Raw genomic sequence first — 115,343 nt, 5'->3', positions numbered from 1 at the left:
ACATGACTCAACTCCGATAAACCCTCCCAGAGATACTTGCTCAAACGGCAGATTTCTGCATACCTTTCTGCCACTGTACCCCATTCATGTTGCAGGGCGATCGCACTTCGCAAACCCCCATACAAAGGATAAGCCGAAGTCGCAATTTCGTAACGTTGAGCTCCCGGTTTTAAGCCAATAGGCTTAGCATTAGCATCCGTGACAATTCCCCGCCAACCGATAAACACCGGATGCAAATCGACCAAAGCATCTGCACTCACATAAAGTCCGCCCAAACCCTCCGGGCCGCACCACCATTTGTGACCAGTAAAAGCATAAAAATCAACCCCAGAATCAATCAAATTCAAAGGCAAAACCCCTACTGATTGAGCCGCATCAACTAACACTCTAACTTGGTGATGCTGCACAGACAAACCCTCTTGTCCCCCCCCTTGACAAGGGGGGGCTAGGGGGGGTTCTATATCTGTTCTTCCCCCCGATTGAATCAAGGAAAACTCCTCTTGTCCCCCCCCTTGACAAGGGGGGGCTAGGGGGGGTTCATAACCTTGATGACACACCTTAACAATCTCAGCCAGAGGCAAAACTTGGCCAGTATTCCACAAAATATGACTGATTACCAACAACCGAGTATTTGGCTGTAAATAACTAGCAATTACCTGCACCGCATCCCCCCCATTCAAAGTAGCCGCCAACGGACAAACCGAAACCTCAATGTTGAAACGGCGCTGAAGTTCCATTACACTAGCTACAATGCCGGGATGTTCGCAGTCAGAAAGCAATAAATGGTCGCCCGGATGCCAATCAATGCCCCACAGAGCAATATTGCAGCCGACGGTGACATCTTCAGTCAGGGCGATGGTTTCAGGAGGGACGGCTAACTCCGAGGCGATCGCACGTCGCGTCAGCATCGCCTCCTGAGCCACCCAAGCACCGATTTCCGCCGAAAACGGCCCCCCAACCTGCACCCGTTTGTAGGCCCCATAAATCGCCTCTAAAGCAGGCTCAGGCAACGGTCCTTGTCCGCCGTAGTTAAAATAAGCTTTATTGGTCAAAGCTGGAAACTGTTGTCGGTGTTTGTCTTTTGTCATTTTTGCTGCGGAATTAATTGATAGCGTTAATATTACATAAATGTCGATCGTCAAAAATCTCTCTCAAAAAAGCTTCTTCCTTCTTCCCTCTTCCTTCTGCTAACACTAAATGTTAATAACTGACAAACTGCTACTTTCCTATCAGCGATGCAATCTCCGAGCATTTTTAGACAGTTGCGGAGACTGGAAACAACAAGATCCACCAAGCGATTTTCTGCTAAAATTGATGCGTGACAGCGCCACATACCAGCAGGAAACTTTAGAATCAGATAGTTACCAACAACCATCTTATCCTAGAGGGGATTGGGCGGCTGGGGCGGCGGCTACTTTAAGTTTAATGCAGCAAGGAGTCGATCGCATTTATCGAGGGGTGCTTTACCAAGGTGAATTAGGCAAAACCAATGGTGAAACAGATTCTCTTTTAGGAATTGAGCGTCAATATTTGCCAGACATCGGCGAAATTCCCGAAACTCCTGTTCACCTTTCCTCCTCTATTCTACACTCTTTGGCAATCACCTTCGTCAGCCGCCCGCATTTATTAATCAAACAGCCTGGTACTTCTAAATTTGGCGACTGGAGTTATGCGACGGCAGATATTTGGCTCAGCAAGCGACCAAAACTAGACTATCAAATTATTGCAGCTTTTCACGCACAATTGTTAGCTTCTGTCCAGGGAACTATGCCTGATAATGGGTGGTTAATGCTGCGCACAAAAGGACTTTGGGCGGTGAATCTCCATCAGCGAATGCCTCAGATGTTTGAGATGTTGGATGAGTGCATTAAAATGTTAAAAAGTAAGGCGAAACCAGAAGTTTTTATCTCCCGTCAAAAGTGTACTCTTTGCACTTGGTATAGCACTTGTCATGAGGAAGCCACATCTATTAAACACCTGTCGCTATTGCCGGGAGTTACGGCTAAGCGATATGCTACCTTAAAAGTTCTCGGATTGACAGATTTAGAATCTTTGGCTAATGCTAATTCCGATTTATTAGCGAGTTATCCTGAGTTTGTCGCGGGAGTAGCTGTCGATGTGGTGCAGCAAGCGCGATCGACTTTTTTGAATCAGCCATTTGTGCGGGAAGAAGGAAGAAGGAAGAAGGAAGAAGGAAGTGAGAATTATGCCGCAGATAGCCAATCTGAAATAGTACCAAATATTGCAGACAATATTTTGAATAACATCGCTATTGAGAAATCAGAAAATAATGGGAGTATAGAAACTGGTTTTTCTTACCAAAATACTTCGTTGCAGCCCGCAAATTCGGTAAAAAACCCGGTTTATTTGCTCGAAGTCGATAAATCATCTACGAAAAATAAACAGGCTAAACTTTCTGTACCTCCGCCGATTCTCCGCCAGAAACCAATTCCTTATTCCCAATCGGTGTTTTTGCCGATCGCACCCATCGAGATCTATTTCGATATAGAAGCAGAACCAGAATTAAATCTCGATTATCTCCACGGAGTTTTAGTCATTGATAGGTATAATAACACTGAAAAATACTACTCGTTTTTGGCGGAAAGTGCCGCAGAAGAAGGAGTAGCATGGTCACAATTTTTAGAATTGATGTGGACTTATCCCATTGCTCCGATTTTCCACTTCTGCGACTACGAAATTAAGACTTTCAAGCGATTAGCTAAACTTTACAACACGCCAGTTTATTTATGGAAACCTGTGCTGAAGCGGTTTGTGGATATCCATAAATATGTAACCCAAAAGGCGATTATGCCGGTAGAAAGTTATGCGCTTAAACCCATCGCCCGTTGGCTGGGTTTTGAGTGGCGAGATGCTAAGGCTAATGGTGCTCAGTGTGTCTGTTGGTACGAGGAGTGGTTGCAAACTGGCGATCGCTCTCTCTTGGAGGCGATCGTCCGCTACAATGAGGATGATTGTCGTGCTACTTATGTGGTTAAGGATTGGTTAACCAATTTTTTGCTAAATCATAAACCTTGAATTTATGATTTAACGAACCGCGAAGACGCTAAGGGCGCGAAGGAAGAAAGGGAAGAAGATAGGTAATAATGTATTTATTCGGAAAATGCGCAAGCTAGCAAAAGTAACTATATTTATTGTCTGTTTTTTGGTGGCAGCGGCTGCTGTTATTTTGATGAATCTTTCTGCTCAATCTTTTGCTGTAACTCAAATAGATTTTATCGGTAGGGCGATTTTTCCGACGGGTTCTCTGTTTGGGGGGACGGAAATTGGTGGACTTTCGGGAATTACTTATGATGCTGACAAACAAGTTTATTATGCTATATCAGATGACCGCAGCATCAAGGCTCCGGCACGTTTCTATTCTCTCAAAATTAACTTGCAATCTGGTAAGCTGGAAAAAGAGCAAGTTGTTTTTAGTGAGGTAACAACTTTATTAGATGAAAACGGCAAGAGTTTTCCTGAATTAAGTTTAGATCCTGAAGGGATTGCTTTTACTGGTAACAGTCTATTTGTTTCTTCTGAGGGTGATGTCGATCGCCAAATCAATCCCTTCATCAAAGAATTCTCCCTAGATGGTAAGCTGCTCAAAACTCTGTCAATTCCTGACCTGTTTTTGCCCGATGACAAAGGGACTAAAGGTATCCGCAACAATCTAGCATTTGAAAGTTTGACTTTGACGCCAGACAAAAAATATCTATTTACAGCCACAGAAAATGCCTTGGTTCAAGATGGCGCAGTACCTTCGCTGCAAAGTGGTACTCCGTGCCGGATTTTGCGATATGATGCTGTTAGTGGCAATTTAGGGCGAGAATTCCTTTACATCACTGAACCGCTACCAGCGGGCGCTAATCCTGCGGGAAAATTAACGGCTAATGGTTTAGTGGATTTACTCGCGATCGACGAAAATCGCTTGGTGAGTTTAGAGCGTGGTTTCTCTCTGGAAACGGGAACTAGCATCAAACTGTTTGAGATTTCTCTGGAAAAGAGCGATCGCACCTTCGGAGTCGAAAGCCTCAAAAGCCCTCCTGGCGAGGTGTCTCCCGCTCAAAAACGGCTGCTGCTAAACTTGGAAACCCTGAAAGTCCCCCTGGATAATATTGAGGGGTTGACATTGGGCCCGGTGTTAGGCGATGGTAGCATTGGTCTGATTTTGGTGAGTGACAACAACTTCAGTCCGTTGCAGGAGACTCAGATTTTGGGCTTCAAAATAAAAGTTCAAAAAACCTCTTGACAAACGGTACGGTTATAAGCATAATAGAAATTGTGCCTGAAAGAAAGGCAAAAACGAGGGACAGTAGTTCAATTGGTTAGAGCACCGCCCTGTCACGGCGGAAGTTGCGGGTTCGAGCCCCGTCTGTCCCGTTCTCTCGTAAATCGAATATAAATCGAAGGTAAAAATTTTAAACTTTTGATTAGTTATTCTCAGGATTAAGGAGCCGCAACATATGATTGTTACGCCCATTAACCCCTCAACGGAAAAAACTACACAACGGGTAATATTATCTCATATCAGTTGGCAGACTTACAAAAGTTTACTAACAGAAATGGGAGACAAAAGATCTTCGCTACTTTCTTATTCTCAAGGAGTCCTAGAAATTATCATGCCATCAGACTTGCATGAAATTATTAACTGTTTGCTGAAACGGATTGTTACAGCTTTAACAGAGGAGTTAGACTTGAAGATTAAGGGGTTTGGTTCGACGACTCTCAACCGTGAAGATTTAGAACAAGGTGCAGAGCCGGATTCTTGTTTTTATATTCAAAATGTCGATCGCATTCTAGGGAAAAGACTTGACATCTCAACAGATCCCCCCCCAGACTTGGTGATTGAAGTTGATATTACCAGTCCCTCTTCTAATCGATTTGTAGTTTATACACAGCTAGGAATTCCTGAAGTTTGGCGGTATCGATTGCAAACTGTACAAATTTATCAATTGCAAAACCGAGAATATATTAGCTGCGATCGCAGTCCGACATTTCCGATTCTTTCTGTAGCAATGCTCAATCAACTTTTGCAGATGGCAGAAACTCAAGATGATAATGCCATAATTCGCTCTTTGCGTCAATGGGTGAGCGAGCAGTTGCGATCGCCCGAAAATCAACAACCTTAGTTAATTTAAGTATCGTCATTCACCCGACAACGACTCGGATTATTGCACTCCAGGCGTTTAGTTCGATCGCCCATAACCGTAGCTAAAGGGGGCCTTCCTGTCAATGGTAGCCGCCAATGAGCCCAAATTCCGTACAGCCAATTGGCGATCGCCCCAACAATTGGCAATTTAGTCACAGCATACACCCAGCCCATCCCCAAAATCTCGTAGATGCGCCGGAAAACCTCTACATTTTTAACTGTGCTACCGTCGGGTAACACCGCATGAATCCGCCCCATCGCCGTTTCGTAGTCGATGCCGCCGTGGGATTCGGGGTTGTAGTCATCCTCCGCAATATCCACAAAGGCTACCAAACCTCGACCGCCATCCCGTTTCTGCAAAAAATTGACTTCTCGCACGCACAGAGGGCATTCACCGTCGTAGAGAAGCTTAATTTTCCAGGATGGTAGAGGCTTAATTTCGACAGATTCGGGGTGTTCAGTTTGGGCAGTAGACATGGGTAAAAGGCGATCGCTGGGAGCAGAAACAGACGCGCATTAGTATTTTACCGAAAAAATGGTTTTTGAGGATTGAACCACAGAGGACGCTCGTAAAAAGGTAAAAAACCGGGTTTCTGTCTCTAGGACTATTTAGGATCGATCGCCCCCAATGCTACTATCAACAAGATGCCACATATACTAAAATTTGTATTCTGAGCAACAGCAAAGTCAAGCGCCAGTAACTCGCACCCAATCTAAAAGCAAAAATCTACATGAACGTCAGAGTCCGTCTAGCCCCCAGTCCCACCGGAAACCTCCACATCGGTACCGCCCGAACCGCCGTATTTAACTGGCTGTTTGCCCGTAACCAAGGCGGCAAATTTATCCTGCGGGTAGAAGACACAGACTTAGAACGTTCCAAAAGTGAATACACCGACAATATCCTCGAAGGACTCACTTGGCTGGGAATGAACTGGGATGAAGGCCCTTCTTTCCAGTCTCAGCGTTTGGACATCTACCGACAAACTGTCCAAACTCTCCTGGATAAAGGACTCGCCTACCGCTGCTACACCACCTCGGCGGAACTAGACGAAATGCGGGAAGCACAAAAAGCCAACAAGCAGGCTCCTCGCTATGATAATCGCCACCGCCATCTCACCGCCGAACAGCGACAAGCTTTTGAAGCCGAAGGGCGGCAAGCTGTGATTCGTTTCATGATTGACGACGATCGCACTATATCTTGGCAAGATATGGTCCGCGGCACTGTGAGTTGGAAAGGTAGCGACCTCGGCGGGGATATGGTAATTGCTAGGGCTTCCACCACCGGCGACATTGGTCAACCTCTCTACAACCTCGCTGTAGTCGTTGATGATATCGATATGGCGATTAGTCACGTCATTCGTGGTGAAGATCATATTGGTAATACTCCCAAACAAATTTTGCTCTACGAAGCTTTGGGCGCGACAATCCCAGAATTTGCCCACACGCCGCTGATTTTAAATTCTCAAGGGCAAAAACTTTCTAAACGGGATGGGGTGACGTCGATTTCTGACTTTAAAGATATGGGTTATCTCCCGGAAGCTTTGGTCAATTACATGACTTTGCTTGGTTGGACTCCGCCGGATTCTACGCAAGAAATATTTACATTGTCCGAAGCAGCCACAGTATTTAATTGCGATCGAGTTAATAAAGCTGGGGCAAAATTTGATTGGGATAAACTAAATTGGCTCAATAGTCAATACCTGCACAAAATGCCGGTGCCACAATTGACTGATTTACTGATACCTTATTGGCAGAAAGCTGGTTATGAGTTTGATGATGTGGCCGATCGCCCTTGGCTCGAACAAATAGCTGCTTTAGTTAGTCAGAGTCTCGTGCGGCTCACCGATGCTGTTGATATGTGCAAGGTATTCTTCTCCACAGGGGTGGAATATGAAGAAGAGGCGATCGCACAATTGCAGCAACCAAAGGTATCAGAAGCTTTGCAAGCTGTTCTAGAAGTTGTGGAAAGTCATGCAACGCTGACATCAGCCGAAGCTCAGAAAATCACTAAAAAGCTCAGTAAAGAGAAAAATCTTAACAAAGGGCTAATTATGCGATCGCTCCGAGCGGCTTTGACCGGCGCAATGCACGGCCCCGACCTGATAGAATCTTGGGTAATCCTTCACCAGCGAGGAACGGATCGAGACCGCTTACAAACAGCTCTTAATAACTTGAATTTACCCGTTGTTGGTGCAGTTACCCAAACTCCTACCCCAGAAACCTCAAAAGCCGAAACTCCTCCTGAAACTCCCGCCCTGGAACACCAAGCAGTAGAGATTTCAACAGTCGCAACACCGACTATTGAAACTATCGAAACCTCGGTTACAGAACCAGCAGTGGAAGTTACAGCAGTCGAAACTCCGGTGGGTGAACCATCATCAGCACCAGAGGTTTCAGGAGTCGCAACTGCGGTGGACGAAACCGTCGAAACCCCGGTAGTTGAACCACCAGTCGAAGTTACAGCAGTCGAACCCCCGACTGTTGAACCAGCAGTAGAAGTTACAGTAGTCGAAGCACCAACGGTGGAAACAGTCGAATCGTCTGTTGCAGCAGTCGAAATATCGCCTGTTACAACAGTGGTAGCAGCAGTTGAAATACTACCTGCGGCCAATCAACCAAAAACTATTGCGAGTGGAGAAATGACTTCATCAAACGAACCAGAAACAACTACGATCGTCACCGAAATTACAACGAGTAATGAGAGTGAAAGTTCGATCGGTACCACCAAAGTTACTGTCACCGAAGAGCCTCCCAGTCAAGCTCAGCAGATCAAAGAACAAGTGATCTCAATTTTGTCTGAGCTTCCTGCTTACATCGGCGCTTTTTACGAGCAGTACAAAAGTCCGCTGACAGTCGTGGGTTTAATTTTTGCCTCGATTATCTCTTTGAAAGTGCTTTTGGGCGTAGTAGACGAACTCAATGACATTCCTCTGTTAGCACCTACTTTTGAGCTAATAGGTATTGGATATACCATATGGTTTGTCTATCGGTATTTGTTGCGTTCTTCCAACCGTCAACAATTAGGTCAAGAAATTCAAGCCATAAAAGAACAAGTTTTTGGCAAAAAGTCCTAAACTTTTGCTGGTAAATTGTTGAATTTGTACCCGATACTGATAATTTTAAGTAATTTGTCGGTGTCGGGTTTTTAATTTATTTGTTATCGGAATCCTGCCTGGGGCAAGTAAATTTGATATTAGTAATAGGAACCAACTAATAATCAATACCGAATAATATCGTTTATGGTTGTATCGGAATGATTTAACCACAGAGAACACAGAGAACACAGAGAGAGAAAATAGAGATATTAATAATTCAGATGCTACCGGATTTGATATAACAAATAACCAATAACCAATAACCAATAACCAATAACCAATAACCAATAACTAAACCCCAGCAGCCGTAAATGCTGCCCAGTAATAAGGATTAGCAAAAGGATGAGGCTTGCGGTTACGAATTTGTTGCAAAGAAGCTTCAGCACTAAGCCGAGAACTTTGAGGAAGTCTGTCGAACATTTGGGAAATTTGAGGTTGAAAGTCAGCCAGCAGCAGATCCAAATCCTCGCCATTCAAATCTCGCAGCCACCTTTGAGCATGATTGAGGGCGTTAGCCACATCTCCCGTTTGCAACCTTGGAAAATTGGCCAGATTTTCATAAAATTTGCTCATCAGCAACAGCGTCGAAACATCATTTACCTTCCACAGACTGCTGACAACAGTAGATGTGCCAGCATAGAGCAATGCCGCCGCAAATCCCACACAGTCACCATCATGGCTGACTACACTTTTGTCATTTTCGCAAGCCGATAAAGTGACTAAAAAGTATTGCCGAAAATCCCAATTAAAGATTTCTTCTAAAGTCAAACAATCATCTTGAAAAGACAAACATGATTTCAGAGGTGAAGCCAAATTCTGCAAGGCTACACAAGCAAAATGAGCGACTTTTTTCGAGGATAACTGTCCTGTTGTTACTGCTACATCCCCATGCAGATTAGCAGCAACAGCACTCTTAACAGCTTGTTTATTTATCTGCTTAGGACGCAAAACTTCCGCACTGGAAAAATATTGGCAAATATGGGCGACTTCAATATTGCTGTAGAGACCATCTTTATTAAAATTGGGAACTGCTACCAGTTGCTGCAATCGGGGTCGATATCTACCAATAGCAGCGCTGCGGGTAATTTGTGTCAACCGCCATAGCTGACAGGTAGGAGCATAACGAATTCCTCCGACAAATCGATCGATCAAATAAGTACCAGGTGGTTGTAGGTTGCTAAAAGCCGAACCTTGAGAAAAGTCTGAACCGATGAGGGTATCCAAATCCGAACCGGTACGATCGACTCCGGGAAACCTAGAATTTGTCGCGCCCTCAAAAAATAACTCTCCCATCCCCAGGGGCAAACCGTGGAGGGGCAAACCGTGTAAAAATCGGTGTGGTACAAAAATTAGCCGATCGCAATTTTCCGGCACCAGGGAAACTACTTGGTCTATTTCCAGCAAAGTGGCCAAGCGGTTGAGTCTACCCTGGAGCTGATTGATCCAGCGACCTTTTTGGTCAGAATAAGCGCTATGGTACTCTAATATCCAATTTTCGAGATCCAAAGCATTTTTAGTCGAACATACGTGTACAGCGGGATATTGGGCATCACTCAGAATCACAAAAGCGACCAATACCTCCCCCAAACTAGCCCACACTACCGCAGCACAATTGTCATCCGGTAACAATTCCCGAATTTGTTCAAACCCGATCGGTTGAACTTTACGAACTAAACTCAAGAAAGGGTCTTTTGGCTCCACTTCCCCAGCAATCAACCCGTCCAACTGCTGCCAGAGTTGATTGAGGTGCGTACAATCCGAGTTCCCCAAGAGGGAACCACCGTTCAAACCTTGGCTATCATCCCCAGGGGAAATCAGGACACTAACACCATCAGTAACTCCCTGTTCTTGGTGCTGCTGTTGGGCCATAATTTCCCGTCGCAAGCACTCCAACTCCTCTCGAATGATTGGGGGGATGTCGCCTTTAGGAGTTAGTTGGCATTTCACCAGCAGTTCTACCAAATTCAGAGCTTTGTGGCGTTCTGTGTATTCCAGCGCTTTGGCATAATAGCCCGGTTTAGTTGCGCCCAGTTCCAGGCAAACTTGTACCAGGGCTTTGTAGAGTCGAGTCCAGGTGCGAGTCAATTTTAGGTTCTGGGGAATCGATCGATCGCCGGCATCACACAAATCAACCGTAGCTTCGCAGCGCAAGAATTCTACAGTATCGACAGCAGCAGCAAAAACACTGTAAGCTCGGAGCAATTGACCGTTAAGTCGGTGAGCCTGACCCAAATAAAACAAAGTTTGAGCCCAGCGGTGGGGATAAGTTTCGCGAGTGTAGACTTGGCCTGCATTGTGATAACAGGCGATCGCCGTTTGAAGGTGAGATGAGCTTTCAGTATCCGTCAATTCACAAAAAGCTTGACCCAAATGGTTTTGCAGCATCGCCCAACGCTCTGGAGAGTTTTTGCGAGTGTATACTTTCAAAGCATTTTGATAGCAGGCGATCGCACTTTTGAGATTGCGGTTTCTTTCCCCTTTGAGATGTTCGCTCAAAGCGCGGCCAAGGTAAGCGCACAACATCGCCCAACGTTCAGGAAACTTTTGGCGATTGCAAAAGAGCAAAGCATTTTGATAGCAACTAATTACTAATTCGATATTGTCAGCTTTTTCACCTTTGACTCGTAGGCTGTAGGCTTTGCCCAGGTAAGTTTGTAGTGTCGCCCATCGTTCGGGAAATTTTTGCCTAGTATGAACTTGTAAAGCATCAAGATAGCAGGCGATCGCCATTTCCAAATTTTCGATTCTGTCACCTTTGATGCGATCGATAAATACCCTACCCAAATTACTTTGAGTCGTCGCCCATTGAACGGGAAAACCTTCCCTAGTCCGTATTTCCAGAGCTCTTTGATAACAGTTGATAGCGTATTCCAGGTTTTCGGCTCGATTTCCCCGTAGACGAGCGCAATAAGCATTAGCCAAATTATTTTGAGTTGTGGCCCAGCGGCGGGGAGACAACTTGCGGTTGTAGACTTGCAAGGCATTGTAGTAGCAAGCGATCGCCAGTTCCAAATTTTGGGCCCTGTCTCCTCGGAGTCGGCGACTGTAAGCGCGGCCGAGATTATTTTGAGTGCTGGCCCACTCTCCGCCGAAAATCTCGCGGGTGCGGACTTGCAAGGCATTTTGATAGCAATCGATCGCCTTCTCCTGATTATCTGCGGGATCTCCCCGGAGACGATCGGTGTAAGCATTACCCAGATTGTTTTGCAGCATCGCCCACTGTTCGGGGTACTTTTCGGGAGTCCGAACTTGTAGAGCATTTTTAAAACAAGCGATGGCCTGTTCCAGATTTTGGGCCCGATCGCCCTTAAGGCGATCGCTGTAAGCATTACCCAGGTTATTTTGCAGCACCGCCCAATCTTGGGGAAAATAAGAGCGAGTAAACACCTTAGCTACTGTTTCATAACCTGCTATTTCAATTTCCAAATTATTTGCCTTATTACCCAGGGGAAACCGCCCGATGGCCTTGCTCAAATTGCCAATCAGGGCGCCTAGGCGTCTTGTCTCAACGGAGGTAGCCCCCGGTAGTACCGAACTAGCCCACTGGCGCAGTAGTTGGGCGAAGTTCTGGTCAAGTTTGTCTAAATTATTTCTCAGCAGGGGGTAGACTTGGTGCAAGTCAGGGCTGCGGCTGACTGTCTGCAATACTTCTGCTAAAAAAGTGAGATAGGCTTGGGGGGTGGCTGGTAATTGAGCATTTTCCCGCGCTTGCTCTAAGGGTGCAATCACCCTCTGAAAAAATTTTGCCGCTTTGACTAAACCTTCTGGTGTCAGTGGCGGCACTTCTAAGTACAGCGTTTCCACAGACTCAGAGTCGATCGACTTTGAGTTAATCTTCAAAATCAAATCTGTTCCTGAGTCCCCAGGATTTTCCAGCAGCGCTCGGAGCATATTAAGATCAGTTTTGCGACGCTGTTCGTCCATCGTGAATTCCGCCGAACTATTAACGATAGGATTACTCCCCCGTGCAGCCAATTAAATCAGGAAATCGGGAAATATAAACAAAGGCTTCCCCCAGCTTAGCAAGACTGGGAAGAAGCCCCTCAAAACTATCAAATTCCGAATCAACTCAATGGTGTTGCTATTACAAACAACAGTCGATTTACTAAACCGATTGGGAAGCAAGGGCTTTTTCGACGGCTGCCAAAGCTTGGGCTACTTCAGCCTCTGTCACAATCAGTGGCGGCACAAACCTCAGCACTTTCGGTCCTGCGGGAACTAACAGCACACCAGCGGCGATCGCCGATTTCACGATATCAGCGGATGTGAGGGGGATATCAGCTTGTAATTCCAGACCATTAATCAACCCCCAGCCCCGCACATCAGCGATTAAATTGGGATATTGGGCGGCCATCTTGTTGAGTCCATCTCTCAACTGTTCCCCGCGTTGCTGCACATTTTCGAGAATATTTTCCCGTTCTAAAGTTTGGCAAACGCACAAAGCCACAGCACAAGCAAAGGGATTGCCGCCGAAGGTGCTAGCGTGACTTCCTGGTTCAAATACATCGCAGCTCGATTTGCACATCATAGCGCCGATCGGGATACCGCCACCCAAGCCCTTAGCAGAAGTAAAGATATCCGGCTCAATACCGAGATTTTCGTAGCCCCAATATTTACCACTGCGTCCCATTCCGACTTGCACTTCATCGAGAATCAGCAAGATACCTTTTTCGTCGCAAATTTCCCGAATTCGTTGGAAGTAAGCGACATCACCGGGGCGAACTCCACCTTCTCCTTGCAGCGCTTCCATCATAATGGCAGCTACTTGGCGTTCATCTTTGTCCAGTTCTGCGATCGCCTGTTCCAGGGCAGCAATGTCATTGTAGGGCACGTAATGAAACCCCGGCATCAGAGGACTAAAACCCTTTTGGTATTTCGGCTGTCCCGTTGCAGTAATTGTCGCCAGGGTGCGCCCGTGGAAACTAGCATGGGCGGTGATGATGGTGGGATTAGAGATATTTAATTTTTCGTGAGCATACTTGCGGGCGAGTTTAATCGCTGCTTCATTAGCTTCTGCGCCGGAGTTGCAAAAGAAAACGCGATCGGCACAAGAATGGTCTACCAGCCAATGTGCCAGCTCACCCTGTACTGGAATATAATAAAGGTTAGAAACGTGGTGTAGCGTTTGAATTTGCTTCGTTACAGCCTCAATTAGAGCCGGATGAGCGTGTCCCAGAGTACAAGTCGCAATGCCAGCGACAAAATCCAGATATTCGCGGCCTTGGGTATCCCAAACACGGCAACCTTCGCCCCGTTCTAAGGCGATTTGAAAGCGCCCGTAGGTTGTCATTACATATTTATCAAAGCTCTCGGAACTAAACGGACTAGCTTCGGATTGGACTAAGGGTTCTTTTAGTAAGGTTTGTGGACTCACGAATTGCTCCTTAAAAAATTATGTGCAGGTCTCGATTGTACGGTAAAAATCCAGTTTAACGATGTAGGCTGTTAGTTTTGTCATAAAATCATAACAGCAAAAGCAATTAATCTTCCACAAATCTACTGATGAGTTATTACATTTCTCCTAGTTTTCTCGACAAAGTTGCGGTGCACGTCACTAAGAATTTTTTAAATTTACCAGGTGTGAGAGTTCCCCTAATATTGGGAATTCACGGCCGCAAAGGAGAAGGCAAAACATTTCAATGCGAACTGGTTTTTCGGCGCATGGGTTTTGAACCCGTGATGATATCTGGAGGCGAATTAGAAAGTCCCGATGCCGGAGATCCTTCGCGTTTAATTCGCTTGCGCTATCGGGAAGCGGCGGAACAAATTCGGGTGCGCGGGGAAATGTGCGCTGTGTTTATTAATGATTTGGATGCTGGTGCTGGCAGATTCGATTCCACTACTCAGTATACCGTTAATACTCAGATGGTCAATGCCACTCTGATGAATATTGCTGACAATCCACATAACGTGCAGTTACCGGGAAGTTATGACGATACTCCCTTGCATAGAGTGCCGATTATTGTGACTGGAAACGACTTTGCCACGCTGTACGCCCCACTGATTCGCGACGGGCGGATGGAGAAGTTTTATTGGGAACCGAGCCGCGATGATAAAATTGGGGTTGTGGGCGGCATTTTTGAGTCTGACAATTTATCGAAAGCCGACATTGTGGCGTTGGTGGATAAATTTTCCGAACAGGCGATCGACTTTTTCAGTGCATTGCGATCGCGCATTTATGACGAACAGATTCGCGAGTTCATTCACAAAATAGGAATCGAGAAAGTTTCCAAGCGTTTAGTAAACAGTGTGGAAGAACCACCCGGCTTTCAAAACCCAAATTTCAGCCTCGCTCATTTAATAGAAATGGGCAGTTTGATGGTAGGCCAACAAAAGCGGATTCAGGAAATGCGCTTAGTCGATGAATACAACCAATCGCGGTTGTTCAATCTAAAAACACCGGAAAAACCACCCGCCGAAGTTCCGACTCAAAGTCAATTAAACGATCCATCATCTAAATATTATAAAGCCTATGCTGCACCAGTTGCCGAAGTTAGTAACAGTAAGGTTTCGCGGCTCAGTTCCGAAGTCTTGGCACAAGTGCAACAATTATTAACAAGAGGCTGCAAAATCGGGATAGAATATGCAGACAATCGCCGATTTAAAACAGGTTCATGGCAAAGTTGCGCCACCATTCAAAGCGCACAGGAACAGCAAGTGATTGCATCTTTGGAAACTTGTTTAGCGGAGCACGGTGGCGAATACGTGCGACTAATAGGCATCGATCCAAAAGCCAAGCGCAGGGTAGTTGAAACCATCATTCAGCGGCCGAATAGTTAAAAGGCTGTAGGGGCGGGTTTTACCAACCATTAATGATAAAAATTGACCAACCTCAAAAACCCGCCCCCCCAACGACAAATCGCTGTAGGGGCGGGTTTTACCAACCATTAATGATAAAAATTGACCAACCTCAAAAACCCGCCCCCCCAACGACAAATCGCTGTAGGGGCGGGTTTTACCAACCATTAATGATAAAAATTGACCAACCTCAAAAACCCGCCCCCCCAACGACAAATCGCTGTAGGGGCGGGTTTTACCAACCATTAATGACAAAAATCGACAATCTCAAAAACCCGCCCCACCCCAACGACAAATCAATGACAAAAATCGACAAACCTCAAAAACCCGCCCCCCCCCCAACGACAAATCGCCATTCCAAATTAAGGTTGATGTGGGTTATTGGTGTGGTGGGGGCGGGTTTATCTAGATGCTTTGTCCGACTCAAATATTATCTGTAAAACCCGCCCCTACAGGTAATATCTATGCGATCGTGCGACATCGATGTGGTGGGGGCGGGTTTATCTAGATGCTTTGTCCGACTCAAATATTATCTGTAAAACCCGCCCCTACAGGTAATATCTATGCGATCGTGCGACATCGATGTGGTGGGGGCGGGTTTATCTAGATGCTTTGTCCGACTCAAATATTATCTGTAAAACCCGCCCCTACAGGCAATATATATTCGATCGTGCGACATCGCTCTCTGCGTTCTCTGCGCCCTCTGTGGTAAAAAAATCCGGTTATATAGACATAGAGATAACATACTGTTTCAACACAGAATTCAAACTAAACAAAGTTATCTTTTCCTCTTCTACAGCATCCAATAAAAACCGACTTCCCAGAGATCGCACTGCATTAACTATTTCAGACGGCGAAAACGGTATTTGGTTAAAAAAATGAGACACAGCAACAGGTTCAGCTTGATTAGCCAGGTGAACCATCACCGCCAACTCTGCCGCAGTCAAACGCCCAAAAGGTTGAGATAATTGAAATTGCAACCCTTCATCTAAAATCGGCATTTCGCACTGCAAAAACTCCGCAACTCTCCCCCCAAATAACTCTCGAATCAGGGTTGCAGTCAACTCCAACCATAGGGGATTGCCTTGATAAATGTCAATCAAAGTTGACCATGTTTCCTCATCGGCTAACTTTTGCGATCTCAAAATCTCTTTAGCAGCTTCTCCCAAACTTCTTGTAAGTTGCTCTCAGTTGTGCCGCTGTCTCAGCAATATCTGGAGTTAATTCAACAACAGTCTAATTCTAAAATACTGCGCTTGGGTGATAGAATCATGCGTTGACGAATATGTGCAAATAATTCAGAGATGAGTCGCATTTGCTCATCTGGTGCAAGTTTTAAAACCTGAGTCAGTACCGTGCTGTAAGTAGACATAGACTCTGCATTAAGATTTTTGGGCTGATTGTCATTATAGCAATTTAGGAGCTAGGGAAATGCGATCGCCCTTATCTTCCCAAAGCGCGATCGCCCCTTCTTTTACCTAATCAAATGGATTCAATATAGTTAACCCATTAACACGCTTAAAATCCTTAGCATTGCGAGTCACCAAAACACATCCCTCAACTAAAGCACAAGCTGCAATTACACCATCACCTAATTTCAAGCGATAATCTCTACGAATTTGGGCTGCACTATCTAAAACTGCTTCTGTCAATGATACGCACTTAAGAAGCCTCAAAAATTCTCGCATCTCATTCGCTTGTTCTTCTGTCAATGCCGGGTAACAAAGTAACTCCACCCAACTAATCGGACAGTAAAGTGCCTCTGCATCTCCAGCTTCAATTTCATCAAATATAGGCTGAACTTCTGGCCCATCATTGAAGTAGTAAATCAGGATGTTGGTATCGAGAAGATATTTATTAATCATCCCATTCTGCTCTAAGTTGCAACTGGAATTCCAAAGCATCCACACGCTTAGGTAAAAAACCTCGCCATCTCTTTAGATTTTTCCTGGGCAATCTTTCACTGCTACCCTGAGTTTGGGTTGTTTCCCGATCGCGCATCAAAGCTGACAATACTTCTAAAAGTTGCTGTTGCTCTTGGTGAGTGAGACTTTGAGCCTGACTCAGTACCTCGCTATAAGTAGACATAGGCTTTATGTTGAGATTTTTGGCTGACTGTCATTATAGCAATTTAGGAGCGAAGGAAGTACGATCGCCCTTATCTTCCCTGCATTGCGATCGCCTTCATGCCGATTTTTTGATAAACTTCCCCAGATTCCATGCTACTTTCTCCTGCTTGTTTCCGCTTCATTGACTCTAACAATTTCAGCTTGACTTCTTCCTTAACTTCTAAACCTGCATCAGCATCGCCCAAATATTCTTCCAAGCACTGTTCAACGGTGTGCCGAATCAAGTCCCTCAGTTGCTCAACTGTCATATCTTTGACTTGCATCTTAATCTCCTAGTTTGTGGGATTATCAATAAATAATAGCAACTTTTTAAAATTATGGGAAATGCCATCGCCCTTATCTTCCCAAAGTACCTGAAGCACAGCGGGTGCATCTGTGTTTTGCAAATATACTCGTAGGGGCGAAGCATGACCGCTGTAAATCTCTGTCTCTCGCTAATAAATTGTCTGCGGTCATGCTTCGCCTATGCAAAATCGGGATGCTCCCAGCACAGCTATCCCAAAGTGCGATCGACCTAAATCTAACTCCCCGAAAATAAAAACTCAGTAGCAACATTCCACTGACTACCATCATGAATCAATAAAATCAACTCCGCAGCAGTAAACTCAAAAAAGATCGATCGCTCTTTGAATTCCAACCAAGCAGCATCAAAATTTGGCTTAGTTAAATCGCTAAACGCCACAGTCATATGCGGTACAAAAGAGCGAGTCTGAGAAACGCGATCGACAATTCCCAAATTTTCCCCAACATAACTCATCAAATCTGTTTGAAGTTCCAGCAATGCCGGCGATTTGACAACATCAACATAAATGACGCGGGGCGCAAAAGCAGCAAAACCGGAGAGAGTAATCGGAATTGGTAAGCGCCCAGCACCAAACCCCTTCAAACATTGCTCCAATTTGGGAACATCCGCCACAGCCCATTCAAAAGGAGGTTGCAACGTGATGTGCGGTGGCGACTGCAAAGCGCGGCGGCTGTTGTAGTTTTCCGCAAAATACTCTTTAATCTGAGTAATCTGCTGTTGAATCTCCAGAGGTGGCACCAAAGCAATGAAAAATCTCTGTTTTAATGGATTCATAGGATAGTATCGCACTCAAGAAAGGATGCTGGAACATAGAGCAGTGACGTGATGGCCCACTTGCCCGCTGACTCATTCCCAATCTAAGATCGAAAATAAAAAATCCCAAATAAAAAAATGCCTTGGTTTGTCAAAATTGAGCAAGGAATTGTCGAAAAGCCCGTCTTTGACCAGTACGTGCCCGCTCACAGAGCTTATGTCCGAGACTTGATTTCAAAAGGACACCGAGCCAAAACTGGCTACTGGGCAAGGAGAGGCGGTGGTATGTTGATGTTTGAGGCCGGTTCGATGGATGAGGCAAAGGCGATCGTCGCTCAAGACCCCCTGGTGAAGAACGGTTGCGTTAGTTATGAAATTTATCACTGGTGTGTGGTTGAAGAATAAATAACTGTGTTATACTCATAAATGAACTGGACCCACGCGATTACAACGCCCAAATCTTGTCAGGACCGGAAGGTAGCAGCAACACGGGATGCTTGTGATAGGCGTGGTATCCGGTTCACCCAGTTTTTTGAGGTGTAGCTTCTATGCCTGGTTTTGGAGATATTTTACAAAAAGCAGTTTACCTAGGCGTTGGGCTAGCTTCCTACGCTGGCGAAAAAGCAGGTAGCAAGCTAAATGAGTTGCGCGCTGAAGCTGAAAAGCTCTCGGAAGAATTGGTGAAGCGGGGCGAGATGTCCACGGAAGAAGCTCGTCGCTTTGTTGATGATATGGTGCAACAGGCTCAGCAGCAGCCCCAGTCAGTGGAACCGGCGGGGAATAAAAACACGGCGGAACCGCGACGGATTGAAATTGTTTCTGAAGAAGACGCTTCGGCAAAAGATGCTAAAGAAGTTGACGGCGTGGACAAGCTGCGGGAACAGGTACAGAATTTACAAGACGAATTGCGACGGCTGAAGCGAGATTAAACCGCAAACAGTGCGATATCAAATCATAAAGGGAACTTAGAGTCAAGCTCTTGAGTTCCCTTTTTGAATATCTACCCCATAATCTCAAATCAAATGTGGACGGATCTGAGGCAAGAGGTAATAGAATTGTGAATAGGGTATCACCACTTTGCAGTTTTTGCGTCAGTGCTGTGTAACTCACCATCTAATTCTTTCCAAGGACTAAAGTCCTCACTACAAACTGAAGTAACCTTACAAATTCATGGAAGATTGGTCAAAAGGTTTTTTTGAAGTAATCGAAAATGCTGCGTCTGAAGTAGAGCATTTTTTCACGGATATGAACGAAGATTTTGCTGAAATGCTGGAGGTATTGACCAAGATTTCGGAAGAGTTTACAGAACAAGTACAGAATAGTCTGATTAATGAGATAGATGGTTATTTCAATGAGTTAGACGGCTATTTCAATGAATTAATAGAACCGATTATTGAGGTTTACCGCGAATTCGAGCAGGATTTTGATGAGATAGATTCTTCTTTTGTGACTTATGTAGACCCTTCCCCTATACAACAGCAGGCTTGTCGCGGTTGTCGAAACTATCACGGTCAAGTTTATGGGGGAAATTTGTTGGTTTGTGCGATGCACCCTACTGGTGTGGAATCAGAAAGTTGTCCAGATTGGGAATCTGACGGCGATCGCAATTTTTAAGAGTTTTTGAGGGGTTTTCGATATGTTAAAGTTTTAATGAGAAATTAGTTACGGTTGAATCAGGATAATATTGCATCTAACTGTATTTAAAAGTGAATCTATCGATCGCCAATAATCCCCAATTCGGGTTTCCGAAAATGCCGCCATCGCTACAATTGCGGCCATATCAGCGAGTTGCGGTGGCTAATTGGTTTGCTAATCAGGGGCGTGGTACGCTGAAAATGGCGACGGGTAGCGGTAAGACGATTACTGCACTGGCGATCGCCACTGAATTATACCAAAAAATTAACCTGGAAGTCCTCCTGGTAATTTGCCCCTATTGCCACCTAGTGAGTCAGTGGGGGCGCGAATCGGAAAAATTTGGTTTAAAACCTATTTTGGCTTTTGAAGAAGGCCGCAGTTGGCAAAATCAATTAAGTAAGGCTTTGTATGAAGTGCGATCGGGCGATCGGCTATTTTTGACAATAATCACTACTAACGCCACATTAATGTCCGATAGCTTGCAATCTCAACTGCGCTATTTCCCAGAAAAAACCCTAATTATTGGAGACGAAGTTCACAACTTGGGTGCGCCCCGTTTAGGACAAAGTTTACCCCGGAATATTGGGCTACGCCTCGCCCTTTCCGCCACCCCAGAAAGATATTTTGACGAACAGGGAACCGAAGCTATTTTAGATTATTTCGGTCCTGTTTTGCAGCCGGAGCTCACCTTGCGAGATGCCATCCGCCAAAAAGCATTAGTACATTATCTATACTATCCCATTTTAGTAGAACTAACCGCCACCGAAAGTCGCAAATATTCCTACTTAACTAAAAAAATTGGCTGGGTACTTTCTGGAGATGAAAAAGTAGAAGTAAACGATGCTTTAACAACTTTATTAATGCAGAGAGCAAGGTTAATTGGAGCGGCTGGTAATAAGTTAATAGCTTTGCGAGAATTAATGATTCACCGTCTCGATACTGCACACACTTTATTCTACTGTGGCGACGGTGCGATGGAAGGGGCAACGCGCAAACATAACAACCGCCAACTAACAGAAACCACGAAGTTACTCGGTGCAGAATTAGGCTACCGAGTTAACACTTATACTGCCGCCACACCTTTAGCAGAAAGAGAACGATTGCGGCGACAATTTGAAACCGGAGAATTGCAAGGTTTGGTAGCAATTCGGTGTTTAGATGAAGGGGTTGACATTCCAGCAATTCGTAATGCCGTAATTTTAGCCAGCAGCAGCAACCCGCGCCAGTTTATTCAGCGTCGCGGGCGAATTTTGCGGCCGCATCCGGGAAAGGAAAGAGCAACTTTATTTGACATGATAGTTTTGCCTCCCGATTTAGGTAGAGAAACTTTAGAAGTCGAACGCAATTTGCTCAGAAAGGAGTTAAAGCGGTTCTTAGAATTTGCCGATTTGGCTGACAATGCTGGGGAAGCTAGGGTGAAATTGCTACAACTTCAGAAGCGGTATGGTTTGTTAGATATTTGACATTTATTAGGGTTTGGTTTATGTTAATAATTACAAGATAGAGGCGAACAATGCTTGTACAGTATACTGTTTAGCCCTTCGGTTCTTACCTTGATTTAAGTGATTTTACTGATAAAATAATTATTTTAAGCACCCCTGGAGTGATTTTTTTAAGAATCGGGAAAAATTTGAGGTTTAATTTGATGGAAAATTTGAGAGAAAGTTGGATAGAAAATCAGAGCAGTACATATAAATATGGAAACAGCCAGACTCCGACAATATCAACAGAAATATTAGCCGAAAAGCGCTCTCCTTATCAAATAGAAAACGATCTCAGCGACGTACAAAAACCGATTATTAGCGCGCCGCCGGAAGTGCGGCAAATTATTGAGCGGGTATTGGAAATTGAGAAAGATAAGCTATACATGAAATCTCCTCGCTATATCAGCGATGACATTTTGAAAATAATTAAGGAAGCGGTTATATGAAGTTAATTTCCCTTGTTTTGTGCAATTTTCGCCAGTTTTATGGCAAAAGTCCCGAAATTAAGCTGGCTGGTGGTAAGCAAAATACTACCGTGATTCACGGCAATAATGGATCGGGAAAAACTGCTTTGATGAATGCGTTTACCTGGGTACTTTACGAAAAATTTAGCGCGGCCTTTGCTGCGAAAGAGCAATTAGTAAACAAGCGCGCTCTAGCTGAGGCAGAAATAGGGAAAAAAGTATCTTGCTGGGCAGAAATTGTGTTTGAACATGACAGCACCCGCTACAAAGCCCGTCGTATTTGTCGCGCTTACAAAAGTGAGAACTCGGTTGAACTTAGCGACAGCGAATTGTCGCTGACTGTAGCCAAAGATGACGGGCGCTGGATGCCGACGGCGCAGCACGCTGAGGATATTATCGGACGGATTTTGCCGGAAAGTTTGCATCAATATTTCTTTTTTGATGGAGAAAGAATCGAACAAATTGTCCGACAAGACAACAAGGCAGAAATTGCTGAAGCTACTAAGGAGTTGCTGGGTGTAGAAGTGTTGAATCGTTCGATTCGGCATTTAGGAGATGCCAAAAAGTCTTTAGAAACAGATTTAAAAATAGTTGGCAATGCCGAAAGCAAAAAAATATTAAATGATAAAGATAAATGCGAATTAGAAATTGAAAAACTTACCAATCGTCAAGTCGAAATTGAGGGGGAGTTGGCAAGTCAAGGCGAGTTAAAAAGAGCCATTAGCGGGAATTTGCTGGAACTCAGCGGTGCTGGAGAAATGCAAAGGCTGCGAGATGAATTGGAAATGCAGAAAGCTTTGCTGAAACAACAGATTAGCAGGTGTTTAGATGCTATTAAACGCTCGATTTCTGTGCGGGGTTATGTGGCGTTTTTATCGGAAGCGGCGGGGGATTTTCAAGCAATTGTTGGAGGTTTGCGCAAAAAAGGTGAGTTGCTGTCGGGGATTCAGCAGCCGTTTCTGTCAGAGTTATTAGCGAGGGAAAGGTGCATCTGTGGTGCGCCATTAATCGAGGGTTCGGAAGCTCATGCAGAGGTGAGCGGTTGGATGGATAAAGCGGGGGTTGGTGATGTGGAAGAAACTACGATTCGGATTAGCGATCGCGTCAATGAAATAGACAAACAAATTGCTGATTTTTGGGAAGAAATTGATGACCATCAAGCTAATATTAAGGCTAGCAGAAGCGAACTTTCTAGGGTAGAAAATCAGTTAGATGATATTCACAACAAGCTGCGAAATTATCCTGACACCGATGTCAGTGGCTTGCAAAAGCGTTTGGATGAAATTGAAATTGCCATTGGCGATTTGCACCGAGAAACTGGCTTTAACCAGCAGCAAATTGAGAGTGCGAGGGCGCAGATGGCGATTTTAAATAAGCAAATTGATAAGCAGCAAATGAATGAGGAAAGGCAAATTTTGGCTCAGCGGCGGATTGCTGCTACTCAGGATGCGATCGATCGCCTAACTGAAGTGCGATCGCGCTTGGAAAAGCAGTTTTGTTCTCAGCTAGAAAACCGAATTCAAGATATTTTTAGTCAAATTTCTTTTACTCCTTATATTCCAAAGTTAAGCGATAAATACGAATTGACATTAGTAGAAAACACTTCGGGAAAATCAGCTTTGGTTGCTGCTTCTACTGGGGAAAATCAAATTCTCAGTTTGTCGTTTATTGGGGGAATTATTGAAGGGGTGCGGGAGTGGAGTCAAAAAAATACTTTGATGGGCCCCGATAGCAGTACATTTCCCATTGTTATGGATTCTCCCTTTGGTAGTTTGGACGAAATTTATCGGAAACAAATTGCGAATAAGTTGCCGAAATTAGCAAATCAATTAATAGTTTTAGTAACTAAAACTCAGTGGCGGGGGGAAGTAGCCCAAGAGATGGAAGGCTGCATCGGTAGAGAATATGTACTTGTATACAATTCTCCGAAAGCTGATTGTGAAGAAGATGCGATCGAATTGGGCGGGATGCGCTATCCTTTAGTTAGGCACTGTCCCAATGAGTTTGAATATACGGAAATTTTAGAGGTGGATTATGGCTTTTAATTCGGGAATTACACAGGTTTTGGAAACCGATATTTGGGTGAAAGCGACATGGGGAGAGTTTCTAGCATTCGCTGAGGATTCAGCTTGGGAAAAAGGCAATTTTTATTACGATCGAGAACAAATGAGGATAGAAATGTCACCAGTAGGGCCATTGCACGCGCGTCATAATTCAATTATCCCGTATGTAGTTATTCTGTTTGCTGCATTGAGAAATATCCGAGTAGTTCAATTTGCTAATGCCAGTTTCCGCAAAGTAGGTATTCGTGAGTTTCAACCCGATCTAGCTTACTACATCGGTTCGGATTTGAGGGTTCCTCCTAATGACAGTAATTCACCTGTTAATTTGAATGAATACGATCCGCCTAATTTGGTAATAGAAATTGGCGCATCTTCTTTTAGTGATGATTTGGGTAACAAGCGATTGCTTTATGAAGACGCAGGAATTAGCGAATATTGGGTTGAATGTGCAAACACGCGGGAGGTGTTTGCCTTTGCAATTAATGGCGGAGGTAGTGGCAGGATTCAACAGTCGCGGGTTTTACCTGGGCTAGAAATCGCGTTAGTTGAGGAAGCTTTGAATCGGAGTCAAACTCAAGATGATGGAGAAATTAATCGCTGGTTGATTCAAACTTTTAGTCAAGGTTAAAGGAGTGTTAGAGGTGGGGAAAGAGTATCATAAGTTGGTGCGCGATCGCATTCCTGAAATTATTCGAGAAAATGGTATTGAATGCGAAGTTACTGTTTTGTCCGATGCCGAATACTGTCAAGCTTTGCGGCAAAAATTGATGGAAGAAGCTGGGGAAGTGGCGGAGGCTGAGGGGGAAGATTTGGTGGCGGAATTGGCTGATTTGTATGAGGTGATCGATGCGCTGATGGCGAGTAGTGGCATTTCGGGCGATCGCATTTTGAAAGCACAAGTCAAGCGCCGGGAAGAAAGAGGCGGTTTTGCACAAAAAATCATGTTGTTGCGGACATTGTGAGTAATTTGAACACTAAATTTATCATTAAAATTTCAGTAGTGCTTTTGCCAACATATATAATACTTATAAACTAGATATTATGGCAATGGCTGCTAACAAAATTAGAATTGCTAAAGATAAAGCGGAGTTAGTCAAATCTTTGACTTTATCTGATAACAACACTGGTCCTTTCCAGACTTACGCCGATGTCATTGCCTTTGCTGCATCCTTGGGAAATAAGCGGAAAAAACGTTTACGTTTGGGGGAAATTTCTAAACGAGAACCGGGGGCGATCGATGTTGATATTTTTGTGTCTAGGGGTTACGATATGGTGATTAAGTTAATTGCGATCGCCGAAACTAAAAATCCTCAAATTCTCTCCCATCTAGATGGAGAATTGGAAGCACAACGCTTGCAAATTTTTGAAGAATATGCTAACGGCGGGCTGGAAATATTGCGAGAAGAGTTTCGGGGTGTGGCGGATTATACAGACAGACTGTTGTTATTTTTAATCACGGAAAAAGATAATCAACATCGGTCAAATGAAGAATTCGATTTAAGCAAGTTCTTATTCTAATAGCTTTTCAATGAATCACCTACCAGAAAATATCATCAACAGATGCTTCAAGCAATCTGCCAAGATTTTCGCCTACAGCTACCTAGCATTAATTATTGGCTATTTAATTCTCAAACTAATATTTTGGGATCGGCTGTGGGTTATAGCCTTGATTAGCACTTTTATACCCTTGATTTTTTTCCCAACTTTCCTGCTTCCCATCATCGGATTCTCAATTATCAAAAAAAGATGGTTTACGATAATTTCGGCGATCGCCTGTATTATCCTCATAAGTTGGCTGCACGTCAAATACTTTTCTCCCACACGAGTCAACATCACAAATTCGCAGCCCGGTCTCAAAATTTTATCCCATAACCTCGGTTGGTATACCACACAATCGCCAACTTTAATTAAATTAATTGAAAGCGAAAAACCTGACATTATATTTCTACAAGAAATCGTCGAGAAGCATATCGAAAGAGCTTTCACCTGGTTAAAAGCAGACTACCCCTATCAAATTGGCATTCCCCCAGTAGGAATTCTCAGTAAATATCCAATTGTATCTAGCGAAATATTGAACTTAGCTGGTCATCCAGAAACACAGCAGCGAGCAATTATTAACTTCAACCAACAAGAAATAATCATTTATAATATGCAGACCACAGGGCCCTGGTTTCGGAAATCGAAAGTATTGCCTTTAGTCAGAATTCCTGTTTACAAATATGCCAAACGCGCTCCCGAAATTCAAGATTTAGTAGAACGAGTCCAGACAGAAACTTTGCCCGTAATTGTCGCGGGTGATTTTAATATGACAGACGAAACTCAAGACTATCACAATGTGCAAAAAGTCATGCAAGATGCTTTCAGAAAATCGGGATTCGGGTTTGGTTTTACCTGGCCTCACGGTTGGCAACTTAAGTTCTTGATTAAAAGCTTGAATTGGAAATTAAATTATCCTGTTTGTCGGATTGATTATATTTGGTATTCAAAGCATTGGGGTGCGAAATCTAGTTCGGTTGTACAAGCAACAGAGTCCGATCATTTGCCTGTAGCAGCGGAATTAGTTTTGTTACCATGAATTTGAGTCATAGGTTAATATAAGTATTAGGTGGAATGCTTAACCCTAATGCCTACTAATGCGCAGCTAGAGAGTTTATATCGCATCTGTTATCAATTGACCTATACAATGCTTCAGCCCATCCATCTTATTTGTGTGGACGATCGCACTCATAACGTATACATATTGGCTGGCTACGATGAAGAGCTTGAGTTCCAAATTTTACCAAATGGGGAGTTTGCTGATGAGCCAAGTTAACTATAATGCAATGTCTAACTCTGAATTGAAACAGTATTTTCTGAAACATCGTGGAGATAGAGCAGCTTTTCAGGCGTACTTAGACAGAATAAATCAGCATCCGCTGAGGATTATTGCCAGTCCCGGCGATCCAGATTTTGATGCGAAAGTTCAAGCTGCAATCCGTCGAAAATTAGAAGCAGCAAGAAATAGCATCAGTTAGCCATTTTACTCAAGGCTATGAGTGACCGATTATTGGGTCGTGGGAAGGTTAAAATGCAGGTGATTAGTGCCAGTCATGCGGAAATTGGTGCATTTGGCTTTTGGGATTTTCAAGTCCCAAAAGCCCTTCGATACTAATTATTTGACTGCTACGCCTTGACAGCTCAACACAGTATCTACAGGATGTGAATTCCCGATACCCGATTACCCATTACCAAATTTTATTTTGGTCCGTAACCGATCGCACCAGCATAAATTGCCCGATCGCCCAATTCGGCCTCAATCCGCAATAAACGGTTATATTTAGCCACCCGTTCGCTGCGACACAGAGAACCAGTCTTAATTTGACCAGCGCGAGTCGCTACTGCTAAATCAGCAATGGTGGTATCCTCAGTTTCACCGGAACGGTGGCTGATAATCGAGCGATAACTGTTACGTTTACCCAAGTCGATCGTATCCAAAGTTTCCGTCAAAGAACCAATTTGATTCAGCTTAATCAAAATCGAATTACTCGCTTTCAAATCAATCCCTTTTTGGAGGCGTGTACGATTAGTCACAAACAAATCATCACCCACCAATTGAACTTTGCTACCCAATTTTTCAGTCAGCGCTACCCAACTATCCCAATCGTCTTCATGCAAACCATCTTCAATGGAAACGATCGGATATTGACCAACCAAACCAGCTAAATAATCGATTAATTCTGTTGGGGAATGAGCCACACCATCATAGGTGTATTGCCCATTCTTATAAAATTCGCTAGCAGCAACATCCAAAGCCAAAGCAACTTGTTCCCCAGGCTTGTAGCCAGCTTTTTCAATGGCCATCATCAACAAATCCAAAGCTTCCTGATTCGAGCCTAAATTAGGAGCAAAACCGCCTTCATCACCAACACCAGTCAGCAAATTTTTGTCTTTCAACACTTTAGCTAAACTAGCAAATACTTCTGCTCCCCAACGCAAAGCTTCCTTAAAAGATGGTGCTCCCACCGGCACAATCATAAACTCTTGAATGTCCACATTGTTGTCGGCGTGGGAACCGCCGTTGATTACGTTCATCAAAGGCACGGGCAGAACGTTCGCCAAAGTGCCGCCCAAGTAGCGGTAAAGGGGGAGTCCTACACTCTCGGCCGCTGCCTTTGCTGTGGCTAAGGAGACTCCGAGAATGGCATTTGCGCCGAGGTTGGACTTGTTGGGGGAACCATCCAGGTCGATCATGGTTCGATCGATTAATTCTTGGTCGATCGCATCTAAATCAATCAAAGCAGGCGCAATTTTGTGTTCAACATTGTCAACAGCCTTGAGAACCCCTTTACCACCGTAACGTTTTTTGTCATCGTCGCGGAGTTCGTGGGCTTCAAAGGAGCCTGTAGACGCCCCACTGGGGACTTGGGCGAGTCCCACAACACCATTGGCTAGGTAAACTTCCGCTTCAATGGTGGGGCGCCCGCGGGAGTCAAGGATTTCTCTGGCCTGAATAGATTCGATCGCAGTGTCTAGCATATTAACGATTCCTGACTTAACTCAAGGTTTCATGACAATTAGCATTCAGTTAGTTTTCGCTCACTGACTGCTGACGGTTAATAGAGTACGCGATCCCGCGAATTATTGTACCTATATTCAAAATATTTGCGGATTTGGGCCATGGAGGCGATGGGGAAGAGAGAGGCCCAGAAACTCGGATACTTCGAGACTCCGATAAAATGGGAAAGGATTTGACCAATCACCAATCAGCAATCACCAATCACAAATTAGAACCTTTGTATAAATCAAAGTGTCAACAAAGTCAATCAAAATAGGAGAAAATTAGGATGTCAGAAACAACCCTAGGAGAAATTAGAGCATTAGCTGAAAACTCCAGCCCAATTATTGCCGATCCCCCCAGCATCAAACTATTAACTGGTCCATTGCCAAATCAAGGCGAACCCAACTTTTTTGACCTGACGCCCAATGACGATATAGTTCAATTAGCCAATGGAATTCTCCGCAACACTCCGGGGGGAGTCCGGGCCTTGGGAGGCAACGATTTTGTCCGAGGTTCCGGTGCTGCGGAACTAATTAATGGTAACAGTGGCAGAGATACTTTAATCGGAGGTTGTGGTAGCGACACTATTCGTGGCGGTCAAGATTCAGACCTTCTTTATGGAGAATGTGCTAATGATATCCTCAGTGGCGATCGAGACGATGATTATGCTTACGGAGGCACAGGAAATGATTTTGTCCGAGGTGGTAAAGGCAATGATGCTTTACTAGGAGAAAGTGGCAACGATACTCTGATTGGTGATGCCGGAGTCGATCGACTTTGGGGAGGAGAAGGCGCAGATTTGTTTGTAATTAAAAGAGAAGCAGGAGCAACCTCCACAGAATTTGGTTCCGATCAACCCCCTCCCGTGGGGACTTTTCCTTCCAATGTAGAAGCAGTACCCGCCGATTTTATTCTGGATTACAATCCATCTCAAGGAGATGTAATTGCATTAGGGTCTGGGCTGACGAGAAACGATCTGATTTTAACCGAAAAGTTTATCACAATTGGTGATGCCAGAGATTACGACAGCAGCGGGCCTATTCCTCCAGGAAGCATTATCACTACTGAGTTTAGAATATTAAACACTAAGGCGACAGTAATTCGGGAAGCTAGAACTGGCAATATCTTAGGTTTAGTGAAAGATGTCTCACCGAGTCAACTTCAGTTTAACTCTGTATCTGACAGCGCGATCGCCCTGGGATAGGATTTATCAGTGAAAAAACCCGGTTTCTTAGATGACTCGCTGGTGGCCAGAAACCGGGTTTTTACCAGAATATTTGGTGACAGCGTAGAAACTCCAAAAAACCCGGTTTCTTAGATTGCGGTGCATGGGAAACTCCCACCAAGCAAAAAATCCTGTCACAATCAAATGAAGACTACAGATCGACAAAGCATATGACGAAAGAGGAATTGTTGCAGTTAATCGACTCATCGGCTGCGGAGGGCCAGACAGAATTGGATTTGGCGGGGTTGGAGTTGGAGGAATTGCCGCCGGAGATTGGCAAGTGCACCCAGCTTGAGACTTTGGTGTTGGGAAAGTGGGATGAGCAGAGATTAACATGGATTGGAAATAAGTTAACTGAGTTTCCTGATGTTGTTCTTCAATTAACTAACTTAAAAATACTTTACCTCAGTAACAATCAGATTACCGTCATCCCAGAGGCGATCGCCCAACTCTCGAATCTGACACTGCTTTACCTCAGTAACAATCAGATTACCGTCATCCCAGAGGCGATCGCCCAACTCTCGAATCTGACACTGCTTTACCTCTGGAACAATCAGATTACCGTCATCCCAGAAGCGATCGCCCAACTCTCGAATCTGACACAGCTTGACCTCAGTAACAATCAGATTACCGTCATCCCAGAAGCGATCGCCCAACTCTCGAATCTGACACAGCTTAACCTCTGGAACAATCAGATTACCGTCATCCCAGAAGCGATTCGCTGCATGGAAAAGCTGGAAAAACTAGACTTGCGGGGAAATCCGCTCCCGATTCCCCCCGAAATCCTCCAAGGCGAAAAATCCTACGAAGCAGGGGATTTGCGTACCATCCTCGACTTCTACTTCCAAACCCGCAACCCCGATGACTGCGAAGAACTCTACGAAGCCAAACTCCTCATCGTCGGCGAAGGCGTAGCCGGAAAAACCACCCTCGCGAAAAAACTCCTCAACCCCGACTACCAACTCCCAGAACAAGAACAAGAACCCTCCACCGAAGGCATCGACGTGCTGCGCTGGAAATTCCCACACAACGGCAAAACCTTCCGCGTCCACATCTGGGACTTCGGCGGACAGGAAATCTACCACGCCACGCACCAATTCTTCCTCACCGAACGTTCCTTCTACATTCTGCTAACTGAAGATTCTTCCGAAACCAATAACTTTCAAAATGCTTTTCAAGGTGCTAACTTCTCCGGCAATATCGGCGGTTCGTCGAACACCGCTCAAGTTAGCGGCAATCAATCCGTGCATAACAATAATGCCAATACGGCAGAACTTCTAAAGCTAATCTCATCGATGCGTCAAACCGCCGCCCAATTTCCAGAAGACGAACGGGAAGAAGTGTTGATGGAAATTGGCAATGTGGAAGCACAACTGAACAAACCCGCAGACAAGCGCAGTCTGAAACTGATTGCTAAAAAATTGGCTGTTATTTTGGCGATCGCCGCGGGTATTGCTAGTCCGATCGCAAATATAACCGATTTTACCAATAATGTGACGGATTTAGCCCAAAAAGCGGGTGTCGAAATCCCGATGCGATCGGCGCGGTAAATTATTTACGATTTTAGTGATATTCATCTTAGGTAGTATTATCTCGGTGATGACGCGGGTGGCCAGAAACCGGGTTTTTACGAGCATTGTTGGTGACAGCGCAGAAACTCAAAAAAAACCCGGTTTCTTAGATGACGCGGGTGGCCAGAAACCGGGTTTTTACGAGCATTCTTCGTTACAGGCGTAGAAACTCAAAAAAACCCGGTTTCTCTGAGTTGTTGCGTATTGTCTACTCTACAAATTTTAATATTACCAAAAATCCGCCACATCGTATCCCAATTCCCGGAGCATTTGTCGCAGCAAAGGCAAACTCAAACCAATCACATTGGTATGACAGCCTTCGATTTTTTCTATAAAAAACCCCCCTTTACCTTCGAGGGCAAAACAGCCGGCACACGCGAGAGGTTCTCCCGTAGCAACGTAAGCAGCAATTTGGCGCGAAGTAACTTCGGCAAAATGAACTTTTGTAACTTGACAGCGAACGATCGCTCGATCCATTGCCTCATTGAAATCATCAAATCTATTATCAATTAAAGCATGGCCAGTATACAGTTCACCTACTTTACCGCGCATTTGCTGCCAACGGGAAATTGCCTCTTCTGCATCTTGGGGTTTGCCGTGAATTTCCCCATCAATCACCAAAATTGAATCACATCCTAACACCAAACAGGAATTAGGATGAGGAATTTGGGGATGAGAATTAGCCCGCAAAAACTCAGCTACAGCATTAGCTTTTCCCTCAGCTAAAACCTGCACTAATTTAGCAGCATCCCTCATTTCAATTTGCCCTTCATCAAAATCGCTTGGGCAAATCACAGCTTGAATTCCAGCATTTTTAAGCAGTTGGCGACGTGCTGGAGAAGCTGAGGCTAATACAAAAGTTGGTTTTTTCATAAGTTAAGAAGTCATTAGTCAGTAGTCATTGGTCATTAGTCAGTGGTTATTTGTTATTTGTTATTTGTTATTTGTTATTTGTGAGTTGTTGGTTGTTAGTTGTTGGTTTTTGGCTCTAATAACCAAGAATCCATAACTCATGACGAATAACTAATAACTAATCACCAATAACCAAGAACCAATAACTAATAACTAATAACTAATAACTAATAAACAGAGAAAGACTTAACTACTTTCTCGAAAGCTTCTTTAACCTTCGGCCAACGTTCTTCCGTAGTGGAAATGTTGAGTGTAAATAGTTTGCCACGGCTGACGGCTACGCTTGCTAAGTTATGCCGTTGTTGGTTTGGAAGCTTGACGGCGTATTCTAAAATGTAATAGTTCTTCGATCGCGATTCGCGAGATCCAGCATTGACTAACTCAGCTTCGCGGCCGGAATCGGGAGGAGCAATCGCACTTTTGCTGAGTTTGTAACCCACTTCCGAGGGTGTTCCCAAATCTGCAAGAGTTTTATTTCCGGTAACTGGACTGATGACTACGCTAACATTCTCGGTTTGCTGAATCAAATCGCGAAACACCACATCTGGACCGTTAGAAACCGCAATTGGCAGCCAGCCATTGGGATAGAGAAATTGATAGCCATCGCCAGTATCCACATGGCTTTTGAGTCCGACGGCGTTAGATACACAACTGGTCAAGGTAACGCTGAAAACTACCAGAAGTATGGTTACAATTCGTTTGATCATTATTTTTTGAGATCGAATGACAGTTAAATATTTATTTTTAATTATCCCACCAAACCTTACCCTTAAAAACAATTAAGCTATGGATTGCAGTTTGCCTACCGCTTACAACCCATAGCCGTCCAGTTTAAATTTTAAGAGCATCATTACAGATGGGTCAGCCAGCTAATCAATCCATGCTTGGTGGAAACTTCTAAAGCCAATAGAGAGACAAAACCAATCATGGCGAGGCGGCCGTTTAAGCGTTCGGCGTAGGGGGTGAAGCCGGTGCGCTGTTCGTCATCGACGTAGACTGTAGGCTCGATCGCAAAATTGTTCATTTTACCTTGGTCGTCCAGCATTAACCCTTTGTTAGTCATGTTTTTTTCCTAAATTGGTTTTCCGTACTGTAAATAAATGTAACAGACTTATGAAGATATGTAAAGGAATGTGAGAAAGTTTTTTTAGATAGTCGATCGAAACAGGAGGGAGTAGACTCTGGGCCCCCGACAGGGGAGGATAGAGTCAGCGAGGTTAAAGAGTCGAAGGTATATAGCAAATCCGGTCTGGGTTTGACGAAAAATTGGGAAGAGAGGAAAAATTATGCGGACCAGTCTGGAAATGCGGTGGTTTTGTAACGGAATGTTACCAAAAGCCATCGGGCAATGGTTTGGAAGCGAAAGTCTGGGCGGGTATCTGTCGCCACCAGAAGAGCGAGAAGACTTATATTTACTGATACCGGGCTGCGACTACTTAGGAGTCAAACTGCGACAAAAAAATTTACAAGTAAAGTGGCGGCAGGCAGAATGTGGGGCGATGCAGTTCGGCAACCGTTGGGAAGGGAAAGCCGAGAAGTGGCTAAAGTGGATTTGTGCTGACACGATGGGCCCACTGCCGGCGGACTTAATCGCTACAGGAAAGTGGGTGAAAGTCAAGAAAAAACGAGCACAGCGTCTTTACCAAGTTTCTGCCCCAGGGGTACTGATGTCTGTCCCTGTAGAAGCGCCCATACCTCAAGGCTGCATAGTGGAAATTACTCAATTGAATATTAATGGCAGTCCGTCCTGGACTTTGGGCTTTGAAGCCTTTGGTAGCGAAAGTTTTTTGACAGAAAGTCTGCAAACAGTAGCTACTTGGACCAACAAGAGTTATCAAGCGCAAAAGTTGAAAGTTGAGGATTCTTCTGGTTATCCGATTTGGCTGGCAAGTCAATAACCCACCATCAAGGGTGCTACCGCTAGGAGGGGGGCTTGTATCTGAAGTCCACCAAAATTCCGAAAACCTATGCAGGATTTCAGCTTTGGCTTTACCCTTAAAAACATGAGGGGATACTGACAAGCTCCCCGTACTGGTCTAATATTATGGGACAAGCAACGTTCTTAATTTAATATTTTTGCTTCCCATCAAATCAGGGTGTAATTTTCCACAATTATTGTGGGAGATTTCTCTTTGTTAATTTTTCCCAACTCGGCCAGCGGTTCTGAGAATTTGACAAGCTAAAATTGCCGCACCAAACCCATTATCAATATTCACCACCCCAACACCAGCGGCACAAGAATTCAGCATAGTTAAAAGAGGCGCAATCCCGCCAAAACTAGCGCCATAACCAACACTTGTCGGCACAGCAATCACCGGACAATCTGCCAAACCCGCAACCACACTCGCCAAAGCACCTTCCATACCCGCGACAGCAATCAACACATCAGCATCAGCAATAACGTGGCGATTACTCAGTAAACGGTGAATGCCAGCAACTCCCACATCCCACAAACGCTGTACCTGAAAACCGCAAAGTTCGGCAGTCACAGCCGCCTCTTCCGCTACAGCCAAATCGGCTGTTCCTGCACTAATAATTGTTACTTTACCTGGATGTTGCGAAGTTGGGGAACTAGGAGAAATAGCACAAATTCGAGCTTTTTGGTAATAGCACAAATCTGGTATTTTTTGTTGCAATTGCTCAAAAATTTCGGGTTCAATTCGCGTCGCCATCACCGCCGGATTTCGCCCGCGCATTACCTGGATAATCTCAACAATTTGGTCTGGGGTTTTACCAGGTCCCCAAATTACTTCTGGGAAACCGGTTCTGAGAGTGCGGTGGTGGTCGATTTTGGCAAAATCGCCCACTTGTTCAAAGTCAAAGTGCTTGAGTTTTTCTAAAGCTGTGGCGGGACTGACATCACCGGCGGCTACAGATTGGAGTAACTGTTGTAAGATTTCAGGTTGCATGAAAATTGGTAATTGGTAATTGGGAATTGGGAATTGGGAATTGGGAATTGGGAATTGGGAATTGGGAATTGGGAATTGTCGCTATCCTAATGACTAATGACTAATGACTAATAACTAATAACTAATAACTAATGACTAATGACTAATGACTAATAACTAATGACTAATAACTAATGACTAATGACTAATAACTAATAACTAATGACTAATGACTAATAACTATTCAGTAATTTTCAACTCGTACAAATTCCAAAAAGCACCTCCTATGGCAGTATACCGAATTCCTGAAATGCGATCGCGCACGGCTTCAAAAGTCAAGGGATTCACCATGTAGATAAACGGTACTTGTTCTGCTATGATCCGTTGGGTTTCTGCATAAAGTTCCTTGCGCTTGGGTTCATTCAGTTCCTGGGAAGCTTTCACATATAGGTCATCAATTTTCTGCTCCCAGTCAGCAACTTTCCAGCCCTTAATCGGCGGTTCCCCAGCCTGCGGTCCCTGGTTAAAACTGTGTAAAGTGCCGTTTACTGACCAGATATTGTAGCCACTGTGCGGTTCCAGACCGCCAGTAAAACCACCGAGATAGGTATCCCAATTTTTAGTCAAACGTAGCTTTTCTACATAAGTGTTAAAGCTGAGAAATTGTGTATCAATCTGTATGCCTAACTTGCCTAAATCTTGTTTAATTTGTGTTCCCATTTGTTCCCGAACTTTTTTGCCGGCGGCCATTAACAAAGTAAATCGCACTTTGTTACCCTCCCGATCCAATAAATCCCCTTCATTATTATACTTGAAACCAGCACTTAACAGTAATTCTTTGGCTTTTTTGGGGTCGTAGTTGTAAGTTTTTAATCCTTCTTTTGGGGATAAATAAAACGGGCTTTGGGCTGGAATTGGGGAATGCAGGGGCGCGCCAAGTCCACGATAGATATTGTTAGTCATGGCGTCGCGGTTAATAGCATAGGCGATCGCCTGCCGAAACTCCTTAGTTGCGAACCACCGAGATTTAATCGGGTCTACAAAGGGCTGATTTTGAGCATTACGACCCTGATTCAGATTGAAACACATAAATACACTCCCAGTGTCGGGACCACCGTTAAATACCGTATATTTACCGCGTTTTTCCTCCTTTTTCAGCAGCGGAAACACTTCGGGCTGCACGTCCAGACTATCCAAATCACCAGAGCGAAAATTCAGCAGTTGAGTATCAGTATTTTCGATAATTTGCCAGACTATTTGCTGGATGTAAGGCTGAGCTTTTCCCTGACTATCTTTACGCCAAAAATAGGGATTTCTTTCTAAGACTACCCGTTGATTAGGAGTATAGCTTAACATTCGATATTGACCATTACCGACAATTTTTTGGGGGTCAGTATCTGTCCCCCAAGTAGTCAGGAACTTCGGATTGCCTTGACTGTCTGTATTGCTGATTGATTCTTGTAAAATATGAGCTGGTAAAATCGGTATGCCGCCAGCGTATCTAATAAATGGAGCAAAGGGTTCTGCTACGGAAAATTCTACCCGACGACTATCAATTTTTTTGAGTTTGGGGAATTGGCGACTCATCCCAACTCTGAGAGTATCTTTTAAACCACTGGGGATTTTATCGTTGAAATAAATCTTGTCATAACTGAAGATAATGTCATCCGTAGTCATCGGTTCGCCATCAGACCATTTCAATCCCTCTCGCAGGGTGAAGACAATCTTTTTGCCATCTTTAGAGACTTTCCAAGACTCTGCTAAACCGGGTTCTAGTTCCGATGTCAGACCGTTTTCGTTGATCAGTCCTTCATTGAGATAGCCAAAAACGCTGTAGGCTGATTGATTTAGGGGGTAGTTAAAGGTGGCTGGACCACTGGGGGTAGGAACGATGAGTCTGTTTACTAAATTCGATCGCGCTGGAGTGCACGCAGACAGAGTTATGGTGAGAATTGCCGCCAGTAGAATCACGAGCGATCGTAGTTTTGAATCTAACATGATAGAAATTTTCATATTTTTTTACTATACCATTTTCGTGCAACATCGAACTGATGAGGATAACTCCCGCAGCAACATAATTGCTTCAGCCTCACGCCCTGTAGCAATAGTCATCAAAAAGTTGGTCTCGATATATACGATTGCCACCTAATTTCACTCCTGATTTTGTTGTTCCACCTACAAGTAACGGCAGCAAACCGATGGCTGCTATTTGTTCCGATGCTGGTGGAATTTCTGATTTCCAATGATAATCTAAGTCATGAAGCCACGATTGGATCAGCGTCTCAATGGTATCTTCAAATATCCATTTTTTGCCAAATTCAGGCTCATAATAGCGAAGTATCTCACCTGTGTTTAGAGAACAAACAGGTTCAGATAAGTTTACTCCGTCCCATTTGAAAATCAGAATTTGTTCGGTGTCAACAAACATAGCATAGGGAATTATGGTGCGTTGCTCGGATATCTTCGCTAACACAGCTTTCATCCAAGATATCATGTAGTCAGCAATCCTCTGTTTTGCTGCTGGTTCTTGAGCTTGAATAATTTTGACCTCGATGAGCACGACTACCCGATCTTCTTTATCTAAGGCGATAATATCAACATCGATCGGGGTTTCGATTTCCAAGTTTTCGGCAAGCATAGATTCAAATCCTAAATTAGCTGAAAATTGTCAGAACCTGACAACTATTTTAGCATTAACAAAACTACAGCATAAGCTGCGATTCCTTCTTCTCTGCCCACGGGACCTAACTTTTCGTTGGTGGTGGCTTTGACACCGATTTGGTCTGGGTTGAGTTTGAGGACGCTAGAAAGGCGATCGCGCATTTTTTCAATATGCGGTTTCAGCTTAGGACGTTCTGCTACAATTACAGAATCAATATTGCCAATTTCCCAACCTTTATCTAAAATCAACTGGTTGACTTGTTCTAGCAAAACTAAACTATCAGCACCTTTCCATTTCGGGTCAGTCGGTGGGAAATAATGCCCGATATCTCCGAGGCTGAGTGCTCCTAGCATGGCGTCCATAATCGCGTGAGTGAGTACGTCGGCGTCGCTGTGACCAAGTAACCCTAAAGAGTGGGGAATGTTGACACCGCCGAGGATGAGGGGGCGTTCTGGAACCAAGCAGTGAATGTCGTAGCCGTTACCGATGCGGATGTTCATTTGGGAATGGGGAATGGGGAATGGGGGAATGGGGAATGGGGAATGGGGAATGGGGAATGGGGAAAATCCAACTTCAAATATCCAAGTAATCAAATTTCATCTGGGTCAATACCCAATTCTCTTAACTTGGCAGCTAACCGTTCTTTCTGTTGCTTTTCAATTTCTAATTGTTGTATTGCCTCCTCTTTCTGCTGTTGCTCTAATTCTTTCTGTTGTCGCTCTAATTCGGCTCTTTGAGTTTCAGCTTCATCTCCCATTAATACTAAGTTTCCATCGGCATCAAAAAACCTCAACCAAGTACCTTGAGAGTTTTCTATTTGACCTTCCCATATGCCCAGCCACAACCCTAACGATTCACAATATAATCTCCCTTGTTGATTAGGAGATAAGGATTGGTATCGACGATTAATTAATTGCCAACCTCTTAGAGAATTGGGATTTTTGGGATTGTAGACAAAATAATCTTGGGTTTTTAATTTACGCTCGTAGATATCTTTTTTGGTGGTTAAATCTACTTCGGCCGTTGAGGGAGACATTAATTCAATTACCACATCGGGGAGGCGACTATCTTCTTCCCAAGCAATCCAAGCATCTCTATTTATGGTTCCATCTACATCTAAGACAACAAAGAAATCAGGGCCTTTGAAGTCTTGATTTTTGACTTGGTTTATGCTGTAGTAGACAAACATATTGCCACCTACAAAAAAGTCTTGCCGATCGCGCCAGTAATATTTGAGAGATTGGATGAGTAAATTCATCGCAACTCTATGGTTATTACTTTCCATTGGTTCGCCATCATCAGTAATTAAATCTCTGGGTAAGTTTTCTACTGCTAGTGACATAAGTTAGAGCTGGTAAAACAGAGTTATTTATGTGTTTCTTTAGGATAGCAGACGATCTATTTTCCCCCTTCATGCAACCAGCGTTCATACAAATCAGGGCGGCGCGATCGAGTTTTGGCAATTTGCTGTTCCCTTCGCCAACGGGCAATTTCCGCATGATTCCCAGATAATAAAACATCAGGAACCTTCAATCCCCGAAAATCGGCTGGTCGAGTATACTGCGGATAATCCAAAAGTCCGTCCTCAAAACTCTCAAACTTCAAAGAATCTTCCTTCCCCACAGTGCCACGCAACAGCCGTAAAACTCCATTAATCAAAGCCAAGGCCGGAATTTCGCCCCCTGTGAGTACAAAGTCGCCCAAAGAGACCTCACGAGTCACTAAATCCAAAACTCGATCGTCCACACCTTCATAATGACCGCAAATCAACACCAACTGGTCGCACTCAGCAGCCAACCCCCGAAACATCGCCTGCTGCATTGGTTCCCCCTGGGGAGTCAGTAAGATCACCTCCCGCCTGGGGAAAATTGGCAGGGATTCCACCGCAGCAAAAATCGGTTCCGGCTTCATCAACATCCCCACTCCACCACCGTAGGGTTCGTCGTCCACTCGGTGGTGCTTGTCTGTGGTAAAATCACGAGGATTGACAAAATTCACCTCAGCAATATTTTTAGCTAAGGCTTTGCCCATCAGTCCCGACCCTAGGGGAGCCAAGAAAAATTCTGGAAATAGGGTAACAACGTCAAATCGCACAATACTTTAAATTTATTGACACACTCTAGTTTCACCTCTAGAGGGCGATCGATTTTCGGTAATTGCATTATTCTTCATAATTTCTTAAAATTTTTGCAACTCAAATTTTATGCTTTTGTGTATGGGCTACGTTTTGTATGAAAATTATCTGTTTTCAGGACAGTGCCTTTTCTAAACTAGCTTCCCAAGGACTGCGGGCGATCGCGATTCTTTATCGAACCTCACGCTAAATTATTCAGTCTTCAAAACGCCGATCGTAGCCACAACACGGCAAAATTTAATTTCACACCTAACCGAGGAAGACACACCATGCAGCAATTAACATCTCCAGCCCTTGAACAAAACATTTCCCAGCGGACAAAAACCTCGATTATGGTGATCGGGGGGGCCGAAGACAAAGTTCACGGTCGCGAGATTCTGAACACATTTTTTCACCGTTCTGGGGGTACAGAGGGGAGGTTGGCGATCGTTCCCTCAGCTTCGCGAGATCCAGAAGGGATTAGCAACCGCTACCGCACCATCTTTGACGAAATGGGTGTCAGTGCAGTCAAAGTAGTTGACATCCGGGAACGCGAACAGGCCGAAAACCCAGTGTGGAAGGATTACTTAGAAGACTGTACGGGCGTATTTATCACAGGTGGCGACCAACTGCGGCTGTGCGGGTTGCTGGCGGACACACCCGTAATGGACAAAATTCGCAAAGAAGCCAGAGAAGGCAAAATTACCCTAGCTGGAACCAGTGCTGGGGCTGCGGTGATGGGCTATCACATGATTGCAGGCGGCGGGAGTGGCGCTTCTCCCAATCGCTCTTTAGTAGATTTGGCAAACGGTCTGGACATTATACCAGAAGTGATTGTAGATCAGCATTTTCATAACCGGAATCGGATGGCTCGGTTACTGTCGGCGATTTCCTCCCACCCGGATCTGCTGGCTCTAGGTATTGACGAAGACACCTGCGCCCTATTTGAAGGAGACGACACGATTAAAATTCTCGGTAAAGGAACTGTGACTATTGTCGATTCTAGGGAAATGCTTTACACCAACGAGCCTCACGTAGGAGCGACAGAACCCTTGAGCCTGTTCAATCTGCGCCTGCACGTACTTTGCCACGGAGATTGTTACAATATTGGCCTAGGCAAAGCGATGCCCTCCTCGGCTTGTGCCGAGTCTGGGTGGCCTCCTGAATGCCGCACCTCGAACTAAAACAGCAAATAATAGTCATCCGCCCTCGTCAATCATGAATTAGTAGCCAAAGATTGAGGACGGAGGATAAGCTATGGGAACATCAGAAACCCATGCCAGATTGTCAGATTGCCAAAGGGATGTGGCTCTGCCCATCTCACAGCTCAAATCTCCAATTTCGTGGGCAATAACTGAAAAATTAGTACAAAAATGTTCTTGGCGAACAGTTTATCGGAGACTCAGGCTTGAAATTGAATAAATGATCCAATAAAGTCAAAGATACATTGCAAAATGCCAATGGTAACTGCCCTGCGAAGCTCATCCTTCCAGTGCAATACTCAGTAGCCACAAACTCAGTTTGAATCACCCTCAGAAGAGAGTTTGTGGCGAACAGAAAAGGTTTTGAAGAATTAAACTGATTGGTGAGTGCTACCAAAAAGTTGTTTCTCAATAATTGTTGTATCTTGAAACTGGGAATTTAAACTATCAGATTTCCGCCTAGAAACTGGCAAAAAATTGACCCAAAAGGCTCAGGGACTCGATATAAAGTTTCTCTCCTACAAATCCAGTCGAGTCATGGCGATGAAAATCCCCTGAGTAGTTTTTCATCATCAAACTCAAAATTTAGGCTTTCCAAACATCTACGAGGCTTTATGAAAATACTAAAAATCCAGACCTTGCGCGGCCCTAATTATTGGAGTATCCGACGCCAAAAACTGATCGTCATGCGTCTAGATTTAGAAGATTTAGCAAACAAAACCACAGCCGAAATTCCAGGATTCTACGAGGGTTTACTGGCGGTGCTGCCGAGTTTGTACGAGCATTTTTGTTCCCCAGGTCGTCAGGGAGGCTTCCTACAACGTGTTAAAGAAGGCACGATGATGGGACACGTCATCGAACACGTCGCCCTAGAACTTCAGGAAATGGCAGGGATGCCTGCGGGATTCGGTCGCACCCGCGAGACTTCGACCCCAGGCATTTACCAAGTGGTGATTGAGTATCAAAACGAACAAGCAGGTCGCTACGCAGCAAGGGCTGGAGTCCGCTTGTGCCAGAGCATTGTCAGTACCGGCACTTATTCACCTACAGAGTTGGCCCAAGATTTAAGAGACCTCACAGATTTTGCAGCGTCGGCGGCCTTGGGACCGAGTACGGAAACACTGGTCAAGGAAGCGGAAGCTCGTGGCATTCCCTGGCTGCAATTGAGTGCGAGGTTTATGATCCAGTTAGGTTACGGGGTTCATCAAAAGCGGATTCAAGCAACTTTGAGCAACCGCACGGGAGTTTTGGGAGTAGAACTAGCTTGCGACAAGGAAGGTACTAAAAATATTCTGGGTAGTGCTGGTGTGCCGGTGCCCAGAGGTACGGTAATTCACTATTTAGATGAACTCGAAAGTGCGATCGAAGAAGTGGGCGGCTATCCCATTGTGATTAAACCCCTAGACGGCAATCACGGACGCGGCATCACGATCGACATCAATTCCTGGGAAGTAGCAGAAGAAGCCTACGATCTCGCCAGCGCAGCCTCAAAAACCAAAAGCATCATTATTGAACGCTATTACACAGGTAGGGATCACAGAGTCTTGGTAGTCAACGGTCAAGTCGTAGCCGTAGCAGAACGAGTCCCAGCTAACGTGGTGGGTAACGGCACACAAACCGTAGAACAGTTAATTGAAGAAGTCAACAGCGACCCGCAGCGGGGAGACGGACACGACAATGTTCTGACCCGGATTACGATCGATAAATTGTCTTTAGATTTGCTGCAAAAACAAGGCTACAGCCTCGACTCCGTAGTACCAGCGGGGGAAAGAGTATTTTTGCGGGCGACAGCCAACTTGAGTACCGGGGGAATTGCAGTCGATCGCACCGACGAAATCCACCCCGAAAACGTCTGGTTATTTTCCAGAGTTGCCAAAATTATCGGTTTGGACATCGCCGGCATTGACGTCGTAACCGCCGATATCTCAAAACCCCTGCGCGATGTCGATGGTGTCATCGTCGAAGTCAACGCAGCACCAGGTTTCAGAATGCACGTTGCACCGAGTCAAGGTTTACCCCGCAACGTTGCCGGCGCAGTGATGGATATGCTGTTCCCCTCTCCGGGAGTGAGTCGGGTGCCGATTTTAGCAGTAACGGGGACAAACGGCAAAACTACCACCACTCGCCTCCTGGCCCATATTGTCAAGCAGACTGGTCAAGTTACTGGGTATACAACTACTGACGGTACTTACATCGGTGAATATTTGGTGGAAAGCGGAGATAATACCGGGCCCCAAAGCGCTCAGTTGATTTTGTCTGACCCAACGGTGGAAGTCGCGGTGCTAGAAACAGCTAGGGGCGGAATTTTGCGATCGGGCTTGGGATTCGACCAGTGCGATGTGGGCGTCGTCTTGAACGTCGCCGCCGACCACTTAGGCATTGGCGACATCGACACGGTGGAACAACTGGCCACCCTCAAGAGCGTGCTGGTAGAGTCGGTGATGCCCAAGGGCTATGCAGTCCTGAATGCAGACGACCCGCTCGTAGCACGAATGGCGCAAAGTGTCAAGGCTCAAATTGCATATTTTTCGATGAACCCAGATAACGAACTGGTGGCCAGACATACGGCGGCAGGCGGGCTGGCTGCGATTTACGAAAATGGCTATTTGTCGATCCTGAAGGGCGATTGGACGCTGAGAATTGAGCAGGCTGTCAACGTGCCTCTGACGATGGGCGGACGAGCACCGTTCATGATTGCCAATGCTTTAGCTGCTTGTTTGGCAGCTTTTGCCCAAGGAGTGAAAATAGAGGACATTCGATCGGCTTTGTCAAGTTTCCAGGCATCAGTAGGTCAAACTCCCGGACGGATGAACCTGTTTAATTTGGGTAAATATCACGCTTTGCTCGACTACGCCCACAACCCTCACAGCTACAAGGCTTTGGGGAGTTTCGTGCAGAATTGGGATGGAATGCGGATTGGGGTAATTGGTGCGCCGGGAGACAGGCGAGATGAGGATTTTGTCCTGTTGGGTAAACTTTCGGCTGAGATTTTCGATCGCATTATTGTCAAGGAAGATCTCGATCGGCGCGGCCGGGAACCCGGTGTGGTGGCCAAGTTAATTTGTCAGGGGATTGCAGAGACTATGGCTGCACGAACCGCCGCTCAATCTAAGGTTGAATATGAGTTGATTCTCGATGAAACAGTGGCGATTAACAAGGCTTTAGATGAAGCACCGGCTGGCAGTTTGGTAGTAATTTTACCTGAAGGTGTCAACAAAGCTCTGAGTTTAATAGAAGCGCGGAAACCGATTAAGGAATCTGTGGCAGTTCAAAATGGTTTAGAGCGATCGAAGTCACAGGAAAGTTTAAAAACGACTGTTGTGAATCAAGGTTAAAGTCTTAATTCTGATTTAATTAATAGGTTGGGTTTACTTAGGTTAAACTCAACCTGTTTTTTTTTGAAATCTAGTCAACTTAAGCCGAAAGCCCGCCAGGGACTGAAGTCCCTGTCTAATAGCGAAAGTCCTCTAAAAGAGGACTAATGAGTTCTTCAGTCAAGAGAGAGAGGACTTGAGCTTTGAGACAGGGGTTTCAACCCCGGTTGTTTCATTCTCTTGTAGGGGCAATCCCCCCGTGGTTGCCCTGATGCCTGAAACACCTACAAAATCGTGGATGAGGAGGGTAGGCACGCACCATCCACTACCCCTACAAAACGATGATTTGTTTGAGAATGAAACAGCCCTGGGTTTCAACCCCGGTTGGACTATCGGTTGTACCTTAAGTTGACACGCTTTGGGCTCTTGGAGTGTCCTCTATATCATAGGTCGTGCTACCAGATTTGATATGATAAGTCCTAGGAAAAATCAGCAGCAGCAGGATGGAAACATGAATGAAGCCGATCGCACCAGAGTCGAAACATTCATCACGCGCTGGACAGGTTCTAGCGGTAACGAACGCGCAAACTACCAGTTATTTTTTGCGGAAATGTGCGATGCACTGGGAGTCGATCGCCCTTTTGATAAAGGCAGAATTCCCAACGATCCCTACTGCTTTGATAAAGATGTCAAAATTTTTCACCCCAGCGGGAAAGTAACTCCGGGGTTTATCGATTTTCACAAAGTCGAGCATTTTTTAATCGAGGCTAAACAGGGCGGAACTACAAGTAAAAAAGGAACTGCAAAACGGGGAACCAATACCTATTTGCGAGAGATGGAAAAAGCGTTTGTACAGGCGATCGCCTATACGCGAAATCTCAGCAACAAACCGCCGTTTTTGTTAACTTGTGATATTGGCGATCATTTTGAATTGTGGATGGGTTTTAGCGGCGATTACGGCGGCTATGGGGCGCGGCGAGAAATTGGATTAGCCGAGTTGCGAAAGCCAGATGTTTTCGATTTGTTTGTCGATATATTTAGGGCTTGCTGAATAAGTTAGGAAAAATCGCGATCGCACTTGATGGGCAATTCAAGCTCGGCGAGACATAACTTTTTGTTGACTATAACTTGCCCAGTTATAGCTTTTAATAATCAGTAAGCCCTAAGTACGAAATATAACACCCAGTGGCAAAAATTATACAAGCTGACGAAAGCGGTCCTGTATTAAAAAATTAGCCTTCAAAAAAGCTAAATTTTTTAACACTTAAACGTAATTTATCCGATTGCAAATTCACTTAATTCTCGCATATTAGGCGGGTCAAAGCCAAGTATAATGTCTTGCTTAGGAACTCCTAATTCTACAAGTTCGTTGGCAATACCTACCTCGGTTCCATCCTGCTGAATCCAAATTTTATTGTCCATAATATCCAGGTGCAAAACTGGGCCATAAATTCGCCGCTGATTGCGCCAGCCCACATATACTAATTGATAATGGTCGCGCTCGGTATCAAAGATAGTTTGAGCCTGAATTCGCTCATCCCAAACAAGACTGGCGTGTTGGGAGAGCAGATTTTGGATGTGTTGCCTGTAAAGGTCTACATTTGCCATTGTGCGATCGCCTCCTGCTCTATATCGTAAACAATTAAATGAATTTGATTTTGTTGAACTAAAGACTGAATAAACCCCATTGTAAAAAAACTATCGTAGACATTGCTGGGTACTGCTAGGTATAAAAGGCGGTCAGTTTCTTGTTGTTGCAAAGCTGCTCGATAACTAATAAATTGTCCTAAAGCTGTGTAAAACTGGGAAATTTTGGACGGGCCAATAAAGCTTTTAATTTCTACGGCAATTTTCTGTCCGTCTTTTTCGGCCGCCACCACCTTTTCGGCACCCAAGTCGATGTAAAGTTCTAGAGTTCCTGCCTGTAAAGTGTATGGATCGTGAGTAATCTGCCATCCATCTTTTTGGAGAGCTGTTTTAACGACATCGTGAAAGGCATCTTTAGCAGACATGGCTGTACTGACTCGTTGTGTTTAATCTCTTGGATAGTTGTATTTCAAGTATATACGCTATTCATCTGAAAGTCATGTTCTCGGTTAGCGGCGCAAACCGTTGGGTAAAAATGGCCCAACTAATTCCTTGGTCGGAATTTGAATCAGATTATGCTGAAAATTTCCCCACCGAAATGGGAGCAAATGACCAGTGCTGGATTGAAAACTTCTAAGACTCATAGAATTAATCATATAGGAATCGTAATAGATGAAGGTAAAGCAGAAGCCTCAGAGGATATTACAGAACAGCTCGAAATTCAGTGGCGTAATGTTGGAGAAATTTTTAGCAATTTAACATCCAGCGTAAACTTTGCTTCAGCTTGTATTTTGAAAGCAAATTCAAACCTAAGCTCTACGGGTGTTAAGCTTCATGGAGCAGGTTTTATCTTAACTAAAGAAGAAGCAATCGCAATGGGATATCAAATCGCAAACAAAAAGTCATTTTGGACTGTTTGGAAAGCTTGGAAGATTTGGGGATTTTGCTCAGTCATACTGAAGGTAGCGTGCAATATTGGTATCTCCCAACTTGATGTAATTGCAAAAACTTGTAGCTTCAGCTAGCGGGTTTTAAGGCGATCGCCCTTACAATTGTGATAGTATTGAATTCTCAACAAACCCGATGACCATCAAACCGATTCGGTGGGTTGGCGCTACCCGCGAAGAAATCCAATCTCTTCCTGACGATGCCCGAAAAGAAGCTGGTTTTGCACTTTGGACACTTCAGCAGGGCATACAACCATCAGACTTTAAACCCATGTCGATCGTAGGCAAAGGCGTTGAATAAATTCGGATTCGGACAGAAGATGCCTATCGGGTATTCTATATTGCTAGATTTGAAGAAGCTATTTATGTTCTCCATGCTTTCCAAAAGAAAACTCAGAAGACAGCCAAAAAAAATATCGAAATTGGACAGAAACGCTACCAACAGTTGTTACAAAGTCGTTTAAATTCAAGAGAACCAGAACCATGAGCGAAAATACTATTACCCAAGCGACCGATAATATCTTTCTCGATCTGGGATTTTCAGCAGAAGAAGCTGATAACTTACTAATCAGATCGCAACTTATGCTCGCCCTGCTTCATCAGATTAAACATCACCGTTGGACGATCGAGCAAACAGCTCAACATCTCAAACAGTCCAAGGACCAAATCAAAGCTCTAACTCAAGGTAAAATTGGGCAATTCTCGGTTGATACTTTGATTGTAATGCTCGATCGAGTAGGCATGACTGTCAAAATCGAAATTTGTCCCAAGGTAGCTTAGATCGAGATTAGAGCGATCGGTAAGTTTTGCTTTGGGCTTGTTATCATGAGCTGATCCAGCAAGAGGCGATCTAATGCTAGAAACCACAATCCTAGAAACCTTAGTCAAATTACCAGATTCCCTGAAACAGGAAGTTTTGCACTATGTAGAATTCTTGGCTGCAAAATATGCAAATAACGAAGTTGCCGTAAATCCTCCTCAAAAGAAACGTCAAGCTGGGATGATGAAAGGCACGTTTGTCTTACCGCTTGCTGATGATTTTGATGCACCATTAGAGGATTTCCAGGAGTATATGGAATGAAGGGCCATTTCATTCTCTTGTAGGGGCAATCCCCCCGTGGTTGCCCCAATCTCTGAAACACGCATAAAATCGTGGGCGGGAAGGGCGGGCACGGGGGCACCGCCCCTACAAAACGATGATTTACCTGAAAATGAAACAGCCCTGATATGGAATGAGTGCATTGCTCCTCGATACTCACACTTTTATTTGGTTTTCAGAAAATGCTCCTAACCTATCAGTTGCATTGAAAGAGCAGATGGAATCCGCCGATAGAGTCTATTTGAGTATTGCCAGTCTTTGGGAAATTGCCATCAAAATAGGAAATTGCCTCAGCAACATCGCTGGTATGGAGAGTTTCAAAACGTTGCAATATGAGTGGATTAGAGTGTTGCAGTAGTGTGATATGGTCGGTATCGAGAATATATTGAGTCATAGGGTCTCAGACTCAGGAAAATCGATATCGGCATTTCGATCGTGGCGATAGGTTTGAACATATTCCGTGACTTCATTCAACAACGGATTACATCTCAAAAGAGGTGAAATATTCAACATCGGACGCGCCTCGTACCAAGCAATCCGAGCGTCAATTTCTGGCTGATTGTCCAGATAAAAGCTAATCGCATCAAACACTTGATCCGCCGTCACCAGTTGCAGTAACTTCTGTGGGATTTCTTCAGGCTTTATTCCTGATTTCCAAAACACCACAATATCCCGTACCGTAACTTGAGTGTCTGCAATAATCGGTTCCCCCTGCAAAACTTCAGGATTGCGGGTGACATTCTGATTTACTGTTTTGATAGTCAACCGTCAACTGTGCCAAAAGCTGCACAATAATATCTTGTTGAATCGCTAACTTATAATGATTCATCTCTCTCATCTCTTCCTCTGTGTTCTCTGCGCACTCTGCGGTTAAATATTCCTATTTAATCATCGGAATTACGCCTTAACAACCGCCCACTGAGTAATCGGTGCAAGCGGCTTCCAACCCTGAAAAGAACCGATCGCCCCAACCCGCTGAATCCCAATTCTAATTAACTCCCCGCCATGTAAAGAATGCCATTGCAAAACCTTCAACTCACTCTCAATAGTCACCGCATTCACAACTAATCGGCCACCCTCACCCAAAGCATTCCAACAGGTTTCGAGTAAAGCTTCTGCGGTGACACCACCACCGATGAAAATAGCATCCGGTTGAGGCAAAGAAGCCAAAGCATCCGGCGCCTCTCCCGCCACAATTTGAAGTTCCGAAACACCAAAATTAGAGGCATTTTCAGCAATGTATTGCAGTCGAGTGGGATGGCGCTCGATCGCGATCGCCCGACAACCCCGATGACTCCGCATCCATTCAATGGCGATCGAACCACAACCAGCACCCACATCCCACAGCAACTCACCCGGAATTGGCGCTAAGGTTGACAGAGTAACAGCTCGAATCTCCCGCTTAGTAAGTTGTCCATCGTGGAGATAGGCACCATCCGCCAAACCAGAGGTGCGGGGGAGGATAAGAGTTTCGCGATCGGCTGCAACTACAATGGCGATCGCATTCAAATCAGCCAAATCCGGCAGATTCCAGGCTGCTGCTACCCCCTCAATCCGCCGTTCCGAAGCCGCTCCCATCCGCTCGAACACCGTCATCAAACTGCTACCAAACCCCCGCTCTGTCAACAATTCGGCAACCTTTCCCGGAGTCTGTCGATCGGCACTTAAAACTAACAATCGCGCCCCCGGATATAGAGAAAGGGCGATTGCGGCTACTGGGCGGTTTGTCAAACTGAAAGTCTCAACCTCCGCCAAAGCCCAACCCAGACGGGCGCACATCAAACTAAAAGCCGATGCAGCGGGAATTACAGTCATTTCCGAAATGGGAATCCGGCGCGACAGCGTGACACCAATCCCGTGACACATCGGATCGCCACTGGCGAGTACACAAACAGACTCTGGGCGACGGCTGATGATGCTGTCAACTGTTGTTTGTAGTGGTGAAGCCCAGAGCAATTTTTCCCTGGTGTCGTCGGTGGGTAGCATGGCGAGGTGACGGGCGCCACCGACAATGATTTTAGATCGATCGAGCAGGGTACGGGCGATCGCGCTCAATCCCGATAATCCGTCTTCGCCGATTCCTACCACCGAAAGCCATTTGTCTACCATCAGCCCTACTCCTGCAATTTTTGCCACTCAGCATGAATCTATTTCCAGCATATTGGACAACAGCCAGTTGACTAATTGACTACAGCTAAAAACTAAATCGCCTGGTTGGAAACTTCCTTGATACAAGCTTTCCAGCCGTTTCAGCATTTAGGTAAGTAACCAAATACAAGCCACATAGAAAAAGTGACACTTTTAGTTGTTTAGTAATTCGTCTTTTTCCCTAAAGTTCCAGTATAGGCAAACAAAACACCTAAAACGTTCAGCCTTTTATTTATATTACTTACAACGGGGTCTTTACTATGAAATACCTAAATATTTTAACCTTAATGTTTTTCTGGACTACTCTCAGCATCACCTCTCCAGTTAAATCCGATGAATTGCCAGCCTTCACTAATTCTCATAATGTGAACTCTCTCGAACAAATTTTAACTCCTAGAAATATCGAGGGAGAAACTCAGCCGACGGAATATCAACAAGATACAATGTTGTTTGGAGATATTTTACCTGTGGCTACCTTTTGTTTGTCATTAGTTTGTTTTTGTTTTAACTCCCCTACCGAACCTGATTGAAAACTAGAAGATTTTTCATTACTCAAGGCAATTGTGTGAGGGGGAATTTGTTAAGAAAATTGAGCGTTTTGGTTTTGGGGGGCAAAACTGTGATAAAGTTCTTAAACCTGAAAGCGGGAAAGTCCGGTGTAATTCCGGCGCTGTGCCGCAACTGTCAAAGCCAGAATGCCGATTTCAGGAGTTTACTTTAGATTCCCTGCGTCGCACGGGGAGGAGTTTCTTTGTTAAGTTTGAGTGAATTACCGACTTGTCCGGGCTTATTTTCCGGTTCCCGCGCCAGAGACGGAATATTATCGAGGATGCGGATTCCGGGCGGAATTTTAAATGTCGCGCAGTGTGTGGCGATCGCGGATTTAGTCGATCGATACGGTACGGGCTACGTGCAAGTAACAAATCGCGCGAATTTGCAAATCCGAAACTTGAACTCGGCAATTTCTGCTGAAGTTTGGCAGGATTTACAAACATTGGGATTAGCATCTCGCTTAGTTGAAATTGACCCGATTCGCAATATCATGGCCAGTCCAACAGCGGGTATAGATCGCCAATCGTTACTCGATACTCGCCCCCTAGTTACAGATTGGGATAATTATCTGCAAACCCATCCCGAATTGTCGGAACTTTCGCCTAAATTCAGTGTCGGTTTTGACGGCGGAGAATCGGTTTCGATCCGCGCTATTCGCAACGATATTTTATTAGCAGCCGAAAGGCGATCTGCTGATTCAGAAATCGTGCTTCGGCTGTATTTAAACGGTGACACAGGGATTATAATTCAAGAATCGCAATGTATTTCAGTATTAGCAGCCATCGCTAGCGTTTATCTTCAATACACAAAAAATCAGCCTCGAATAGAGGGAAAAAAACCGCGTTTGCGTCACCTGCTGGCAGATTGGGGTGTGGAAAAATATCTCGAACATATACAGGATAATTTACCCTTTGTATTGCAGCAAAGCTCGATCGCTCCGTCTGAAAAAGCCCTAGCCAATTACCAACATCTCGGCATTCACCCCCAACAACAATCCGGTTTCTCCTACATCGGAATTGCGCTGCCATTAGGTAGGCTAAAATCGCAACAACTGCGAGATTTGGCAAATTTAGCCCAAAACTTCGGCGGAGGCACTCTCAGGCTCACGCCTTGGCAAAATCTGTTGATGTATGACATCCCCAACCAGAGAATTTACGAACTCGAAAAGTCGATCGCCCGTTTGGGATTGCACTCATCCGCAACCAATCTAGACTCATGCTTAGTTGCTTGTGCCGGCAACACTGGCTGTGCATCGGCGATGACAGATACCCAAAGCCACGCCCTAGCAATAGTCAAGGATTTAGCCCAAAAATTGCAGATCGATCGCCCAATTAACATTCATTTCAGCGGTTGCGAAAAATCCTGCGCCCAACATTCTCCCATGGACATAACGTTAGTGGGAATTCAGATAAAACAACAAAACGAAACCATCGCAGGTTACGACATTTACTCAGGTACAACAGACTCACCTTTTGGGCGGAAAATTTTCCAGGGCGTAAGAGTTGCAGAGATTGCAAGTTTTACAAACAAATTGCTGCAAATATACCAGCGATGGCGATCGCCAGACGAATCCTTGGGCGAATTTGTAGATCGAAGTGCGATCGACAAATTACAGCAATTGCTTAACCCCAAAAAACAAAATCAAAAATGAATCCCTCTCTCGATCTTTCTTCCTTCGCGCCCTTAGCGCCTTCGCGGTTCATTCAAAAAAATCCAGTTTTAAATAATGCTTGATTATATTAAAGACGGAACAGAAATCTACACCAAATCCTTCGCCACAATTCGCGCCGAAGCAGACTTGTCAAACTTGCCGCCCGACTTAGAATCCGTCGCAGTGCGCTTAATCCACAGTTGCGGCATGACAGATATTGTCGCAGACTTAGCAGCCTCCCCCGGTGCCGCTACCGCTGGGCGCAACGCCCTCGCCACCGGCAGGCCCATCCTCTGCGATTCCCGCATGGTAGCCGAAGGCATCACCCGCAAACGCCTCCTGGCCGACAATGCGGTAATTTGCACCCTCTGGCATCCCGAAGTTCCCGAATTAGCGTTACAAATCGGAAATACCCGATCGGCCGCAGCCCTTGATTTGTGGCTAAATCACTTAGAGGGGGCGGTAGTGGCTATTGGTAATGCCCCAACTGCTTTGTTCCGACTGCTGGAAATGTTAGATGATGGAGCTCCCAAACCAAGTTTAATTCTGGGTTTCCCAGTAGGATTTGTGGGGGCGGCCGAATCTAAAGCGGAACTCGCTGCTAACAGTCGGGGAGTGCCATTTATTACTGTACACGGGCGACGTGGCGGCAGTGCAATGGCAACGGCGGCCGTGAATGCGTTAGCGAAAAAGGATGAATTATGACTAAGACTACTGGTAAATTGTACGGTTTGGGTATTGGTCCTGGCGATCCTGAGTTGATTACTTTGAAGGCTTATCGGATTTTGCGATCGGTCCCGGTGATTGCTTATCCGGCCATGGAAAATGGTAAGGTGTTGGCGCGGGCGATCGTCGCGGATTATTTACTACCAGAGCAAATAGAAATTCCGATGCCACTGCCTTTTAGTCCGACGCGATCGTCTCAACCTTATTATGATATTGCGGCCGAGAAAATTGCAGTCCATCTGGATCAAGGACGAGATGTGGCGGTGCTATGTGAGGGGGAACCTTTTCTCTACGGCAGTTTTATGTATCTATTTAATCGTTTGTCGGGAAGATTTACGACGGAAGTTGTGCCGGGAATTTCTTCGACAATGGCGAGTGCAAGTGCCTTGGGAGTGCCGCTTACTTACCGCAATGATGTGTTAAGTATTATGCCTGCGACTCTCGATGCTTCTGTTTTGCGCGATCGACTGGCGCTGGTTGATGCTGCTGTGATTATTAAGCTAGGCCGCCACTTTGCCAAAGTCAAGGATGTGTTGATTGAGTTGGGACAGTTCGATCGAGCATTATATATTGAACGAGCAACTATGCCAAATCAGCGCATTCGGGCGATCGCAGATGTCGATCCGGCAGAAGTTCCCTATTGGGCTCTGGTGATGATACCTAGCCAGCAAAAATCCGTCTCTTAAATTATCCCTTGTGATTCGGCGCCGGCAATGGAAATATAGTGGTTTTCGCAACGCCTTTTTCTAGCACAGCTTCTCTGACTGCTTCCTAAGCTTTCAGAGGTTGCTGCATCTTCATTTCGATTTCATGCCTCTCCAAAGCTATTACTGGATATCAAATCCGGTAGCATCTGAATTATTCAGATCTCTATTCTCGGACTCTGTGTCAAGAGTGTTCTAGTAAGGTTAAATCATTCCAATACAACCGGAAACGATATGATCTCCGAGTTTTTTTAATCTACCTGCTATATCTTGAGCTACCATCACTTCGTCTTCTACAACCCCAATTTTTAGGAGATTCATATTATTTTAAATGCGTCGCCTATAACTCAATTCTTTAAACAAAATATTGTAACAGATTCCACACTGACTGTCAATTGTAATTTCTCCATCTAATTGCTGGGCCAACATTTTAACCAATCGCAATCCTAGGGTTTCAGTATTTTCTACATCAAATCCTGGGGGAAATCCTCGACCATTGTCTTGAATACTCAAGTGAAATTCAGTTGGTACAATTTCTAAAAAATTAATTGTGATTTCACCTTGGCAAGTGGGAATGAAAGCATATTTTAAAGAATTAGACACCAGTTCGTTAATAATCAATCCGCAAGGAATTGCTGTCTCTATATTTAAATAAATTGGCTCTATATTCAGATTTATTTGGATCGAATCGTTGCACAAACCAAAAGATTGAAACAAATTAGCAACCAAGTTTTCTACGTAATTTTGAATGTCGATCCGAGCCAGATTATCAGATTGATAAAGTTGTTCGTGAATCAAAGCCATGGAATGAATCCTACTCTGGCTTTCTGCAAATAAAAATAGCGTCGCTTCATCATCAATGTATTGAGCTTGAAGTTCTAGCAAACTCGAAATTACCTGCATATTATTTTTGACTCTGTGGTGAATCTCCTTGAGCAATACTTCTTTTTCCCGCAGTGTTCCTTGGAGGCGCGACTCGGCCAATTTGCGCTCGCTGATATCTTCGCAAATACCAGCCACGCGATACAGTTTCCCCGACTCATTGTAAATTGGAAAAGCTCGATCGCACACCCAACAAGTTGTGCCGTCTGGACGTAAAATCCTATATTCAGTGCTAGTAGATTCGCCGGCCACGATTCGCCCAAATGATTGATACAACAGGTTTTGGTCTTCAGGATGCACCCAATCTATCCAATTGTAGTTATGGGCGAACAAATCTTCGCGGGTGCGCCCCCAGATTTGTTCGTAAGCTGGACTCACATACAAAATATCAGTCAACTCAACAGAAACTAGCCAGAAGGAATCTTGGATATTTTCTGCTAGCTGACGGAAGCGTTCTTCACTTTCCCGGAGAGCTTTTTGGGCCTGTTTCCGTTCGGTAGTATTCCGAGAAACTCCGACGGTCATTACCACTTTACCTTCCGTGTCAAAAATAGGTGATTTAATTGTGTCGAAATAGTTGACTTCTCCGTAACTATTTTTAAGAGGTTCTTCTAAGATTTGCCGAACTTCACCAGTGTTGAATACGCTGGAATCATCGAGGATATATTGCTGAGTATAATCCGGTTCTTGAAACTCAGCGTCAATCCTACCTATCAGTTCCGAATTTTCCATTTGGTAATACTCGCGAAAGGCTTTGTTTGCCCAGACAATGCGAGATTCGGGTCCTTTTACCAGTATGATGTCTGTAATAGCATCAAGAATTTGCTGGTACATTTGCTTGGCATCTTGTAGTTCTTTTTGGACTCTTTTCCGCTCCATGATATCTTCTGCAATACCAACTATACGGTAGACTTCACCCGTTGCATTTGTAATCGGAAAAGCGCGGTCTCTAATCCAGCTAATTTCCCCATTTGGTTTAACTAATCGATACTCTTCATCGTATTCACCCAATATTTTTTTAGCTAAACTCCCAACAATTCGTTGTTTATCTTCTGGATGAATTGGATCTAAAAAAGACTTGGGTGCAGCATACAATTCCGCACATTTTCTACCCCAAATTTTTTCGTAAGCAGGGCTGACGTAAATCATTTCATCTTTAGGGATATCGCTAATCCAAAACACACTTTCGATATTTTCTGCTAGCTGTCTAAACCTTTCTTCGCTTTCTTTAAGTGCTGCTTCTGCTTGTTTGCGTGCGCTAATATCGCACTCCATGCCAAAATATCCGACGATTCTGCCATAAGTATCATAAATGCAAATATAGTCAGCTTTGACGCAAATTGGAGTCCCGTCCAACTTGCGATTGTCACATTCTATATGAATTCTGCCAGCTTCAAATAATTGCCTAATAACCTCTCTACCATCAGCCAAGTTGTGGGATAAGAAAAAGTTAAGCGTCTGACCAATAAACTCTTCCCTAGTAGAACCATATTGAGTTATCAAAGCATCATTTGCCTTCGTTACTCGCCCCTTAGCAAATACAAAATCTAAGACTTGTTCTTGGTCAACTGTATCATCCCACTGTACAGGTTCATCTAGCGTTATAAATAAAAAGCCATCTACAGATTGAGAAAAAAATAGTTCTAGCTGTTGCTGACTTTCCCTCAAAGCTTCTTCCGTGCGCCAGCGATCGATAATTTCTTCTCGCAACAGTTGGTTGGCAATTTTTAAATCCTCAGTACGCTGTTGATATTTAATTTTGAGATCGTTTTTAATTAATCCCAGCGCTATTTCTGCCTGCTGTTGTGCTGCTATATCTTCAATTCGGTAAATTTCCTGGCTGGTTTGAACAGAGGCGATGAACCCGGTGCGAGTCTCGGCGAGATCCAATTGAGTGTTGGAATCCAAGCCGCAGAGATATTGGACGGCTTGGAGTTGTGTCCGTAAATATACGCACAATTCTTTTTGTTGCTGTAACTCCTGTTCGAGTTCTCGGATTTTTAATTTTTGCTCTGCTACTAATGCTTCGCAGGTGTCAAGAGTTTCATCGTCGCTTCTGGGATGAATACACATACTTGCTAGTGAATTTGCAGTTCCAAACTTGAGTTTTTTCCAGCCTAACATTTTCTACACAAACAACACCCACTCCCACCGGGTTGAATTTATGGGTGGAACAAAGGCGGTTGAAACTGCTTTTACACAAACAAAACCCGCTGGCGCGGGTTGAATTTCTTTAGTCCCCTAGGAGTGGACTTCGTTGTTGTAGGAGCGAATTATATTCGCGCTGAATATTCTGTGTGAACTACGTTTCTTGATTTAGTTCCTTTTTGTTTTTTGCCCAGCTTTTGTTGCTTGCGTTTGAGATTTTTTTCATGCTTGGCTAGGTGCTTAGGATTACACTAAAGACCTTAGCAAGATTTGGAAATTTCCGTTCCTCCAATTTCCCTGCCTTTCATCCCACCGCTAAACTGGGTACATTTATAGCGGGGGACTTCCCGGCGAGTAGTTAAAGCTGAGGAACGTACTGTTCTTTTTCGGGGACAAAAGTGTATTCAGCCACTATTTGCCGGAATTCTTCACCGTCGATGGTTTCTTTTTCAATCAACAAATCAACTAGGCGATCGACTACGGTGCGATTTTCCCGAATAATTCGGCGGGCATCATTGTAGCAATGATCGACAATGGCTCGAACTTGTCCGTCAATCCGAGAGGCTATTTCTTCGGAATATTCCGATCGCGCTGTGTAGTCGCGGCCGAGGAAAATTTCACTTTGTTGAGCTTCCAAGGCGATCGGGCCCAAGTCTGACATTCCATAGCGAGTCACCATTTGGCGCGCCATACCGCTGACTTGTTGCAAGTCGTTACCCGCACCGGTGGTTACTTCGGCATCGCCGAACACTACTTCTTCCGCTGCGCGGCCTCCCAAAGCACCGCTAATCCGTGCCAAAATTTGCGATCGCGAAATCAAACCTTGGTCTTCGCTAGGCATAAACCATGTTAAACCACGGGCTTGTCCGCGAGGGACTAAAGTTACTTTTTGCACGGGATCGTGGGCTTGAATCACCGTACCGACGATCGCGTGACCGATTTCATGGTATGCAATTAAGCGTTTGCTCTTGCTGTCCACCAAGGGAGTGCCTTCCATACCTGCCACAACCCGATCGACTGCATCGTCAATTTCCAGCATCGTAATCGCTTCTTTCCGGCGACGGGCAGTTAAAATCGCAGCTTCGTTGAGCAAGTTTGCCAAATCAGCCCCGGTAAAACCAGGAGTCCGACGGGCGATCGCCTCCAAGGAAATCTCCGCCGACAACTTCTTGTTGCGTGCGTGTACCCCCAAAATCTCCAACCTGCCCTTGATATCTGGCGTATCTACGCTCACTTGGCGGTCAAAACGTCCCGGCCGCAGCAAAGCAGAGTCGAGCACATCAGGACGGTTTGTGGCCGCAATGATGATAATCCCAGTATTGCCCTCAAAACCGTCCATTTCCGTCAGCAACTGGTTGAGGGTTTGTTCGCGCTCATCATTACCGCCGCCGATACCGGAACCGCGCTGACGGCCCACGGCATCAATTTCATCAATAAAAATGATACAAGGAGCGTTTTCCTTGGCTTTCTTAAACAAGTCTCGGACGCGGGAAGCGCCGACACCTACGAACATTTCCACAAATTCTGAACCGGAGATGCTGAAGAAAGGTACGCCGGCTTCCCCTGCGATCGCTTTTGCGAGCATCGTTTTACCTGTTCCGGGAGGGCCAACTAGCAGCACACCCTTGGGAATTTTCGCTCCCACTGCGGTGAACCGTTCTGGTTTTTTCAGGAAGGTGACGACTTCGGCGAGTTCTTCTTTTGCTTCTTCAACGCCGGCGACATCATCAAACAACACGCCTGTTTTGGCTTCCATTTGAAAGCGAGCTTTGGACTTACCAAAATTCATCGCTTGACCAGGGCCACCGGGAACGTTACCACCGTTGCGGCGGAACAGAAAAAACAGCCCTCCCACTAATAGCAGAGGAAACACCAGATTGCCTAAGAGTCCCCAGACAGCGCTGTCGTTACGCAGGGGGTGAGTGTCGAAGCTGATTTGGGAGTCTCTGAGTCGGGAAACCAATTCTGGGGCATTGGATGGTAAATCCACTCGCCACCGCTGTACGTGATTGTCCAGTTCGGGATCGACAGCTTCGACAATAGCCGTCCGACCTGCATCGTAAAGGTCTACGCTGGTGACTCGACCGGCGTTTAAGTAATCTAAGAATCTACCGTAGCTGAGGCGGGTGCTGGCGGTGTTCTTGGTCATTTCTGCAGGCGAGGGTGCAAAAGCGCCTTGCCACAGGAAGAATCCGATGACTAGGGCGGGTAGAGTCCAAAGTAGTATAGTTCGCCAAGAAATTTTCATAAATTATGAGGGTCTAGAATTGTGGACAAATCAGGTAAGATCGCGGTGTCGAAGGAGTGGGAGTAAACTTAACACTCAGAATCTTAACTAAATGTAACTTAACAATGCCCTCTCAGGCAACAGGGTATGGTCAGGACGATGGAAAATAAAACTGACAATCAAGCATCCGGGCGACAACAGGGCCCAGATGAATCCGTGGAGTAGCCCGTAATATCTAGAATCTAAATCTAAAATTCATAAAAGGCGATCGTCCCGAATATAATGTTTGGTGCTGATTTGAATGCCGATCTAGGTAAAGTTAGAAAAATCGCGGCAAAACCCACTGTCTTTAAGCGTGGCAGTGTCCAGGGATAAGGCATGATAATGGTGAGGCTCAGTGAGGTAAAACGTTTCAATGACAACTAGACAGCTTGTTCCTAATTCGGCTATGTTGACGCAACAGACTAAGATCGCTTCTCACAAATCGATTATTAGTGCTGATTTGGGTCGGACGGCAACTAAGGCCTGCGTGAGCCGCAATCCCAATGGTGTTATTTTTATCCCCGCCAACGTGGCTTCTATGCCAGTAGAAAAGGTGCGGGGCGGTAGCTTTGAGTCGAAAGCCACAGACCCTCTGTTGGATATGTGGCTGGAGTATCAGGGCAAAGGTTACGCTATCGGCCAACTGGCTGCGGATTTTGGCGCTAATCTCGGTGGTGCCGACCAGTCTAAAGTAGTAGATGCCTTAGTTAAGGTTTTTTCCTGTGCTGGATATTTCCAGATGAAAGGCGACATAGCCGTTGTGCTAGGCTTGCCCTTTTATTCCCAGGATCAGTTTGAGAAAGAAAAGGAAGAAATAGTCAGCCAACTGCGCTCTCCGCACCTGATGGTTTACCGGGGCGAGCGCGTGGATATTAATATCAGCCACGTTTGGGTGATGCCCGAAGGGTTCGGCAGTCTGATTTGGTGCGAAGCTCAAGACAATAAGGAGTTTTCGCCGGAGTTGCCAGAATTATCGGTGGCTGTAGTCGATATCGGACATCAAACTACTGATTTGTTGATGGTCGATCGTTTCCGGTTTGCTAGGGCTGCTTCTAAAAGCGATTCTTTCGCCATGAATAAGTTCTACGAACAAGTCGCCTCCAAAATTCCAGGGGCAGATGCTCAATCTCTGTCTTTACTAGAAGCGGTTAATAAGCCGGAAGGCCAGCGTTTATATCGTCCTAGAGGAGCTACTAAGCCAACTAATTTAGATCCGATTATTAAGGATTTGCGCGAGACTTTCGCTAACGAACTATCCGAGCGTTTGGTGCAGTGGCTACCAGAACGGGTGACGGATGTGGTTCTGACTGGTGGGGGCGGCGAGTTTTTCTGGGAAGTTCTCCAACCCTTGCTCAAAGAGGCTAATCTTAAGGCTCACTTGGCTCAACCTTCTCGGAAAGCCAATGCTTTGGGACAGTTTATATATGCTGAGGCTCAGCTAGCCACCATTAAGTAACGCATTAAGGCTTGAACCCTATGGCACTTTGGGCAAAAAATAAGGCGAATTTCTCGGTGGCGTTTACGGAAGATGCAGCCGATCAAACTTTGCTGGCGGCTATTGAAAAAGAGCTGGCTTTGACTAAATATCAGACTTTCAGCAATCTCTGCAAGCAAGCTTTGTGGCAGTTTTTGTCGGTGTCTGAGTCGGCTGGTCCTACACCTAGCTTTCAGCGGTTGGAACAGCGTATTGCTGAACTGGCGGTCAAATTTGCTGAGTTCGAGCACAATGTTTCTGCTGAGGAATTAAGCCGTTTGGAAGGACTACAAAATCACATGAATCAACTGAGTACGCAGTTGTCGCAGTTGCAGGGTAGTGTGAATAGCAAGTTTGCTGAAGTTTCTTTTGCTCAAGTTTCCAAAGTAGTAGAGTCTGACAGGGTTGAGCCGGAGTCTGTAGCAGATAAGAATGTAGTTGCTGATGCTGAGGTTACTCCTCGTCGGGAATCCGATCCGTTGTTGGATCGTTTAAGTTCTTTGTTGCCGCAAGATTTCTAAAATGAGGTAGCCAAGGTTTTTTTTAACCTTGAGATTTGCTGTTAGTGGCTGGCTGTTTTCGGCCAGTGGTGAATAAATAAACTAGGCGATCGCTCTTTTGCAAAAAAGGGCGATCGCTTTGTTATGAGTTATTGGTTATTGGTTATTGGTGATGAGTTATTAGTTATTAGTTATTGGTGATGAGTTATTAGTTGTTAGTTATTAGTTGTTGGTGAGGTTCTAACCATGCCCGATTCCCGATTACCGATGCCCAATACCCTATTACTATTATTCCATTAATCCTAATTTTCGCAATCGCGAACGAATCGCCCCTGATTGTCTCTGAAATTTCTTGGCTAATTCACCAATTTGTTGACCGCTAGCATATTCATTCTTCAACTTCTCATCTTCTTCTCGACTCCACTTGACATAAGCTCTGGGATACTTCTGTCTAATTTTTTCAACATCATAGCTTTTAGGTCGATCGCCATTTAAACCGGAATCCAAATTGCGGTTGATTTCCCCGCCGTGACGCTCTACCGCCTCCTGTACTTGGTTAGGAATAGTAGCAATTTCTTGGGATAGTTCACCCAAAGCCTTTTCTACTTGTTGCTGAAGTTCTGTTAGCTGTCGTTGCTGCAAATTTCCCCACTGCGGCAGTTCGTTGATAAATTGCTGCAAATCGAGAATGATTGTTGTTAAAGTTTCGACTTGTTGTAACTCTGGCCGCTGTTTGAATTGACGGCTGGTAATTTCGATCTCGGTTTGAATCATTTTCATGGTTTTTTCTAAAATTATTAACCGCTGACGCATATTTTCAACGGCTGAAATTAAAGAATGTACGTTCTCTCCCGGTTGAGCATTGATATTTTCGTTGGCTGTTTGGGGGAGAGCTCGATCTAAGGATTTTACGGCAATTTGTAATTGTTCGATCGCGCGATCGGTTGTTGTCGCGTGTCGATCTACCCGATCGAACGTTGAAGCCGTACTCATCCTAATTTGCTGCTGCAACTTCTGTCGATTCACAAAATTCAACAGTAGCGAAATGGCGATCGGCACTTGGGCGTAAATGCTCTGCTGGAAAACCAAACTAGCAGCTAATCCAACGGCAGATACCGCCAAAAAAAACAATTCAGCCGTTTCTGACAAATTGGTCAATTTGGGATTTTGGATTTTGGTTTTTGAATTGGATGAAGACATATGTTAAATGGGAATTGCGAATGGGGAATGGCGAATTAGAAATTAGTAATTGATACTTGGTAGGCTCTACATTACTGAATTTAAAATTACTCTGGGTTTTTGATGTATCTAAATCTACTTAAATATATTAAACCTGCAAAATTAATCGAGCTAAAGAAAAATAAATTAAGACACCGAGGACATCAACTGCGGTAGTGATAAAGGGTGCGGACATCAAAGCTGGGTCTAAACCCAAAGAACGAAATAAAAAGGGCAAAGCTGAACCTGCAATCGACGCTAACATTGCGATCGCCAACAAACTAATCCCTACTGCCATCGCCACTGCTAAATTCCCTTGCAGAATATAAGCCCAAACAGTGGCTACCGTCCCCAATATAGCTCCTAGCAGCGCTCCCGCCATCCCCTCGCGCACAATTATTTTCAACGGCCCCATGGCTGTAATTTCATCGGTGTTCAAACCGCGAATTACCACCGTTGAGGACTGGGCTCCCACATTACCTCCCGTACCTGTGAGCAATGGAATAAAGGCTGCTAGAGCTACAACTTGCTGCAAAATATCTTCTTGAGCTCGAATAATTGCCCCCGTAACAGTATTAGTTAAGAGCAGCACAAATAGCCAAACTACCCTTTTGCGAGCAACGGTGATTAAATCGGTCTGAAAATAATTGTCACCGCCGGACTGAACACCGCCCAAGGTATAAATATCTTTGGCTGCTTCTTGTTCCAAAATGTCGATCGCATCATCCACTGTAATAATACCGACGAGACGCTGTTCCCGGTCTACTACCGGCACTGCCAAAAAATCATAACGCTGGATCAGCCTAGCGACTTCTTCTTGGTCAGTACCAGTTTGAACTGACACCACCTCGCGAGTCATAATTTCACCGACAGTTTTGTCCAGGGGAGAAGTGACTAAATCCCGCAAGGACAAAATACCCGTTAAACAGCGACCGGCATCGGTGACATAAAGAGAATAAATTGTTTCTGTAGTCTTAGCCAAAGATCGGATTCTATCTAAAGCTTGGGTGACGGTAAAGCTTTCTTTGAGAGAGATGTATTCTGGGGTCATGATCCGACCGGCGGTACTAGCTTCGTAACCCAAAAGTTGAGCCGTCGCTTCCCGTTCCGTTGGGCTCAATTCACCCAACAGGCGACGGACTAATATTGCCGGTAGTTCGTCAAATAGTTTAGCGCGATCGTCTGGTGACATTTTGTCTACAATGTCAATGACTTCTTGGCGTTTGAATTTTTCACACAGCGACTGCTGGACGCTGGAGTCGAGATATTCGTAAACTGCGATCGCCTCATCTTTTGACAGCAAACGAAAAGCGATTACCTGCATAGTTTCTGGTAAACCTTCGATGGCTTCAGCGATGTCAGCTTCCTGCACAGGCTGCAAAATCGCTTTTGCTCCTGTCCAGTCTCCTTGTTCCAGCAGGGCTTTTAATTGCGATCGCACTAATTCCCGCAATTCTTTTCGCGCGTAGGTCGGTAGCAAAGATAATTGATAATTGTTTTCGGTCACTGGCCACCCTCCTAAACCTGTGTTGCCCGCGTTTCTACATCCAGTCTATAACCTATTGACACCAATGGTTACAGTTATCAGACTGATACCGATGAGAAACCAGGTTGATTTTTAGATGCCTCACCATCTCAATCAAAATGTATCCTACAAATCATGTTTCTTGGTGTTATTTTTTGTATCTGGAACTGCTTAAACCAACAATTGATATTTTTCTTGTGCCAAACGGTAAAGCGGACGCCACACCAAACGGTTAGTTAATACAACTTATTGGTTATTGGTTATTGGTGATCTCACTTCCGGTTGTATCGGAATAATTAAACCACAGAGAACACAGAGGACACAGAGAAAGAGAAGAGAGAAATCCTAATTCTGATCTCAACGGATTTGATATTATTGGTGGTTAGTTATTGGTTATTTGCCAAATTTTTTACCTGGTCGATGATTGGGATTTGCGAGGGGATTTTATCTATTTGCCGGATCGCCCTAGAATGATACCTAACTGAACTGCAATTACTCCGAGTATGGCACTACCAGCCCAATAAAAAGTGGCGACGCTGTAAGAACGATCGCGCCACAAGATATTTGTCTCTAAACCGTAAGTAGAAAAAGTAGTATAAGCACCCAAAAAGCCCGTTGTTACCATTAACCGAACTTCTAGAGGAATCATCGCCCCTCGTTGAGATGCGAGGGTAATAAAAAATCCCATAGCCAAGCAACCAGTAATGTTAATCAAAAAAGTTGCGTAGGGAAAAGCAGTACCAAAACGGCTGGCAAACCATAATGTGATATAATATCGACTCAAAGCGCCTGCGACTGCACCGAAACTAATGGCGATGGGAACTCGGAAATTGGGGTCTTGCCACATAAAAATAAATGATAGTGGACCGTTGACTGGGAACCGTTGACTGGGGACTGAGTACAAATAACCAATCACCAATAGATATCAATATTCTGATTAGATGCTACAATGAATTCAGGCGCTACATATCCAAATTTAGGGCGAGCATTGATTCTGGCGCTACATATCCAAAATCTACCTGCGGGTTGTGGATTTTTTACAAACGTTTGCTAAGGAGGAGATGATTCCTATGACAGAGCCAAATATGAACGAAGAAACAATCATAGATGTAACTCCCGAAACGACTGCGATCGTCAAAAAGGAGATGCCAAACGCTACAGAAGAAACGATCGCAGAAACGGCTGTATTATTTGAAGCGATTAAAAAACGCGCCGCAGCAGAGGTACAAGCAGCAGGCGATCTCACCCGTGAGGCTTACTTAAAAGCTGTGCAGAAAGCCCAGTTAGCCCTAGCCAAAAATAAGACGATCGCCAAAGAAAGAATGACAGATGCAGTGGGGCTGATTCAAAAAGAAGCAGAGAAAAATTGGCTGGTGGTTGATGCGATTAAAACTCGCGCGCAATCACAGGTGCAAGATGCAGGCGAAGTCAGTCGCGAGGCCTATTTGAAAGCGGTTCGCCAAGCGCGAGAAGCGGTAGAACAAAATAAGTTTATCGAACGCGATCGCATTGAACAAGCTGTTGACCAAATTCAGAAACAAACTGAAAAAAATTGGCACGTTGTGGTTGGGGAAATTGAGTCGATCGGCAGTCGCTTGACGGATGCGTCCAAATCTGCATTCCAGGCGCTAACCAAGTTTTTTGATAAAAAGCATTAAACTCAAATTTGGCACCCTTTTAAGCCACAGGCAAGATCGCTGTTCGACAAAGATTGAATTTTCTTGTGTAACAGGCTTCTTGCCTGTTCACAAAAGGTTTCGACATCAAGCGCTATAATCAGAAAGCTTTATTTTTAGTCCACAAACCCCCAACCATGAGAACTTACTACTGCGGCGAACTGCGAAGCGAACACATCGGAAAAACTGTAACCCTTTACGGATGGGTGGATCGCCGCCGCGATCATGGCGGGGTGATTTTTCTGGATTTGCGCGATCGATCGGGTAGCGTGCAAATTGTCAGCGATCCCCAACGCACCCCCGATTCCTATCACGGGGCTGAGGCTTTGCGCAACGAATACGTAGTGAAAATTACCGGGCGAGTCACCAGCCGCCCCGCCGATTCCCTCAACCCCAAATTAGCTACGGGTGAGGTAGAAATTTATGCAGACGAAATTGAATTGTTGAATGCGGTGCGCAAACAGTTACCGTTTCAAGTTTCGACGGCGGAAACTGAAAACGTGCGGGAAGATTTGCGCTTGAAATATCGCTATTTGGACTTGCGGCGCGATCGCATGAGTCGCAATTTACAACTTCGCCACCAAGTTGTCAAAGCCATGCGCCGCCACCTCGAAGATGTTGAAGGTTTCATGGAAATTGAAACACCGATTTTAACTCGCGCCACTCCCGAAGGTGCCAGAGATTATTTAGTTCCCAGCCGCGTCAATCCCGGTGAATGGTATGCTTTGCCGCAGTCGCCGCAGTTGTTCAAACAATTATTAATGGTGTCTGGTTTTGACAGATATTATCAGATTGCTCGCTGCTTCCGCGATGAAGATTTGCGCGCCGACAGACAGCCGGAATTTACCCAATTGGACATGGAAATGAGTTTCATGTCTGTGGAAGAAGTAATCGAATTAAATGAAGGTTTAGTCTGCAATATTTTCAAAAGTGTGAAAGGCGTGGAATTACCTCGTCCTTTCCCGCGTTTGACTTACGCCGAAGCAATGGATCGCTACGGTAGCGATAAACCGGATACTCGCTTCGGTTTGGAATTAGTCGATGTTTCCGATTTGATGAAAGATTCGGGATTTAAGGTATTTTCCGGTGCAATTGCTGCGGGCGGAATCGTGAAAGTTTTGCCGATTCCCGGCGGGAATGAGGTTTTTTCTAACGAGCGAATCAAAAAAGGTGATGTGTTTAAAGAAGCCACCGAAGCGGGTGCGAAAGGATTGGCTTTCATCCGCGTGCGGGAGAATGGCGAAATTGATACGATCGGCGCAATTAAGGATAATTTGACTGAAGCACAAAAACAGGAATTGCTCGATCGCACCGGCGCACAACCGGGTCATTTGTTATTATTCGCAGCAGCCGACGCGCCAACTGTCAATAAGATTTTGGATAGATTGCGTTTGTACGTCGGTAACGACTTGGGATTAATCGACAAAGACAAGATGAATTTGCTGTGGGTGACAGATTTCCCGATGTTTGAATGGAACGCCGATGAGAAGCGTTTGGAAGCATTACATCACCCGTTTACCGCACCGCATCCCGACGATATTGCCGATTTGAAAACAGCCAGAGCTCAAGCTTACGATTTGGTATTAAACGGTACAGAAGTCGGCGGCGGTTCTCTGCGGATTTACCAGCGGGAAGTTCAGGAAAAGGTGTTTGAGGCGATCGGCTTATCCACAGAAGAAGCTTACAATAAGTTTGGCTTTTTGTTGGATGCGTTTGAGTACGGAACCCCTCCCCACGGCGGCATAGCCTACGGTTTGGATCGGTTGGTGATGCTGTTAGCCGGCGAGGAATCGATTCGCGATGTCATGGCGTTTCCCAAGACGCAGCAAGCCGGGTGTTTGTTGACAAATGCGCCGTCTAGTGTGGATGAGAAGCAGTTGAAGGAGTTGCAAGTGCGATCGACTTATGTAGCCAAAACATAGGTAGTAAAACAGCTTCAATGAATAGTGGATGGGTGGCGAGAAACCGGGTTTTTTCCAGAATACTCGTCACACCTCCCAGAAACTGCGAAAAATCCGGTTTCTTTATATGAATGTTTTAATCAGTGCTTTACTATTTAACTCCCAATATGTTTATTGATAGATATCGACTTATGTAGCATGATTAATAATTATGAAACACATTGACAATTTAACCATCCATCGGTTCCGAGGCCTGCGAGATTTAACCTTGCAGGGCTTGGGTCAGATTAACATTTTGGTTGGCGGAAATAACTCAGGCAAAACCAGTGTTTTAGAGGCGATATCAACCTATTGTCGCCCCTTAGATTTGGCAGAATGGCTGAATACATCATGGCGACGAGAAATCAAATATTCTCGTAAGCCAAGACTGGAGGCATTTAAGTGGCTATTTCCTCAAAGTAAAGAAGAAGAAGAATTTGATTCTTATTATCAAGGGGAAACTCATGTTTCTGGTAATGGTAAGTTTTCAGTGAGAGAGTCGAGAGCAATTTACCAAGAATTTGAAGCAGTGGAATTATCGGAAGATGACGAAACTCAGTCGTCAGACGATCTAGATATTAACGAAAATGAGAGCGAAAATGAGTTTGACAATATTCTGCGAGGTGCAGAAATAGAGCTAAAAGCTATTCTGTCAACTTCACCAAATGAATTATCTGAACATTTTGAAATTTGGGAAAATGAGCGTGTAACGAATCGACGAATTCGCTCAGATGCAGTGCTGTCAGTTGAGACTGTAACACCTTTTTCTCATCGCATAGAACAGTCACAAGTTGGCTTGCTATCAGAAGCTACTTTTCAACGTTTTAAGCCCGTAGTGATTGAGTTACTGCAAGTTATGGATTCAGGAATTATTGATTTAGAAATTCTGTCGCATGGCGGGAATCGTAGCAGTCTCTATATTGACCACAAACGAGTAGGATTTTCACCATTAAGTTCTTTTGGTGATGGAGTTCGGCGTTTGCTGTTCATTGCTCTAACAGTCGCAAAAGTACGAGGTGGAGTTTTACTAATTGATGAGATAGAAACAGCAATTCATACTGAAGCACTTAGCAGTTCCTTTGCTTGGATTGTGCAGTGGTGTCAGCGATTCGACGTGCAGTTATTTGCAACTACCCACAGTTTGGAAACAGTTGATGCGATGTTGGATGCTAGCGATTTGGAGACTGATTTAGTTCTTTATCGTTTAGAGAAAGGGGAGTCACAAACTAAAGCAGTTAGAATTCAACGGGAAAGATTGCAAAGATTGCGGGAGGATTTGGGTCAGGAGGTGCGCGTGTGAAATACGCCATTATTGGAGTAGAAGGGCCTCACGACCAGGCATTTACAGGGAAGGTTCTCAAGCTTTTGGGTTTTAAAGATTTCCGAGAAGAGTGGAACAAATTGGATAAGTTGACAAGATTGGATATGTCAAAAGAATTGGAAAGTAAATTTGACAAATTTTGGCATAAGTTTATTCCCCGTTATCCCAAACAAGGAGATTTGTACAAACGTCTTGATATGCCATCTATTTTGTTTAATGATACTGTCTCCGTAGTAATTTATGCTGGTGAAGGAAGCAGCAACCTTGTTACTAATCTAGATGATATATTATCTAATAATTCTGAGTATCAAACAAACTTGTCGGCATTTGGCATAGTTACCGATTGTGATAATAAGTCAAATCCCAATAAAATTGTTTCAGAATATACTAATAAATTCCGCAACTACTTTCCTGATTTGCCCGATCGAGCGGGTGTTGTCAATTCTAATAGCCCGCGTACAGGAATTTATATTTTGCCAGATAACGCTTCGCCCGGTGTGTTGGATACTTTGCTGTGTGAGTGCGGACAGATAGCTTATCCCGCGTACATGAAGAGAGCTAATTCTTATCTAGATTCTTATCTAGATGAGTTTTCCGATATGGATGAATTTTCTCAAAAAGAGAGGAAATCTTTAAAGTGGAAAAATTTCGATCGCGAAAAAGCTTTAGTTGCTACTGTTGTCAGTGTTCTCAAACCGGGGAAGACTAATACAACAAGTATTGCTGATAATAATTGGGTGAGCGAAAAGACACAGCAGCAGGTTCCTGGTTTGGCAAATTTTATTGATTTTTTAAGCCAACTTTTGGAAGTGAGTTAATCGCAAATCTTGAACGCACGAGTGGCCAGAAACCGGGTTTTTTCGAGCATACTCGTCACACCTCGTAGAATCTCCCAAAAACCCGGTTTCTTTGGTTTGCGCGTAGTCAGAAACCGGGGTTTTTTGCGATAATACTTCGTCCTCACTCACCGAAAAAAGATTGACAGAGCTCCATAAGTAGTTTATTATACCCAGAGGATGGATATGACCTCAGCTATTTTACCTATGGCTGCTCACGACTCAGAGTAGGTTTTGGCACTTACATCTGTAGTTTGATATCTCTTCACCAGCATTTTGTAACTTAAGTAGACCAAGAAAGTGAAAACTCCCATTCAGAAAATCCTCTTTGGTAGCCCCGGAACCGGTAAAAGCCACACAATCGATAAGGTAATCATTCCAAATGACTTGGGAATAACAAGTCCAGAGAATATCATTAAAACAGTATTTCATCCAGAGTACACCTATGGTGACTTCATGGGCAAACTCGTGCCAATTACTAGAGCGGGTAAAGTGGAGTATAACTACTATGAGGGTCATTTTCTAAAAGCTTTAGGCCAAGCCTATAAAAATATTAAAGATGCCCATGATAAAGATGGTAAGAAACAACAAGAACCCAAGAATGTTGCTCTTGTTATTGATGAGATAAATAGGGGTAATTCGTCTGCCATCTTTGGCACAATTTTTCAGCTATTAGATAGGGATGAGAATGGTTGGTCAAGTTATGGAATTAATATAACTTCCATTGAATTTATAAAGCTTTTGGATCTGATAGGTACAAAGTTTGGATATGATAGCAAAGGAAATATAGATGATTATAAACTTTCGCCCCACGACGGAGTTGTTAAACTCGAAACTTTACAAAAGAAAATAGACTTTTTGAAATTTGATTTAGTGAATATGATTATTCGTATTCCTCCCAATCTCTCCATCCTAGCTACTATGAACACCTCTGACAATTCCATTTACTTTATGGACAGTGCTTTCAAGCGACGTTGGGATTGGGAATTTGTCAACTGGGATGATACTAAACCTCCTGTTGCAACATACGGTACAGGAGGAATTTTGGATGAGGATGAGTGGCAAAAGCTAATCAAAAACCTTAACAGCTTTATCAAAAGTCATCACACTTCCATTCGGGGAATTGAGGACAAGCAAATTGGCTATTACTTTATCAAACAGCCTGTAACGGCTGAACAGATACAAAATAAACTCATGTTCTTCCTATGGGATAGCGTTTTCAACCGTGACAAAAAACCCCTTGTGGATCTTTTGGAGGTAACAAGAGATGAACTCGTCACTTTCGGTGATTTCACTAAATTGCATAATGAGTTCATTACAAACATAATGAATATCAATGTTTGAATTGGTCTTAAGTCTCTACTTAAAAATAATAGCTTCTCTTTTTTGACACTCCATGTTTGATTTTTCAAGCTTTAAGTTAATCAAAAATTCCAATGACTTTTTTGTTGGAATCCGTAAATCTGCTCTAGAAGATGGTTATGAGTTTTGTCTGCCAAATGGCTTTGATAATTTTCCAGATGGTGACTTTAACGAGGTGCGGGATTTATTTTTCAAGATGTATCGCACTTTCCGCAAGTTTGAGAGAGACAATACAGGCACAAACCGATTCAACCTTAACAGATCCGACTTCCAGCAAGACCAAGATCAGACTACCCTTTCTGCTGGCGGAGTCAGTATGCAAACGGAAGATGGGGAAGTTTGTGTACTCTATAGCAAGATTAAAATGATCGAGCGGGTACTGGAAGCCTACGATGACCTTGCTATCAACTCAATCCAAAAGAAAGTCAGGCGCAGTGAAGATATTGATTATTCTCAACTTTACAAATACTTAGATCGCGCTATCTACCTCGATAACGATGTAATTTACGTCGAGGCGATGGATTTACCACGTCCGACGGTGCGCTATGAAAGCACTGATATCGTGAACCTGTATTGTTATATACTCGATGAGATTGTACAGCAGTTGGATGGCGATGTGCCAGATAATATTCAAGCACACAGTCAAGATATTCGCTTCCTTGCTCAACGCTTCCAAGACGGCTACTTGACCAGCAACCAGTCAATTTTTGACAAAGACACTTTTGGCGAAACTATCAGCATTCTTAAAGAAGCGCTGGATAACATAGACAAAAATACTTATTATAAAGACGCTGACTATTGGGGACTTTATGAAGCTATTGAAATATTCTTATATGGCGAAATAAATCCCGATCAGAATGATGGTGACTACTGGGGAATAAAAGGGTTTTCTCTGGTTTGGGAGGATATGTGCAACACCTATTTCTTCAAAAAATACCCAGATAAAATCTGCTATGCAGATACCGATATACCTTTGAAAGATCCTCCACATCCAGAACCTAAGAGGCAAGGTGAAGAACCAAAACGGGTTGGCAACCACCAAGCTAATCATGGAAACTACGGGTACGGCAATAAATGGATTTATAGGACAATATCGAATATTCCATATCCTAAAAATCCCGGTAACTTCGGATGGAATGAACTACTTTGTATTGAGCTTGATACTCAACCGGGAACGCTGGTCTACTCAAACACAAGGTATAATAAATTGGAAAACCGAGATAGAAGTAGGGCAATGCGCCGGTTTCCCCGTCCTGACTTAGTTCTTAAATTAGAAACACAAAAGGGATTTGAACTAAAAATATTGGATTATAAAGATGTTCCTCTTGACTTTTATCTGAATCCCCCATCGTCGCCAAAATCGAAAAACAAATACAATAATGATATCATCAAGCAGCTTACTTATGAATTTGCTCTCCAGCAAACCCATACTGTTGCAGAGAGTGTATTTTTTATTCCTTGGTATTACACAGCAGAACCTGAGCCTGATCCTTTGGGAGAAACTGAACAAAACCTAGATATTAAAGGAGGAATCAAAATATTTAAGGCTAACTTCTTTATTATCCAAAAGCTATACCTGGAAAACTTATGAATCACCAAATAAATATTATAGGAATTTGCCCTGAAACTCTACTTTTCCAAAGCAGTTATGTTCCTCTAATTTCCTTTAAAAATGAAGAACACAAAAAAGCTGCTGAGGATTACATAACTGGGGAAGCAAATAAATTTTTTGATGATATATTGTTGACAGATCAGGAAGTGAAACCACTAGCTTATCCACTACTTATCACAGAATTGGACTTTGAAAAAATTGATATCAGCTATTTTTATGAAAATCTCTTCGACGATTTGGAGCGAAAGCCTGATGGAAAGTTAGAAGCAAAAATAAAATGGGGTATCACTTTTGACGTAAAATGCGCTCCTATTGAGTTAGGTTATCTTAGCCCAAAATATGATGGCTTTTACCCTAGCATAGCATATACAAATAATGGTCGCCCACATCGTCGATATGGCACTATAGACATAAATGGAAAGCCAGTTTTTTACTACATTTACTTTACGCTTCAAGAAATACTAGACGTGATTAAACAATTACCAAACTCTTAAAAGTCAATAGTCCGGACACTTTTTCTATGGCTGAATGGCTTATTCCCTAGGACTTTGAGGCGAGCGTGGATAATTAAATCAATAATTTAATTAATGGCAGTGCGGTTTGAAGATACTGGTCGATCGCACTTAACATCAAAAAGTGCGATCGACCTCCGCAATCATTCTTTCCAGTAACGAGTTAAAATCCGAATCACCTCACCCGCTAGAGGCGAAGGTAAAGGCGGGCTCCATTCCCCAACTTGTGCAAAACCCAAAACGTGCAGCAGATTAACAATGCTTTCTACCGCTTTGGGAACCCCGCAAATCAGCAAACGAATCGGTTGTTTACCAGCGGGTACGTCGGGAACTTCTTCCCGGAGCAGTTCGGGAACGGACTTTGGCTGTGATATCATAGGTATTCCTCCTGAATATGGGAGTTAAAGCCCCCACCGAACGATTGCGAGTCTGAGCGGTGGGGGCTTGGTTTTTGTTTGTTAGATTAGTATAGCACAGACTAGATTGTGGTGTGCTACTTTGGCTCAAAAAAGCTCTAAAAAATTTGCAGTCAGCTAAAATGACATGGTGAACACGCTACCCCCAAACAATGTGAGTCCAGCAAAATCTCCTAGAGTTGCCTTTTACCCCCCGCCTGAAGTTAAGGAGAAGTTAGAGAAACTGGCGAGTATTGAGCGTCGTTCGATTTCCCAAATGGCACTACTTTTGGTGGAGGAAGGGCTCGAAAGAGCGCAGAAGGAAGGTAAGTTCAATGAATCCAAAGACAACTTAAGGGATAGTTAAGGTTGCAGAATGCTAACATCAGCTTGCAAAGTTATCGCTAGCAGTTGAGCGTCAGCAGTGATCCGTTGGAAATTGGCAGTTGTAATGGCCGATCGCAATATCAGCAATAAAGAATTGGCTGCTTTAATGGGGATGCACCCCACTTCCGTGTCAAAAATCAAAACCCGTCGCCGACTCACCCGAATCGACGAAGCAACCCTTAGCGGCTTGTGCAGGGCACTGAAATGTCAGCCGGGGGATTTAATGGTGTATGAAGAGGACGAGCCCGATCGCTAAAAATGACATCACGAACGCGCTACCTATTACTTACTCTTCGCCAGATGAATGTCTAATACCAATTTTAAAGAATGCAACAATACTCTTGTCCCTCCCCTTGATAAGGGGGGGTTAGGGGGGGTCAAAGATTGTTGCACGATTTTAGATGAATGTCTAATTTGTGCTTGAGGGCGATCGGTCAAATTCAACAACCTGTTTTTGACCAGATGTCATAGCCAAAACCAAAACACTCAAAGTAATCCCTAAAACCGCGTAACTCGGCAATGAAAAAACAGTTACTTTCAACAAATAAGGCAATTCCCCATCCTTCCAGTTCCACCGCTTTCCCAGAAACACCAACAACCCAGCATGAATCACCGCAGTTTGCACCAAAATACAGCCAACTCCCAATAACCAAACAGACATTCTCTTGCCAGAAAAGACACAATATTTAATCTGAAAATACAAATCGTTCAGCAAAAAAACCACCGCCGGTGCTAACATCACAGAACTGGTTGGCTGAGAATAATTTATGCCAATACTCAAACAATAAACTAACACCATCTCCGGTAAATCAATATTTTTTGACCACGCAGTGCGAGATTGTTTTCGGTAAAAATACCAACTCACTAAACCAATCAACACCAGAATAATTAAATCTGAAAATAGCTTCGCCGCAAAGGGACTCTGGGGAAAAAATCTCGGCCCCACCACCCTTAAATCGATGCGACTCATCGAAATATAAGGATTATTTGATGGATCGTTGAGCCATAGTGGAAATCCACGAATCGCATCCTGTAGAAATCCTGTTAAGGAATTACCGGATATTGCTAAACCCAACCATGCTAGAATAATTGCCGTAATTATGGATACAAAAACTAGAGAAAATCGCTTTTTAATGATAAAATAAGGAATAAATAATACAACTAAGGTGGGTTTAAACAGGGCAATTCCCAATAAAATCCCTGCGGGTAAATCCCGATTTTTTCGAGCTAAGATAAACATCCATAACAGTAGCACAGCTATAAAAGTTGCCACATTGCCAACTTGCAAATCGAAGACGAAACCGTAGAGAAATGCCACTGATATACTGCAAATAGTCCTGAAAGCTCGTGACTGCGACTCCAACAGGATATTCGCTCCCCATAAAACAAAACCTGTGGCGATCAGATGCAGCACAATCCAGATTGTGAATGCAGTCTTCATGGGAAAGTAACCAAGAAACCAGATCGGAGGAATGATATTAGGTGGATAAACAAAAGATGGAATCAGCCCACACACTTTTGTGATTCGACAAAAACCTTGGTTAAATACTTCGACATTAAAAGGACTCAAGTGCTCGTGGGCTAATTTACTTGCTACATAAAACCACTTGAAATCCCAGTAAGGAGGCTCTGGTCGATTGGTCAAATCGTAAACTAACCAAATTGTATAACACAGCAATCTGGTGACAGCTAATATAAGGACAGCTTGGAAAATCCAGTTAACCATAGGTCTAGAACAAAACTGACTAAACTTTTGGATGGCGGGATGTTTTAAAAATAAAGAATTTTGCCATGCTGTTTGGTCGCGGTCTAATCGCCAATTATATTTGAGAAACCAAGCAACTGTAATGATAATAACTAAATTCCACCATCCCAAGCTAATCATAGGAATTGACCTCCTATTTTATACTAACTTTTTTTTCCCCAAATAGCTGGTATTGCAACAAGATTTTACAATTAAATCCGTCCTTTTAGGAAGGGGGTTTCCACCCATTTTTGCGATCGGATTGGTGAAAATTTGGTATTTTAATCTTAATAGTTAGTAATTGCCAAACTGGAATTAAATAAAAGATAGCTGTATGGTTGGCATCGTCCATACAGCTATCTTCTAGGCTATTGCTGTTAGTTCAACACCTTAGACAGCGATCGACATACTCATTTCATGACTGATTCTATCTAGCATCCGCTTCGCTCCAATAGCAGGCTGACTGAGAATGCTGCAACATCTCAGTGTCAATCAACTTCCCCACTAGCTTGCTTTAATCGTTTAATCCTGTCTTACTTCTCCGTATTTCCCGCAGCAGTTGTTGCGTCTAGTCTCGTGCAAATTGCTTTCAAAGTTGCTTCTTGAGCTTCTTCTAGGGTCGCCATTGCGAATAAGATTGCTGTAGTGGCATAGTCCTCAGCTTTATCCGCTCGATGTTCGAGTTTCTTGACTTCCCGACTCGCTTTCCATTCCTCGACGTTCGACTTCACCTCAGATTCTTTTTCGTCAAATTGAGTTTTAAGCTTTGCCCGATACTCATCAAATTCTTGTTTCTTAGCTTCTAGATTTGTCTTCATTTCGTCGATTTTCGCTTGAAGCTCAGCTTGAGTGTTTTTAGTCGCAGATTCCACGCTTTCTTTTAGCGATTTCGCCCTGTTTTCAACGGCTTCTAAATTGTCATGAAGTTGTTGAGTGAAGTTGTCAATTGTCGTACTCATGATGTTTTCTCTACTATGTAGAGTTTAGGGGAATTGTTGATTGTCTTATTAAATTGCTTTCCAGTCATCAAACTCTTTGTTGTTAATTACCTCATCTACTCGATGGGTGAAAATACCAAATACTTATTTGATAGATCAATTATTTCACAATCTGTCTTTTTCACCATCTATCTTAGGTTTAAGATGAGAATATCTTGAGAGGTAGATCGTCCCTAATTTTTTACTACATAAAGGCGTTATGATGAGCAATCGGAAATCTTCTTTAATCCCGAAACTAAAACCGAATTATGAACATTTATGCCACCCTATTCACTCAGTAGCTATTTGGGGTTTTTCTGTACCAAATTGCCACAGCAAGAGCGCACCCAAGCCGAATAGATTGACTAGGCAAACTACTAACCCTCCGAAAAATGGAATTAGTGTCAGAACTGTCAAGATTGCCAAACCCATCAAGAACTGCTGCTGTAACGATCGATCGCCTTTAGTGACTAGGGCTTGACCGACAAAAAGTGCCACACCTAACGATCCAACTAGAGCCGTCATCACCGCAGTCAGACTCAGGAGTGGAATCAGAGGGATACCAATGAGGGTCAGTGCTAAAAATACACCGGCAAAGACAAAGGAGACGATCGCCCCAATCCCCCATAGAGCAGTCAAACCGGGGTGTTGACGCAATTTTGTTGCCAAAGAAGGTAGGAACTGGGGACTGGTATGCAAAATAATTAGTCCCAGAATAGCTGCTACTACTGCGGAACAAGCTCTAAAAATGGCACTGAAGAAATAGTGTACGAAAAAGCTACTTCTGCCTCGATCGGACCCATACATCATGCCATGTCGATCGCTGAATGTAGCGCGTTCACCACCAACTATCGCACCTGGTTCCTGTAGGATTTTGCCACCAAAGGAGTAAGCATCACCCTCTACCCGCGCTCCTTGTTTCATAATGACATCCCCGCCAAACGCGATCGCAGTATCCAAAACTTTGGCCTTCGAGGATACTGTAACACTCCCGCCAAAAGCAATGGCATTTTCGACTACTTGGTTCTCTGGTACGGTGACGCTGCCACCAAAGCGAATCAGGTTAGTATTGTTGAGATTGATATCAGTCTGCGCCAGAGCATTGCCTGCAAATATTAAGCAAATAGTGGCAATAAAAGCCAAAATTAATTGTTGCCATTTCATAGACTTAATCCTTAAAAATGAGAACAACATGGAGTATTTCTCATAATATTGAACAAACATGAAGAACCTGTGAAGAATCTATGAATTAGTTGGCTATTAATCAGCATCCCGTTCCGAACTGAATATTCCGAGAATCGAACCCAACAAGGCATCGCAGTCACCTTGTCCTTGAAACGTCATCTTGATATAAATTTGTTTAGTCATAATTGCCTCCAGTATTTTGATTTTGATATTTCTGGCGATCGCTCTCCCTCACGATGCAAACTCATAGTTAATCTCTGTAATTCTTCCTTTAAAATAGAGCCTAGTGCCTTCTGGATGCTCCCATCCCACTTCGCCTTCTAAGGGAATCAGCATCCCATTACGAACTGAATATTCCCAGAATCGACCGCACCAAGGCATCGCAGTCACCTTGTCGCGATAACGAGCCTGGGCCCGAATAGTAGCGATCGCCCCTTCAGCATTAAAAGTAAACACCAGGGACACAGTTGTTGTACCATCCGTCAGGGTACCCCGTGCTGAGGTATCATCGATCGCCTCCCAGAGTACACCCTGACTGGGTAATAATGCAGTAGGATACCAAGTAGCCTCAGCAAAGAACCGCAATAATTCACCTTGGTTTAATTCAGGCGTATCGTGCATTTTGGCAACGGTGAAAAGACCGAGTAATGATGCGTGTAAGTTGCCTTCTCCTAACAGATATGTATCATGGACAAAGGCATTAACTCCAGGAGCCATCTGGATGCGTGCATCCCAATCAAAACCCGGACGTTGAGCGATCGCAAGTTGAGTAGCCGTAAACGGACTCCACTTATCCTCCATTTCATTAAGATTGAACAGTCCTTGCTGAGAGAGTTTGACCGCAGCCACAATGGGTTGTCCGTCCTTAATTACTGTCCGAAAAAATCGCTGTACGGGGGCTGGTAAGCCTTCAATTTCTTTTTGGTCATAGATTGGGGGCTGAATTGTCCGCCGTCCATCTGTTAATTTGGCTCGTAGGCGATCGGTATCTGACTGCCAGCGATAGCTCTCATAAATGGCAATAATTCCCAAGCTGACTACGATGAAAACACCAATAATTGCCATCCAATTAATCCACATAATACTTACCTCTGTTTGTTAATTCAAAAGTTAATATTATATTGTGATGAACATAATAATTATTACAATTGTTGTAGAGATTAAAACGTATACTTGGATAGCCAATTAGAAAGATAAATCGCAAAATTGTCCATTGTTGAATTTGAATACTTGCGTGCAATCAGAGTTAAGGGACACACGAATCTAAAGGTTAGTAAAATTACACCTTCTAGAGATACAAATCCATAACCAATCCAGAGCCAGAGATCGAGTTTATTGGCGATCGCGGCATAAAGCATATAGAAAATAACCAAATTGAAGAATACCCAGATGGCAGTGTGAATGATTTTAATCAGAGTCAATTTGGTTTCACTTTTCATAAGACTTCATCCTCAAAAATGAAAAGCCCATGGAGTATCTCTCATAATATTGAACAAAGATGAAGAATCTGTGAAGAAGGTATCGATTAGGTAGCTACTACAGAACTTACGCAAAAAACCCGGTTTCTTGGAACAATCGTCGCTCTATCCGAGAGATATTGATGCAGAAACCGGGTTTTTGACCCCCGTAGGTCCAGGACTGTACTAAAATTTCACGCGACTGTAAAACACTCGTTTCATATTCTCCGCCGCCGTAACGTAGAACAAGACGATCGCCCCCAGCACCAACACAAAACTCAACGGCAACGGTTGAAATCCGAACAGGGTTCCTAAAGGTGTCCAGGGCATGAATATCGTCACTCCTACGGTAGCCAGCGTTGCCATCAACAAGTATTTTCCGGGTTTACTGTCGAAAATAGATTTGCGGGTACGAACGACTAGCACCACCATCGAAGCAGAGATTACAGACTCCAAAAACCAGCCTGTTCTAAACTGTTGTGGTTGCGCGTGCAGCAGCAGCAGCAACGCCCCAAACGTCAGGTAATCAAAGATGGAACTCAACAAACCAAACACGATCATGAAGTTGCGGATAAACTTGATATCCATCCGGCGCGGTTTGTTGACTAACTCCTTGTCTACGCGATCGGTGGCGATCGTCAATTCTGGAAAATCCGTTAAGAGGTTGGTCAGCAAAATCTGACTTGGAAGCAGAGGCAAAAAAGGCAAAAACAGAGAAATTCCCGCCATGCTAAACATATTGCCAAAATTAGCGCTTGTTGCCATAAATACATATTTTAAAGTGTTGGCAAATGTAATCCGCCCTTCCTTGACACCTTCGATCAGGACATTCAAATCCTTTTCCATCAACACAATATCAGCGGCTTCCTTGGCAACATCCACGGCACTTTCTACCGAAATACCAACATCGGCAGCATGAAGCGCAGAAGCATCGTTAATCCCATCTCCCAGATATCCCACGACATTTCCTGCTTTCTTGAGAGCGATGATAATCCGCTCTTTTTGGTTTGGTTCTACCTCAGCAAAAACATTTGTATTTTGTACTCGGTGCATCAAGGCTTCATCACTGAGTTTTTCTAATTCCGAGCCAGTCAAAGCCTTTGGTTCAGACAGTCCTACCTGCTGAACAATACTCATAGCAACCGCCTTGCTATCTCCAGTAATCATCTTCGGGGTTATTCCTAGCTGTTGCAACTCTTTGAGAGTGTCAGCGATGCCAGGTTTTGGCGGATCGAAGAGCGCAAGATAGCCCAGAAATGTCATGTTTTTTTCATCATCTTTGCTGAAGGAATCTCGCTCGAAATCGCGATAGGCCACACCCAAAGCTCTAAATCCTTTACTGCCCAAATCTTCGGCTTGTTGGTGCAGTTTTTGTCGTCCGTCTGCAATGTCGATGGTTTTCCCTTCGGCAGTCTCAACGGTTGAGCAAACATCCAGAATATTTTTCAGTGCGCCTTTAGTAAGAATTAGATTCCTACTATCTTTTTTGAACAGGATGCTGAGACGTTTGCGGTTAAAATCATAGGCTACTTCATCTAGTTTTTGATAACTTGAAATATCGAAGGTTTTGTATTCGCGAATCGCTTTGTCGATCGGATTCACATAACCAGACTCAGAGATGGCATTCAAATAAGCATAAAGTAAAACGCGATCGCTATCTTTCCCCTCGACATCAACCGCAGAGTGAATTTTCACCTCTCCTTCCGTGAGCGTACCCGTCTTATCGGTGCAAAACACATTCATACTGCCAAAGTTTTCGATCGCGGGTAAATGCTTCACGATCACCCGCTTTTTCGCCATTGTCGCAGCACCGCGAGCCAAGTTAACACTGACGATCGCAGGTAGCAGTTGAGGGGTCAAACCCACAGCCAGCGCTAGGGAAAACATAAAAGATTCCAGCACAGGGCGATGCAGGTAGACATTGGCCGCAAAAATTAGAGCTACCAAAACTAGAGTTACTTCCATCAAAAAGTAGCCAAACTTGCTCAACCCATGTTCAAATTCCGTTTCAGGAGGTCTCAGTTTCAAGCGTTGCGATACTTTGCCGAATTCAGTTTCTTTTCCAGTATGAACAACTACTGCTTTCGCAGTTCCACTAATAACATTAGTTCCCAGATAGAGGGAGTTGGTGCGTTGATTGAGTCCAGTTGCCGCTGGCAATACACCATTTTGTTTGTCAACTGGATAGGTTTCTCCTGTTAGTGCTGCTTCATTCACTGATAAATCTTTTGACTCTAAAACTAGACAGTCGCCGGGAATATTTTTACCTGCTCCAAGCACCACAATATCGCCCGGAACCACTTCCTCATTAGGGATTTCTTGAGATTGACCATCCCTCAACACAGTTGCTTTAACTTGCACTAAAGCTAATAATTTTTCTACCGCATTCGATGCTCCTCGCTCTTGCCAAAATCCTAACAGCCCACTAATCAGGACGATCGCTATGATAATAATCGCATCTGCCGCATCTTTGAGAAAAATCGAGAGCACCGCCGCCAAAATCAAAATCAAGATAATCGGACTTTTGAACTGATTGAGCAACATCATGAATGCGCTCGATTTGTGTATTTGTTTGAGGCTGTTTGCGCCGTACTGGCTCAGGCGTTGTTTCGCATCAGCATGGCTTAATCCTGCTGCTGTAGAGTGCGTCTGTTGAAGCACGGTATCCGTGGATAAGCTCCAAAATGTAGACTGTTGATTCATTTTTTGATACCTGAGTTTTCATTAAAAAATATGCTATTATCTAGATATAATTTGTGGATGTTAACATTAATTAATTAGAGTAATCCCACGCCCGCTTGCCCCCGTTCAGGGGAATTTCACAGGAGGACTACGGGAGCATCCCGATTTTGCCTAGGCGAAGCATGACCGCAGAAAATTTATTAGTGATAATGAGAGATTTACAGCGGTCATGCGAAAGCCCCTAGGAATATATTTGCACTCATTGAGATGCACCCAGGACTACCCTATAAGTCTGTAGGAATCCTTGAGACAGGCTATAGATTTAAAAGGAGTAAAAAGTGCTAGCAGTCGGAGAAAAAAATTAGATTTATCTGGCTGGGGAGTTTATGTCCGCTTACCTGGTTATTGGATTTTCCACGCCATCAGACCAACAAGCACAATTAGACCTAATGCTCTCCGAAAGTAATTAACGCCTTGGAATAATTCTTCCCAAGCCCAAGTAAACAAGGAACCAAAAGCTAGTAGTTCCAACCCTAAATTAATTTTTCCGGTGGTAAAAACCAGCTTTAATAAACTAGCTAGAATCCAGACAATTAGTGGTAAATTTGGTGGTTGAGCGATCGTAATTTTGCCTTCGCTGTCCCGGAATGTTCGATCGAATAACGTATTCTCCATGAAATCTCCCTCTTTTTTAACGTTTATACCAGCACAAATAGGCTCAGTATCAGCGATCTACCGTCCGCTTAGCAGTGGCCCTCTAAATTTTTAACGGTATCGCTATTATGGTTTCATAATTCGGATTTATTGCCATCCATCTTTAGACCCAAATTTTCGGTAAGGTATATATCTCCTCGCTCCCAAATCTGGGTTAGCAGCCCCCTGGATTCTGGGGAGAAAGAAACTCTAAAGGCGATCGCAGGATAATCATGCTGCTATTTTCCCTCAGCAGGATTGTCGGATTCCCGCACATCAGCAACTACCCAAGACTTCCGGCCGATCAAATATGCCACCAAGTCATAATTTGAATCAGCCGGATTTGAGATCGGTTTAATAATCCAGGATGCAAAAAACCCGGTTTCTTCCAAAAATCGTCGTTTTTTTCGACAAATATTCATGCAGAAACCGGGTTTTTGATTCTCCATGCGTCCAGGACTGTTTAAATCGCTTTCAAAATTTGATCGTCTACAGAAAAATCAATCTCCGCTTTGTCTCTTCCCGAAACTAAATAATCATTCTGAAAAGAATCTTTTAACCCAGAAACTAGGTCAAATTCTGGCTGCCAGTTAAGTTCGGTGACAGCTTTGTTCACTGAGGCAAAAAAGTGCTGTAATCGCATGGGGAAAGCTTTCTTTTTGCCAAAGTCAAATTGTTTGGGATCGTAGTGTACAATCTTAATAGCATCTGCTGATTTGCCGGCGGCTAAAATGCAGGCGCGGGCTAAGCCATCAAAGGTGACAAATCGATCGCCCGAAACGTTGTAAATTTGCCCGATCGCCCTTTGATTTCCCAAAACCGCCGCCATCGCCCTAGCCAAATCCTGACAGTGCCCTAACTGCGTGAAGTGCATTCCATTACCAGGAATCGGAATCGGGCGATCGCGCGCAATGCGATCGAAAAACCAAGCCTCCAAATCGTTATAATTTTGGGGACCATAAATGTAAGTCGGGCGAATTGAAGTCCAAGGTAAACCGGACTCTGCCAAGTAAGTTTCGGTTTCAAATTTGCCCAAATGACGGCTTTTGGGATCGGTAGCGTCCCCTTCAATATGAGGCATTTGATCGGATTTCAAATAAACCCCCGCAGAACTCATATAAATAAAGTGCTGCACCCTCCCTTTAAATATTTCAGCTAAAGGCTTTGTATCGCTCAGTTCCCGACCATTATTGTCAAAAACGGCATCAAACTCAAGAGTCGATAATTGTTCTTTTAGTCCATCGACATTAGTGCGATCGCCCTGAATTTGCTGCACTCCTGAAACTGGTACTGGCTTATTGCCACGATTAAACAGTACCACCTCATGCCCTTGTGCTGCTAAAATCTTAGTCAGATAAACCCCGATAAATCGAGTACCGCCCATCATTAAAATTCGCATTATTTTCCAGACTCCTTACAGTTAGTGTCAACATCTTACAATAAAATTACTACTTAGCTTTACTCAAACATCCCTATGCAAGTTCCACGACTACATCCCGAAACCATCGAAGAAGTCAAACAAAGAGCAGACATAGTAGATGTCATTTCCGGCCGCGTCGTCTTGCGAAAACGAGGCAAAGAATTCGTAGGTTTGTGTCCATTTCACGACGAAAAATCTCCCAGTTTTACCGTCAACCAAGCCAAGCAAATGTACTATTGTTTCGGCTGTGGCGCTGGCGGCAATGCCTTTAAGTTTCTCATGGAATTAGAGAAACGCTCTTTTAGCGAAGTAGTATTAGACTTAGCTAAAACCTATCAAGTACAAGTCAAAACAGTCGAACCAGAACATCGACAAGAATTACAGCGTCAAATTTCTCTGCGAGAACAACTCTATGAAATTTCCGCCCTCACCGCCAAGTTTTATGAACACGCTTTAAGACAACCCCAAGGACAAGAAACCCTAGCCTATCTCAAATCCAATCGCCAGCTTAGCGAAGAAACTATCCAACAATTTCAGTTAGGTTATGCACCCCAAGGTTGGGAAACACTCTACAGCTATTTAGTAGAACAAAAGCACTATCCAGCCCAGTTAGTAGAACAAGCAGGATTAATTGTACCACGCAAATCAGGAGGCAGTGGCTATTACGACCGCTTCCGCCATCGCGTGATGATTCCCATTCGCGACACCCAAGGTAGAGTCATCGGTTTTGGTGGCAGAAGTCTCGGCGACGAACAACCAAAATATCTCAATTCTCCCGAAACAGAACTATTCGACAAAGGCAAAACTTTATTTGCCCTAGATACAGCTAAAATCGCCATTAGCAAAGCAGATGCCGCCGTCGTCGTAGAGGGGTACTTTGATGCGATCGCCCTTCATGCAGCAGGCATTGGCAACGCCGTCGCCTCCCTCGGTACAGCCCTCAGCCTAGATCAAGTACGGCAGTTATTACGCTACACAGACTCCAAACAAATTATCCTCAATTTCGATGCCGACAAAGCCGGAAATCAAGCAGCAGAAAGAGCGATTGGAGAAATAGAAAAACTCGCCTATCAAGGAGAAGTACAACTACGAGTTCTCAACATTCCCGACGGCAAAGATGCCGATGAATTCCTCAAAACCTACTCAGCAGAACAATATCGAGAATTGCTAAAAACAGCTCCTCTATGGCTGGACTGGCAACTACAACGAATGTTGGTCAACCAAGATTTAAAACAAGCTGATATTTATCAACAAATTACCAAAAAGATTGTTCATTTGTTAACAAAAATTACTGATGACAATCAACTGGCACATTACCTCCAAAAATCCGCAGAAATTCTCAGTAAAGGAGAGTTTAAGCTGACCAAAATGCTAGCAGAAAGCTTGCTAAATCAAGTAGTTAGCGATTGGGGTAAAAGGCTGATTCAAGATGAATCCTTGACAATGCCACTGTTAATTAGAAAAAAAATCAAGCCAAATAAACAATACAAAACTCAGACTACAAGCAGCCTCAAAAATCGCTCCCATGAAACTTTTTCCGCCGTAGCCAGAACTCTTTTAGAAGAAGCCGAAGCGCAATTGTTACAGATTTACTTGCATTGTCCCGAATATCGCCAAGATGTCAGAGAATCCATAGAAGCTAGAGAAGTGCAGTTTAGCCTTTCTCACCATAGATTTTTGTGGCATCAGATTTTGAATGCCGAAATATTGCATAAAAGCTATTTACAAATAGTGCCATCTGAGTTAATCTTAAAATTGCAAGATAGTTTAATAGAATATCCCAATCAACTCAATCAGATTTCCCATTTATTTCACCTCAATGAGTTGTCCGAAAAAAATGTTTATCGCGCACCTTTAGTAATTCGGTCGGCTCTGGCGTGCATCGAACAAATTATTAGCATGAAACGCCGTCGCATTGCGCTGAATATGTGGGAAAATACGAATGTGGCGAGTAATTGTGAAGAAGCTGTAGAATATCACCAACAAGTCCTCGCCGAACAAGAATGGATAGAGGAATTGGAGCGGCTGCGTCAAGTCAATTTTTACGATTTAATATCAGTACCTGGGAGTGGCAATTTTTAGGTTCCACTCCCAGGTACTGATATATTTTCCGCTGGGTTCGGTATTGTTTAAACACTCAGCAGTCAACTGTCATCTCGCTGATGCAACCGGAATTAAGATTATTTTTCACTCTCGCGTGGCGCGGACTTCCTGCGTGTAGAAGCGGTTTCAACTGCTGGGGATATAACTAGCTCGCTAGTTATATCCATAGTCGCAAATTTCAGCACTTGATGAAAAGCTAAACCCCGTATTTTTAGTTCCCAACGAATACCTTTTGCTTTCATCCGTTTGGCTTTTCGCATATCGACATCCGTAACTTGTTGATGCAACAGTAAATATTTCATTGCTGCTATAGCTTCAACTTTTCTGGGATAGGCAATATAAGTGATAAATCCACCCTCCCAGTGATTGGCGTTACGGATGCTGCTGATAGTAGCAACTCTCGGACTAAAACGGTTCCAGTAAAAGTCGCTATATCCGACTGATTGTGTTTTAACTTGGAGTTTGTTTGGCATTTGACTTAACTCCTTTAACCTTTTTTGTGGGTTTAGCAATACCACTTGGGTGCTGCTATTCATAATTATAGCAAATTATTTAGGAAGTTTCCAATTCTCTTAAATAAATTTTGCATTCAGTCAAAAGTGGGTCGGTGTTCCGGGCTGTCCATTTCGGTTTCTTTCGGTCTAGTTTATGGTTTGTTTAAACGCAAACCGATAATTACTACATCTCTTTCTACTCCATCAAGTTCGGCGACTTGTGGTAGATGTCCCCAAGTCTGAAATCCAAATTTATTGAACAATTTTAAGCTGGGTTGATTGTGGGCAAAAATGATGCCGATTAAGGTTTTAATTCCTAGTTCTGGACAGCGCCGAATTGCTTGTTGTAATAATTTTTGGCCGACTCCGCAGCATTGGCGATCGGCTGCGATGTAAATGCTCACTTCTGCTGTATGCTGATAGGCGGCGCGCCCGTAAAAACGCTGCAAGCTCAGCCAGCCAATGATATTTTGTTCTGATTCCATTACCCAAATTGGTAAGGAATCAGGGGAGTGTTCTCTGTACCAAGCCAGCCGACTTTCGACGGAGATTGGTTCTAAATCTGCTGTAGCCGATCGCCCTGGTATGGCTGCATTGTATATTTGAACTATTGCTGGTAAGTCGCTTTCACTTGCGTCGCGGATTTTCATGAATTATTGTAATGCTAAACGCGGACTCGATGTTATCCTTGAATTTCAGTTATTGACTCGTTCACTTCTTCGTCTTTAACATCAAAATTAATTCGTTCATAAATCTCTCTGAGTGGCATTTGGAATTCTACTGATTCCAGGGTTAATACCGATTCCTCTGAGTCATACTCTGTTAATACCCATTTGCCATTAGAGTTTTTGGCGAATTGCTCAATATGATAGCTATATTGGTCTATTAAAATGTATTCCTGAAATTCAGGAATTGAGCGATAGGCGAGAAATTTGCCACCGCGATCGTAATCTTTGGTTGAATTGGATAAAACCTCGACGATTATCAGAGAATTTGTGACAATTGTTTTGTTACTTCCTTGATATTTTGGTTCTCCTTTAATAACCATGATATCGGGATAGACGTAGCGGCGAGTTAGGGGTATCCACAGGCGCACATCATTGATAAATGTCTCGTAATCTTGACCATTCACACTCAAGGGGAATTTTCTGCAAAAATTCAGTGCGATTTTGTTATGGTTTGCGGTTCCGCCTGTCATTGGTATGATCTCCCCATCATGGTATTCACTTTTGTCGATCGCACTTTCTTCTAATGCGAGATATTCCTCCGGCGTGTAGTACCGTTTTTCGGTTGGTGGTTGCTTGGCGATTGCTGGTTTTTCTTGGGTTTGCATTGTCGTTCCCTTCTGCTCTGAAGTGATTTTATGATAACAGCGATCGCACGAGAACTCAGAAACCTGGTTTCTTAGTAAAATCTCGGTGAGGATGCCAAAATTATCGCAGAAACCCGGTTTCTTGGATCAGGCGCACGAGAACTCAGAAACCGGGTTTCTTCGTAAAATCTGATGAGGATGCCAAAATTATCGCAGAAACCCGGTTTCTTGGATCAGGCGCGCGGGGTTCAGAAACCGGGTTTCTTACCAAAATCTCGTTAGGATGCCAAAATTATGGCAGAAACCCGGTTTCTAGGAGGTCATATTTTCAAACAAGATAGGTTCAATTCGCTTCAATACTTCCCTAACTAAATCTTCTGGACATTCACCAATCAAACTCGCTTGCCTTGATCGATAATCTAAAGAACGCAGTTGATCTGTCATAATTACACCTGTCACCAATTCACCTTCTGGAATGGGAACATAAAACGGATTTTTGCGTTGTGTGGTACTAATTGGACAGACAAACACAAACCCCATTTTTTGGTTAAATTTAGTTTGACTCACAACCAGTGCAGGTCGAGTTCCCATTTGTTCGTGCCCTGCTTGAGGATCGAAATTGAGGCGAATGAAATGACCTCGTTCGGGGATATAGTTTACCAAAATTCTTCTCCTTCTGGTTTTCCCCAATAGATTTCTTGGCTGGGTTCTATTTCGCCTGCTAATAATTCATCTAGGGTATATTTGGAAACTTTCTGATTTACAGGTTCTATGACCATTTTTCCATTTTCTATACTGCAAATTACTGAATCATCTGCTTTCAGGTTGAAAAATTTTACAATATAGTCGGGTATTGGCAAAGCTAAAGAATTACCCAAGTTGCTGATGTGTATTTTTGCTGTCATACATTTGCGATTTTCATGCTCAGGTTTTTCTATTCTAACAACTAGATATAGTCGCGTGGGATTCAGAAACCGGGTTTCTCACCCAAATCTCGGTGAGGATGCCAAAATTATCGCAGAAACCCGGTTTCTTTCTAGGAAAAATTATCAGAGAAACCCGGTTTCTAAGTTTCTGAGTCACTCCACCCGCCAAATCTTAATCGTACCGCCACCACTGCCACTGAAAAGGGTGTGTCCATCCGGGCTGATGGCTAGGGACATAACTGATCCAGAATGCCCAGTGAGGGTGCGAAGTTCCTGCCCCCTACTCAACTGCCAAATCTTAATCGTACCGTCACCACTGCCACTGACAAGGGTTTGCCCATCCGGGCTGATGGCGACGGAACGAACCCAGTCAGAATGCCCAGTGAGGGTGCGAAGTAACTGCCCCGTACTCAACTGCCAAATCTTAATCGTGTTGTCACTACTGCCACTGACAAGGGTTTGCCCATCCGGGCTGATGGCGACGGAACAAACATTGTTAGAATGCCCGGTGAGGGTGCGAAGTTCCTGCCCCGTACTCAACTGCCAAATCTTAATCGTTTGTTCACTACTTGCACTGACAAGTGTCTGCCCATCCGGGCTGATGGCGACGGAAAAAACCAAGTAAGAAGGCCCGGTGAGGGTGCGAAGTTCCTGCCCCGTACTCAACTGCCAAATCTTAATCGTACCGTCACCACTGCCACTGACAAGCGTCTGCCCATCCGGGCTGATGGCGACGGAACGAACCCAGTCAGAATGCCCAGTGAGGGTGCGAAGTAACTGCCCCGTACTCAACTGCCAAATCTTAATCGTCTTGTCACTACTGCCACTGACAAGGGTTTGCCCATCCGGGCTAATGGCGACGGAAAAAACCAAGCTAGAATGCCCAGTGAGGGTGCGAAGTAACTGCCCCGTACTCAACTGCCAAATCTTAATCGTCTTGTCATTACTACCACTGACAAGCGTCTGCCCATCTGGGCTGAGCGCGAGGGAAACAACATCGATAATATGCCCGCTGAGGGTATGAACAATTGAGACATTTTCTAGCTTGCATTTATGCTGACGTTCCGCTTCTTTGCGCTTGATATCCTCCAGAATCATCTCCCGATAACGACTTTCCCCGATCGCAGCCAAACACCCAGTTAGCTTTTCCGCATATTCTATATCCGCCACCGTCAAAGTCGATTTAAACACCTCCAATAAATTCTCCAAATTCAACAAACCCAGTTTCTCTTCAGAAACCCCATTTCTCAGCTTCAACCAAGCTTTAATCGAAAACTCAACCTGCTTTTTCGCCCAAGATTTATCCGACAAACCACTCAAACTCAACGCCAAATCCAAAAACAAATAAGGGATCGCATTAGGGCGTTTCCCCTCAATAGACTGATAGAGACTTTGATAACTGGAAACAATCTCACCCACCAACATTTCATTCAAACTATCGCTCGGCATTTTTCCCAGCAATCCGGGCAAAAGTTCAGGCAATTTCGGACGCACATCCCCATGATAAAAATGGTATCTGTCAGCCATCAAACCCACTAAAATACAGTGGCAAATCCCTAAAAACTGCGCCAATTCCTGAATGTACTTGTCTTCTTTAACATTGTACTGATAATCATGTTGACCGCCCCTGCCCAACTCCCGATCTTCTTCCTCTTCTTCCAAGATTAAAAGATTCAGTTCATTATCCCCACCCCGGCGCTTCAATTCCTCTAAACTTCTGCCTTTTTCTAATAACTTCATCCGGTACTCTCGCCACTCTTCGGCATATTTCCGGGCGATGGGATACAAAACTTCCTTCCAAGGAATAGTTAGCACCTTTTCATAGTGAGGCACTTCTTGCATCATATCCCAACCCGCCACATAAACCCTGAGTAAATCCCCATCAAACTTAGACTCTAAAACCACAGTGGGGACTGATTTGAGGACGTGGTGCAAAGTATCGATCCCAGTTTTCCCATGAGAATATTTACTTTCCCAATCCGCCCCTTGATATCTTACAGGTCTTTCCTGATTATTGAGAGAATAATGTTTGCAAAACTCCTGTATTTCATCAATCAATCGGTTTTCAACTAGACCAAATCCCTGAGCCACATGAGGGAATTTTTCAAACTGCAACGCAGGCGGCGAAATCACCACTAATAGAGGAATTTGTTTCATATTTTCCTGATAGCTTTTGTAAGCATCTAAAATTACCCGTGCGGGAGTTTTCAGAGGGAAACTTTCTCTAATTTCCTTATCATCAGCTAAAGTTAAAGCTGTTAGCAATTGAGCGCGAGATAAAATCAGGTGAGTTTCGCGGCGATACTGTTCTAATTTTTCCTCATGTTGGAACCGTCTAGCTAACTGTTCCCGTTCAGAATCGAGGCGTTTTTGCAGTCGCACATCCTCACAATATTGTCGATAGGCTTCCATTTCCTTACTATGTTCTTGACGCACTCCTTCCATCAACGCTTGGAACTCCAGCGATCTATTTTGCATTTCAATCTGGGAAGCAATTCTATCAATCTCATTTTGCCGTTGCGTCATCGCCACCACTGTCTGGGGGCCCAAAATGCCGTTAACTGCTGTTATAATTCCCTGGGCAAAGTTCCAAATCATAATCATTTCTCCTGATGTGAATTTGTGTTTGCAGAAACCCGACTTCTCCAAGAAACCGGGTTTCTAGTTAAGACCTCATTTTTATTTTAGAAACCTTTAGAAACCCGGTTTCTCAGGTTTCTAACTAACTAATACCAATTTTTTATGAGGCTGCATAGAATCCGATCCCCCCTAGCCCCCCTTAATAAGGGGGGGACAAGATTCTTCTCAAAGTCCCCCTTCTTAAGGGGGATTTAGGGGGATCGAGATATATGCAACTTCACATTAAATTGGTATAAGACTACAACTATTAAAAACTAAAGTTGCGGCAGCCCAACGAGCAGTTCCGCCTGTAGCAAATAGCTTATCATCCGTTGTATAAGCTTTGCCAGAAGGCGTAACATAACCAATTTTATGTGCATCAGCATCATACACATTCATATCTGCACCCAACCGCCCGATATAATGACCGTCGCGATAAAATTTGTGTCCATCTACAGTCCCCGCTTGACCCCAAGCATAACCATGCCAATAAACTTGATCACCAACAAATCTAACTGAATTGTTATCATCTTCAGTAATCGCTCCTGAATGTGTAGATGAACTTTTTGCCGAAAACTCAACAAAATTTTCCGAGTGATTATCCGATGAAAAACTATCCTGAGAATGGTTATTATCAGTATGGGATATAGTTGAATGAGAGACTAAACCTTGGGCATAATTTTCTGAATAAAGATCCGTTTTTATCTCAGCCAAACTCTCTCGATATGCAGCATCCAAAGCACCCGCCGGAGTCATCAATGAATGGTGGGAACGATCGACCCCATCTAAAGCACCAACATGGTTTAAATCATGGGGATGGTGAACATCCCCCAAATTCAAGTGAAGGTGAGATAAATCAAGAGGATCTGAGGGGTGATGGTTGCTGTGGTGGTGCGAGTCTGAACTATGGGAGTCTGAACTTAAAGACTGTATAAAGTCATCCAAGGGAGAATGACTGCTACTGTCAGAGTTGGGGTCAGAGGGATTATTCATAGCCTGCTGCTAAAGGAGGGAAATATAGTTTGTATTTTAGCAAGGTTATCTGTTTTCCGCCCGTGTTTGGGGCGATCGCGCGGCGTTGAGAAACCCGGTTTCTTACCCAAATCTTAGTTATGATGCCTAAATTGTCGCAGAAACCCGGTTTCTTGGATTAGGCGCGCGAGAACTCAGAAACCGGGTTTCTTACCCAAATCTTCGTTATGATGCCTAAATTGTCGTAGAAACCCGGTTTCTTGGACTAAGCGCGCTACGCAGAAACCCGGTTTCTTGGACTAGGCGCGTGGAGATTCAAAAACCTTACTCCAACCTCACGAATCGCCAAAATATTCGTGTTATTTTGAAGTCAGCTTAATCAATATTCAAATTGTACAGTTGCATCACATCGCTAATCGCCATTCTCGAATGCGCTCCTAAAGTTAATGGTGATGTGTGTCCTTGGTACAAGTGTTCCGCTGCTGCACAAGCAATCATGGCTGCATTGTCCGTACAATACTTTAAAGGCGGAAACAATACTCGTAGATTTTGTTTGGCGGCTGCGGTTTGTAAGTGGTGCCGCAATCCGCTGTTAGCGGCAACTCCGCCACCGATTGCAATAGTGTTGAGTCCCAAATTAACTGCACAGGCGATCGCCCTTTTTGTTAAACTCTTAGCCACAGTCTCTTGAAAACTAGCCGCTATATCATTAATCATAGATTCAGGCAAGATGCCTTCGCTACCAAAATGATTATTTTCTTTCTTGAGTTTCTGCACTAATTGCAAAACAGCAGTTTTCAAGCCACTAAAACTGCTGTCATAGGGATGAAAACCACCTTCGGGTAGAGAAATTTTGCCTTCTGGCAACTTAAAAACTGTAGGATTGCCCACGGTTGCCAATTTGTCAATTAGTGGCCCGCCGGGATAGCCTAGCTGCAACAGTCTGGCGACTTTATCAAAAGCTTCCCCGGCTGCGTCATCGCGAGTTTGTCCTACAGTTTCATAAACGCCACAATCTTTGACATGAATTAAACTGGTGTGCCCCCCAGAAACTAACAGACACAAAAATGGTGGCTGCAACTCTGGTTCAGTAAGATAAGAAGCATAAATGTGTCCTTCTAGGTGGTGTACGCCTACAAAGGGTTTTTGGTGGACAATTGCCAAAGTTTTGGCCGCTGTCAGCCCAACTAACAATGCACCCACTAAACCGGGGGCACAAGTCGCTGCAATCCCGTCAATTTCTGACCAAGTGAGGTTGGCATCAGACAGACACTGGGCAATTACTTGATTTAACATTTCTAAGTGACTCCGCGAAGCCACTTCTGGAACCACCCCGCCGAACTGCTGGTGGATTTTAATTTGTGATGCTACAACATTGCTGCAAACTTGACGATTCTTAACAATTGCTGCGGCAGTTTCGTCACAACTTGTTTCAATTGCGAAAACGGTTGCCATTAACTGGTAATTTTATTTGATAGGTTGGCTATTGCTAGCTTAAACTGTCAACAGAGCAGTAATCTGGATGACCGATCGACAAGTTGAAATGCTTGTACAAAAACTTATTGTTTTGTAACAAAAGGAAACAATTTCATGCGACGATTGTTTGCTGCGATTTTAGTGGTGAGTCTTTGGATTAGTTTTGCTCCTTACGCCTCGGCTTACAATTTAGTGCCGTGCAAGGACTCCCCCGCCTTCAAGGAACTGGCTCAAGATGCCCGTTCTACCAATGGCGACCCGGCATCAGCAAAGGCCAGATTCGAGCGTTACTCCGAAGCTTTATGTGGCCCGGAAGGATATCCTCACTTAATTGTGGATGGCAATTTGAGTTACGCCGGCGACTTTTTAATTCCCAGCGTGCTGTTTTTGTATATTGCTGGCTGGATTGGTTGGGTGGGCCGCGCTTATCTCCAAGCAGCTAAGAAATCTGACTCTCCAGAGGAAAAAGAGATTATTATCGATGTTCCTTTGGCCGTCAAGTTTATGCTGAGTGGCTTTTTGTGGCCTCTGGCTGCTCTTAAGGAAATCACTACTGGTGAAATGTTTGCGTCTGACGACGAAATTACCGTTTCCCCCCGCTAGTAATTTGGGATTTGAGATTTTAGATTTGAGATTTTAGCTGGTTGATTCATGCCAATTTTAAAATCCTCAATCTAAAATCTGTTCGCGCATTGTTTTTAAAGTTGTCTAAATTTTCGAGGAGCAGTATTTATGCAATACTTTCTGAAGTATCTTTCAACCGCACCAGTATTAGCAGCAGTTTGGATGGTGGTAACGGCAGGAATTTTGATCGAGTTCAACCGTTTTTATCCTGACTTGCTTTTCCACCCGCTGCGCTAGAATTTAAGTAGATTTAGGTGGGAAAACCTAGGTCAAAAAAATTGAGAGTTGTGATATTTGAGTTCTGATATATCGACTTATTTCAAAGCTCAAAAATCGCAACTCTCACATGACTGTCTTCTAAAGGACTAATCATTAATGACTTCTGACTGCTGACTTATAACTCTAACTACTGACTACTGACTACCGATATCAATGAAGTCTTATCTTGCCGCAGCAATTCAAATGACTAGCTTGCCTGACCTGGAAAAAAATTTAATCCAGGCAGAGGAATTAATCGATCTAGCCGTGCGTCGGGGTGCGGAGTTAGTTTCTTTACCAGAAAATTTTTCCTTTATGGGAGAAGAAGAGGAAAAAATAGCTTCTTCCGAAGCCATCGGGCAACAAAGTGAAAAATTTCTCAAAACTATGGCTCAGCGGTTCCAGGTAATGATTCTGGGCGGCGGATTTCCGGTGCCGACGACGGGGGGTAAGGTATACAATACTTGCTTGCTAGTCGCTCCCAACGGTACTGAGGTGGCAAGGTATGAAAAAGTACATTTATTTGATGTGAATGTGCCCGATGGCATTACTTATCGGGAATCGAACACTGTGAAGGCGGGTGCAGATTTGCCACCGATTTATATGTCGCCGGAATTGGGGACCCTGGGGCTTTCGGTGTGCTATGATGTGCGGTTCCCGGAATTGTACAGGCATTTGTCCCAGCAGGGGGCGGATGTCTTGTTTGTGCCGGCGGCTTTTACGGCTTATACTGGCAAGGATCATTGGAAGGTTTTGTTACAAGCTAGGGCGATCGAAAATACTTGTTACACGATCGCCCCGGCACAGACTGGACACCACTACGGCCGCCGTCAAACACACGGTCACGCGATGATTATCGACCCTTGGGGTGTGGTTTTGGCCGATGCCGGCGATGAACCGGGTGTGGCGATCGCCGAAATTAATCCCGATCGACTAGAACAAGTCCGCCGCCAAATGCCCTCACTCCAACATCGCGTTTTTCTCTGAAGGATTTTTGAGACCCATGGGTCTCAAAATTGCCGAAATTAATCCCGATCGACTAGAACAAGTCCGCCGCCAAATGCCCTCACTCCAACATCGCGTTTTTCTCTGAAGGATTTTTGAGACCCATGGGTCTCAAAAATCCAGTTCTAGTCACGGACAAAACCAGAATAATTTTAATTAGAGCGAGGAATTGTGTACGTTCGTACACAAATTTTCAGTTGTCGCGAGTGCCGACAGGGAACGCTCTTACCCCCCCGTACAACATAATATGTAGAATTGCACGAAATGCGTCTTTTTGGATAAATGAAACACACTCTTTCGGTTTTAGTTGAAGATGAAGCGGGTGTCCTCACCCGAATTGCTGGTTTGTTTGCCCGCCGGGGTTTTAATATTGAAAGTCTCGCCGTTGGCCCGGCCGAGCAAGTGGGAGTGTCTCGGATTACGATGGTGGTACCGGGAGATGACCAAATAATTGAGCAGTTGACTAAGCAACTGTACAAGTTGATTAATGTGCTCAAAGTGCAAGATATAACCGAAATTCCTTGTGTGGAACGGGAATTAATGTTGTTGAAAGTTAATGCTGCTACCGGGACGCGATCGGAAATAATTGAGTTAGCTCAGATTTTTAGAGCGCGAGTGGTGGATATTGGTGATGATACCCTGACTTTGGAAGTAGTCGGAGATCCAGGTAAAATGGTGGCGATCGTCCAGGTGCTCAATAGATTTGGTATCAAGGAAATTGCTCGTACTGGCAAAATTGCTCTGACGCGGGAGTCGGGCGTAAATACCGAGTTTCTCAAGTCTTTGGAAGCGAAGGTTTAAGTTAGTTGACGGTTGACGGTTGACAGTTGACGGTTGACAGTTGACGGTTGACGGTTGACTGTTCACCATTAACTATTTATTAAAAGGCGTTAATATGGAAAGCTTCCAACAGCTAAAAGTTTATCAATTAGCTGAAAAAATAGCAAACGAAATATGGTTTATTGTTAAAAAGTGGGACGATTTTGCAAAGGATACGATGGGAAAACAAATAGTGCGATCGGCTGATAGCGTTGGTGCTAATATTGCCGAAGGACAGAGACGCTATAACTGCCAAGATAATCAGCGTTTTGTGAGAATTGCCAGAGGTTCATTAAATGAAACAAGACACTGGTTGAGACTTGCCTACGCCCGCAATCTTTTAACTCCAGAACAGAGTGATAGACTGCATCCCTTATTAAACGAACTTTCGCCAAAACTTAATGCTTATATTAATTCAATAAAACAAAAAGCCAAAGGTTAACCGTCAACAGTCAACCGTCAACGGTCAACAAACTAATTACCATTCTGGTTTAGTTGCTACTAACAGGGTTGCTGTATTACTGTCTACAGGTTTAGAGAAAAAATATCCCTGTCCGTATTCACATTGCAGTGCCCTGAGCAAATTAAGCTGTTCAATAGTTTCTATACCTTCAGCAATTACATTCATCCCCAAATGACCGGCTAAAACTAAAATAGTCTGCACGATAGCTTCGTTTCCTTCATCTTCGGTCATCCGGTTCACAAAATCTCGATCGATCTTTAAAGCATCAGTGGGAAAAGTGTGCAGCCGACTCAAAGAAGAATAGCCAGTGCCGAAATCGTCAATATATAATTGAACCTCTAAACTTTTCAACTCCACGAGCACAGCCGCTGCTGATTCGGCATTCTCCATAATTACACTTTCAGTAATTTCCAACTTTAAAGTGCGAGGATTAAGCTGAGTTTCTGCCAAAATCTCGCTAATGCGTTCGATTAAATCTGGCTGTTTAAATTGTTGGTTAGAAAGATTGACGCTGACAGTTAGATGAGGATGCTCCGGGAATTGCTGATGCCATTGTTGCATCTGCCGACAAGCCGATCGCATCATCCACCAACCAATAGGTATAATCAATTTGGTTTCCTCTGCTACCGACATAAAATCCGCAGGAGAGACTACTCCCCGCGGCGGGTGATGCCATCGCAGCAGCGCTTCAAAACCGCTGATCGTACCGCTAGTTAAACAAATAATCGGTTGGTAGTAAAGTTGAAACTCCTGGCGTTCTAAAGCGTGGCGCAGGTCATTTTCTAGTTGCAAAAGGGCGACGGCGCGAGTGTGCATACTTAAGTCAAAAACCTCGTGACGAGCTTTACCCGATGCTTTAGCATGATACATGGCAGCATCTGCATCTCGCAGCAATTCTTCAGGTCGATCGTACAAAATTTGAAGCTGCTGGATAGGGGGAACGGCGGAGTCGGTAGCAAAGGCAGATAAACCAACTTCTATGTTGTTAATACCCCGATCGCCCGCGAGGGATAGTTCCGAATTTGCTGATGACTGGTGCGACAAACCGGAACAAACAATCCCAATACTAGCACTGCTAAACACCTGATATTCGTTGAGGTAAAAAGGCTCGGATAGTTGGGTTTGAACTCGATCGGCAATATAAATTGCATCCTCCCTGTCTTGGATATTTTGCAGCAAAATAGCGAATTCATCGCCACCGAGGCGCGCCACTGTATCTCCATCACGCAAACAAGTTTGCAGCCGCCCAGCGATCGCAATCAGCAATCGATCGCCGACTAAATGCCCTAAACTGTCATTGACAACCTTAAAACGGTCAAGGTCAATAAACAACACCGCAAACAAAAAATTAGGACGACATTTTGACAACTCGATCGCCTCAGACAACCGATCCATAAATAAAGCTCGATTCGGCAAACCAGTCAAGGTGTCGTGCAAAGCGTCATGTACTAACTTTTCTTCGGTTATTTTGCGATCGGTGACATCTTCCACAGTGCCTTCATAGTAAAGCAAAATTCCCTCAGCATCGCGAACTGCCCTGGCATTCTCCGAAACCCAAATAGCCGTACCATCAGCGCGGTAAACTTCCGACTCAAACTCAGACACATAACCGTGTTTTTCGATTTCCGACAAAAACTCACCCCGGCGATCGGGTTCAACATATAGTTGGGTATCGATATTTTGTATTTGTATCATCAATTCTGCCGCCGACTCATAGCCATAAATCCTGGCCAAAGCTGGGTTTGCACTGAGGTAGCGCCCGTCTGGAGTCGTCTGAAAAATCCCCTCGCTGGCATTTTCAAAGATGCTGCGATATTTTTCTTCCGCCCGTTGCAGTCCTTCTTCCGCTTGTTTGCGATCGGTAATATCAGTCAGAGTGCCAATGTAGCCGAGAACTTCCCCACTTTTAGCAATTTCCGGCACCGCTTGCGAAAATACCCAAGTTGTGCGATCGCCCTGGTAAAAACGGTACTCTAACTTAAAAGGCAATCTCTCTCTCACCGCCCGGTACCACTGCTTCAAAACCCGGTCATGGTCCTGTGGATGCAAAGCTTTAGTCCAACCAGAGCCCAGTGTCTCCGTCAGACTCAGCCCCGCCATCTCCAAAAATCGTTCATTGACGTACAAACACTCTCCAGAAGCATCGCCCCGAAAAATCCCCACCGGGAGAATTTTTTCCAAAGTGTAATACCGTAATTCACTTTCTAGTAGCGCATTAGCAGTTACTTTAGTCTCCGTGATATCAAACATTGCCCCTTGGACGATCAGAGACTGGCTGGCTTCGTCGCGAACCACAATCGCCCGGTCTCGAAACCACAGCACAGTGCCATTGCGGGCGATCGCTCGGTATTCTGAAACAATCGGTCCCTCCGAGGGGATATATTCTCCATCAGCGAATGTCTGTGTAACGCTTTCAGCCAGCACCCGATCGCGATCGTCCGGGTGAACCACTTTCAGCCACAAATTCGGGTCAGCCTTCCATTCAGCCACAGAATAGCCAAGCCAAGTCTCAATTTGCGGGCTAATATCAAGTTTGATGCTAGGGTTGTTGAGCGGAGAAATGTAGGTGACAGTAGGTGCTTGTTCCACAAGAGCACAGTATTTTGCTTCCACAGTGTAGAGTTGTGCTTGCAGTCGCTGTCGCTCTAATTCCGCCGTCGCCCGCGAGGCAAAGATTTTGAGAATTAATCTAAATTGAGCTACCTTTTCAGGGGAAAAGGGTCGATCGTCGAACAGACAAATAGTGCCTAGGGCTTCGCCGTAGGAGTTGACTAGGGAGACTCCCAAGAAACTCCGCGCCCCTCTAGCTAAAGGTCTACGGTCTTGAGGAAAGGTTTCTAGGAGGCAGTCTGGACAGGAGTACATTCCCTGCTCGATCGTCAGTGCTTCGGGAGTATTTGCCGTGTCGAACTCAAAGTTTGGCTGCCGTTGTCGATCGCTCCAAAAGCTGATAACTTGCAATTTAGGACTAGAACCATTGCGATCGTGAGACTTGAGCAATTGCGACAGGATGGCGCTGCGAACTAAGAGTGCGGACGCTAAGTGGCGAACTAACGCCTCAAAAAATTCTTCTCCCGTCGCGCGATCGATACCTGCTAAAATTTTTTCTAGCACATCTTCCTCTAATTGAGAAGCACCACTGACTTGGGGATCGTTACAGGCCAGAGACTGAATTTCGTATTGAGAACCGTCCATAGTTATCAGCTTTATAGAAAGATATAGATACCAGCGAACCTGCGCTGTTTTGTAAACAGTAATCCCGATCCAAAAAACAAAACTTAGATGTTTACTGTACGACTACTACCATTCTCCGAGACGCTGCCTAAAAAAATAACTACATATCCTCACGGATGAGTAACTTAGCAAGGTAGGATCGGAGGTAGAGCATCTTTAACAATTAACAAAAAAATATGAAAGCAATTGTTTTTGAAACTCCCGGAACCCCGGAAGTGCTGAAACTGCAAGATATCCCAGCCCCTACTATACAAAAAGAAACCGAAGTTTTGGTAAGGTTGAGAGCCGCGGGAGTAAATCCGATAGACACTAAGTTGCGGGGGCGCGGTACTTTTTATCCCGATCGAACTCCTCACGTTTTGGGCTGTGACGGTGCAGGGGTTGTTGAAGCCGTAGGTTCTGGCGTACAAAGTTTTCAAGTTGGGGACGAAGTTTTCTTCTGCAACGGTGGCTTAGGCGGTCCGACAGGGACTTATACTGAGTTGGCAGTCATAGACGAGCAGTTTCTCGCCCTCAAGCCTGCTAGTTTAAGTTTTGTTCAGGCGGCGGCATCACCGTTAGTCTTAATTACAGCATGGGAATCGCTGTACGATCGCGGGCGCTTGCTTGCAGGTCAAAAAGTTTTGGTTCAAGCAGGTGCTGGCGGTGTCGGCCATGTCGCCATACAGTTAGCCAAATTACAGGGTGCGGATGTTTGCACTACCGTCAGTTCCCCGGAAAAAGCCGAATTTGTCAAACAATTAGGAGCCGATTCAGTTATTTTCTATAAAAAAGCCGATGTTGTCGATGAAATTTTGACTTGGACCCAAGGAGAAGGAGTCGATTTAGCCTTCGATACCGTTGGGGGAGAAACTTTTTACCAAACTATTCCGGCTGTAAAAATTTATGGAGATTTGGTGACAATTTTGGAACCAGATCCAGCTTTAGGCAATTTGAAAACCGCCAGAATGCGAAATCTGCGCATCAGTTTGGAATTAATGTTAACCCCAATGTTGCAAGGTTTGGTAGAAGAACAGCAACAGCAGGCTCGTATTTTGCAGCAATGCGCCCGTTTGTGCGATCGTAACTTACTCAAAATTCACGTCAGCCAAACTTTCCCCCTAGAACAAGCCCAAGCCGCTCATCAATTACTAGAAACAGGTTCCGTAACAGGTAAAATTGTGTTGCAGATTTCCTAATTACAAGGAAGCAAGTCCAACGACTGCGTTGACCGGCGTAGCGAAGTAGAAGGATAGCAACCACTTCAGGAACAAGGCAACCCTCCTCACCCCCCAAGGGGGTCAACAACAAGGTACATCCCCAATCTCCAATCTTCAATCCCAAATCGAAAATCCGAAATCGAATGGCTGACAAACCTTATTCCATCCTTTCCTGCGACGGTGGCGGCATCCGCGGCCTAATTTCCGCCATTATTTTAGAAAAATTGGAACAAAAACTACGCCAAAAAGCTCCCGATAAAAAACTCAGAGATTATTTCGATTTGATGACCGGCACTTCCGCAGGAAGCATGACAGTTTGTGCTGTAGCTAGAGGAATTGATGCTAGCCGCATCAAAAAAATGTACATCGAAAGAGGCATAGAAATATTCCCCCCTTTCAAAAATGTCTTTAGTAGTTTTATCAACCGTCTTTCCGCCGGTTTTTCCACCCAGCCAATCTACGACGGTGTAGGTTTAAAACAAGTGCTTCAGGCATTTTTTGGACAAGGAGAAATTAATTTTGAAAAACTACCAAAACCAATAAAACCAGAAAATTTAGTCGGCAAACCCTTACTATTTCAAGAGTTGCCAAAACCAGTTTTAATTACCAGTTACGACATTTATAACCGCCAACCAGTTGTTTTCAAGAATACCAAAGTTGCCCACGAAAAAATCCCTGTTTGGGAAATTTGTCGCTCCTCTGCGGCCGTACCCATTGCCTTTCCCGCCCACATCATGACCAATCCCGACTTTCTCAAAAATTGGGAGGAAGAGGGCAATCAAATCCCCGTAGCCGGCAATGTCAAAGGTATTCCTTTAATAGACGGCGGATTTGTCGCCAGTAACCCAGCATTATGTGCGATCGCAGAACGTTTGCGCTGGAATAGCAATCCCCCTGCTAATCCCAAATGGCGACAAAATCCTGCTAGCCCCTGGCGCGATACAGTCGAGATCCAAGATATTTTAGTCACATCTTTAGGTACAGGTCAAAATCTCAAACAAATCGGCATTGCACAATCCCAAACCTGGGGTGCGGGAGAATGGATTAATCCCCTAGATGGTATTCCGATTATTGATGTTTTTGCCGATGGTTCCTCCGACGGCATCATTTATATCATCAATCAATTAATGAATGCAGAGCAATATGTTCGCTTTCAACCAATATTGTCAAAAAACTATTCTGCATTCAATGCGAATCAACAAATACTTTTGGAAATCCAGCAAGAAATTGAAAAATCATTTTTAACCAATAAGAAAGAAGATGAAAAACTGAATAAGTTAGCTGATATTCTGTTGTCCCGTTGACCGATAAGTAAATCCACCTAATTAAACGTAAGATACAGGTGGCTAAAAAGCTTACTGTATGAGCATTCTTCACGTCGATCTTCTTCCTTCTTCATTCTTCCTTCCTTCTACTTATCAAATCCTGTATTCATCTCTCTGTGTTCTCTGCGTTCTCTGCGGTTAAATAATATAAAATCCTGTCTTCATCGTCCTGTATTAAAACTCTCTCTTCTCTTGCTTCGCGTACTACCCTACGGGAACCCCTGCGGGGAACGCGCCTTCGCGGTTAAATCACCTGACGATACAACCGGAATTGATATAACTCCCCTGAAAATTCAAAAATAGACGTGATTTTGTATATATATTATACCTGGATACCCGACTTTGTGAAAAAGTCGGGTATCTAATAAAAAATGACGATTAAGTCGTATACTCGGCATTAATTTTTACATAATCGTAACTCAAATCACATCCCCAAGCTTTCGCAAAACCTCCGCCATTGCCCACACTAACCTGAATTAAAACCGTATCATTGGTCAAATATTCTCCCTCAGCCGCCGCTTTCATATAATTACTCGCGGCAGATTTATCGTAGGCTAAAGGTTGCCCATTTTCCATCATCAAAAAATCTCCCAATTGAATTCGCAAATTCTCTTGTTCAAAAGGTACGCCCGCACGCCCAGCCGCCGCTGCAATTCTTCCCCAGTTTGGATCGCGTCCAAAAATTGCTGCTTTTACCAAAGAAGAACCAACTATGGTTTTGGCGATTTTACTAGCTGAAACTTCATCCGGCGCGCCACTAACTTGCACTTCTACTAAACAAGTTGCACCTTCACCGTCACGGGCGATCGCCTTGGCTAAATGCACGCAAACTTCTGTAAGCATCGCCTCTAATTTCTCCGCATCTGCACCCATTTCTGTAATTGCTGGTGTGCGAGATTGTCCGTTAGCCAAAGCAATTAGCGAATCGTTGGTGCTGGTGTCTCCGTCAACAGTAATTTGATTGAAACTTCTGTTAGCCGCGCGAGCGAGCATTTCTTGCCACAAATGTGATGATACCGCTGCATCACAAGTTACAAATCCTAGCATTGTTGCCATATTTGGGTGAATCATTCCCGAACCTTTGCAAATGCCACCGATGCGTACCGGGCGATCGCCAAACATGGTTTCTAGGGCGATGGTTTTCGGCACTAAATCAGTTGTACAAATAGCCTTAGCAGCCGCATCGGAACCGGTAGAGGAAGCCTCGGCCACTAATTGCGGAATTGCCGCCCTCAGCGGTTCCATTTTAATCCGCTGCCCGATCACTCCTGTCGAGGCCAACAGAATTGATTCTGGGGGAATATTCAGCGCTTCTCCCAACAATTTCGCACTTTCGAGGGCATCGGCTAAACCTTGTTCTCCCGTTGCTGCATTGGCTTGTCCCGCATTGCACAAAATGGCTTTGGCGCTGGGTTTAGCTTGCAGTAACTGGCGACAGTAGTCCACGCAAGCAGCCCGGACAGTCGATGTGGTGAAGACTCCCGCGGCGATCGCATCGACATCTGACAAAATTAAACTTAAATCCGGCAAGCCAGAAGGCTTCAAACCCGCTGTAATGCCTGATGCTCGATATCCTTTCGGTGCAGTAACTCCGCCGTCAATTACTTTCCACTCAGACATAATTGCCTCCCTAGAGCCTTCTATTCCATTGAGACCGGATTATATCAAGTATCTCAGCCCATTTATAAAATTAATCGCGACTTTTTCTTGAGAATTCAAACTCAAGAAGAAATCGCGATGATGATGTAAATGGCATTATTTGAAGGCTATATTTGCGATCGGCCTCTGTACTGACTCTGGGCAATCAACTTTCGATCAGTTTAGCAAACTATTTGCCACTTAAATCTTGCTCCAAAGGTAGGTATTGACTTGGCAGACTGTTGGCAATTGAGCTTGCTTAGCTCATGGTGGCGTTGCTGCGATCGTAACTGGCTTGCAGGCTTGGCTGCGGCTTCCCTTGAATATGACCCCAGTAGTTAGGATCTTCCATACCCACTTCGGTGGCGCTACGGTTCAGCATCGATTGCTGGCGGTTTTTCACTAAGTGGTGGTGGCGCATCATCAGGGAGCGAGCTTGATTTTCGGTAGACATATGCGGTTCCTCCGTCTTGCTTGACTAAAGTTGGGCTGGTCTTTCTTGTCCATGTTTTTAATATAACAGATAATTCTGTATCTAAAGTTACTAAATCGAAATTGTAATAAAACTTTACATAAAACTGGCACTCCCAGGGCTCGGACACTTTTTGGCTAATGGTGGCGATCGCCCTTCCATCTCCCCATAAGCGATCGCATCAAAAATAGTCGAGGAGGCAAAAACTCGGTTTCTGCCTCCTCGACTATTTTTGTATAATTTAGCAAAAGCCCTGATGCCCCATGCCCCATGCCCCATGCCCCATGCCCCATTACCGATTACCTAGTAACCACCTAACCGAGAAAGGCTATAGGTAAATCTCATGCTTGGAATCACACTCAGCAGTCGCTACAACATTATCCGTCACTTGGGAGGCGGCGGATTTGCTCAAACTTACCTAGCCGAAGATAGGCAATTACCAGGAAATCACCTCTGCGTCGTCAAGCAACTCAAACCCCAAACAACAGATCCCAACAGTCTACAAATAGCTAGACGTTTGTTTGATACCGAAGCACAAGTTTTGTACAAGTTGGGAAATCACGATCGCATTCCCCAGCTTTTCGCCTACTTTGAAGAAAATCAAGAATTTTATTTAGTTCAAGAATTTATAGAAGGTCATGATTTAAGTCAAGAAATTATCCCCCCTTCTAGCCCTGGGGGGGCTACCAATTGCCTGAAAGAAAATGAAGTCCTGGGCATCTTACAAGAACTTCTCGAAATTCTCAACTTTGTACACCAGCAAAATGTGATTCACCGCGATGTCAATCCCCGCAACATCCTCCGCAGAGATCGAGACGGAAAATTAGTTTTAATAGACTTCGGTGCAGTCAAAGAAATTACTACTAAAATCACCAATCCTCATGCCAAAAACAGCTTAAGCGTCAGCATTGGCACCCCCGGTTATATGCCTAGCGAACAAGCCCACGGCAACCCAAAACTCAGCAGTGATATATATGCAACAGGTACGATCGCCATTCAATGCCTCACAGGCATAATTCCCCACCAATTACCAAAAGACCCAGATACAGAGGAAATTATTTGGCAGGACAAAGCATCAGTCACTCCAGAATTTGCTAAGGTTTTAGATAAAATGGTGCGCTACGATTTTCGCCAGCGTTATGCTAGTGCCGGCGAAGCCTTGGAAGCGATTAAACAATTAAAAACAGCAACCAGCGGTACTGTGCCTTTATTGTCTCCTATCGTCACTCCCAAAGGCCCAGTCAAATCTCGCAAAAAACTGTATTTAAAAATATTGTCGATCGCCAGTTTAATTACCCTCACTATTATAGCCTCCACTTATGCTGTCAATACCCTGAATTCAGCTAACGCCACAGACTTACACAAGCGTGGCAATACTCTTTACAATTTAAACCGATTTCCCGAAGCTCTAGAAGCTTACGATCGCGCCCTTAATCTAAAACCAGACTACGCTGAAGTTTGGCAAGAAAAAGCCAAAACTTTGTCCGAACTGAAACAATACCGAGCATCCCAGTCAGCCTATGACAAAGCCATAGAATTAAATCCCGAATATCTAGAAGCTTGGACTGGACGCGGTTATGTTTTGGACAAATTGCAACAAGCAAAAGAGGCGATCGCCTCTTTTGAACACGCCTTAAAAATCCAGCCAGACTATCCCCCTGCGTGGCAAGGTAGAGGCGATTCACTCTTAAATTCCCAGCGGTACGAAGAAGCGATCGCCTCCTACGAAAAAGCCGTAAAATTTCAGCCAAACTTATACCAAGCTTGGTACAATCAGGGACAAGCCTACCAGAATTTAAAGCAGTACGAACAAGCCGTAAACTCCTATCAAAAAACAGTAGAAATTAAATACGACAACCCGGAAGCCTGGTACAATTTAGGTAATGTTTTCCTAGAATTGAACAAAAACCAAGAAGCTTTAGACTCCTACGAAAAAGCCGTGCGTTTTCAACCAAAATTTTACCAAGGCTGGTATAGCAAAGGCATAGCTTTGTTGAAAATGCGACGGCATGAAGCAGCGGTAGAAGCTTACGAACAAGCGATTAAACTCAAACCCGACTACTATCAAGCCTGGTACAATTTAGGCTGGTCTTACCACGAATTACGCAGATACGAATCAGCAATTGAATGCTACAGCAAAGCCCTAGATTTAAACCCAAAGGAGTATCAAGGTTGGTACAATAGAGGGAATGCACAATACAATTTAAAGCGCTACGAAGATGCGATCGCCTCTTACAATGAAGCTGTTTATGTCAAGCCAGACTACCCCGAAGCCTGGTACAGTCGTGGTAATGCCCTGGTAGCCGTCAAAAGATATCAAGAGGCGATCGACTCCTACGACAAAGCACTTCGCTATAGACTAGATTATGGAGCCGCGATGGAAGCAAAAAAGCGTGTTGAAAGTCAGCTAGGAAACCATCAGCCACAACTCAAACCAAATCCAGGTTAAAAAACCCCTCGATCGAAGGGGCCCGGCGGTTTCATTCTCTTGTAGGGGCAGCCCCCCGTGGCTGCCCCAATCTCTGAAATGACGGAAAATGGTCGGTGGGGGGGTAGGCACGCACCATCCACTACCCCTACAAAGCCCTCGTTTTTTGGAGAATGAAACCGCCCTCGATCGAAGGGGTGAGTAACCGGGATTTAGCATCAAGCCATCATCATCGAACACCAGGAGAAATTAACGTCACCCGGCGGCTGTCTACCAACATGGGCCAAAAACCTCGATCGCTCAATGCTTTTACCGCAGCAGTAGCAGCAGCTTGATCCGTTGTATAAGCCACGAACAAAAAAGGACGCTGCCCGTAAGAAGCTAAGCCTACTTGCTTCCCTAAAACTTGCCTCACTTGGGAGGCTAATTCCGGTTGGTTAAAATAATCCACCAACACAGCATAACCGGCACCTAGGGGTTGGGGATTAAAGCCCACACTGCCATTGTCGGGATTAGTAACTGGTTCAGGATTGTAGACAGGCAAATCTTGGGTAATAGATGGCGCGGGCGATCGCACCACATAAGCCCGTAATCCGACAACTTCTTCGATATATTTCACCCAATCGCGAGCAATTTGCGAATTGCGAAAGCCACCAACTCGCGTTACCGTGTCAGTGATATATTGGCAAACTGTATTATTAGTATTTCCCGGAAAAGAACGTCTGGCTATTTCTTGCTGTTCCGGGGTTTTGGTAACAATTAACAGTAAATACTCATCTGACTGAGGCGGTTGGCAACTCGGCTGAGCTTTTACAGAAATAGATGAAATTGTCAAGGCAAAAATGGCGATAAAGCCAGCATAAAATATCCGCAACTTAACCATAAAATTGTTGATTTTGCTGATAAATATTGCCAGCTTTACAATCTAGCTTTTTGCTTTTTGCTAATTTGTTCATGCTAACTGTAGGGATGCTAAGGCATCGGGGATAGTTTCTGAAGGTGATTCAAATTCACCTGTCAGTACATATTCTAATCGCAGTTTCAACCAAGTGATGAATTTAGGATCGGTGGAAATAATAGCCGCTGAAGGCTGAGGGCATTGTGCCTTAACTTTCGCCATTGTCGGTGCTTCTAGGAAAGCTGGCTGTTTAACTAACCAGAAGTCTATTTGTTTTTCTTGTTCTTGGTAGTTGCGAGTTCTTTCTTTGAATATTTCATCTAGGGCTTCCTCTTCTAGTAAAAAGCGCTGGCTAGCTAAAACGTAGTAGTAGGTTGACATTTTTTGTGCTTGTTAGAGATTAGTGGTTAGGGGTGAACCTCCCTCATAGCCTCATTTTTGCTGAGGTAGGAGCGGTGGGTTGAGTTGCTGGAGTGATGGAACTCTAAACTCTTGTGCCGTTTACTTTACCTTATTTGCTGTCATTTTTGCAAATATATTCCTAGGGGCGAAGCATGACCCCAGTAAATCTCTGGCGATTGCTAATAAATTGTCTGCGGTCATGCTTCGCCTATGCGAAATTGAGATGCCACTACCAACTGTTTAAGGAATAGCAACTTCTCGCAACAATCTGTCAACAATCGTCTTAGCCCTCCTCCCAGCCGCGGGAATTAATCGATGAGCAAGTACGTGGGGAGCTAAATTCTTGACATCATCGGGAGTCGCATAATCTCGACCAGAAATAAACGCTAAAGCTTGGGCCGCACGATGCAAAGATACAGCACCTCGCGGACTAACTCCCAGAGTAATCTCCTCATCTTCGCGAGTCGATCGCACCAAATTCACAATATACTGTTTCAAGTGCCCTTCCACCTTGACCGTCGCGCACAAACGGCGCAACTCCTGCACCTGTTCCAAAGAAATACAAGGCTGCAAATCTTCCACCGCAAAACTATCAGACAGCCTCTCCAACATTTGCAACTCTTCCAACTGTGCAGGATAACCCAAAGTCAAAGATAAAGTGAAGCGATCCATCTGGGCTTCTGGTAGCGGAAAAGTGCCTTGATATTCGATCGGATTTTGAGTCGCAATCACAAAAAACGGTGCTGGAACATTCCGAGAAACCCCATCTACTGTCACCTGCTTTTCTTCCATCACTTCCAGCAAAGCAGACTGAGTACGCGGTGTCGCCCGATTAATTTCATCCGCCAACAACACATTAGCAAACACTGGACCAGGCAAAAATTCAAACTTCCCGGTGCTGGGATTCCAAATATTAGTACCAGTGACATCCGTTGGTAACAAATCGGGAGTACATTGAATCCGCTGAAACTTCCCATCGATAGAGCGCGCCAAAGACTTCGCCAACAGCGTTTTTCCCACACCAGGCACGTCTTCCAACAGCGCGTGTCCCCCCGAAAGCAGGGCTACAATCACCAAGCGAATCGCATCCGTCTTCCCAACAATAGTCTTGCCTAGATTTTGCTTGAGCCGATCGATGTTTTCTCTCATTTTTCTGATTTTTAATTGTTGAAACCATTACAGAGAATGCCATTGGCCATCTGCCATTTTCCCTATAACAACACACTTCTAGCAAGATCACAATCTGCCTGAATTTGAGTTTTGAGAGCTTCCAGAGAAGGGAATTTTTGTTCAGGTCGCAAAAACTCCACCAAACTCACACTCAAGGTTTTACCGTACAAATCCCCAGACCAATCTAACAGGTGAACTTCCACTGTTGGTTGCTGACCGTCCACTGTGGGACGACAGCCCACATTCATCACCCCATGGACCAAAGATAAATCTAATGATTCTCCCGGTCTCAGAGATTTGGGATTTTCCCACTTATAGGAAGAACTTTCATCTGGGAAGACTCCATCTCCATCCTCGATCGATACTCGCACTGCATAGACACCAAAACGAGGCAAAAACTTGGATGGTGGTAATTGAATATTAGCGGTAGGAAATCCAATCGTCCTGCCAAGCTGCTGTCCCCGAACTATGGGACCCACCAAACTGTAAGGACGGCCCAGCAACTGATTTGCCCGTTGGAGGTCTCCGCTGGCTAGACTTTCCCGAATCACAGAACTGCTGATTCGTTCGCCACTCTCGCAGGTGTGAAGTCCTACTAGAGTAACATCAATACCATAGTTAGAGGCGATCGCCTGTAAATCCACAGCCGTGCCCGTCCGTCCCCGTCCAAAACGAAAATCCATCCCGACACTAATTCGACTCGCTTGCAGTTGTCCCACCAAAATTTCCTCGACAAACTCCTCGGCAGTCAAAGCAGCCAATTCGCGATCGAACGGCAGCAGCACAAGCTGCTCGACACCCATTGCTTCTAGCAATTCTATCTTTTCTGCCAGAGGAGTCAGCAGTTTTTTTGCTTGACCAGTAAAAAACTCTTGTGGGTGCGGATCGAATGTCACCACAGTTCCGTAAAACCTCACGTCCCCATCAGAGTTCCAGCCTGGAATCTGATGGTCTTCAGTCCGAGTCTGGGACAAACCCACATCAGAATTCTTGCCCCAGCGGGCAAGGACGAGGCTGTCTGCCGGATCAAACTCCCTCGTAGTATCCGGTTCAAAAACCAAATTTTCGTTGTTAGTAGGCGCTAGTTGTCCCAAATCCCGCTGCGGTGCAGAAACAGTCGCCGAAATCTGCCCAGAATTGTCCCGAATCGATCTAGTTAAAATTGGCTGCACGACTTGTCGATGCCCTAGGTGCAAACCATCAAAGTTTCCCAAGGCAACGGCAGTTGGAGTCAGAGCAGCAGTACAAGAATAAGTTACCCACACGCTTTAAATTTTCACACACTTAGTCTGATTGCGATCGTCATCCAAATTTATGTTCAAAATACAACCACTAAATTAATTTTTCATCGCACTTCTCACGGACAGTCTTTTCAGGAGGAAGCAACTGTAACGACAAACCTTCCCGCGCCATCAAGCTGTTCGGGAACCTTTGAGCAACTTGCTCTCCCACTTTGTCTAAGAACTCATCATTGTGCAAAGGATCGTGGTGAAAAATTACCAACTTTTTGACGTTAGCCGCCTTAGCCACTTTCACCGCTTCCTGCCAAGTCGAATGTCCCCAGCCAACCCGGCTCGACTTTTCCGAATAATACTCCTCATCCGTATAAGTAGCATCGTAGATCAGGACTTCAGCATCCTGAGCCAATTTCACCACATTTTTATCCAAAGTGTCTGCAAAATGTTCTGTATCAGTCACGTAAGCCGCCGCATAGCCCCGCCAGTTAACTCGGTAGCCCATAGCTTCTCCTGGATGATTCAACAAAGCAGTTTCCACCTTGATCTCCCCAATTTCCACTGTATCGCCCACTTTAATATCATTGAACTTCAGGTCTGCACCCATAATTTGTAGGGGGACTGGAAAATTTGGGTGAAGCATCTGGTCGTTCAGGCGCTGCTGGATAGTAGCTTGGTTAGGAGCAACAGCACCATAGATGTGAAAACAATTGCCCTTGACAAAAGCTGGGACAAAAAACGGAAATCCTTGAATGTGATCCCAGTGAGAGTGAGTGAAAAACATATGAGCTTCTACAGGCATCTGCGACAGGAGAGTTTGTCCCAAAACCCGTAACCCTGTACCGCCATCGAAAATCAAGCGGCTGTCACCCACTCGCATTTCAATACAGGGTGTGTTGCCCCCGTAACGTACTGTTTCAGCTCCCGGAGACGCTATGCTACCTCTAACGCCCCAGAAGTGAACTGTGAATTGGCTTTGCATACTAGACATGGGTTTTCCTGCAAGATTGCTCCGGCGATCTGTTGGTAAGGTGTTTACATCTTGTTGACATACTCACCGCCCGTCACAAGTGCGGTGATTCTTGACGCTTCACCAGGGTCTGCTACCAAAGTAGTCTTACGTCCCTTCTGCGTCCGTTTAGAGTCGTGGCAATGCCCTATCCCGACTTTATTTATATTTTTAGCTGCATTCAAGTCTCTGTCTTTGTAAGGGCTGTGCCATCAAACCTCAGCTCTCGGAAGTCTCGATCGCAACTATTATTTTTTTGATCTGTATTTGTTACCAAATGTTAACAAATACATTCTTTGAGATGCTGTATCGAATTTTGTGTGTATCCAATATTGATAGCAGCATTCCCATCTCGATTACAAATGTTACCACTACTTTACCGGGTTTGAGGCCGAGCGGACAAAGTGGAAGGCCTCCTATCTCCTGCTCCCAGGCAGGAGGGAGTGCTATCAACAAGCACTCGTTTAATAATAACTGAACTCTAGCAGTTTATGGTAAACAAGTGGCTAGATGCTCCGTGCAGGCTTCCCAGACCATTGGGCGATCGGGTCAAGGGGAGCATTACTGCTCCACCCCCTCCTATCCCCGAACGAATCTGCCAGTAACTTGAACTATAATGTAGCACTCGCTACATTGTACTCATTTTAAATAGGAATTAATCAGTATTTACAAAAGCGATATCATCCCATTAGGTGTCGTCATAAAAATCAACAAAATAGTTGATATTTACCCAAAAATTATGGGTAATGACCGCCGATAGTGTTGATATTAATTTAACACAAATAGCCACATACTTTATCATAAACAAAACCCTGGAGTCACGGGATGTATTCATCAAAAATCCTATTAACTCTGCATCAAAGCTATGGATTCAGGAGCTTTTATGCCATAATTTTTCTGGCGTGAGCTTGCCTAGGATATTCCCAGGTTTTTGCGTTTAGTGTGAGACTGTTTTCACCGTCATGGCTGCTTTTTGTTACTATTTTAATATACAAATCGATCCAAAAACTCAGTATGGAACGAGTAAAAAAAACTACAGCCAAAGTGCATCGACAAGAGGATCTGTCATCAGCTACAGACCAACTGCGATCGGACCACTTGCAGAAATTACCCTCATCCATGACCGATGTCCAGGTTTTGAAGAAATATACACCGGAAAACAGTCCATTTCCTCAAACTATACCCACAGCCGTTCCTGAGTCAGCCAAACACCCCAGGATTGACTTTCAAAGATCCTCGAAGCGGCCTGTAATTTCTACTACCTTGCTCAAATGGGTGTTAGGGCGTTGGAATAGATCCTCAGGCACCCTGGCAATTTTAACGGCTTCAGCAGTTTGTGGCTGGTGGAACAGTCAATTGCTGGCTGCTACGGGCTTGGGAATCGGAGCGATGATGTTGGTTTACCGGGCACAGTCCTGGGATTGGCAACAATTGCGATCGAACCTGGAGCAATTTTGGGACAGCCCCAGCCGACGCTTGGTGGTAGCCGTGGGTAGTGGTGGCCTTGCTACTTTAGGAACTTACATGAGCTTTTCGATTTGGGAACAGTCCCAGAGCAACTCGATGGCTCTGAGCGCAATTTTACAAAATTTGGGGACGATCGCCATTGTGGTATTTTTGGTGCGACAAGTCTGGAGCCAAAGTGCTTCCAAAGATGAAGCGGTAGTAGATGGCATCCTGGCGGATTTGACAGATGCAGACCCTGTAAAGCGTTTGATAGCAGTGCGGCAAATGACCAATTTGGTCAAAAGTCCTGGGTTTTGGAAACCCAGTTCCCTCAAAAATTCCATCGGCCTGTCACACACTGCTGAGTGCTTTCGCTTGATGCTGAATCAAGAACCAGAAGCTATAGTCCGCAATGCCCTTCTAGAAGGTTTGCAGACTTTGGACTCTCTACATTGTTCTGAAAAAACCAAATCAAGCTGAGTCGTTAACAATTAATTTTGAATTCGGAATTTTTAAAAGCCAAAAATTAAATCATGGACTACTAGCTGACCATCAAAAGCGTAAAAAGTGATTCGAGAAATATTTGGTGCTTTGACACGCAGTTCAGTGCTCGGCTTAATGGCAGAATTAGACCCTACCAGATTCGGTCCTGGCATTTCATCCTGAGCAATTTGGACACCATCCAGGTCGCAAGCAGACAAAACCGTTCGCCGGGAACTGGTGACAAGTCCTGACACAAAGCGAACTGGATACTTAAAAGAGATTTCTATCTGTCCACTTTTGGGGGCTCCCATTAAAATTGTGATCCCAGGAACCGTCAAAAATGCTGGGTTGGAAGGTTGGATTGCCACCACATTGGTAAAAGTTAGCCCCCAATGTTTAAACTGGTGTTCTACTACTTCAAAGCATTTCAACTCTTCTAAAGCTAGTCGCACAGAATCCGGTGCCACAGGAGGCATCCGAGGCTCTGCTCCCCCCACAGAGCGGTCGGGAGTAGCGACGACAACAGTATCTTTGCCGTTTAAATCTACGCTTCGACATGGAGTCTCAAATTCTGCTATCCTGTCAGACTGAAGACTTTTTGTGTCAACCATAAAACCCTCGCGATCCCTTTTCCTGAGCAGTTGCATCGTTAGTAGACCTCCCTGAGATTAGTTATTTTTTGTGTGGTGGAATTGAGCGGGGGGCGACTAATGATTACCCACCCCCCCCAATTCAGCATAAACAACCGACCCTCACCTTTCTAACAAAGACTTTCGACATGAAAAGTCGCTGCTCCGCAAAGTATCGTGATTAATGATTAGACATCTCCCATAATTCCTGCGGGGTAGGCATCCAGCCTGCCCTTGACAGCCTTTTTGGGACACATCTATGGGTTATTTGCTCCCACTTGTGTGATAACTTCAGCGTTTGGGTAGAGCGCTACCTATCCATTGTCAATTATTGTCCAGTAAATTAGTTACCAAATTCAGATCGATCGACAGCAAACCTACCCTGGGCTGTGAAAGAGAGCTTGAGCACTCTAACTGTGCAGGCATCGCTTTGAGATAGCGACTCACTGAGTTTTTGACAGTGAGGGGTATTACCCATCACCTTGCTATTATCTCCCATTCACAGTAGTTTGCAAGGGTGAGGATAACTACACAACCCGAACAGCAAAAATCTCAAAAGTTGCTTCCTGTCTGTAGTTTGACCCTTTAGCTGTAATTTCATATAATTAAATCAATACTCAAACTTTACAAAAACACCCTCAACAATTTTTTTGACCAAGAAAATGGGATACAAGCCCCGTCCTTTTAGGACGGCTTTTCTTGATTCTTAATATACTCCTTCAGCACATCTAGGGGTGCACCACCGACAGAAACCGCAAAATAACTAGGACTCCATAA

112 protein-coding genes, 1 tRNA gene, 1 other RNA gene, 1 pseudogene and 1 riboswitch (1 of these 116 running past the window's edge) are annotated in these 115,343 nt (G+C 44.4%); of the genes and pseudogenes, 58 read left to right on the top strand and 57 right to left on the bottom strand.

The features are described 5' to 3' along the window. Positions 1–1,088, bottom strand: the 5' portion of a protein-coding gene (locus tag AAFP14_RS10190) for an aminotransferase class V-fold PLP-dependent enzyme (RefSeq protein WP_341732145.1). 217 nt of this gene lie to the left of the window's left edge; the window shows 1,088 of its 1,305 coding nt (coding positions 1–1,088); its start codon is at positions 1,086–1,088; its stop codon lies off the left edge, out of view. 109 nt (positions 1,089–1,197) lie between these two features. On the opposite strand from AAFP14_RS10190, the gene AAFP14_RS10185 reads away from it, so the two are divergent. The 4 genes from AAFP14_RS10185 (at position 1,198) to AAFP14_RS10170 (ending at position 5,129) form a co-directional block, all read left to right on the top strand. Beyond that, positions 1,198–3,036 carry a TM0106 family RecB-like putative nuclease gene (locus AAFP14_RS10185; protein ID WP_341732144.1) on the top strand — a complete coding sequence of 613 codons (1,839 nt, stop codon included), beginning with the start codon at positions 1,198–1,200 and terminating at the stop codon, positions 3,034–3,036. 85 nt (positions 3,037–3,121) lie between these two features. Beyond that, entirely contained in the window at positions 3,122–4,249 is a 1,128-nt protein-coding gene (locus AAFP14_RS10180; RefSeq protein WP_341732143.1) for an esterase-like activity of phytase family protein, read from the top strand. A gap of 57 nt (positions 4,250–4,306) precedes the next feature. Further along, a tRNA-Asp gene (locus AAFP14_RS10175) sits at positions 4,307–4,380 on the top strand. 83 nt (positions 4,381–4,463) lie between these two features. Next, on the top strand, positions 4,464–5,129 hold the full coding sequence (locus AAFP14_RS10170; RefSeq protein WP_341732142.1) for a Uma2 family endonuclease: 666 nt from the start codon (positions 4,464–4,466) through the stop codon (positions 5,127–5,129). 5 nt (positions 5,130–5,134) lie between these two features. Here AAFP14_RS10170 and AAFP14_RS10165 read toward each other — a convergent pair whose 3' ends face one another. Continuing rightward, complete coding sequence (locus AAFP14_RS10165; RefSeq protein ID WP_341732141.1) at positions 5,135–5,626, bottom strand: thiol-disulfide oxidoreductase DCC family protein; 492 nt, start codon at positions 5,624–5,626, stop codon at positions 5,135–5,137. 254 nt (positions 5,627–5,880) lie between these two features. On the opposite strand from AAFP14_RS10165, the pseudogene gltX reads away from it, so the two are divergent. Continuing rightward, positions 5,881–7,317: pseudogene (gene gltX, locus AAFP14_RS10160) on the top strand (glutamate--tRNA ligase); the annotation flags it as partial. Positions 7,318–7,788: 471 nt separating this feature from the next. Beyond that, positions 7,789–8,223: a CAAD domain-containing protein gene (locus AAFP14_RS10155; RefSeq protein WP_341732213.1), complete on the top strand. Its 435-nt coding sequence runs from the start codon at positions 7,789–7,791 to the stop codon at positions 8,221–8,223. A gap of 312 nt (positions 8,224–8,535) precedes the next feature. On the opposite strand, the gene AAFP14_RS10150 is transcribed toward AAFP14_RS10155, so the two are convergent. Together AAFP14_RS10150 and AAFP14_RS10145 are read right to left on the bottom strand one after the other, a co-directional pair. Then, on the bottom strand, positions 8,536–12,168 hold the full coding sequence (locus AAFP14_RS10150; protein ID WP_341732140.1) for a CHAT domain-containing protein: 3,633 nt from the start codon (positions 12,166–12,168) through the stop codon (positions 8,536–8,538). A 181-nt stretch (positions 12,169–12,349) separates the two neighbouring features. Continuing rightward, positions 12,350–13,618 (bottom strand): aspartate aminotransferase family protein, encoded by a 1,269-nt coding sequence (locus AAFP14_RS10145; RefSeq protein ID WP_341732139.1) that lies wholly within the window; start codon positions 13,616–13,618, stop codon positions 12,350–12,352. Between the two features lie 128 nt (positions 13,619–13,746). Between AAFP14_RS10145 and AAFP14_RS10140 the strand changes: the two genes are divergently transcribed. After that, a complete protein-coding gene (locus AAFP14_RS10140; protein WP_341732138.1) occupies positions 13,747–15,024 on the top strand; it encodes a ribulose bisphosphate carboxylase small subunit in 1,278 nt (425 codons plus the stop codon). A gap of 740 nt (positions 15,025–15,764) precedes the next feature. Here the strand turns inward: AAFP14_RS10140 and AAFP14_RS10135 are convergent. The 6 genes from AAFP14_RS10135 to AAFP14_RS10110 form a co-directional block, all read right to left on the bottom strand. After that, positions 15,765–16,187 carry a hypothetical protein gene (locus AAFP14_RS10135; RefSeq protein WP_341732137.1) on the bottom strand — a complete coding sequence of 141 codons (423 nt, stop codon included), beginning with the start codon at positions 16,185–16,187 and terminating at the stop codon, positions 15,765–15,767. A gap of 80 nt (positions 16,188–16,267) precedes the next feature. Continuing rightward, positions 16,268–16,414 (bottom strand): hypothetical protein, encoded by a 147-nt coding sequence (locus AAFP14_RS10130; RefSeq protein WP_341732136.1) that lies wholly within the window; start codon positions 16,412–16,414, stop codon positions 16,268–16,270. 106 nt (positions 16,415–16,520) lie between these two features. Then, a complete protein-coding gene (locus tag AAFP14_RS10125; RefSeq protein WP_341732135.1) occupies positions 16,521–16,907 on the bottom strand; it encodes a type II toxin-antitoxin system VapC family toxin in 387 nt (128 codons plus the stop codon). Next, positions 16,900–17,130 (bottom strand): hypothetical protein, encoded by a 231-nt coding sequence (locus AAFP14_RS10120; RefSeq protein ID WP_341732134.1) that lies wholly within the window; start codon positions 17,128–17,130, stop codon positions 16,900–16,902. Before AAFP14_RS10120 ends, AAFP14_RS10125 begins: the two co-directional genes overlap by 8 nt. 70 nt (positions 17,131–17,200) lie before the next feature. Next, the gene (locus AAFP14_RS10115; RefSeq protein WP_341732133.1) at positions 17,201–17,434 is read right to left on the bottom strand and encodes a hypothetical protein; all 234 of its coding nucleotides are present in this window, start codon (positions 17,432–17,434) and stop codon (positions 17,201–17,203) included. 257 nt (positions 17,435–17,691) lie between these two features. Further along, positions 17,692–18,249, bottom strand: coding sequence for a 2'-5' RNA ligase family protein (locus AAFP14_RS10110; protein WP_341732132.1), 558 nt, complete (start codon positions 18,247–18,249; stop codon positions 17,692–17,694). 117 nt (positions 18,250–18,366) lie between these two features. On the opposite strand from AAFP14_RS10110, the gene AAFP14_RS10105 reads away from it, so the two are divergent. The 13 genes from AAFP14_RS10105 to AAFP14_RS10045 all read left to right on the top strand — a co-directional run bounded on the left by AAFP14_RS10105 (position 18,367) and on the right by AAFP14_RS10045 (position 26,888). Next, the gene (locus AAFP14_RS10105; RefSeq protein WP_341732131.1) at positions 18,367–18,633 is read left to right on the top strand and encodes a YciI family protein; all 267 of its coding nucleotides are present in this window, start codon (positions 18,367–18,369) and stop codon (positions 18,631–18,633) included. A 23-nt stretch (positions 18,634–18,656) separates the two neighbouring features. Continuing rightward, positions 18,657–18,753, top strand: an RNA gene (ffs, locus tag AAFP14_RS10100) — signal recognition particle sRNA small type. A gap of 23 nt (positions 18,754–18,776) precedes the next feature. Beyond that, the gene (locus tag AAFP14_RS10095; RefSeq protein ID WP_341732130.1) at positions 18,777–19,157 is read left to right on the top strand and encodes a phasin family protein; all 381 of its coding nucleotides are present in this window, start codon (positions 18,777–18,779) and stop codon (positions 19,155–19,157) included. 241 nt (positions 19,158–19,398) lie between these two features. Then, the gene (locus AAFP14_RS10090) at positions 19,399–19,842 is read left to right on the top strand and encodes a hypothetical protein (protein WP_341732129.1); all 444 of its coding nucleotides are present in this window, start codon (positions 19,399–19,401) and stop codon (positions 19,840–19,842) included. A gap of 137 nt (positions 19,843–19,979) precedes the next feature. Then, the gene (locus AAFP14_RS10085) at positions 19,980–21,326 is read left to right on the top strand and encodes a DNA phosphorothioation system restriction enzyme (protein WP_341732128.1); all 1,347 of its coding nucleotides are present in this window, start codon (positions 19,980–19,982) and stop codon (positions 21,324–21,326) included. 182 nt (positions 21,327–21,508) lie between these two features. Beyond that, entirely contained in the window at positions 21,509–21,793 is a 285-nt protein-coding gene (locus AAFP14_RS10080) for a hypothetical protein (RefSeq protein ID WP_341732127.1), read from the top strand. Next, positions 21,790–23,856, top strand: a complete 2,067-nt coding sequence (locus tag AAFP14_RS10075; RefSeq protein WP_341732126.1) for an AAA family ATPase — start codon at positions 21,790–21,792, stop codon at positions 23,854–23,856. Before AAFP14_RS10080 ends, AAFP14_RS10075 begins: the two co-directional genes overlap by 4 nt. After that, positions 23,846–24,502 (top strand): Uma2 family endonuclease, encoded by a 657-nt coding sequence (locus AAFP14_RS10070; protein WP_341732125.1) that lies wholly within the window; start codon positions 23,846–23,848, stop codon positions 24,500–24,502. The genes AAFP14_RS10075 and AAFP14_RS10070 overlap by 11 nt, the downstream gene beginning before the upstream one ends. 13 nt (positions 24,503–24,515) lie before the next feature. Next, positions 24,516–24,836: a nucleoside triphosphate pyrophosphohydrolase gene (locus AAFP14_RS10065; protein ID WP_341732124.1), complete on the top strand. Its 321-nt coding sequence runs from the start codon at positions 24,516–24,518 to the stop codon at positions 24,834–24,836. A gap of 85 nt (positions 24,837–24,921) precedes the next feature. Beyond that, positions 24,922–25,392 (top strand): DNA phosphorothioation-associated protein 4, encoded by a 471-nt coding sequence (locus tag AAFP14_RS10060; RefSeq protein ID WP_341732123.1) that lies wholly within the window; start codon positions 24,922–24,924, stop codon positions 25,390–25,392. Between the two features lie 10 nt (positions 25,393–25,402). Continuing rightward, the gene (locus tag AAFP14_RS10055; protein WP_341732122.1) at positions 25,403–26,449 is read left to right on the top strand and encodes an endonuclease/exonuclease/phosphatase family protein; all 1,047 of its coding nucleotides are present in this window, start codon (positions 25,403–25,405) and stop codon (positions 26,447–26,449) included. A gap of 48 nt (positions 26,450–26,497) precedes the next feature. Further along, positions 26,498–26,686: a DUF6888 family protein gene (locus tag AAFP14_RS10050; protein WP_341732121.1), complete on the top strand. Its 189-nt coding sequence runs from the start codon at positions 26,498–26,500 to the stop codon at positions 26,684–26,686. Further along, entirely contained in the window at positions 26,673–26,888 is a 216-nt protein-coding gene (locus tag AAFP14_RS10045; protein ID WP_341732120.1) for a DUF6887 family protein, read from the top strand. Before AAFP14_RS10050 ends, AAFP14_RS10045 begins: the two co-directional genes overlap by 14 nt. A 220-nt stretch (positions 26,889–27,108) precedes the next feature. On the opposite strand, the gene eno is transcribed toward AAFP14_RS10045, so the two are convergent. After that, a complete protein-coding gene (gene eno / locus AAFP14_RS10040) occupies positions 27,109–28,389 on the bottom strand; it encodes a phosphopyruvate hydratase (protein WP_341732119.1) in 1,281 nt (426 codons plus the stop codon). A gap of 308 nt (positions 28,390–28,697) precedes the next feature. On the opposite strand from eno, the gene AAFP14_RS10035 reads away from it, so the two are divergent. The 3 genes from AAFP14_RS10035 to AAFP14_RS10025 all read left to right on the top strand — a co-directional run bounded on the left by AAFP14_RS10035 (position 28,698) and on the right by AAFP14_RS10025 (position 31,373). Further along, a complete protein-coding gene (locus tag AAFP14_RS10035) occupies positions 28,698–29,615 on the top strand; it encodes a calcium-binding protein (RefSeq protein WP_341732118.1) in 918 nt (305 codons plus the stop codon). Positions 29,616–29,806: 191 nt separating this feature from the next. Next, positions 29,807–31,186, top strand: a complete 1,380-nt coding sequence (locus AAFP14_RS10030) for a leucine-rich repeat domain-containing protein (protein ID WP_341732117.1) — start codon at positions 29,807–29,809, stop codon at positions 31,184–31,186. After that, positions 31,155–31,373: a hypothetical protein gene (locus AAFP14_RS10025; RefSeq protein WP_341732116.1), complete on the top strand. Its 219-nt coding sequence runs from the start codon at positions 31,155–31,157 to the stop codon at positions 31,371–31,373. The genes AAFP14_RS10030 and AAFP14_RS10025 overlap by 32 nt, the downstream gene beginning before the upstream one ends. Positions 31,374–31,435: 62 nt before the next feature. On the opposite strand, the gene AAFP14_RS10020 is transcribed toward AAFP14_RS10025, so the two are convergent. From AAFP14_RS10020 to AAFP14_RS10010, 3 genes are all read right to left on the bottom strand, one after another. Then, positions 31,436–32,080 (bottom strand): Maf family protein, encoded by a 645-nt coding sequence (locus AAFP14_RS10020; protein ID WP_341732115.1) that lies wholly within the window; start codon positions 32,078–32,080, stop codon positions 31,436–31,438. A gap of 206 nt (positions 32,081–32,286) precedes the next feature. Continuing rightward, positions 32,287–32,826: a photosystem II reaction center PsbP gene (psbP, locus tag AAFP14_RS10015; protein ID WP_341732114.1), complete on the bottom strand. Its 540-nt coding sequence runs from the start codon at positions 32,824–32,826 to the stop codon at positions 32,287–32,289. A gap of 143 nt (positions 32,827–32,969) precedes the next feature. Beyond that, the gene (locus AAFP14_RS10010; protein ID WP_340525736.1) at positions 32,970–33,182 is read right to left on the bottom strand and encodes a chlorophyll a/b-binding protein; all 213 of its coding nucleotides are present in this window, start codon (positions 33,180–33,182) and stop codon (positions 32,970–32,972) included. 223 nt (positions 33,183–33,405) lie between these two features. Between AAFP14_RS10010 and AAFP14_RS10005 the strand changes: the two genes are divergently transcribed. Continuing rightward, positions 33,406–34,017: a hypothetical protein gene (locus tag AAFP14_RS10005; protein WP_341732113.1), complete on the top strand. Its 612-nt coding sequence runs from the start codon at positions 33,406–33,408 to the stop codon at positions 34,015–34,017. A 237-nt stretch (positions 34,018–34,254) separates the two neighbouring features. On the opposite strand, the gene larB is transcribed toward AAFP14_RS10005, so the two are convergent. The 6 genes from larB to trmD form a co-directional block, all read right to left on the bottom strand. Continuing rightward, positions 34,255–35,028, bottom strand: a complete 774-nt coding sequence (gene larB / locus AAFP14_RS10000; RefSeq protein ID WP_341732112.1) for a nickel pincer cofactor biosynthesis protein LarB — start codon at positions 35,026–35,028, stop codon at positions 34,255–34,257. A 219-nt stretch (positions 35,029–35,247) separates the two neighbouring features. Further along, entirely contained in the window at positions 35,248–37,005 is a 1,758-nt protein-coding gene (locus tag AAFP14_RS09995; RefSeq protein ID WP_341732111.1) for an ABC transporter substrate-binding protein, read from the bottom strand. Positions 37,006–37,096: 91 nt separating this feature from the next. Next, the gene (locus AAFP14_RS09990) at positions 37,097–37,645 is read right to left on the bottom strand and encodes a PDDEXK family nuclease (protein WP_341732110.1); all 549 of its coding nucleotides are present in this window, start codon (positions 37,643–37,645) and stop codon (positions 37,097–37,099) included. Positions 37,646–37,689: 44 nt separating this feature from the next. After that, the gene (gene ispF / locus AAFP14_RS09985) at positions 37,690–38,169 is read right to left on the bottom strand and encodes a 2-C-methyl-D-erythritol 2,4-cyclodiphosphate synthase (protein WP_341732109.1); all 480 of its coding nucleotides are present in this window, start codon (positions 38,167–38,169) and stop codon (positions 37,690–37,692) included. 89 nt (positions 38,170–38,258) lie between these two features. Next, positions 38,259–39,011: a Uma2 family endonuclease gene (locus AAFP14_RS09980; protein ID WP_341732108.1), complete on the bottom strand. Its 753-nt coding sequence runs from the start codon at positions 39,009–39,011 to the stop codon at positions 38,259–38,261. A gap of 56 nt (positions 39,012–39,067) precedes the next feature. After that, the gene (gene trmD, locus AAFP14_RS09975) at positions 39,068–39,763 is read right to left on the bottom strand and encodes a tRNA (guanosine(37)-N1)-methyltransferase TrmD (protein ID WP_341732107.1); all 696 of its coding nucleotides are present in this window, start codon (positions 39,761–39,763) and stop codon (positions 39,068–39,070) included. 309 nt (positions 39,764–40,072) lie between these two features. Between trmD and AAFP14_RS09970 the strand changes: the two genes are divergently transcribed. The 3 genes from AAFP14_RS09970 (at position 40,073) to AAFP14_RS09960 (ending at position 45,349) form a co-directional block, all read left to right on the top strand. Next, positions 40,073–40,966 carry a cyanophycinase gene (locus AAFP14_RS09970; RefSeq protein ID WP_341732106.1) on the top strand — a complete coding sequence of 298 codons (894 nt, stop codon included), beginning with the start codon at positions 40,073–40,075 and terminating at the stop codon, positions 40,964–40,966. 632 nt (positions 40,967–41,598) lie between these two features. Then, on the top strand, positions 41,599–44,319 hold the full coding sequence (gene cphA / locus AAFP14_RS09965; RefSeq protein ID WP_341732105.1) for a cyanophycin synthetase: 2,721 nt from the start codon (positions 41,599–41,601) through the stop codon (positions 44,317–44,319). Between the two features lie 448 nt (positions 44,320–44,767). Then, positions 44,768–45,349 (top strand): type IIL restriction-modification enzyme MmeI, encoded by a 582-nt coding sequence (locus tag AAFP14_RS09960; protein ID WP_341732104.1) that lies wholly within the window; start codon positions 44,768–44,770, stop codon positions 45,347–45,349. Positions 45,350–45,573: 224 nt separating this feature from the next. On the opposite strand, the gene AAFP14_RS09955 is transcribed toward AAFP14_RS09960, so the two are convergent. Together AAFP14_RS09955 and AAFP14_RS09950 are read right to left on the bottom strand one after the other, a co-directional pair. After that, positions 45,574–45,906, bottom strand: a complete 333-nt coding sequence (locus AAFP14_RS09955) for a XisI protein (protein WP_341732103.1) — start codon at positions 45,904–45,906, stop codon at positions 45,574–45,576. Then, positions 45,894–46,310, bottom strand: coding sequence for a XisH family protein (locus AAFP14_RS09950; protein ID WP_341732102.1), 417 nt, complete (start codon positions 46,308–46,310; stop codon positions 45,894–45,896). Before AAFP14_RS09950 ends, AAFP14_RS09955 begins: the two co-directional genes overlap by 13 nt. A gap of 150 nt (positions 46,311–46,460) precedes the next feature. Here AAFP14_RS09950 and AAFP14_RS09945 point away from each other — a divergent pair, with 150 nt between their 5' ends. The 6 genes from AAFP14_RS09945 to AAFP14_RS09925 all read left to right on the top strand — a co-directional run bounded on the left by AAFP14_RS09945 (position 46,461) and on the right by AAFP14_RS09925 (position 48,289). After that, positions 46,461–46,910, top strand: coding sequence for a hypothetical protein (locus AAFP14_RS09945; RefSeq protein WP_341732218.1), 450 nt, complete (start codon positions 46,461–46,463; stop codon positions 46,908–46,910). Positions 46,911–46,968: 58 nt separating this feature from the next. Next, positions 46,969–47,133 carry a hypothetical protein gene (locus AAFP14_RS09940; RefSeq protein WP_341732101.1) on the top strand — a complete coding sequence of 55 codons (165 nt, stop codon included), beginning with the start codon at positions 46,969–46,971 and terminating at the stop codon, positions 47,131–47,133. Next, complete coding sequence (locus AAFP14_RS26670; protein WP_472851039.1) at positions 47,134–47,319, top strand: type II toxin-antitoxin system RelE/ParE family toxin; 186 nt, start codon at positions 47,134–47,136, stop codon at positions 47,317–47,319. Beyond that, the gene (locus tag AAFP14_RS09935; RefSeq protein ID WP_341732100.1) at positions 47,316–47,612 is read left to right on the top strand and encodes a helix-turn-helix domain-containing protein; all 297 of its coding nucleotides are present in this window, start codon (positions 47,316–47,318) and stop codon (positions 47,610–47,612) included. The genes AAFP14_RS26670 and AAFP14_RS09935 overlap by 4 nt, the downstream gene beginning before the upstream one ends. Positions 47,613–47,685: 73 nt before the next feature. After that, on the top strand, positions 47,686–47,913 hold the full coding sequence (vapB, locus tag AAFP14_RS09930) for a type II toxin-antitoxin system VapB family antitoxin (protein ID WP_333148244.1): 228 nt from the start codon (positions 47,686–47,688) through the stop codon (positions 47,911–47,913). A gap of 151 nt (positions 47,914–48,064) precedes the next feature. Beyond that, positions 48,065–48,289 carry a PIN domain-containing protein gene (locus AAFP14_RS09925; RefSeq protein ID WP_341732099.1) on the top strand — a complete coding sequence of 75 codons (225 nt, stop codon included), beginning with the start codon at positions 48,065–48,067 and terminating at the stop codon, positions 48,287–48,289. 32 nt (positions 48,290–48,321) lie between these two features. On the opposite strand, the gene AAFP14_RS09920 is transcribed toward AAFP14_RS09925, so the two are convergent. Together AAFP14_RS09920 and cbiE are read right to left on the bottom strand one after the other, a co-directional pair. Further along, positions 48,322–48,696: a DUF433 domain-containing protein gene (locus AAFP14_RS09920; RefSeq protein WP_341732098.1), complete on the bottom strand. Its 375-nt coding sequence runs from the start codon at positions 48,694–48,696 to the stop codon at positions 48,322–48,324. Between the two features lie 132 nt (positions 48,697–48,828). Next, entirely contained in the window at positions 48,829–50,040 is a 1,212-nt protein-coding gene (gene cbiE, locus AAFP14_RS09915) for a precorrin-6y C5,15-methyltransferase (decarboxylating) subunit CbiE (protein WP_341732212.1), read from the bottom strand. 299 nt (positions 50,041–50,339) lie between these two features. Between cbiE and AAFP14_RS09910 the strand changes: the two genes are divergently transcribed. The 4 genes from AAFP14_RS09910 (at position 50,340) to AAFP14_RS09895 (ending at position 53,694) form a co-directional block, all read left to right on the top strand. Beyond that, positions 50,340–50,609 carry a hypothetical protein gene (locus AAFP14_RS09910; RefSeq protein WP_341732097.1) on the top strand — a complete coding sequence of 90 codons (270 nt, stop codon included), beginning with the start codon at positions 50,340–50,342 and terminating at the stop codon, positions 50,607–50,609. Positions 50,610–50,708: 99 nt separating this feature from the next. Continuing rightward, positions 50,709–50,788, top strand: a riboswitch (adenosylcobalamin-variant (AdoCbl-variant) riboswitch). A 42-nt stretch (positions 50,789–50,830) separates the two neighbouring features. Further along, positions 50,831–52,282 (top strand): precorrin-3B synthase, encoded by a 1,452-nt coding sequence (gene cobG, locus AAFP14_RS09905; protein ID WP_341732096.1) that lies wholly within the window; start codon positions 50,831–50,833, stop codon positions 52,280–52,282. Between the two features lie 75 nt (positions 52,283–52,357). Beyond that, positions 52,358–52,987: a precorrin-8X methylmutase gene (locus AAFP14_RS09900; protein WP_341732095.1), complete on the top strand. Its 630-nt coding sequence runs from the start codon at positions 52,358–52,360 to the stop codon at positions 52,985–52,987. Next, complete coding sequence (locus AAFP14_RS09895) at positions 52,984–53,694, top strand: precorrin-2 C(20)-methyltransferase (protein WP_341732094.1); 711 nt, start codon at positions 52,984–52,986, stop codon at positions 53,692–53,694. Before AAFP14_RS09900 ends, AAFP14_RS09895 begins: the two co-directional genes overlap by 4 nt. Positions 53,695–54,039: 345 nt before the next feature. On the opposite strand, the gene AAFP14_RS09890 is transcribed toward AAFP14_RS09895, so the two are convergent. After that, positions 54,040–56,718 carry a PAS domain S-box protein gene (locus tag AAFP14_RS09890; RefSeq protein ID WP_341732093.1) on the bottom strand — a complete coding sequence of 893 codons (2,679 nt, stop codon included), beginning with the start codon at positions 56,716–56,718 and terminating at the stop codon, positions 54,040–54,042. 382 nt (positions 56,719–57,100) lie between these two features. Next, positions 57,101–58,990 carry an ATP-dependent zinc metalloprotease FtsH2 gene (ftsH2, locus tag AAFP14_RS09885; RefSeq protein ID WP_341732092.1) on the bottom strand — a complete coding sequence of 630 codons (1,890 nt, stop codon included), beginning with the start codon at positions 58,988–58,990 and terminating at the stop codon, positions 57,101–57,103. A gap of 394 nt (positions 58,991–59,384) precedes the next feature. Between ftsH2 and fcmB the strand changes: the two genes are divergently transcribed. Both fcmB and fcmC read left to right on the top strand, forming a co-directional pair. Continuing rightward, positions 59,385–60,467 (top strand): filament morphology actin-like protein FcmB, encoded by a 1,083-nt coding sequence (fcmB, locus tag AAFP14_RS09880; protein ID WP_341732091.1) that lies wholly within the window; start codon positions 59,385–59,387, stop codon positions 60,465–60,467. Between the two features lie 20 nt (positions 60,468–60,487). Then, a complete protein-coding gene (gene fcmC, locus AAFP14_RS09875) occupies positions 60,488–61,006 on the top strand; it encodes a filament morphology membrane protein FcmC (protein WP_341732090.1) in 519 nt (172 codons plus the stop codon). A gap of 267 nt (positions 61,007–61,273) precedes the next feature. On the opposite strand, the gene AAFP14_RS09870 is transcribed toward fcmC, so the two are convergent. The 3 genes from AAFP14_RS09870 to crcB all read right to left on the bottom strand — a co-directional run bounded on the left by AAFP14_RS09870 (position 61,274) and on the right by crcB (position 64,575). After that, a complete protein-coding gene (locus AAFP14_RS09870; RefSeq protein ID WP_341732089.1) occupies positions 61,274–62,185 on the bottom strand; it encodes a hypothetical protein in 912 nt (303 codons plus the stop codon). A 127-nt stretch (positions 62,186–62,312) separates the two neighbouring features. Continuing rightward, a complete protein-coding gene (gene mgtE / locus AAFP14_RS09865; RefSeq protein ID WP_341732088.1) occupies positions 62,313–63,710 on the bottom strand; it encodes a magnesium transporter in 1,398 nt (465 codons plus the stop codon). A 466-nt stretch (positions 63,711–64,176) separates the two neighbouring features. Beyond that, positions 64,177–64,575, bottom strand: a complete 399-nt coding sequence (crcB, locus tag AAFP14_RS09860; protein ID WP_341732087.1) for a fluoride efflux transporter CrcB — start codon at positions 64,573–64,575, stop codon at positions 64,177–64,179. Positions 64,576–64,798: 223 nt separating this feature from the next. Between crcB and AAFP14_RS09855 the strand changes: the two genes are divergently transcribed. The 7 genes from AAFP14_RS09855 to AAFP14_RS09825 all read left to right on the top strand — a co-directional run bounded on the left by AAFP14_RS09855 (position 64,799) and on the right by AAFP14_RS09825 (position 72,969). Further along, the gene (locus tag AAFP14_RS09855; protein ID WP_341732086.1) at positions 64,799–65,386 is read left to right on the top strand and encodes a dynein light chain family protein; all 588 of its coding nucleotides are present in this window, start codon (positions 64,799–64,801) and stop codon (positions 65,384–65,386) included. Positions 65,387–65,541: 155 nt separating this feature from the next. Next, on the top strand, positions 65,542–67,326 hold the full coding sequence (gene aspS, locus AAFP14_RS09850; protein ID WP_341732085.1) for an aspartate--tRNA ligase: 1,785 nt from the start codon (positions 65,542–65,544) through the stop codon (positions 67,324–67,326). Positions 67,327–67,516: 190 nt separating this feature from the next. Then, positions 67,517–68,644: an AAA family ATPase gene (locus AAFP14_RS09845; RefSeq protein ID WP_341732084.1), complete on the top strand. Its 1,128-nt coding sequence runs from the start codon at positions 67,517–67,519 to the stop codon at positions 68,642–68,644. Further along, on the top strand, positions 68,641–69,483 hold the full coding sequence (locus tag AAFP14_RS09840; protein ID WP_341732083.1) for a DUF3226 domain-containing protein: 843 nt from the start codon (positions 68,641–68,643) through the stop codon (positions 69,481–69,483). The genes AAFP14_RS09845 and AAFP14_RS09840 overlap by 4 nt, the downstream gene beginning before the upstream one ends. A 318-nt stretch (positions 69,484–69,801) precedes the next feature. Continuing rightward, positions 69,802–70,845, top strand: a complete 1,044-nt coding sequence (locus tag AAFP14_RS09835) for a restriction endonuclease (protein WP_341732082.1) — start codon at positions 69,802–69,804, stop codon at positions 70,843–70,845. A 52-nt stretch (positions 70,846–70,897) separates the two neighbouring features. Beyond that, positions 70,898–72,454 carry a hypothetical protein gene (locus AAFP14_RS09830; protein ID WP_341732081.1) on the top strand — a complete coding sequence of 519 codons (1,557 nt, stop codon included), beginning with the start codon at positions 70,898–70,900 and terminating at the stop codon, positions 72,452–72,454. Beyond that, positions 72,451–72,969, top strand: a complete 519-nt coding sequence (locus AAFP14_RS09825) for a hypothetical protein (protein WP_341732080.1) — start codon at positions 72,451–72,453, stop codon at positions 72,967–72,969. The genes AAFP14_RS09830 and AAFP14_RS09825 overlap by 4 nt, the downstream gene beginning before the upstream one ends. A gap of 161 nt (positions 72,970–73,130) precedes the next feature. Here AAFP14_RS09825 and AAFP14_RS09820 read toward each other — a convergent pair whose 3' ends face one another. Then, a complete protein-coding gene (locus tag AAFP14_RS09820) occupies positions 73,131–73,364 on the bottom strand; it encodes a hypothetical protein (protein ID WP_341732079.1) in 234 nt (77 codons plus the stop codon). A gap of 166 nt (positions 73,365–73,530) precedes the next feature. Between AAFP14_RS09820 and AAFP14_RS09815 the strand changes: the two genes are divergently transcribed. Together AAFP14_RS09815 and AAFP14_RS09810 are read left to right on the top strand one after the other, a co-directional pair. Next, positions 73,531–73,749 carry a ribbon-helix-helix domain-containing protein gene (locus AAFP14_RS09815; protein WP_341732078.1) on the top strand — a complete coding sequence of 73 codons (219 nt, stop codon included), beginning with the start codon at positions 73,531–73,533 and terminating at the stop codon, positions 73,747–73,749. Between the two features lie 57 nt (positions 73,750–73,806). Then, the gene (locus AAFP14_RS09810; RefSeq protein WP_341732077.1) at positions 73,807–74,025 is read left to right on the top strand and encodes a helix-turn-helix domain-containing protein; all 219 of its coding nucleotides are present in this window, start codon (positions 73,807–73,809) and stop codon (positions 74,023–74,025) included. A 153-nt stretch (positions 74,026–74,178) separates the two neighbouring features. On the opposite strand, the gene AAFP14_RS09805 is transcribed toward AAFP14_RS09810, so the two are convergent. The 8 genes from AAFP14_RS09805 to AAFP14_RS09770 all read right to left on the bottom strand — a co-directional run bounded on the left by AAFP14_RS09805 (position 74,179) and on the right by AAFP14_RS09770 (position 83,906). Next, entirely contained in the window at positions 74,179–75,654 is a 1,476-nt protein-coding gene (locus AAFP14_RS09805; RefSeq protein ID WP_341732076.1) for a glycosyltransferase family 87 protein, read from the bottom strand. A gap of 392 nt (positions 75,655–76,046) precedes the next feature. Continuing rightward, a complete protein-coding gene (locus AAFP14_RS09800) occupies positions 76,047–76,472 on the bottom strand; it encodes a Clp protease/crotonase-like domain-containing protein (protein ID WP_340520136.1) in 426 nt (141 codons plus the stop codon). 309 nt (positions 76,473–76,781) lie between these two features. Further along, complete coding sequence (locus AAFP14_RS09795; protein WP_341732075.1) at positions 76,782–77,654, bottom strand: DUF8173 domain-containing protein; 873 nt, start codon at positions 77,652–77,654, stop codon at positions 76,782–76,784. Between the two features lie 252 nt (positions 77,655–77,906). Continuing rightward, positions 77,907–78,755 (bottom strand): DUF6920 family protein, encoded by an 849-nt coding sequence (locus AAFP14_RS09790; protein ID WP_341732074.1) that lies wholly within the window; start codon positions 78,753–78,755, stop codon positions 77,907–77,909. A 563-nt stretch (positions 78,756–79,318) separates the two neighbouring features. Then, on the bottom strand, positions 79,319–81,835 hold the full coding sequence (gene mgtA, locus AAFP14_RS09785; RefSeq protein WP_341732073.1) for a magnesium-translocating P-type ATPase: 2,517 nt from the start codon (positions 81,833–81,835) through the stop codon (positions 79,319–79,321). Positions 81,836–82,216: 381 nt separating this feature from the next. Further along, complete coding sequence (locus AAFP14_RS09780) at positions 82,217–82,489, bottom strand: hypothetical protein (protein ID WP_341732072.1); 273 nt, start codon at positions 82,487–82,489, stop codon at positions 82,217–82,219. Positions 82,490–82,746: 257 nt separating this feature from the next. Continuing rightward, on the bottom strand, positions 82,747–82,929 hold the full coding sequence (locus tag AAFP14_RS09775; RefSeq protein ID WP_341732071.1) for a hypothetical protein: 183 nt from the start codon (positions 82,927–82,929) through the stop codon (positions 82,747–82,749). A 41-nt stretch (positions 82,930–82,970) separates the two neighbouring features. Next, entirely contained in the window at positions 82,971–83,906 is a 936-nt protein-coding gene (locus AAFP14_RS09770) for an NAD-dependent epimerase/dehydratase family protein (RefSeq protein WP_341732070.1), read from the bottom strand. A 75-nt stretch (positions 83,907–83,981) separates the two neighbouring features. On the opposite strand from AAFP14_RS09770, the gene dnaG reads away from it, so the two are divergent. Further along, positions 83,982–86,009 (top strand): DNA primase, encoded by a 2,028-nt coding sequence (gene dnaG / locus AAFP14_RS09765; protein WP_341732069.1) that lies wholly within the window; start codon positions 83,982–83,984, stop codon positions 86,007–86,009. 98 nt (positions 86,010–86,107) lie between these two features. Here dnaG and AAFP14_RS09760 read toward each other — a convergent pair whose 3' ends face one another. The 8 genes from AAFP14_RS09760 to tsaD all read right to left on the bottom strand — a co-directional run bounded on the left by AAFP14_RS09760 (position 86,108) and on the right by tsaD (position 93,808). After that, complete coding sequence (locus AAFP14_RS09760) at positions 86,108–86,503, bottom strand: hypothetical protein (protein ID WP_341732068.1); 396 nt, start codon at positions 86,501–86,503, stop codon at positions 86,108–86,110. Positions 86,504–86,676: 173 nt separating this feature from the next. Next, positions 86,677–87,174 carry a GNAT family N-acetyltransferase gene (locus AAFP14_RS09755; RefSeq protein ID WP_341732067.1) on the bottom strand — a complete coding sequence of 166 codons (498 nt, stop codon included), beginning with the start codon at positions 87,172–87,174 and terminating at the stop codon, positions 86,677–86,679. A gap of 32 nt (positions 87,175–87,206) precedes the next feature. Continuing rightward, positions 87,207–87,857, bottom strand: a complete 651-nt coding sequence (locus AAFP14_RS09750) for a Uma2 family endonuclease (protein ID WP_341732066.1) — start codon at positions 87,855–87,857, stop codon at positions 87,207–87,209. Positions 87,858–88,148: 291 nt separating this feature from the next. After that, on the bottom strand, positions 88,149–88,499 hold the full coding sequence (locus AAFP14_RS09745; RefSeq protein ID WP_026787033.1) for a type II toxin-antitoxin system PemK/MazF family toxin: 351 nt from the start codon (positions 88,497–88,499) through the stop codon (positions 88,149–88,151). Continuing rightward, positions 88,493–88,741 (bottom strand): AbrB/MazE/SpoVT family DNA-binding domain-containing protein, encoded by a 249-nt coding sequence (locus AAFP14_RS09740; RefSeq protein ID WP_340550668.1) that lies wholly within the window; start codon positions 88,739–88,741, stop codon positions 88,493–88,495. Before AAFP14_RS09740 ends, AAFP14_RS09745 begins: the two co-directional genes overlap by 7 nt. A gap of 174 nt (positions 88,742–88,915) precedes the next feature. Then, entirely contained in the window at positions 88,916–91,360 is a 2,445-nt protein-coding gene (locus AAFP14_RS09735; RefSeq protein WP_341732065.1) for a WD40 repeat domain-containing protein, read from the bottom strand. Positions 91,361–91,624: 264 nt separating this feature from the next. Continuing rightward, on the bottom strand, positions 91,625–92,374 hold the full coding sequence (locus AAFP14_RS09730; protein WP_341732064.1) for a hypothetical protein: 750 nt from the start codon (positions 92,372–92,374) through the stop codon (positions 91,625–91,627). A gap of 354 nt (positions 92,375–92,728) precedes the next feature. Next, on the bottom strand, positions 92,729–93,808 hold the full coding sequence (tsaD, locus tag AAFP14_RS09725) for a tRNA (adenosine(37)-N6)-threonylcarbamoyltransferase complex transferase subunit TsaD (RefSeq protein ID WP_341732063.1): 1,080 nt from the start codon (positions 93,806–93,808) through the stop codon (positions 92,729–92,731). 135 nt (positions 93,809–93,943) lie between these two features. On the opposite strand from tsaD, the gene AAFP14_RS09720 reads away from it, so the two are divergent. From AAFP14_RS09720 to AAFP14_RS09695, 5 genes are all read left to right on the top strand, one after another. Next, the gene (locus tag AAFP14_RS09720) at positions 93,944–94,432 is read left to right on the top strand and encodes a Photosystem I reaction center subunit III (RefSeq protein WP_341732062.1); all 489 of its coding nucleotides are present in this window, start codon (positions 93,944–93,946) and stop codon (positions 94,430–94,432) included. Between the two features lie 129 nt (positions 94,433–94,561). Further along, on the top strand, positions 94,562–94,690 hold the full coding sequence (gene psaJ / locus AAFP14_RS09715) for a photosystem I reaction center subunit IX (RefSeq protein ID WP_341732061.1): 129 nt from the start codon (positions 94,562–94,564) through the stop codon (positions 94,688–94,690). Positions 94,691–94,885: 195 nt separating this feature from the next. After that, a complete protein-coding gene (locus AAFP14_RS09710; protein ID WP_341732060.1) occupies positions 94,886–95,698 on the top strand; it encodes a carbon-nitrogen hydrolase family protein in 813 nt (270 codons plus the stop codon). A gap of 300 nt (positions 95,699–95,998) precedes the next feature. Further along, positions 95,999–96,517 carry an acetolactate synthase small subunit gene (gene ilvN, locus AAFP14_RS09700; RefSeq protein WP_333253232.1) on the top strand — a complete coding sequence of 173 codons (519 nt, stop codon included), beginning with the start codon at positions 95,999–96,001 and terminating at the stop codon, positions 96,515–96,517. A gap of 94 nt (positions 96,518–96,611) precedes the next feature. After that, complete coding sequence (locus AAFP14_RS09695; protein ID WP_341732059.1) at positions 96,612–96,977, top strand: four helix bundle protein; 366 nt, start codon at positions 96,612–96,614, stop codon at positions 96,975–96,977. Between the two features lie 36 nt (positions 96,978–97,013). Here the strand turns inward: AAFP14_RS09695 and AAFP14_RS09690 are convergent, their stop codons facing one another. Further along, positions 97,014–100,193: a bifunctional diguanylate cyclase/phosphodiesterase gene (locus tag AAFP14_RS09690; protein WP_341732058.1), complete on the bottom strand. Its 3,180-nt coding sequence runs from the start codon at positions 100,191–100,193 to the stop codon at positions 97,014–97,016. Positions 100,194–100,408: 215 nt separating this feature from the next. Here AAFP14_RS09690 and AAFP14_RS09685 point away from each other — a divergent pair, with 215 nt between their 5' ends. Continuing rightward, positions 100,409–101,410: a zinc-dependent alcohol dehydrogenase family protein gene (locus AAFP14_RS09685; protein WP_340525854.1), complete on the top strand. Its 1,002-nt coding sequence runs from the start codon at positions 100,409–100,411 to the stop codon at positions 101,408–101,410. A gap of 164 nt (positions 101,411–101,574) precedes the next feature. Beyond that, positions 101,575–102,735: a patatin-like phospholipase family protein gene (locus AAFP14_RS09680; RefSeq protein WP_341732057.1), complete on the top strand. Its 1,161-nt coding sequence runs from the start codon at positions 101,575–101,577 to the stop codon at positions 102,733–102,735. 399 nt (positions 102,736–103,134) lie between these two features. Here the strand turns inward: AAFP14_RS09680 and argJ are convergent, their stop codons facing one another. The 3 genes from argJ to AAFP14_RS09665 form a co-directional block, all read right to left on the bottom strand. Next, positions 103,135–104,376: a bifunctional ornithine acetyltransferase/N-acetylglutamate synthase gene (gene argJ / locus AAFP14_RS09675; RefSeq protein WP_341732056.1), complete on the bottom strand. Its 1,242-nt coding sequence runs from the start codon at positions 104,374–104,376 to the stop codon at positions 103,135–103,137. 277 nt (positions 104,377–104,653) lie between these two features. Next, a complete protein-coding gene (gene gifA, locus AAFP14_RS09670; protein WP_340526191.1) occupies positions 104,654–104,848 on the bottom strand; it encodes a glutamine synthetase inactivation factor IF7A in 195 nt (64 codons plus the stop codon). Positions 104,849–104,962: 114 nt separating this feature from the next. Next, entirely contained in the window at positions 104,963–105,145 is a 183-nt protein-coding gene (locus AAFP14_RS09665) for a hypothetical protein (RefSeq protein ID WP_341732055.1), read from the bottom strand. A 64-nt stretch (positions 105,146–105,209) separates the two neighbouring features. Between AAFP14_RS09665 and AAFP14_RS09660 the strand changes: the two genes are divergently transcribed. Continuing rightward, on the top strand, positions 105,210–107,315 hold the full coding sequence (locus tag AAFP14_RS09660) for a tetratricopeptide repeat protein (protein ID WP_341732054.1): 2,106 nt from the start codon (positions 105,210–105,212) through the stop codon (positions 107,313–107,315). 208 nt (positions 107,316–107,523) lie between these two features. Here the strand turns inward: AAFP14_RS09660 and AAFP14_RS09655 are convergent, their stop codons facing one another. From AAFP14_RS09655 to AAFP14_RS09635, 5 genes are all read right to left on the bottom strand, one after another. Continuing rightward, positions 107,524–108,177, bottom strand: coding sequence for a hypothetical protein (locus tag AAFP14_RS09655; protein ID WP_341732053.1), 654 nt, complete (start codon positions 108,175–108,177; stop codon positions 107,524–107,526). Between the two features lie 69 nt (positions 108,178–108,246). Beyond that, on the bottom strand, positions 108,247–108,573 hold the full coding sequence (locus AAFP14_RS09650) for an MgPME-cyclase complex family protein (protein ID WP_340526107.1): 327 nt from the start codon (positions 108,571–108,573) through the stop codon (positions 108,247–108,249). Between the two features lie 261 nt (positions 108,574–108,834). After that, complete coding sequence (locus AAFP14_RS09645) at positions 108,835–109,743, bottom strand: AAA family ATPase (RefSeq protein ID WP_340522054.1); 909 nt, start codon at positions 109,741–109,743, stop codon at positions 108,835–108,837. Positions 109,744–109,805: 62 nt separating this feature from the next. Next, positions 109,806–111,029 carry a bifunctional riboflavin kinase/FAD synthetase gene (locus tag AAFP14_RS09640; RefSeq protein ID WP_341732052.1) on the bottom strand — a complete coding sequence of 408 codons (1,224 nt, stop codon included), beginning with the start codon at positions 111,027–111,029 and terminating at the stop codon, positions 109,806–109,808. A 67-nt stretch (positions 111,030–111,096) separates the two neighbouring features. Continuing rightward, positions 111,097–111,990 (bottom strand): MBL fold metallo-hydrolase, encoded by an 894-nt coding sequence (locus AAFP14_RS09635; protein WP_341732051.1) that lies wholly within the window; start codon positions 111,988–111,990, stop codon positions 111,097–111,099. Between the two features lie 1,032 nt (positions 111,991–113,022). On the opposite strand from AAFP14_RS09635, the gene AAFP14_RS09630 reads away from it, so the two are divergent. Then, complete coding sequence (locus AAFP14_RS09630; protein WP_341732050.1) at positions 113,023–113,934, top strand: hypothetical protein; 912 nt, start codon at positions 113,023–113,025, stop codon at positions 113,932–113,934. 32 nt (positions 113,935–113,966) lie between these two features. On the opposite strand, the gene AAFP14_RS09625 is transcribed toward AAFP14_RS09630, so the two are convergent. Both AAFP14_RS09625 and AAFP14_RS09620 read right to left on the bottom strand, forming a co-directional pair. Then, entirely contained in the window at positions 113,967–114,548 is a 582-nt protein-coding gene (locus AAFP14_RS09625) for a hypothetical protein (RefSeq protein ID WP_341732049.1), read from the bottom strand. Between the two features lie 702 nt (positions 114,549–115,250). Beyond that, on the bottom strand, positions 115,251–115,343 hold a 93-nt coding region (locus AAFP14_RS09620; protein WP_341732211.1), incomplete at its 5' end, for a transposase.

Source organism: Microcoleus sp. EPA2 (assembly GCA_020882975.1).
In the GTDB taxonomy this organism is placed as follows: Bacteria; Cyanobacteriota; Cyanobacteriia; order Cyanobacteriales; family Microcoleaceae; genus Microcoleus.
This window is presented reverse-complemented; position numbering and strand designations above follow the sequence as displayed.

What these genes read in the sequence shown, in the direction of transcription:
- AAFP14_RS10185 (WP_341732144.1), top strand. Translation starts at nt 1,198, where the DNA reads ATGTTAATAACTGACAAACTGCTACTTTCCTATCAGCGATGCAATCTC.
- AAFP14_RS10180 (WP_341732143.1), top strand. Translation starts at nt 3,122, where the DNA reads ATGCGCAAGCTAGCAAAAGTAACTATATTTATTGTCTGTTTTTTGGTG.
- AAFP14_RS10170 (WP_341732142.1), top strand. Translation starts at nt 4,464, where the DNA reads ATGATTGTTACGCCCATTAACCCCTCAACGGAAAAAACTACACAACGG.
- AAFP14_RS10165 (WP_341732141.1), bottom strand. Translation starts at nt 5,626, where the DNA reads ATGTCTACTGCCCAAACTGAACACCCCGAATCTGTCGAAATTAAGCCT.
- AAFP14_RS10155 (WP_341732213.1), top strand. Translation starts at nt 7,789, where the DNA reads ATGACTTCATCAAACGAACCAGAAACAACTACGATCGTCACCGAAATT.
- AAFP14_RS10150 (WP_341732140.1), bottom strand. Translation starts at nt 12,168, where the DNA reads ATGGACGAACAGCGTCGCAAAACTGATCTTAATATGCTCCGAGCGCTG.
- AAFP14_RS10140 (WP_341732138.1), top strand. Translation starts at nt 13,747, where the DNA reads ATGAGTTATTACATTTCTCCTAGTTTTCTCGACAAAGTTGCGGTGCAC.
- AAFP14_RS10130 (WP_341732136.1), bottom strand. Translation starts at nt 16,414, where the DNA reads ATGTCTACTTACAGCACGGTACTGACTCAGGTTTTAAAACTTGCACCA.
- AAFP14_RS10125 (WP_341732135.1), bottom strand. Translation starts at nt 16,907, where the DNA reads ATGATTAATAAATATCTTCTCGATACCAACATCCTGATTTACTACTTC.
- AAFP14_RS10120 (WP_341732134.1), bottom strand. Translation starts at nt 17,130, where the DNA reads ATGTCTACTTATAGCGAGGTACTGAGTCAGGCTCAAAGTCTCACTCAC.
- AAFP14_RS10115 (WP_341732133.1), bottom strand. Translation starts at nt 17,434, where the DNA reads ATGCAAGTCAAAGATATGACAGTTGAGCAACTGAGGGACTTGATTCGG.
- AAFP14_RS10110 (WP_341732132.1), bottom strand. Translation starts at nt 18,249, where the DNA reads ATGAATCCATTAAAACAGAGATTTTTCATTGCTTTGGTGCCACCTCTG.
- AAFP14_RS10105 (WP_341732131.1), top strand. Translation starts at nt 18,367, where the DNA reads ATGCCTTGGTTTGTCAAAATTGAGCAAGGAATTGTCGAAAAGCCCGTC.
- AAFP14_RS10095 (WP_341732130.1), top strand. Translation starts at nt 18,777, where the DNA reads ATGCCTGGTTTTGGAGATATTTTACAAAAAGCAGTTTACCTAGGCGTT.
- AAFP14_RS10090 (WP_341732129.1), top strand. Translation starts at nt 19,399, where the DNA reads ATGGAAGATTGGTCAAAAGGTTTTTTTGAAGTAATCGAAAATGCTGCG.
- AAFP14_RS10085 (WP_341732128.1), top strand. Translation starts at nt 19,980, where the DNA reads ATGCCGCCATCGCTACAATTGCGGCCATATCAGCGAGTTGCGGTGGCT.
- AAFP14_RS10080 (WP_341732127.1), top strand. Translation starts at nt 21,509, where the DNA reads ATGGAAAATTTGAGAGAAAGTTGGATAGAAAATCAGAGCAGTACATAT.
- AAFP14_RS10075 (WP_341732126.1), top strand. Translation starts at nt 21,790, where the DNA reads ATGAAGTTAATTTCCCTTGTTTTGTGCAATTTTCGCCAGTTTTATGGC.
- AAFP14_RS10070 (WP_341732125.1), top strand. Translation starts at nt 23,846, where the DNA reads ATGGCTTTTAATTCGGGAATTACACAGGTTTTGGAAACCGATATTTGG.
- AAFP14_RS10060 (WP_341732123.1), top strand. Translation starts at nt 24,922, where the DNA reads ATGGCTGCTAACAAAATTAGAATTGCTAAAGATAAAGCGGAGTTAGTC.
- AAFP14_RS10055 (WP_341732122.1), top strand. Translation starts at nt 25,403, where the DNA reads ATGAATCACCTACCAGAAAATATCATCAACAGATGCTTCAAGCAATCT.
- AAFP14_RS10050 (WP_341732121.1), top strand. Translation starts at nt 26,498, where the DNA reads ATGCCTACTAATGCGCAGCTAGAGAGTTTATATCGCATCTGTTATCAA.
- AAFP14_RS10045 (WP_341732120.1), top strand. Translation starts at nt 26,673, where the DNA reads ATGAGCCAAGTTAACTATAATGCAATGTCTAACTCTGAATTGAAACAG.
- eno (WP_341732119.1), bottom strand. Translation starts at nt 28,389, where the DNA reads ATGCTAGACACTGCGATCGAATCTATTCAGGCCAGAGAAATCCTTGAC.
- AAFP14_RS10035 (WP_341732118.1), top strand. Translation starts at nt 28,698, where the DNA reads ATGTCAGAAACAACCCTAGGAGAAATTAGAGCATTAGCTGAAAACTCC.
- AAFP14_RS10030 (WP_341732117.1), top strand. Translation starts at nt 29,807, where the DNA reads ATGACGAAAGAGGAATTGTTGCAGTTAATCGACTCATCGGCTGCGGAG.
- AAFP14_RS10020 (WP_341732115.1), bottom strand. Translation starts at nt 32,080, where the DNA reads ATGAAAAAACCAACTTTTGTATTAGCCTCAGCTTCTCCAGCACGTCGC.
- psbP (WP_341732114.1), bottom strand. Translation starts at nt 32,826, where the DNA reads ATGATCAAACGAATTGTAACCATACTTCTGGTAGTTTTCAGCGTTACC.
- AAFP14_RS10010 (WP_340525736.1), bottom strand. Translation starts at nt 33,182, where the DNA reads ATGACTAACAAAGGGTTAATGCTGGACGACCAAGGTAAAATGAACAAT.
- AAFP14_RS10005 (WP_341732113.1), top strand. Translation starts at nt 33,406, where the DNA reads ATGCGGACCAGTCTGGAAATGCGGTGGTTTTGTAACGGAATGTTACCA.
- larB (WP_341732112.1), bottom strand. Translation starts at nt 35,028, where the DNA reads ATGCAACCTGAAATCTTACAACAGTTACTCCAATCTGTAGCCGCCGGT.
- AAFP14_RS09995 (WP_341732111.1), bottom strand. Translation starts at nt 37,005, where the DNA reads ATGTTAGATTCAAAACTACGATCGCTCGTGATTCTACTGGCGGCAATT.
- AAFP14_RS09990 (WP_341732110.1), bottom strand. Translation starts at nt 37,645, where the DNA reads ATGCTTGCCGAAAACTTGGAAATCGAAACCCCGATCGATGTTGATATT.
- ispF (WP_341732109.1), bottom strand. Translation starts at nt 38,169, where the DNA reads ATGAACATCCGCATCGGTAACGGCTACGACATTCACTGCTTGGTTCCA.
- AAFP14_RS09980 (WP_341732108.1), bottom strand. Translation starts at nt 39,011, where the DNA reads ATGTCACTAGCAGTAGAAAACTTACCCAGAGATTTAATTACTGATGAT.
- AAFP14_RS09970 (WP_341732106.1), top strand. Translation starts at nt 40,073, where the DNA reads ATGCAGCAATTAACATCTCCAGCCCTTGAACAAAACATTTCCCAGCGG.
- cphA (WP_341732105.1), top strand. Translation starts at nt 41,599, where the DNA reads ATGAAAATACTAAAAATCCAGACCTTGCGCGGCCCTAATTATTGGAGT.
- AAFP14_RS09960 (WP_341732104.1), top strand. Translation starts at nt 44,768, where the DNA reads ATGATAAGTCCTAGGAAAAATCAGCAGCAGCAGGATGGAAACATGAAT.
- AAFP14_RS09955 (WP_341732103.1), bottom strand. Translation starts at nt 45,906, where the DNA reads ATGGCAAATGTAGACCTTTACAGGCAACACATCCAAAATCTGCTCTCC.
- AAFP14_RS09950 (WP_341732102.1), bottom strand. Translation starts at nt 46,310, where the DNA reads ATGTCTGCTAAAGATGCCTTTCACGATGTCGTTAAAACAGCTCTCCAA.
- AAFP14_RS09945 (WP_341732218.1), top strand. Translation starts at nt 46,461, where the DNA reads ATGCTGAAAATTTCCCCACCGAAATGGGAGCAAATGACCAGTGCTGGA.
- AAFP14_RS09940 (WP_341732101.1), top strand. Translation starts at nt 46,969, where the DNA reads ATGACCATCAAACCGATTCGGTGGGTTGGCGCTACCCGCGAAGAAATC.
- AAFP14_RS09935 (WP_341732100.1), top strand. Translation starts at nt 47,316, where the DNA reads ATGAGCGAAAATACTATTACCCAAGCGACCGATAATATCTTTCTCGAT.
- vapB (WP_333148244.1), top strand. Translation starts at nt 47,686, where the DNA reads ATGCTAGAAACCACAATCCTAGAAACCTTAGTCAAATTACCAGATTCC.
- AAFP14_RS09925 (WP_341732099.1), top strand. Translation starts at nt 48,065, where the DNA reads ATGAGTGCATTGCTCCTCGATACTCACACTTTTATTTGGTTTTCAGAA.
- cbiE (WP_341732212.1), bottom strand. Translation starts at nt 50,040, where the DNA reads ATGGTAGACAAATGGCTTTCGGTGGTAGGAATCGGCGAAGACGGATTA.
- AAFP14_RS09910 (WP_341732097.1), top strand. Translation starts at nt 50,340, where the DNA reads ATGAAATACCTAAATATTTTAACCTTAATGTTTTTCTGGACTACTCTC.
- AAFP14_RS09900 (WP_341732095.1), top strand. Translation starts at nt 52,358, where the DNA reads ATGCTTGATTATATTAAAGACGGAACAGAAATCTACACCAAATCCTTC.
- AAFP14_RS09895 (WP_341732094.1), top strand. Translation starts at nt 52,984, where the DNA reads ATGACTAAGACTACTGGTAAATTGTACGGTTTGGGTATTGGTCCTGGC.
- AAFP14_RS09890 (WP_341732093.1), bottom strand. Translation starts at nt 56,718, where the DNA reads ATGTTAGGCTGGAAAAAACTCAAGTTTGGAACTGCAAATTCACTAGCA.
- ftsH2 (WP_341732092.1), bottom strand. Translation starts at nt 58,990, where the DNA reads ATGAAAATTTCTTGGCGAACTATACTACTTTGGACTCTACCCGCCCTA.
- fcmB (WP_341732091.1), top strand. Translation starts at nt 59,385, where the DNA reads ATGACAACTAGACAGCTTGTTCCTAATTCGGCTATGTTGACGCAACAG.
- fcmC (WP_341732090.1), top strand. Translation starts at nt 60,488, where the DNA reads ATGGCACTTTGGGCAAAAAATAAGGCGAATTTCTCGGTGGCGTTTACG.
- AAFP14_RS09870 (WP_341732089.1), bottom strand. Translation starts at nt 62,185, where the DNA reads ATGTCTTCATCCAATTCAAAAACCAAAATCCAAAATCCCAAATTGACC.
- crcB (WP_341732087.1), bottom strand. Translation starts at nt 64,575, where the DNA reads ATGTGGCAAGACCCCAATTTCCGAGTTCCCATCGCCATTAGTTTCGGT.
- AAFP14_RS09855 (WP_341732086.1), top strand. Translation starts at nt 64,799, where the DNA reads ATGACAGAGCCAAATATGAACGAAGAAACAATCATAGATGTAACTCCC.
- aspS (WP_341732085.1), top strand. Translation starts at nt 65,542, where the DNA reads ATGAGAACTTACTACTGCGGCGAACTGCGAAGCGAACACATCGGAAAA.
- AAFP14_RS09845 (WP_341732084.1), top strand. Translation starts at nt 67,517, where the DNA reads ATGAAACACATTGACAATTTAACCATCCATCGGTTCCGAGGCCTGCGA.
- AAFP14_RS09830 (WP_341732081.1), top strand. Translation starts at nt 70,898, where the DNA reads ATGTTTGATTTTTCAAGCTTTAAGTTAATCAAAAATTCCAATGACTTT.
- AAFP14_RS09825 (WP_341732080.1), top strand. Translation starts at nt 72,451, where the DNA reads ATGAATCACCAAATAAATATTATAGGAATTTGCCCTGAAACTCTACTT.
- AAFP14_RS09820 (WP_341732079.1), bottom strand. Translation starts at nt 73,364, where the DNA reads ATGATATCACAGCCAAAGTCCGTTCCCGAACTGCTCCGGGAAGAAGTT.
- AAFP14_RS09815 (WP_341732078.1), top strand. Translation starts at nt 73,531, where the DNA reads ATGGTGAACACGCTACCCCCAAACAATGTGAGTCCAGCAAAATCTCCT.
- AAFP14_RS09805 (WP_341732076.1), bottom strand. Translation starts at nt 75,654, where the DNA reads ATGATTAGCTTGGGATGGTGGAATTTAGTTATTATCATTACAGTTGCT.
- AAFP14_RS09800 (WP_340520136.1), bottom strand. Translation starts at nt 76,472, where the DNA reads ATGAGTACGACAATTGACAACTTCACTCAACAACTTCATGACAATTTA.
- AAFP14_RS09795 (WP_341732075.1), bottom strand. Translation starts at nt 77,654, where the DNA reads ATGAAATGGCAACAATTAATTTTGGCTTTTATTGCCACTATTTGCTTA.
- AAFP14_RS09790 (WP_341732074.1), bottom strand. Translation starts at nt 78,755, where the DNA reads ATGTGGATTAATTGGATGGCAATTATTGGTGTTTTCATCGTAGTCAGC.
- mgtA (WP_341732073.1), bottom strand. Translation starts at nt 81,835, where the DNA reads ATGAATCAACAGTCTACATTTTGGAGCTTATCCACGGATACCGTGCTT.
- AAFP14_RS09780 (WP_341732072.1), bottom strand. Translation starts at nt 82,489, where the DNA reads ATGGAGAATACGTTATTCGATCGAACATTCCGGGACAGCGAAGGCAAA.
- AAFP14_RS09775 (WP_341732071.1), bottom strand. Translation starts at nt 82,929, where the DNA reads ATGAATATTTGTCGAAAAAAACGACGATTTTTGGAAGAAACCGGGTTT.
- AAFP14_RS09770 (WP_341732070.1), bottom strand. Translation starts at nt 83,906, where the DNA reads ATGCGAATTTTAATGATGGGCGGTACTCGATTTATCGGGGTTTATCTG.
- dnaG (WP_341732069.1), top strand. Translation starts at nt 83,982, where the DNA reads ATGCAAGTTCCACGACTACATCCCGAAACCATCGAAGAAGTCAAACAA.
- AAFP14_RS09760 (WP_341732068.1), bottom strand. Translation starts at nt 86,503, where the DNA reads ATGCCAAACAAACTCCAAGTTAAAACACAATCAGTCGGATATAGCGAC.
- AAFP14_RS09755 (WP_341732067.1), bottom strand. Translation starts at nt 87,174, where the DNA reads ATGAAAATCCGCGACGCAAGTGAAAGCGACTTACCAGCAATAGTTCAA.
- AAFP14_RS09750 (WP_341732066.1), bottom strand. Translation starts at nt 87,857, where the DNA reads ATGCAAACCCAAGAAAAACCAGCAATCGCCAAGCAACCACCAACCGAA.
- AAFP14_RS09740 (WP_340550668.1), bottom strand. Translation starts at nt 88,741, where the DNA reads ATGACAGCAAAAATACACATCAGCAACTTGGGTAATTCTTTAGCTTTG.
- AAFP14_RS09735 (WP_341732065.1), bottom strand. Translation starts at nt 91,360, where the DNA reads ATGATTTGGAACTTTGCCCAGGGAATTATAACAGCAGTTAACGGCATT.
- AAFP14_RS09730 (WP_341732064.1), bottom strand. Translation starts at nt 92,374, where the DNA reads ATGAATAATCCCTCTGACCCCAACTCTGACAGTAGCAGTCATTCTCCC.
- tsaD (WP_341732063.1), bottom strand. Translation starts at nt 93,808, where the DNA reads ATGGCAACCGTTTTCGCAATTGAAACAAGTTGTGACGAAACTGCCGCA.
- AAFP14_RS09720 (WP_341732062.1), top strand. Translation starts at nt 93,944, where the DNA reads ATGCGACGATTGTTTGCTGCGATTTTAGTGGTGAGTCTTTGGATTAGT.
- psaJ (WP_341732061.1), top strand. Translation starts at nt 94,562, where the DNA reads ATGCAATACTTTCTGAAGTATCTTTCAACCGCACCAGTATTAGCAGCA.
- AAFP14_RS09710 (WP_341732060.1), top strand. Translation starts at nt 94,886, where the DNA reads ATGAAGTCTTATCTTGCCGCAGCAATTCAAATGACTAGCTTGCCTGAC.
- ilvN (WP_333253232.1), top strand. Translation starts at nt 95,999, where the DNA reads ATGAAACACACTCTTTCGGTTTTAGTTGAAGATGAAGCGGGTGTCCTC.
- AAFP14_RS09695 (WP_341732059.1), top strand. Translation starts at nt 96,612, where the DNA reads ATGGAAAGCTTCCAACAGCTAAAAGTTTATCAATTAGCTGAAAAAATA.
- AAFP14_RS09690 (WP_341732058.1), bottom strand. Translation starts at nt 100,193, where the DNA reads ATGGACGGTTCTCAATACGAAATTCAGTCTCTGGCCTGTAACGATCCC.
- AAFP14_RS09685 (WP_340525854.1), top strand. Translation starts at nt 100,409, where the DNA reads ATGAAAGCAATTGTTTTTGAAACTCCCGGAACCCCGGAAGTGCTGAAA.
- AAFP14_RS09680 (WP_341732057.1), top strand. Translation starts at nt 101,575, where the DNA reads ATGGCTGACAAACCTTATTCCATCCTTTCCTGCGACGGTGGCGGCATC.
- argJ (WP_341732056.1), bottom strand. Translation starts at nt 104,376, where the DNA reads ATGTCTGAGTGGAAAGTAATTGACGGCGGAGTTACTGCACCGAAAGGA.
- gifA (WP_340526191.1), bottom strand. Translation starts at nt 104,848, where the DNA reads ATGTCTACCGAAAATCAAGCTCGCTCCCTGATGATGCGCCACCACCAC.
- AAFP14_RS09665 (WP_341732055.1), bottom strand. Translation starts at nt 105,145, where the DNA reads ATGGGGCATGGGGCATGGGGCATCAGGGCTTTTGCTAAATTATACAAA.
- AAFP14_RS09660 (WP_341732054.1), top strand. Translation starts at nt 105,210, where the DNA reads ATGCTTGGAATCACACTCAGCAGTCGCTACAACATTATCCGTCACTTG.
- AAFP14_RS09655 (WP_341732053.1), bottom strand. Translation starts at nt 108,177, where the DNA reads ATGGTTAAGTTGCGGATATTTTATGCTGGCTTTATCGCCATTTTTGCC.
- AAFP14_RS09650 (WP_340526107.1), bottom strand. Translation starts at nt 108,573, where the DNA reads ATGTCAACCTACTACTACGTTTTAGCTAGCCAGCGCTTTTTACTAGAA.
- AAFP14_RS09645 (WP_340522054.1), bottom strand. Translation starts at nt 109,743, where the DNA reads ATGAGAGAAAACATCGATCGGCTCAAGCAAAATCTAGGCAAGACTATT.
- AAFP14_RS09635 (WP_341732051.1), bottom strand. Translation starts at nt 111,990, where the DNA reads ATGTCTAGTATGCAAAGCCAATTCACAGTTCACTTCTGGGGCGTTAGA.
- AAFP14_RS09630 (WP_341732050.1), top strand. Translation starts at nt 113,023, where the DNA reads ATGGAACGAGTAAAAAAAACTACAGCCAAAGTGCATCGACAAGAGGAT.
- AAFP14_RS09625 (WP_341732049.1), bottom strand. Translation starts at nt 114,548, where the DNA reads ATGGTTGACACAAAAAGTCTTCAGTCTGACAGGATAGCAGAATTTGAG.